The organism is Bacillus sp. 3a (genome assembly GCF_017161885.1).
In the GTDB taxonomy this organism is placed as follows: domain Bacteria; phylum Bacillota; class Bacilli; order Bacillales; family Bacillaceae; genus Bacillus; species Bacillus safensis.
Map to the genome: position 1 here is coordinate 3,568,239 of NZ_CP067376.1, position 113,998 is coordinate 3,682,236.

The 113,998-nt window shown below is 41.7% G+C and carries 122 protein-coding genes, 11 tRNA genes, 3 rRNA genes, 3 pseudogenes and 1 riboswitch (1 of these 140 running past the window's edge); of the genes and pseudogenes, 36 read left to right on the forward strand and 103 right to left on the reverse strand.

The genetic code is table 11. The features are described 5' to 3' along the window. The 3 genes and pseudogenes from JJ692_RS18015 to JJ692_RS18025 all read left to right on the forward strand — a co-directional run. Window positions 1-399, forward strand: the 3' portion of a protein-coding gene (locus JJ692_RS18015) for a 2-isopropylmalate synthase (protein ID WP_206534043.1). It extends 1,263 nt beyond the left edge of the window; the window shows 399 of its 1,662 coding nt (coding positions 1,264-1,662); the start codon falls outside the window, past its left edge; its stop codon occupies window positions 397-399. Further along, window positions 400-1,452 (forward strand): annotated as a pseudogene (locus tag JJ692_RS19350) (helix-turn-helix domain-containing protein). It begins immediately after the preceding gene. An 18-nt stretch (window positions 1,453-1,470) separates the two neighbouring features. After that, on the forward strand, window positions 1,471-1,956 hold the full coding sequence (locus JJ692_RS18025; RefSeq protein WP_024424488.1) for a YbaK/EbsC family protein: 486 nt from the start codon (window positions 1,471-1,473) through the stop codon (window positions 1,954-1,956). Window positions 1,957-2,035: 79 nt separating this feature from the next. Here JJ692_RS18025 and guaA read toward each other — a convergent pair whose 3' ends face one another. From guaA to JJ692_RS18050, 5 genes are all read right to left on the reverse strand, one after another. Further along, window positions 2,036-3,577, reverse strand: coding sequence for a glutamine-hydrolyzing GMP synthase (guaA, locus tag JJ692_RS18030; RefSeq protein WP_024424487.1), 1,542 nt, complete (start codon window positions 3,575-3,577; stop codon window positions 2,036-2,038). Window positions 3,578-3,764: 187 nt separating this feature from the next. After that, a complete protein-coding gene (locus JJ692_RS18035; RefSeq protein ID WP_206534044.1) occupies window positions 3,765-5,969 on the reverse strand; it encodes a transglutaminase TgpA family protein in 2,205 nt (734 codons plus the stop codon). A 9-nt stretch (window positions 5,970-5,978) separates the two neighbouring features. Further along, window positions 5,979-7,064 (reverse strand): DUF58 domain-containing protein, encoded by a 1,086-nt coding sequence (locus JJ692_RS18040; protein ID WP_241257987.1) that lies wholly within the window; start codon window positions 7,062-7,064, stop codon window positions 5,979-5,981. A gap of 101 nt (window positions 7,065-7,165) precedes the next feature. Beyond that, a complete protein-coding gene (locus tag JJ692_RS18045) occupies window positions 7,166-8,128 on the reverse strand; it encodes an AAA family ATPase (RefSeq protein WP_149125935.1) in 963 nt (320 codons plus the stop codon). A gap of 102 nt (window positions 8,129-8,230) precedes the next feature. Further along, complete coding sequence (locus tag JJ692_RS18050) at window positions 8,231-9,130, reverse strand: cation diffusion facilitator family transporter (RefSeq protein ID WP_206534046.1); 900 nt, start codon at window positions 9,128-9,130, stop codon at window positions 8,231-8,233. Window positions 9,131-9,612: 482 nt separating this feature from the next. Between JJ692_RS18050 and gabP the strand changes: the two are divergent. The 3 genes and pseudogenes from gabP to JJ692_RS18065 form a co-directional block, all read left to right on the forward strand. After that, window positions 9,613-11,009, forward strand: a pseudogene (gene gabP, locus JJ692_RS18055) (GABA permease); the annotation flags it as partial. Between the two features lie 89 nt (window positions 11,010-11,098). Continuing rightward, the gene (locus tag JJ692_RS18060) at window positions 11,099-12,631 is read left to right on the forward strand and encodes a multicopper oxidase family protein (RefSeq protein WP_073204075.1); all 1,533 of its coding nucleotides are present in this window, start codon (window positions 11,099-11,101) and stop codon (window positions 12,629-12,631) included. Window positions 12,632-12,903: 272 nt separating this feature from the next. Further along, window positions 12,904-13,272, forward strand: coding sequence for a carboxymuconolactone decarboxylase family protein (locus tag JJ692_RS18065; protein WP_206534047.1), 369 nt, complete (start codon window positions 12,904-12,906; stop codon window positions 13,270-13,272). A gap of 214 nt (window positions 13,273-13,486) precedes the next feature. Here JJ692_RS18065 and JJ692_RS18070 read toward each other — a convergent pair whose 3' ends face one another. After that, window positions 13,487-14,536 carry a hypothetical protein gene (locus tag JJ692_RS18070; RefSeq protein WP_122631710.1) on the reverse strand — a complete coding sequence of 350 codons (1,050 nt, stop codon included), beginning with the start codon at window positions 14,534-14,536 and terminating at the stop codon, window positions 13,487-13,489. A gap of 73 nt (window positions 14,537-14,609) precedes the next feature. Next, window positions 14,610-14,978, reverse strand: coding sequence for an RlpA-like double-psi beta-barrel domain-containing protein (locus tag JJ692_RS18075; RefSeq protein WP_024424478.1), 369 nt, complete (start codon window positions 14,976-14,978; stop codon window positions 14,610-14,612). Window positions 14,979-15,187: 209 nt separating this feature from the next. Here JJ692_RS18075 and JJ692_RS18080 point away from each other — a divergent pair, with 209 nt between their 5' ends. Together JJ692_RS18080 and JJ692_RS18085 are read left to right on the forward strand one after the other, a co-directional pair. Next, window positions 15,188-15,862, forward strand: coding sequence for a hypothetical protein (locus JJ692_RS18080; RefSeq protein WP_103132252.1), 675 nt, complete (start codon window positions 15,188-15,190; stop codon window positions 15,860-15,862). Between the two features lie 124 nt (window positions 15,863-15,986). Then, window positions 15,987-16,454: a hypothetical protein gene (locus JJ692_RS18085; protein ID WP_206534048.1), complete on the forward strand. Its 468-nt coding sequence runs from the start codon at window positions 15,987-15,989 to the stop codon at window positions 16,452-16,454. A 47-nt stretch (window positions 16,455-16,501) separates the two neighbouring features. Here the strand turns inward: JJ692_RS18085 and JJ692_RS18090 are convergent, their stop codons facing one another. From JJ692_RS18090 to JJ692_RS19205, 8 genes are all read right to left on the reverse strand, one after another. Continuing rightward, a complete protein-coding gene (locus JJ692_RS18090) occupies window positions 16,502-16,939 on the reverse strand; it encodes a hypothetical protein (protein WP_206534049.1) in 438 nt (145 codons plus the stop codon). A gap of 619 nt (window positions 16,940-17,558) precedes the next feature. Continuing rightward, on the reverse strand, window positions 17,559-18,476 hold the full coding sequence (locus JJ692_RS19065; protein WP_241257989.1) for a hypothetical protein: 918 nt from the start codon (window positions 18,474-18,476) through the stop codon (window positions 17,559-17,561). A gap of 203 nt (window positions 18,477-18,679) precedes the next feature. Next, entirely contained in the window at window positions 18,680-18,910 is a 231-nt protein-coding gene (locus JJ692_RS19070; RefSeq protein ID WP_241257991.1) for a hypothetical protein, read from the reverse strand. A gap of 589 nt (window positions 18,911-19,499) precedes the next feature. After that, window positions 19,500-19,814: a hypothetical protein gene (locus tag JJ692_RS18100; RefSeq protein ID WP_206534050.1), complete on the reverse strand. Its 315-nt coding sequence runs from the start codon at window positions 19,812-19,814 to the stop codon at window positions 19,500-19,502. Between the two features lie 162 nt (window positions 19,815-19,976). Next, window positions 19,977-20,252 carry a hypothetical protein gene (locus JJ692_RS19075; RefSeq protein ID WP_241257993.1) on the reverse strand — a complete coding sequence of 92 codons (276 nt, stop codon included), beginning with the start codon at window positions 20,250-20,252 and terminating at the stop codon, window positions 19,977-19,979. An 11-nt stretch (window positions 20,253-20,263) separates the two neighbouring features. Further along, window positions 20,264-20,485, reverse strand: coding sequence for a hypothetical protein (locus JJ692_RS19080; RefSeq protein ID WP_241257995.1), 222 nt, complete (start codon window positions 20,483-20,485; stop codon window positions 20,264-20,266). Continuing rightward, entirely contained in the window at window positions 20,448-20,684 is a 237-nt protein-coding gene (locus JJ692_RS19200; protein WP_277602650.1) for an SIR2 family protein, read from the reverse strand. The genes JJ692_RS19080 and JJ692_RS19200 overlap by 38 nt, the downstream gene beginning before the upstream one ends. A gap of 31 nt (window positions 20,685-20,715) precedes the next feature. Continuing rightward, entirely contained in the window at window positions 20,716-21,282 is a 567-nt protein-coding gene (locus tag JJ692_RS19205) for an SIR2 family protein (RefSeq protein WP_277602651.1), read from the reverse strand. A gap of 138 nt (window positions 21,283-21,420) precedes the next feature. Here JJ692_RS19205 and JJ692_RS19090 point away from each other — a divergent pair. Continuing rightward, window positions 21,421-21,600, forward strand: a pseudogene (locus JJ692_RS19090) (site-specific integrase); the annotation flags it as partial. Between the two features lie 83 nt (window positions 21,601-21,683). Here the strand turns inward: JJ692_RS19090 and groL are convergent. Together groL and groES are read right to left on the reverse strand one after the other, a co-directional pair. Continuing rightward, complete coding sequence (groL, locus tag JJ692_RS18110) at window positions 21,684-23,318, reverse strand: chaperonin GroEL (protein ID WP_024424467.1); 1,635 nt, start codon at window positions 23,316-23,318, stop codon at window positions 21,684-21,686. A gap of 54 nt (window positions 23,319-23,372) precedes the next feature. Beyond that, complete coding sequence (gene groES, locus JJ692_RS18115; RefSeq protein WP_024426730.1) at window positions 23,373-23,657, reverse strand: co-chaperone GroES; 285 nt, start codon at window positions 23,655-23,657, stop codon at window positions 23,373-23,375. 229 nt (window positions 23,658-23,886) lie between these two features. On the opposite strand from groES, the gene JJ692_RS18120 reads away from it, so the two are divergent. Genes JJ692_RS18120 through JJ692_RS18130 form a run of 3 tightly spaced genes read left to right on the forward strand, consistent with a single transcriptional unit; the run spans window position 23,887 to window position 25,495 of the window. Continuing rightward, window positions 23,887-24,621 (forward strand): CPBP family intramembrane glutamic endopeptidase, encoded by a 735-nt coding sequence (locus JJ692_RS18120; protein ID WP_206534051.1) that lies wholly within the window; start codon window positions 23,887-23,889, stop codon window positions 24,619-24,621. After that, window positions 24,618-24,812, forward strand: a complete 195-nt coding sequence (locus JJ692_RS18125) for a YdiK family protein (protein WP_003213897.1) — start codon at window positions 24,618-24,620, stop codon at window positions 24,810-24,812. Before JJ692_RS18120 ends, JJ692_RS18125 begins: the two co-directional genes overlap by 4 nt. A 56-nt stretch (window positions 24,813-24,868) precedes the next feature. Beyond that, on the forward strand, window positions 24,869-25,495 hold the full coding sequence (locus JJ692_RS18130) for an NUDIX hydrolase (RefSeq protein ID WP_206534052.1): 627 nt from the start codon (window positions 24,869-24,871) through the stop codon (window positions 25,493-25,495). Between the two features lie 38 nt (window positions 25,496-25,533). On the opposite strand, the gene tatC is transcribed toward JJ692_RS18130, so the two are convergent. Genes tatC through moaC form a run of 4 tightly spaced genes read right to left on the reverse strand, consistent with a single transcriptional unit; the run spans window position 25,534 to window position 27,666 of the window. Next, on the reverse strand, window positions 25,534-26,292 hold the full coding sequence (gene tatC, locus JJ692_RS18135; RefSeq protein ID WP_073204051.1) for a twin-arginine translocase subunit TatC: 759 nt from the start codon (window positions 26,290-26,292) through the stop codon (window positions 25,534-25,536). A gap of 6 nt (window positions 26,293-26,298) precedes the next feature. Further along, window positions 26,299-26,478: a twin-arginine translocase TatA/TatE family subunit gene (locus JJ692_RS18140; protein ID WP_012009077.1), complete on the reverse strand. Its 180-nt coding sequence runs from the start codon at window positions 26,476-26,478 to the stop codon at window positions 26,299-26,301. Window positions 26,479-26,505: 27 nt separating this feature from the next. Beyond that, complete coding sequence (locus JJ692_RS18145; protein WP_003214118.1) at window positions 26,506-27,159, reverse strand: redox-sensing transcriptional repressor Rex; 654 nt, start codon at window positions 27,157-27,159, stop codon at window positions 26,506-26,508. Between the two features lie 15 nt (window positions 27,160-27,174). Beyond that, window positions 27,175-27,666: a cyclic pyranopterin monophosphate synthase MoaC gene (moaC, locus tag JJ692_RS18150; protein WP_025092758.1), complete on the reverse strand. Its 492-nt coding sequence runs from the start codon at window positions 27,664-27,666 to the stop codon at window positions 27,175-27,177. Between the two features lie 138 nt (window positions 27,667-27,804). On the opposite strand from moaC, the gene JJ692_RS18155 reads away from it, so the two are divergent. Next, on the forward strand, window positions 27,805-29,727 hold the full coding sequence (locus tag JJ692_RS18155; RefSeq protein ID WP_206534053.1) for an ABC-F family ATP-binding cassette domain-containing protein: 1,923 nt from the start codon (window positions 27,805-27,807) through the stop codon (window positions 29,725-29,727). Window positions 29,728-29,996: 269 nt separating this feature from the next. Here JJ692_RS18155 and tsaD read toward each other — a convergent pair whose 3' ends face one another. From tsaD to JJ692_RS18215, 12 genes are all read right to left on the reverse strand, one after another. Next, window positions 29,997-31,025, reverse strand: a complete 1,029-nt coding sequence (gene tsaD / locus JJ692_RS18160; RefSeq protein ID WP_206534054.1) for a tRNA (adenosine(37)-N6)-threonylcarbamoyltransferase complex transferase subunit TsaD — start codon at window positions 31,023-31,025, stop codon at window positions 29,997-29,999. Further along, window positions 31,018-31,446 (reverse strand): ribosomal protein S18-alanine N-acetyltransferase, encoded by a 429-nt coding sequence (gene rimI, locus JJ692_RS18165; RefSeq protein WP_024424460.1) that lies wholly within the window; start codon window positions 31,444-31,446, stop codon window positions 31,018-31,020. The genes tsaD and rimI overlap by 8 nt, the downstream gene beginning before the upstream one ends. Before the next feature lie 25 nt (window positions 31,447-31,471). Further along, window positions 31,472-32,161, reverse strand: coding sequence for a tRNA (adenosine(37)-N6)-threonylcarbamoyltransferase complex dimerization subunit type 1 TsaB (gene tsaB, locus JJ692_RS18170; protein ID WP_206534055.1), 690 nt, complete (start codon window positions 32,159-32,161; stop codon window positions 31,472-31,474). After that, window positions 32,142-32,618: a tRNA (adenosine(37)-N6)-threonylcarbamoyltransferase complex ATPase subunit type 1 TsaE gene (tsaE, locus tag JJ692_RS18175; protein WP_034622161.1), complete on the reverse strand. Its 477-nt coding sequence runs from the start codon at window positions 32,616-32,618 to the stop codon at window positions 32,142-32,144. Before tsaE ends, tsaB begins: the two co-directional genes overlap by 20 nt. Before the next feature lie 13 nt (window positions 32,619-32,631). Next, complete coding sequence (thiL, locus tag JJ692_RS18180) at window positions 32,632-33,609, reverse strand: thiamine-phosphate kinase (protein ID WP_206534056.1); 978 nt, start codon at window positions 33,607-33,609, stop codon at window positions 32,632-32,634. A 274-nt stretch (window positions 33,610-33,883) separates the two neighbouring features. Next, window positions 33,884-33,960 (reverse strand) — tRNA-Asp (locus JJ692_RS18185). Between the two features lie 4 nt (window positions 33,961-33,964). Next, window positions 33,965-34,041 (reverse strand) — tRNA-Met (locus tag JJ692_RS18190). A gap of 18 nt (window positions 34,042-34,059) precedes the next feature. Then, window positions 34,060-34,175, reverse strand: a 5S ribosomal RNA gene (gene rrf / locus JJ692_RS18195). A 61-nt stretch (window positions 34,176-34,236) separates the two neighbouring features. Next, window positions 34,237-37,166: ribosomal RNA gene (locus JJ692_RS18200) — 23S ribosomal RNA — on the reverse strand. Window positions 37,167-37,348: 182 nt separating this feature from the next. Then, window positions 37,349-38,897 (reverse strand): 16S ribosomal RNA (locus JJ692_RS18205). The 16S, 23S and 5S rRNA genes sit together here with 4 tRNA genes alongside, the layout of an rRNA operon. A 132-nt stretch (window positions 38,898-39,029) precedes the next feature. Then, window positions 39,030-39,103: transfer RNA gene (locus JJ692_RS18210), tRNA-Gly, on the reverse strand. A gap of 11 nt (window positions 39,104-39,114) precedes the next feature. Beyond that, window positions 39,115-39,191, reverse strand: a tRNA-Arg gene (locus JJ692_RS18215). A 369-nt stretch (window positions 39,192-39,560) separates the two neighbouring features. On the opposite strand from JJ692_RS18215, the gene gltP reads away from it, so the two are divergent. Continuing rightward, window positions 39,561-40,811, forward strand: a complete 1,251-nt coding sequence (gene gltP / locus JJ692_RS18220) for a glutamate-aspartate/proton symporter GltP (protein ID WP_133744981.1) — start codon at window positions 39,561-39,563, stop codon at window positions 40,809-40,811. A 35-nt stretch (window positions 40,812-40,846) separates the two neighbouring features. On the opposite strand, the gene JJ692_RS18225 is transcribed toward gltP, so the two are convergent. Together JJ692_RS18225 and JJ692_RS18230 are read right to left on the reverse strand one after the other, a co-directional pair. Further along, the gene (locus JJ692_RS18225) at window positions 40,847-41,866 is read right to left on the reverse strand and encodes a S66 family peptidase (protein WP_133744944.1); all 1,020 of its coding nucleotides are present in this window, start codon (window positions 41,864-41,866) and stop codon (window positions 40,847-40,849) included. Between the two features lie 76 nt (window positions 41,867-41,942). After that, complete coding sequence (locus JJ692_RS18230; protein ID WP_122631427.1) at window positions 41,943-42,818, reverse strand: DMT family transporter; 876 nt, start codon at window positions 42,816-42,818, stop codon at window positions 41,943-41,945. A gap of 296 nt (window positions 42,819-43,114) precedes the next feature. Here JJ692_RS18230 and JJ692_RS18235 point away from each other — a divergent pair, with 296 nt between their 5' ends. Both JJ692_RS18235 and JJ692_RS18240 read left to right on the forward strand, forming a co-directional pair. After that, window positions 43,115-43,840 (forward strand): AzlC family ABC transporter permease, encoded by a 726-nt coding sequence (locus JJ692_RS18235; protein WP_024427788.1) that lies wholly within the window; start codon window positions 43,115-43,117, stop codon window positions 43,838-43,840. Then, complete coding sequence (locus JJ692_RS18240) at window positions 43,837-44,163, forward strand: AzlD domain-containing protein (protein WP_025093547.1); 327 nt, start codon at window positions 43,837-43,839, stop codon at window positions 44,161-44,163. Before JJ692_RS18235 ends, JJ692_RS18240 begins: the two co-directional genes overlap by 4 nt. A 36-nt stretch (window positions 44,164-44,199) precedes the next feature. Here JJ692_RS18240 and JJ692_RS18245 read toward each other — a convergent pair whose 3' ends face one another. Both JJ692_RS18245 and JJ692_RS18250 read right to left on the reverse strand, forming a co-directional pair. Beyond that, entirely contained in the window at window positions 44,200-44,862 is a 663-nt protein-coding gene (locus tag JJ692_RS18245; RefSeq protein ID WP_024425432.1) for an O-methyltransferase, read from the reverse strand. Window positions 44,863-45,010: 148 nt separating this feature from the next. Then, window positions 45,011-45,196 carry a CsbD family protein gene (locus JJ692_RS18250; protein ID WP_024427790.1) on the reverse strand — a complete coding sequence of 62 codons (186 nt, stop codon included), beginning with the start codon at window positions 45,194-45,196 and terminating at the stop codon, window positions 45,011-45,013. Window positions 45,197-45,322: 126 nt separating this feature from the next. On the opposite strand from JJ692_RS18250, the gene JJ692_RS18255 reads away from it, so the two are divergent. Continuing rightward, window positions 45,323-45,874 (forward strand): GNAT family N-acetyltransferase, encoded by a 552-nt coding sequence (locus JJ692_RS18255; protein ID WP_206534057.1) that lies wholly within the window; start codon window positions 45,323-45,325, stop codon window positions 45,872-45,874. Between the two features lie 4 nt (window positions 45,875-45,878). On the opposite strand, the gene JJ692_RS18260 is transcribed toward JJ692_RS18255, so the two are convergent. Beyond that, a complete protein-coding gene (locus JJ692_RS18260) occupies window positions 45,879-46,466 on the reverse strand; it encodes a LysE family transporter (protein WP_024425429.1) in 588 nt (195 codons plus the stop codon). 110 nt (window positions 46,467-46,576) lie between these two features. Between JJ692_RS18260 and JJ692_RS18265 the strand changes: the two genes are divergently transcribed. Further along, window positions 46,577-47,140, forward strand: a complete 564-nt coding sequence (locus JJ692_RS18265) for a helix-turn-helix domain-containing protein (protein ID WP_044335142.1) — start codon at window positions 46,577-46,579, stop codon at window positions 47,138-47,140. 33 nt (window positions 47,141-47,173) lie between these two features. Here JJ692_RS18265 and JJ692_RS18270 read toward each other — a convergent pair whose 3' ends face one another. The 6 genes from JJ692_RS18270 to JJ692_RS18295 form a co-directional block, all read right to left on the reverse strand. Then, entirely contained in the window at window positions 47,174-47,467 is a 294-nt protein-coding gene (locus JJ692_RS18270) for a hypothetical protein (RefSeq protein WP_044335140.1), read from the reverse strand. A 350-nt stretch (window positions 47,468-47,817) separates the two neighbouring features. After that, complete coding sequence (locus JJ692_RS18275) at window positions 47,818-48,870, reverse strand: LLM class flavin-dependent oxidoreductase (protein WP_024425426.1); 1,053 nt, start codon at window positions 48,868-48,870, stop codon at window positions 47,818-47,820. Window positions 48,871-48,887: 17 nt separating this feature from the next. Further along, window positions 48,888-49,511, reverse strand: coding sequence for a nitroreductase family protein (locus tag JJ692_RS18280; RefSeq protein ID WP_024425425.1), 624 nt, complete (start codon window positions 49,509-49,511; stop codon window positions 48,888-48,890). Continuing rightward, the gene (locus JJ692_RS18285; protein WP_073204028.1) at window positions 49,495-49,968 is read right to left on the reverse strand and encodes a MarR family winged helix-turn-helix transcriptional regulator; all 474 of its coding nucleotides are present in this window, start codon (window positions 49,966-49,968) and stop codon (window positions 49,495-49,497) included. The genes JJ692_RS18280 and JJ692_RS18285 overlap by 17 nt, the downstream gene beginning before the upstream one ends. Window positions 49,969-50,076: 108 nt before the next feature. Continuing rightward, entirely contained in the window at window positions 50,077-50,619 is a 543-nt protein-coding gene (locus JJ692_RS18290) for a dihydrofolate reductase family protein (protein ID WP_206534058.1), read from the reverse strand. 85 nt (window positions 50,620-50,704) lie between these two features. After that, complete coding sequence (locus tag JJ692_RS18295) at window positions 50,705-51,256, reverse strand: TetR/AcrR family transcriptional regulator (RefSeq protein ID WP_044335136.1); 552 nt, start codon at window positions 51,254-51,256, stop codon at window positions 50,705-50,707. 149 nt (window positions 51,257-51,405) lie between these two features. Between JJ692_RS18295 and JJ692_RS18300 the strand changes: the two genes are divergently transcribed. The 3 genes from JJ692_RS18300 to JJ692_RS18310 all read left to right on the forward strand — a co-directional run bounded on the left by JJ692_RS18300 (window position 51,406) and on the right by JJ692_RS18310 (window position 53,029). Continuing rightward, window positions 51,406-52,029: a GNAT family N-acetyltransferase gene (locus tag JJ692_RS18300; protein WP_206534059.1), complete on the forward strand. Its 624-nt coding sequence runs from the start codon at window positions 51,406-51,408 to the stop codon at window positions 52,027-52,029. Window positions 52,030-52,097: 68 nt separating this feature from the next. Continuing rightward, complete coding sequence (locus JJ692_RS18305; protein ID WP_024425420.1) at window positions 52,098-52,493, forward strand: VOC family protein; 396 nt, start codon at window positions 52,098-52,100, stop codon at window positions 52,491-52,493. Then, on the forward strand, window positions 52,490-53,029 hold the full coding sequence (locus JJ692_RS18310) for a GNAT family N-acetyltransferase (RefSeq protein ID WP_122631430.1): 540 nt from the start codon (window positions 52,490-52,492) through the stop codon (window positions 53,027-53,029). Before JJ692_RS18305 ends, JJ692_RS18310 begins: the two co-directional genes overlap by 4 nt. Here the strand turns inward: JJ692_RS18310 and JJ692_RS18315 are convergent. After that, window positions 53,026-53,295: a YesK-like family protein gene (locus JJ692_RS18315; protein ID WP_122631431.1), complete on the reverse strand. Its 270-nt coding sequence runs from the start codon at window positions 53,293-53,295 to the stop codon at window positions 53,026-53,028. The two genes, JJ692_RS18310 and JJ692_RS18315, sit on opposite strands and share 4 nt — an antisense overlap. 41 nt (window positions 53,296-53,336) lie before the next feature. Here JJ692_RS18315 and JJ692_RS18320 point away from each other — a divergent pair, with 41 nt between their 5' ends. Then, window positions 53,337-53,810 (forward strand): GNAT family N-acetyltransferase, encoded by a 474-nt coding sequence (locus JJ692_RS18320; protein ID WP_122631432.1) that lies wholly within the window; start codon window positions 53,337-53,339, stop codon window positions 53,808-53,810. Here the strand turns inward: JJ692_RS18320 and JJ692_RS18325 are convergent. The 3 genes from JJ692_RS18325 to JJ692_RS18335 all read right to left on the reverse strand — a co-directional run bounded on the left by JJ692_RS18325 (window position 53,802) and on the right by JJ692_RS18335 (window position 56,571). Next, window positions 53,802-54,581, reverse strand: coding sequence for a GNAT family N-acetyltransferase (locus JJ692_RS18325; protein ID WP_241257996.1), 780 nt, complete (start codon window positions 54,579-54,581; stop codon window positions 53,802-53,804). The two genes, JJ692_RS18320 and JJ692_RS18325, sit on opposite strands and share 9 nt — an antisense overlap. A gap of 150 nt (window positions 54,582-54,731) precedes the next feature. After that, window positions 54,732-55,934 (reverse strand): MFS transporter, encoded by a 1,203-nt coding sequence (locus tag JJ692_RS18330; RefSeq protein WP_044335126.1) that lies wholly within the window; start codon window positions 55,932-55,934, stop codon window positions 54,732-54,734. A 31-nt stretch (window positions 55,935-55,965) separates the two neighbouring features. Then, window positions 55,966-56,571: a TetR/AcrR family transcriptional regulator gene (locus JJ692_RS18335; RefSeq protein WP_206534060.1), complete on the reverse strand. Its 606-nt coding sequence runs from the start codon at window positions 56,569-56,571 to the stop codon at window positions 55,966-55,968. A gap of 422 nt (window positions 56,572-56,993) precedes the next feature. Here JJ692_RS18335 and JJ692_RS18340 point away from each other — a divergent pair, with 422 nt between their 5' ends. Together JJ692_RS18340 and JJ692_RS18345 are read left to right on the forward strand one after the other, a co-directional pair. Continuing rightward, window positions 56,994-57,446, forward strand: coding sequence for a MarR family winged helix-turn-helix transcriptional regulator (locus JJ692_RS18340; protein WP_025093559.1), 453 nt, complete (start codon window positions 56,994-56,996; stop codon window positions 57,444-57,446). 56 nt (window positions 57,447-57,502) lie between these two features. Beyond that, entirely contained in the window at window positions 57,503-58,396 is an 894-nt protein-coding gene (locus JJ692_RS18345; RefSeq protein WP_206534061.1) for an alpha/beta fold hydrolase, read from the forward strand. A gap of 35 nt (window positions 58,397-58,431) precedes the next feature. Here the strand turns inward: JJ692_RS18345 and JJ692_RS18350 are convergent, their stop codons facing one another. The 6 genes from JJ692_RS18350 to JJ692_RS18375 all read right to left on the reverse strand — a co-directional run bounded on the left by JJ692_RS18350 (window position 58,432) and on the right by JJ692_RS18375 (window position 64,787). Next, window positions 58,432-59,580, reverse strand: coding sequence for a type II asparaginase (locus JJ692_RS18350; RefSeq protein ID WP_044335118.1), 1,149 nt, complete (start codon window positions 59,578-59,580; stop codon window positions 58,432-58,434). Window positions 59,581-60,222: 642 nt separating this feature from the next. Next, window positions 60,223-60,369: a hypothetical protein gene (locus JJ692_RS18355; RefSeq protein ID WP_180992606.1), complete on the reverse strand. Its 147-nt coding sequence runs from the start codon at window positions 60,367-60,369 to the stop codon at window positions 60,223-60,225. Window positions 60,370-60,454: 85 nt separating this feature from the next. Then, window positions 60,455-61,216: an SDR family NAD(P)-dependent oxidoreductase gene (locus JJ692_RS18360; protein WP_122631436.1), complete on the reverse strand. Its 762-nt coding sequence runs from the start codon at window positions 61,214-61,216 to the stop codon at window positions 60,455-60,457. Window positions 61,217-61,605: 389 nt separating this feature from the next. Continuing rightward, the gene (locus JJ692_RS18365; protein WP_024425408.1) at window positions 61,606-62,499 is read right to left on the reverse strand and encodes an alpha/beta hydrolase; all 894 of its coding nucleotides are present in this window, start codon (window positions 62,497-62,499) and stop codon (window positions 61,606-61,608) included. A gap of 193 nt (window positions 62,500-62,692) precedes the next feature. Next, entirely contained in the window at window positions 62,693-64,132 is a 1,440-nt protein-coding gene (locus JJ692_RS18370) for a DHA2 family efflux MFS transporter permease subunit (protein WP_034622733.1), read from the reverse strand. A gap of 79 nt (window positions 64,133-64,211) precedes the next feature. After that, window positions 64,212-64,787, reverse strand: a complete 576-nt coding sequence (locus JJ692_RS18375) for a TetR/AcrR family transcriptional regulator (protein ID WP_206698596.1) — start codon at window positions 64,785-64,787, stop codon at window positions 64,212-64,214. A gap of 194 nt (window positions 64,788-64,981) precedes the next feature. Between JJ692_RS18375 and JJ692_RS18380 the strand changes: the two genes are divergently transcribed. Both JJ692_RS18380 and bglS read left to right on the forward strand, forming a co-directional pair. Next, complete coding sequence (locus JJ692_RS18380) at window positions 64,982-65,701, forward strand: alpha/beta fold hydrolase (RefSeq protein WP_241257998.1); 720 nt, start codon at window positions 64,982-64,984, stop codon at window positions 65,699-65,701. Window positions 65,702-65,952: 251 nt separating this feature from the next. After that, window positions 65,953-66,684: a beta-glucanase gene (gene bglS / locus JJ692_RS18385; RefSeq protein WP_122631439.1), complete on the forward strand. Its 732-nt coding sequence runs from the start codon at window positions 65,953-65,955 to the stop codon at window positions 66,682-66,684. A 43-nt stretch (window positions 66,685-66,727) separates the two neighbouring features. On the opposite strand, the gene JJ692_RS18390 is transcribed toward bglS, so the two are convergent. Then, complete coding sequence (locus JJ692_RS18390) at window positions 66,728-67,129, reverse strand: MerR family transcriptional regulator (RefSeq protein WP_044335105.1); 402 nt, start codon at window positions 67,127-67,129, stop codon at window positions 66,728-66,730. A gap of 195 nt (window positions 67,130-67,324) precedes the next feature. Here JJ692_RS18390 and JJ692_RS18395 point away from each other — a divergent pair, with 195 nt between their 5' ends. Continuing rightward, complete coding sequence (locus JJ692_RS18395; protein WP_073979606.1) at window positions 67,325-68,374, forward strand: NAD(P)-dependent alcohol dehydrogenase; 1,050 nt, start codon at window positions 67,325-67,327, stop codon at window positions 68,372-68,374. A gap of 121 nt (window positions 68,375-68,495) precedes the next feature. Here the strand turns inward: JJ692_RS18395 and JJ692_RS18400 are convergent, their stop codons facing one another. The 17 genes from JJ692_RS18400 to JJ692_RS18480 form a co-directional block, all read right to left on the reverse strand. Then, the gene (locus JJ692_RS18400) at window positions 68,496-68,879 is read right to left on the reverse strand and encodes a hypothetical protein (protein ID WP_206534062.1); all 384 of its coding nucleotides are present in this window, start codon (window positions 68,877-68,879) and stop codon (window positions 68,496-68,498) included. 285 nt (window positions 68,880-69,164) lie between these two features. After that, window positions 69,165-69,368 carry a cold shock protein CspC gene (gene cspC / locus JJ692_RS18405; protein ID WP_008346765.1) on the reverse strand — a complete coding sequence of 68 codons (204 nt, stop codon included), beginning with the start codon at window positions 69,366-69,368 and terminating at the stop codon, window positions 69,165-69,167. Between the two features lie 199 nt (window positions 69,369-69,567). Beyond that, window positions 69,568-70,077, reverse strand: a complete 510-nt coding sequence (locus JJ692_RS18410; protein WP_206534063.1) for a GrpB family protein — start codon at window positions 70,075-70,077, stop codon at window positions 69,568-69,570. Between the two features lie 208 nt (window positions 70,078-70,285). After that, window positions 70,286-71,080 (reverse strand): alpha/beta fold hydrolase, encoded by a 795-nt coding sequence (locus JJ692_RS18415; protein ID WP_206534064.1) that lies wholly within the window; start codon window positions 71,078-71,080, stop codon window positions 70,286-70,288. A 159-nt stretch (window positions 71,081-71,239) separates the two neighbouring features. Further along, window positions 71,240-71,323: transfer RNA gene (locus JJ692_RS18420), tRNA-Leu, on the reverse strand. Between the two features lie 48 nt (window positions 71,324-71,371). Further along, window positions 71,372-71,454, reverse strand: a tRNA-Leu gene (locus JJ692_RS18425). Window positions 71,455-71,461: 7 nt separating this feature from the next. Further along, window positions 71,462-71,537: transfer RNA gene (locus JJ692_RS18430), tRNA-Lys, on the reverse strand. A gap of 31 nt (window positions 71,538-71,568) precedes the next feature. Beyond that, window positions 71,569-71,643 (reverse strand) — tRNA-Gln (locus JJ692_RS18435). A 20-nt stretch (window positions 71,644-71,663) separates the two neighbouring features. After that, window positions 71,664-71,735 (reverse strand) — tRNA-Glu (locus tag JJ692_RS18440). Between the two features lie 9 nt (window positions 71,736-71,744). Continuing rightward, window positions 71,745-71,835: transfer RNA gene (locus JJ692_RS18445), tRNA-Ser, on the reverse strand. Between the two features lie 4 nt (window positions 71,836-71,839). Continuing rightward, window positions 71,840-71,914 (reverse strand) — tRNA-Asn (locus tag JJ692_RS18450). A gap of 223 nt (window positions 71,915-72,137) precedes the next feature. Continuing rightward, on the reverse strand, window positions 72,138-73,985 hold the full coding sequence (locus JJ692_RS18455) for a sigma-54-dependent Fis family transcriptional regulator (RefSeq protein ID WP_206534065.1): 1,848 nt from the start codon (window positions 73,983-73,985) through the stop codon (window positions 72,138-72,140). Between the two features lie 103 nt (window positions 73,986-74,088). After that, complete coding sequence (lpdA, locus tag JJ692_RS18460) at window positions 74,089-75,468, reverse strand: dihydrolipoyl dehydrogenase (RefSeq protein ID WP_206534066.1); 1,380 nt, start codon at window positions 75,466-75,468, stop codon at window positions 74,089-74,091. Between the two features lie 16 nt (window positions 75,469-75,484). After that, entirely contained in the window at window positions 75,485-76,618 is a 1,134-nt protein-coding gene (locus tag JJ692_RS18465; RefSeq protein WP_206534067.1) for a dihydrolipoamide acetyltransferase family protein, read from the reverse strand. 17 nt (window positions 76,619-76,635) lie between these two features. Next, window positions 76,636-77,673: an alpha-ketoacid dehydrogenase subunit beta gene (locus JJ692_RS18470; protein ID WP_008346887.1), complete on the reverse strand. Its 1,038-nt coding sequence runs from the start codon at window positions 77,671-77,673 to the stop codon at window positions 76,636-76,638. Between the two features lie 19 nt (window positions 77,674-77,692). Then, on the reverse strand, window positions 77,693-78,670 hold the full coding sequence (locus JJ692_RS18475; RefSeq protein WP_206534068.1) for a thiamine pyrophosphate-dependent dehydrogenase E1 component subunit alpha: 978 nt from the start codon (window positions 78,668-78,670) through the stop codon (window positions 77,693-77,695). 199 nt (window positions 78,671-78,869) lie between these two features. Next, the gene (locus tag JJ692_RS18480) at window positions 78,870-79,343 is read right to left on the reverse strand and encodes a SprT family protein (protein WP_133744970.1); all 474 of its coding nucleotides are present in this window, start codon (window positions 79,341-79,343) and stop codon (window positions 78,870-78,872) included. 99 nt (window positions 79,344-79,442) lie between these two features. On the opposite strand from JJ692_RS18480, the gene cmpA reads away from it, so the two are divergent. Then, complete coding sequence (cmpA, locus tag JJ692_RS18485) at window positions 79,443-79,577, forward strand: cortex morphogenetic protein CmpA (protein WP_008346893.1); 135 nt, start codon at window positions 79,443-79,445, stop codon at window positions 79,575-79,577. A 19-nt stretch (window positions 79,578-79,596) separates the two neighbouring features. Here cmpA and JJ692_RS18490 read toward each other — a convergent pair whose 3' ends face one another. From JJ692_RS18490 to acpS, 14 genes are all read right to left on the reverse strand, one after another. Then, on the reverse strand, window positions 79,597-81,756 hold the full coding sequence (locus JJ692_RS18490; protein ID WP_133744971.1) for a Tex family protein: 2,160 nt from the start codon (window positions 81,754-81,756) through the stop codon (window positions 79,597-79,599). A 76-nt stretch (window positions 81,757-81,832) separates the two neighbouring features. Then, window positions 81,833-82,432 carry a PP2C family serine/threonine-protein phosphatase gene (locus tag JJ692_RS18495; protein WP_024425395.1) on the reverse strand — a complete coding sequence of 200 codons (600 nt, stop codon included), beginning with the start codon at window positions 82,430-82,432 and terminating at the stop codon, window positions 81,833-81,835. Further along, window positions 82,432-83,220 (reverse strand): RNA polymerase sigma factor SigB, encoded by a 789-nt coding sequence (gene sigB / locus JJ692_RS18500; protein ID WP_206534069.1) that lies wholly within the window; start codon window positions 83,218-83,220, stop codon window positions 82,432-82,434. Before sigB ends, JJ692_RS18495 begins: the two co-directional genes overlap by 1 nt. Further along, window positions 83,186-83,674, reverse strand: coding sequence for an anti-sigma B factor RsbW (gene rsbW / locus JJ692_RS18505; RefSeq protein WP_024425393.1), 489 nt, complete (start codon window positions 83,672-83,674; stop codon window positions 83,186-83,188). Before rsbW ends, sigB begins: the two co-directional genes overlap by 35 nt. Continuing rightward, the gene (locus JJ692_RS18510; protein WP_024425392.1) at window positions 83,671-84,000 is read right to left on the reverse strand and encodes an anti-sigma factor antagonist; all 330 of its coding nucleotides are present in this window, start codon (window positions 83,998-84,000) and stop codon (window positions 83,671-83,673) included. Before JJ692_RS18510 ends, rsbW begins: the two co-directional genes overlap by 4 nt. 59 nt (window positions 84,001-84,059) lie before the next feature. Next, window positions 84,060-85,067 carry a PP2C family protein-serine/threonine phosphatase gene (locus JJ692_RS18515; RefSeq protein WP_024425391.1) on the reverse strand — a complete coding sequence of 336 codons (1,008 nt, stop codon included), beginning with the start codon at window positions 85,065-85,067 and terminating at the stop codon, window positions 84,060-84,062. A 10-nt stretch (window positions 85,068-85,077) separates the two neighbouring features. Beyond that, window positions 85,078-85,479 carry an anti-sigma regulatory factor gene (locus tag JJ692_RS18520; RefSeq protein WP_024425390.1) on the reverse strand — a complete coding sequence of 134 codons (402 nt, stop codon included), beginning with the start codon at window positions 85,477-85,479 and terminating at the stop codon, window positions 85,078-85,080. A 2-nt stretch (window positions 85,480-85,481) separates the two neighbouring features. Further along, window positions 85,482-85,850 carry an RsbT antagonist protein RsbS gene (rsbS, locus tag JJ692_RS18525; RefSeq protein WP_003214235.1) on the reverse strand — a complete coding sequence of 123 codons (369 nt, stop codon included), beginning with the start codon at window positions 85,848-85,850 and terminating at the stop codon, window positions 85,482-85,484. 4 nt (window positions 85,851-85,854) lie between these two features. Beyond that, window positions 85,855-86,685, reverse strand: coding sequence for an RsbT co-antagonist protein RsbRA (locus JJ692_RS18530; protein ID WP_044334717.1), 831 nt, complete (start codon window positions 86,683-86,685; stop codon window positions 85,855-85,857). A gap of 116 nt (window positions 86,686-86,801) precedes the next feature. Then, window positions 86,802-87,152: a type II toxin-antitoxin system endoribonuclease NdoA gene (ndoA, locus tag JJ692_RS18535; RefSeq protein ID WP_024425388.1), complete on the reverse strand. Its 351-nt coding sequence runs from the start codon at window positions 87,150-87,152 to the stop codon at window positions 86,802-86,804. Window positions 87,153-87,156: 4 nt separating this feature from the next. Then, complete coding sequence (locus tag JJ692_RS18540) at window positions 87,157-87,438, reverse strand: hypothetical protein (RefSeq protein WP_003214273.1); 282 nt, start codon at window positions 87,436-87,438, stop codon at window positions 87,157-87,159. A gap of 294 nt (window positions 87,439-87,732) precedes the next feature. Continuing rightward, a complete protein-coding gene (gene alr, locus JJ692_RS18545; protein WP_206534070.1) occupies window positions 87,733-88,914 on the reverse strand; it encodes an alanine racemase in 1,182 nt (393 codons plus the stop codon). Between the two features lie 141 nt (window positions 88,915-89,055). Continuing rightward, window positions 89,056-90,072, reverse strand: coding sequence for an outer membrane lipoprotein-sorting protein (locus JJ692_RS18550; RefSeq protein WP_087975235.1), 1,017 nt, complete (start codon window positions 90,070-90,072; stop codon window positions 89,056-89,058). Between the two features lie 160 nt (window positions 90,073-90,232). Further along, complete coding sequence (acpS, locus tag JJ692_RS18555) at window positions 90,233-90,598, reverse strand: holo-ACP synthase (RefSeq protein ID WP_024425385.1); 366 nt, start codon at window positions 90,596-90,598, stop codon at window positions 90,233-90,235. A gap of 94 nt (window positions 90,599-90,692) precedes the next feature. On the opposite strand from acpS, the gene JJ692_RS18560 reads away from it, so the two are divergent. Next, complete coding sequence (locus JJ692_RS18560; protein ID WP_206534071.1) at window positions 90,693-91,298, forward strand: rhomboid family intramembrane serine protease; 606 nt, start codon at window positions 90,693-90,695, stop codon at window positions 91,296-91,298. A 53-nt stretch (window positions 91,299-91,351) separates the two neighbouring features. On the opposite strand, the gene JJ692_RS18565 is transcribed toward JJ692_RS18560, so the two are convergent. The 7 genes from JJ692_RS18565 to JJ692_RS18595 form a co-directional block, all read right to left on the reverse strand. Then, window positions 91,352-92,848: a PH domain-containing protein gene (locus JJ692_RS18565; protein ID WP_206534072.1), complete on the reverse strand. Its 1,497-nt coding sequence runs from the start codon at window positions 92,846-92,848 to the stop codon at window positions 91,352-91,354. Next, window positions 92,838-93,317, reverse strand: a complete 480-nt coding sequence (locus JJ692_RS18570) for a PH domain-containing protein (protein ID WP_206534073.1) — start codon at window positions 93,315-93,317, stop codon at window positions 92,838-92,840. Before JJ692_RS18570 ends, JJ692_RS18565 begins: the two co-directional genes overlap by 11 nt. 116 nt (window positions 93,318-93,433) lie before the next feature. Continuing rightward, a complete protein-coding gene (gene cshA, locus JJ692_RS18575) occupies window positions 93,434-94,933 on the reverse strand; it encodes a degradosome RNA helicase CshA (RefSeq protein ID WP_024425382.1) in 1,500 nt (499 codons plus the stop codon). A gap of 165 nt (window positions 94,934-95,098) precedes the next feature. Further along, window positions 95,099-95,437, reverse strand: a complete 339-nt coding sequence (locus JJ692_RS18580) for an avidin-fold protein (RefSeq protein ID WP_046313963.1) — start codon at window positions 95,435-95,437, stop codon at window positions 95,099-95,101. A gap of 127 nt (window positions 95,438-95,564) precedes the next feature. Beyond that, window positions 95,565-96,257, reverse strand: coding sequence for an alpha/beta hydrolase (locus JJ692_RS18585; protein WP_024427369.1), 693 nt, complete (start codon window positions 96,255-96,257; stop codon window positions 95,565-95,567). A gap of 18 nt (window positions 96,258-96,275) precedes the next feature. After that, entirely contained in the window at window positions 96,276-97,640 is a 1,365-nt protein-coding gene (locus JJ692_RS18590) for a UDP-N-acetylmuramoyl-tripeptide--D-alanyl-D-alanine ligase (protein WP_044334729.1), read from the reverse strand. Between the two features lie 80 nt (window positions 97,641-97,720). Continuing rightward, window positions 97,721-98,803: a D-alanine--D-alanine ligase gene (locus tag JJ692_RS18595; protein WP_151040825.1), complete on the reverse strand. Its 1,083-nt coding sequence runs from the start codon at window positions 98,801-98,803 to the stop codon at window positions 97,721-97,723. A 184-nt stretch (window positions 98,804-98,987) separates the two neighbouring features. Between JJ692_RS18595 and JJ692_RS18600 the strand changes: the two genes are divergently transcribed. Beyond that, on the forward strand, window positions 98,988-99,308 hold the full coding sequence (locus JJ692_RS18600) for a thioredoxin family protein (RefSeq protein WP_012008983.1): 321 nt from the start codon (window positions 98,988-98,990) through the stop codon (window positions 99,306-99,308). A 315-nt stretch (window positions 99,309-99,623) separates the two neighbouring features. After that, a complete protein-coding gene (gene fbpB / locus JJ692_RS18605; RefSeq protein WP_065215285.1) occupies window positions 99,624-99,773 on the forward strand; it encodes a Fur-regulated basic protein FbpB in 150 nt (49 codons plus the stop codon). Window positions 99,774-99,869: 96 nt separating this feature from the next. Here the strand turns inward: fbpB and JJ692_RS18610 are convergent, their stop codons facing one another. The 8 genes from JJ692_RS18610 to JJ692_RS18645 form a co-directional block, all read right to left on the reverse strand. Next, window positions 99,870-100,205: a hypothetical protein gene (locus JJ692_RS18610; protein WP_017366657.1), complete on the reverse strand. Its 336-nt coding sequence runs from the start codon at window positions 100,203-100,205 to the stop codon at window positions 99,870-99,872. Between the two features lie 117 nt (window positions 100,206-100,322). Beyond that, window positions 100,323-101,090, reverse strand: coding sequence for an ABC transporter permease (locus tag JJ692_RS18615; RefSeq protein WP_133744974.1), 768 nt, complete (start codon window positions 101,088-101,090; stop codon window positions 100,323-100,325). Next, complete coding sequence (locus JJ692_RS18620; RefSeq protein ID WP_206534074.1) at window positions 101,083-101,994, reverse strand: ABC transporter ATP-binding protein; 912 nt, start codon at window positions 101,992-101,994, stop codon at window positions 101,083-101,085. The genes JJ692_RS18615 and JJ692_RS18620 overlap by 8 nt, the downstream gene beginning before the upstream one ends. Window positions 101,995-102,119: 125 nt before the next feature. Further along, complete coding sequence (locus JJ692_RS18625; protein WP_206534075.1) at window positions 102,120-103,361, reverse strand: dicarboxylate/amino acid:cation symporter; 1,242 nt, start codon at window positions 103,359-103,361, stop codon at window positions 102,120-102,122. Between the two features lie 77 nt (window positions 103,362-103,438). After that, window positions 103,439-103,572: riboswitch (cyclic di-AMP (ydaO/yuaA leader) on the reverse strand. Between the two features lie 63 nt (window positions 103,573-103,635). Next, on the reverse strand, window positions 103,636-104,658 hold the full coding sequence (locus tag JJ692_RS18630; protein ID WP_206534076.1) for an AI-2E family transporter: 1,023 nt from the start codon (window positions 104,656-104,658) through the stop codon (window positions 103,636-103,638). 197 nt (window positions 104,659-104,855) lie between these two features. Next, the gene (gene dctP / locus JJ692_RS18635; protein ID WP_073203933.1) at window positions 104,856-106,124 is read right to left on the reverse strand and encodes a C4-dicarboxylate transporter DctP; all 1,269 of its coding nucleotides are present in this window, start codon (window positions 106,122-106,124) and stop codon (window positions 104,856-104,858) included. A gap of 123 nt (window positions 106,125-106,247) precedes the next feature. Beyond that, entirely contained in the window at window positions 106,248-106,931 is a 684-nt protein-coding gene (locus JJ692_RS18640; RefSeq protein WP_103132674.1) for a response regulator, read from the reverse strand. Beyond that, window positions 106,928-108,547, reverse strand: coding sequence for an ATP-binding protein (locus JJ692_RS18645; RefSeq protein WP_029706899.1), 1,620 nt, complete (start codon window positions 108,545-108,547; stop codon window positions 106,928-106,930). Before JJ692_RS18645 ends, JJ692_RS18640 begins: the two co-directional genes overlap by 4 nt. Window positions 108,548-108,614: 67 nt before the next feature. Between JJ692_RS18645 and JJ692_RS18650 the strand changes: the two genes are divergently transcribed. Beyond that, the gene (locus JJ692_RS18650; protein ID WP_206534077.1) at window positions 108,615-109,712 is read left to right on the forward strand and encodes a DctP family TRAP transporter solute-binding subunit; all 1,098 of its coding nucleotides are present in this window, start codon (window positions 108,615-108,617) and stop codon (window positions 109,710-109,712) included. Window positions 109,713-109,737: 25 nt separating this feature from the next. Here the strand turns inward: JJ692_RS18650 and JJ692_RS18655 are convergent, their stop codons facing one another. Beyond that, window positions 109,738-110,568, reverse strand: a complete 831-nt coding sequence (locus tag JJ692_RS18655) for an EcsC family protein (RefSeq protein ID WP_073203922.1) — start codon at window positions 110,566-110,568, stop codon at window positions 109,738-109,740. 156 nt (window positions 110,569-110,724) lie between these two features. On the opposite strand from JJ692_RS18655, the gene JJ692_RS18660 reads away from it, so the two are divergent. From JJ692_RS18660 to JJ692_RS18675, 4 genes are all read left to right on the forward strand, one after another. Continuing rightward, the gene (locus JJ692_RS18660; protein ID WP_024427360.1) at window positions 110,725-110,985 is read left to right on the forward strand and encodes a GlsB/YeaQ/YmgE family stress response membrane protein; all 261 of its coding nucleotides are present in this window, start codon (window positions 110,725-110,727) and stop codon (window positions 110,983-110,985) included. Between the two features lie 221 nt (window positions 110,986-111,206). Beyond that, a complete protein-coding gene (locus JJ692_RS18665; protein ID WP_206534078.1) occupies window positions 111,207-112,484 on the forward strand; it encodes an Nramp family divalent metal transporter in 1,278 nt (425 codons plus the stop codon). A 71-nt stretch (window positions 112,485-112,555) separates the two neighbouring features. After that, on the forward strand, window positions 112,556-113,125 hold the full coding sequence (locus JJ692_RS18670) for a GNAT family N-acetyltransferase (protein WP_024427358.1): 570 nt from the start codon (window positions 112,556-112,558) through the stop codon (window positions 113,123-113,125). 98 nt (window positions 113,126-113,223) lie between these two features. Next, on the forward strand, window positions 113,224-113,487 hold the full coding sequence (locus JJ692_RS18675) for a hypothetical protein (RefSeq protein ID WP_008346966.1): 264 nt from the start codon (window positions 113,224-113,226) through the stop codon (window positions 113,485-113,487). A gap of 40 nt (window positions 113,488-113,527) precedes the next feature. Here the strand turns inward: JJ692_RS18675 and JJ692_RS18680 are convergent, their stop codons facing one another. Next, window positions 113,528-113,752, reverse strand: a complete 225-nt coding sequence (locus JJ692_RS18680; protein ID WP_024425367.1) for a hypothetical protein — start codon at window positions 113,750-113,752, stop codon at window positions 113,528-113,530. Between the last annotated feature and the right edge of the window lie 246 nt (window positions 113,753-113,998).

A 113,998-nucleotide genomic window follows, 5' to 3' on the forward strand; every position in this document is an offset into this window, starting at 1 on the left:
GAATTGTCTGTCGAAGAAATATATCATGTTTTTAAAGAACAGTATGTTGATTATCACCCTCATTTCCAGCTGCTTGATTATCAATTTCATAAAGGAGAGAAGCAGGAAGTTACCTTAACTTTGCTGAGAGATGATCAACAAATTGAAATACAAGGAACTGGCACTGGAAGTTTAGATGCAATTAGTAATGCGTTAAAAGCATATTTTCATCTCGAATATGTTTTGGAAGTCTATGAACAGAATTCTTTGGGCAAGGATTCCCAAGCAAAAGCCTGTGCACAAATTGGAATTTCATATCAAGGAAAAATGCATTGGGGTGCTGGAATTGATAAAGATATTATAGAAGCAACAGTGAAGGCCCTGGTGGTTGCAGTAAATAAACTAGAGGTTTGGATGTAGATGGAAAAAGATAAACTTGAAAAACATGAAGTGATGCAATATTTAAGAGAATATAACGAGCAAGAAATCTTTTATCAACAATACCAACAGAAAAGCATGACAATCAATCATTGCAATTATTTTTGAAGGATTATGATAAACACAATTTAATGCATAAGCAAATATATATAGAAGAATTTTTGCAAAAAGGGCAGAACGAATTTGAAGAGGAAGATACCATGTGGTTAGGTCAGGAGAAAGATATCGAAGTGAGAAAGTATAGCCGTTTTATGCCTCAATTGTCGGCTATCCATGATTTCTTTGAAATGATCTATGTTCTGGAAAATGAGATGTATGTAGAAGTGGAAGATAAAAAAATGACTTTAAAATCAGGAGATATTGCCTTTATTCCACCTGACACCATACACAAGCCAATTGTAATGGAGAATACAATCGCCATGCAAATCATGATCCGTAAGAGTACTTTTCAAAAGTGTTTTTAAAATGTTAAAAGGAAATAATGTCATTTCAGAGTTCTTTTTGAATGCATTGTATATAAAAGAAAATAAAAATATTCTTATTTTCCATAGTCACTTGGATAAACATTTGTTAGACTGCTCTCTTCAACTATTTACAGAAAATTATAATCGGTTCCCTAGTTACCAGTTGATTGTGAATAATTTGTTTGAGATATTATTATGTCTCTTATTAAGATTCAAACCAAGTCATATGAACGTAAATCAGGTCAAACAATATCGTGATATACGTATTATTGAAATGCTCCAATATATTCAGCAATGTTGTGAGCATATCACCATCCAGGAGATGGCAGAGGAATTTAACCTTTCACAGTCTTACCTGTCAAAATATATAGCTCGTAAGCTTGGCAAATCATTTAGTGAGATTCGACAAGAAATAAGATTGGAAAAAGCCTGCGAAATGCTCACTGGCAGCCATTCACAAGTAGATCATATTGCGGCAGCCGTTGGTTATCAAAATGTAGAGCATTTCATTCGTTTATTTAAGAGAAAGTATCACCTAACACCACATCAATATCGATTAAATAATAGATAATAAAGAGGAGAAATGATAATGTCCATCAAACAAGTAAAAGATTATTTTAAACAATATGATATGGATACTCGAATTCAAGAGTTTTCAGTATCTAGTGCAACTGTAGACTTGGCTGCTTCTGCATTGGGCTGCGAACCTGAAAGAATCGCAAAAACACTATCCTTTCTAATAAATGGACAAGCTATTTTAATTGTGACCTCTGGCGATGCAAAAGTTGATAACAAAAAATTCAAGGAATATTTTAAAACAAAAGCTAAAATGCTTTCTCCTCATGAGGTCGTTGAATTGGTCGGTCATGAAATTGGCGGAGTATGTCCTTTTGCTATAAAGAATGGCGTTTCTGTTTATTTAGATATTTCACTCAAACGTTTTGAAACAGTCTATCCAGCCTGCGGAAGCAGTAACAGTGCTATTGAACTCACAATAAAACAATTAGAAAAACACTCCGGTTATTCACAATGGATTGATGTGTGTAAGGGATGGAATGATTCATTAACACATTAAAATGGAAGGGAAAAGTGCAGTTAAAAATAAAAAAGAGCTAGAAACCCTTGATACACAAAGGTTTTTAGCTCTTTTACATTTATTCCCACTCTATCGTAGCAGGCGGCTTACTCGTAATATCATACACCACGCGGTTAATATGCTTCACTTCATTGACGATACGAGTTGAGATCTTTTCTAGTACGTCCCAAGGGATTCTTGCCCAGTCACTCGTCATACCATCAATAGATGTAACAGCACGGATGCCGATTGTGTAGTCGTATGTTCTTGCGTCACCCATAACACCTACGCTGCGGATGTCTGGGAGAACCGTGAAGTATTGCCAGATGTCGCGCTCAAGGCCGAAGTTGGCAATTTCTTCGCGTAGAATCGCATCCGATTCACGGACGATTTCTAGTTTTTCTTCAGAAATTTCACCTAGTACACGGATACCTAGTCCTGGACCTGGGAATGGCTGTCTCCAGACAATGTCATCAGGAATGCCAAGCTCTGAACCTAGGGCACGGACTTCATCCTTGAATAGCGTATTGAGTGGCTCAATCAATTCGAACTGCATGTCTTCTGGAAGACCGCCTACGTTGTGGTGAGATTTGATTGTTTGTGCCGTTGCTGTTCCGCTCTCAATGATGTCTGTGTAAAGTGTTCCTTGTGCTAAGTAGTCGATTCCTTTTAGCTTGTCCGCTTCGTCATCGAATACATAGATGAATTCGTTACCGATGATTTTACGTTTTTGCTCAGGATCAGACACACCTTTTAGCTTGTTTAAGAAACGATCTTTCGCATCTACTTTAATCACGTTCATGTTGAAACCTTCGCTAAATGTTTTCATAACCCCTTCTGCTTCGCCTTTGCGAAGAAGACCGTGGTCAACGAAAATACATGTCAGCTGATCGCCGATGGCTTTGTGGATCAATACCGCCACAACAGATGAATCCACACCACCGCTTAGTGCGCACAATACTTGCTTGTCGCCTACTGTTTCACGGATTTTCTGCATTTCGATTTCAATGAAGTTCTCCATTGACCATTTGCCATCACAATCACACACGCCGAAGACAAAGTTTTTCAATAGGTCATTTCCGTACTCAGAGTGACGAACCTCTGGATGGAATTGAACGCCATAGAAATTCTTCTCAGCTAAGCTCATGGCTGAGTTTGGACAATGTGCACTTGTTGCATCGACTGTAAAGCCTTCTGGTACTTCAACAACGAGGTCACCATGGCTCATCCAAACGACTTGATCAGTTGGAAGGTCTTTGAATAAAGCAGGTGTTCCGTTAATATGGATATCTGCTTTTCCATATTCACGCTGGCTGGCCGCTTCTACTTTCCCGCCTAAATAGTGAGTCATGAGCTGCATGCCGTAGCAAATGCCTAGAACCGGAATGTCCAGATCAAAGATCTTTTCATCACAGCGGAAAGATCCTTCATCATAAACACTGTTTGGTCCACCAGAAAGGATGATTCCTTTAGGTGCCATTTCTTTAATTTCTTCAGCAGTTAAAGTGTGCGGATGAAGCTCACTGTACACACCAAATTCACGAATACGGCGTGTGATCAGCTGATTGTACTGACTGCCGAAATCGAGAACCAAAATCATTTCATTTACTAAATTTGTCATGGTGTCACCTCTATGTCCAATATAGTTTTTTTATAAACGCACAGAAAAAATGAGAGGAGAAAACCTGCTCTCAGAGTGAATCACGCTTTTGAAGCGCCCAGACTCACATCCGAACGCTTCAATTTCATGTATTTTAGAAGGTTTTAATATTCACCTATTCTAACAACAGGAAGGTACGCGGTCAAGACTATCTCCTGTTTATTAAATTTTCCCATAACTTTGCCGATTGCTGCCAAAGCGCCGAGGCATCCTCTCGTCGGTAGAGCGCACGTTCATAAAACTGCGTCAGCTCTGACATATGATGATCTCCATCCTTCTCATCGATCAAAGAAGCGAATTCTCTTAGTGTCATACCTGGCTTTTTCTCGATTCCTCTGCGCCCTAGCTGCTTTAATAGAGCTGCATACGCATAGAAGAATGCTTCATCCTCTGGCAGACGTTTCACCTTTCTTACAATAAAGAATGGCAGCCATCTTGTTCTAAATCGATAAAGCATCCAGCTGATGAAACCAAGCAGGACAATAGCTCCTGCGGCATAACCTATAACCCAACCAACATGCACCATATTTGGCTTTGCCTGCGCTGTTTGTTCCTTTGGTTGTGCCGGCTGCTCTGTCTCCTGCTGCTGCGGCTGGTCTTGCTGCTTTTCTTCACTTGCATCAGAACTAGACTGATCTTTTTCTTCCTTTTGATCATCCGTTTGATCGCTTGAAACAGCTTCATTCGTAAATGTCTCTGGGTTTGTAAATCCTTTTGTCGGTTCAAAGGTGACCCAGCCTCTGTTTGGAAAATAAACCTCTACCCATGAATGCGCATTGTTATTGGTCACTTCATACACATTGTTTCCATCCATCTGTGTTTCATATAACTGGCCAGACGTATACCCTTTCACCCATCTCGCCGGAATTCCGATCGAACGAAGCATTACAATCATAGAGGTTGAAAAATTATCACAGTAGCCAATCATCGTATCAAATAAAAATTGATCCACATAATCTTCATTACGACCAGGCACAGCGACATTCTGCGTTTCATATGAAAACTTCGCAGATCCTAAATAATCCTCGATGGCTTTCGCTTTATCATACATATTATCCTTCGTTTCCGTTAAGCTGTTTGCCAAAGTTTTCACACGCTCTGGAAGTGACGATGGAAGCTGCAAGTATTCACGGCCAACCTGCTGATTCACCTGCTTCTTTGTCGGTACTTTGATTCTCTGCAAATCCTCCAGGATAAATGTAGGAGATAAAAAGCTGACTTGATAGTTCCCTAAATTTTTGGGTGGGTTTTGCATAGACGGGACAATTTTCTCCGTTTTGCCCATGATTTGCAACGGAATGTTTTCCATTGGCGTCAGCATGATCGTTCCAATAGGATAAACAGCATGATTAAATCGATAATCCGATTCTATATCAATTCTTGTTTCATGCTCCTCTGTTTTCACTCGCTCAGTAAACCACCGATTCGGCACAGTGTCGTCCTTTAGCCGAGTAGGCTTCGTATCATTTGAAGCATCCTCCCAGCCCTTTCCTGTGTAAATGCTTTTTGTTTCTACACGAAAGTAAGATGGCTCCTTTCCGCTCCATTTAAAAACAGGAGTGCGGTCCTCACTAAACGGTCCGCCTAGCGCCGAATCATCTGCACTATATCCCACTTTATTCTGCCCGGCTGTCCCATCTTGATTCGTGACCGCCTTAAAAAACGGAACAGGATCGGGCCATTTCGGATCAGACTTTGGCAAAGAAGCACCGAGTGTCGCTGATAGAAGGACAAGCGCCAGCATGGGCAAAAACCACTTTAGACGCGCTTTCTGTGACACCCGAACACCCTCAGCTGAACGCAGTCGATCGAAATACAGCAATCCAAGCAAACAAAAGCCAAATACCATAATACGAACAATCGCAAAGGTCGCATCATATGGCGTAAACGTATCAAGAATCGTGACATAGACAATCGTCATCAGTAAAAAGAAAAAGATACGCTGCTGATAGACCACCCAATAATGAAGCAAGTAGACAAGCAGCCACAGCAAAATATAAAACAACAATGTGCGGAAAGACGGATACATGTCACTCCACATGCCCATGCTCATTAAGGTGATATTATCCTTGATATCAGCAAACAAAGCAGCCGGATAGCCTGGCGCTGATTGATAAAAGATCAAATATAAGGCGAGCAAAATCAGTCCAGCACAAATAGGAAACGTCACATACCACTTCAGACGAAAGAACGTAAACAAACACGTAAGCCCGATAAAAATGATGAAATAAGACGTATGGCTCGTCTCTGTAAAATCTTGAAGCGGACGAAGCCACTCCCATAGCAGCAGAAAAGCTACAGCATAATAGATGAACAATTCAAAACGGCTTTGCCGCAGATGTGAATGCAGCATAAATGTTTGTCACCTCACAGTTCTTTCGTGCAGCCGGTCTTCAAATAAAAGGGTGATGCGTATTCCAGAGGCCTTGAGCCGGTCTGCAAGCTGTTTTTCTTTTGTCGTGAAATGGTCAACGGCTTTCTTCACTAAAAGCACGGTGATGTTCTTTCTGTTTCGATTTCCAAAGAGACTTGCCTCAAGCTCCTCCTGCAGCTGACCCGTGACGACATATTTTCCTGAGTGCTGGTACTCACTCGCTGCTAACGGTTTATATTCTAGTGCGCGGGAAGGCTGATGCTGCACCCTTGTTAAATAATAAAGCATGTCCTGTAAATGAAGTTCTCCTTGATCGACTCGAAAGGCATGTTGATCTCCTAGAGGGACAAGACCTGACGGCACTCCTTTTTTCACAGCCGTTTGAAGAACAGATGCCGCAATAGAGACGACTGTTTCAAAAACAGCTTGATCAGTAAAATCAGCAAACACAACAAGGTCCTTTGCTTGATTCTGTTCAAATTCCTTCGTCATCAGCTGGCCTCTTCTGGCCGTCGTCTTCCAGTCCACCCAAGCAAAACGGTCTCCTTGCTGATATTCCCGTACACCTGTTGTCACATGGGCCGGTTCATTGAACCACGAGTGAACCGCTTTGCCTCCATTTTCACTCACTGACTCAGCAGGCTCTACAGGGATATCCAGCACTTTTGGGTAGACAAGCAGCTTTTTCTCTAACGGAATGATGATTTCTTTTTCAACAAACCCAAACATATCACCCGTTTTGATTCTAACCGCTGTCAAATGATGCTCTCCTCGCATGACATCATTCAATTGATAGGAAAATCGCCAAGTTTTCCGAAACCAAGGAAAAAGCATTTGCTTCATTTCAATCTGTTCCTGTAAGTGAAAGGTATTTGGCGGAGCATCCTCTATCATGACGTAAACGTACGGAAATGGATGTGTCCGCTTGATTTCAAGGTCAACGGACAGCACATCCCCCGCCTTTAAGCTTGTTTGCTGTATTGTCCTCTTGGCTGTCGCGCGAAGCGGCACAAGTGCAAACAGCAAAGCATACAAAGCATATGGTAAAAATGCATAAAAAAGGAACCAACTCACAAACCCTCCCTGAAACATGGCATAACAAAAGGCTGCCGCAGTGAGAATGATGAGCATCATCACCCTTAACCATAATGAAATTGCTACACGATGACGTGACTTCATTGAGTCATCGACTTTTGAACTGGCACGCCAATTTGCTCAAGCATTTGCCGCAGCAGTGTCTCCGCCTTCTTCCCTTCATATGTCGCTTCTGATGTCAAAATCATACGATGCGGTAATGTATAAGTCGCCAAATACTGTACATCATCAGGAATCACATAATCGCGCTGATTCAAAAGTGCATACGCCTGTGCCGCTTTCATCAAGGCGATCGATCCCCTTGGACTCACACCTAGATAAACAGCTGGGTGTTTACGCGTCGCTTGAGCAATTTCAACAATATATTCTTTAATGGATGCATCCACATGAATAGTCTGAACAGCCTGCTGCAACGCATGGATATGTTCCTTTGTCATGACAGCTTGGAGCGTATCAATCGGGGATTGTTTCTCCTGCAAGTTGAGCACCTCCAGCTCCTCGAGCATGGTCGGATATCCCATCTGCAGTTTGAATAAAAACCGGTCCATTTGCGCTTCTGGCAGCGGATAAGTCCCTTCATATTCCACTGGGTTTTGTGTCGCCATGACGAAAAAAGGATCCGCAAGCGGCATCGTTTCTCCGTCCACTGTGACACTGCCTTCCTCCATCGCTTCAAGCAATGCTGATTGTGTTTTAGGAGAAGTCCGGTTGATCTCATCAGCTAAAATAATCTGCCCCATGATCGGTCCTTGCCTAAATTCAAATTCATTCGTCTTTTTATTGTAAATCGACACGCCTGTTACATCTGAAGGCAAAAGGTCAGGAGTGAATTGGATTCTCTTAAACTCACAGCCAATGGATTTTGCCAAAGCACGAACCATCATCGTCTTCCCTACACCAGGCACATCCTCGAGCAGCACATGCCCCTTCGCCAAAATCGCTACAAGGCTTAATATCGCAATGTCTTTTTTCCCAACCATGACTTTATTGATGTTATCTACGATTTTTTGTAAATCTGAATGCATCGGTTCATCAAATGCCATCCTGATCCTCCTATCACGTTTCTGTCAAATTTCATATAGTCTAACTTTACCATACAACGCGCATTTGCATATAACATCAGCACGTATAAAAAAGAAGCCTTCTCACGATGGGAAAGACTTCTTCTCTTCTTTTGACTTACTTGCTGGCTCCATATGAACATGAGAGTGTAAAATATCATGCTCCTGCTTCATTCTTCGTTCAATTTCATCTGCAATATCATGGCTTTCTGCTATGTTCAAGTTAGGCTCGACCTCAACCACTACATCCACATGGACTGTACTTCCAAGATAACGCGCTTTTATATCCTTTAAATCGCCTACTCCTGGTGTTGCTTCAATGGTCTCTTTATATTTAGACATATCTTTGATATGAAAACCGTCTGTTAACGAATGAGAGGCATCTCTGAAAATCTCCCACGCAGTTTTACAAATAATTAAGCCAATGACAAAGGCTGCTAGCGTATCAATCCATGCCAGCTGAAATTGAGAGGCCATAATTCCTACAAATGTTCCAATACTTACATACGCATCTGATTTATTATCAGCAGCTGCCGCATGGAGAGCCTGGCTATTAATTCGTTTGGACAGATTGCGGTTATAAATATACACACCGTACATCACAACAGCACTTCCTGCTGCTGTCCAAGCCGCGATCAAATCCGGCGTTTGATGCTCAGATGAGAAGAACGACTGGCCTGCACTCAGCAAAACCTGAAGTCCAACAAGCATCATGATAAAGGAAGCCACAAGAGACGCAATATTTTCCGCTCTAAAATGACCATACGGATGATCTTCATCAGGCGGCTTTTGAGAAATACGCAGCCCAATCAACACAGCAAGGGATGCAATAATATCCGTCGTGTTATTCAATCCATCTGCTGAAAGAGCCTCTGAATGAAACACATACCCAATAATGAGTTTGACCGCAGATAAGATCACATAGGCAATGATGCTGACCCAAGCACCTGTTTCACCTTGTCTTAATTCGTTATAGCGCTCCATGTTGAACCGCGCCTCCTCACACATCACTTTTCTATTATTTATCTTACAAAGCAAAGCCCGTGTGGGTCTACAGCAACATGATTCGCTTATGTCAGCAAAATAGGATAAATAGAAATGTGTTGACCTAAGTAAACTTATTTTTACAAGGTCAAATGACCTCAAGACCTACTCCCATCAACCTTTTTCCAATTCTCTTCGAAATAGACATATCGTCAAATCATTCTTCTCTGGTAAATTATCAGAATAATTTTATTTTGAGACACAACTTCCCTCCTTCCTTTTTTATGCTATTTTAAAAATAAACAGAGGGAAAAGAGGGAACATAATCTCTCAAATCCTTTCTACTTTTTAACATCATGTTAAGAGGTTTGAAATGTCAGTTTGATAACCTGTCCAATGCTGAATGACAATTCAGTATGATAAAATTTAAAATATTCTAAAAACAAATTCTCTATTCATGAGAAATGTTTGGAGGTAAAGAAATGTCCAACATGACAAACGGTCTTCAAAAAAACCTTAAAACAAGACATATTTCGATGATCTCCATTGCTGGGGTCATTGGGGCAGGGCTATTTGTTGGTAGTGGCGCTGTCATTCATTCTGCAGGGCCTGGATCCATTCTTTCCTATTCTTTTGCCGGACTTCTGGTGATCTTTATTATGAGAATGCTTGGAGAAATGGCATGTGCCTATCCGACAAGCGGTTCTTTCTCACAATATGCGAGCGATGCCATCGGTCCATGGGCCGGGTTTACAATCGGCTGGCTTTACTGGTTCTTCTGGGTGATCGTCATCGCCATCGAAGCCATTGCCGGTGCTGCCATTATTCAATATTGGTATGGAGATGCACCTGTTTGGCTCACAAGTCTTATCCTCACAATCCTCTTAACATTAACAAATATCTTTTCTGTTAAATCTTTTGGCGAATTTGAATATTGGTTTTCATTAATTAAAGTCGTCAGCATCATTCTCTTTCTACTCATTGGTTTTGCATTTATCTTTGGTTTTGGCGGTCATCATACTTCAGGTCTTGCCAATCTAACAGGGAACGGCGGTTTTCTTCCAAATGGATTCAGCTCTGTGTTACTCGGAATCGTCGTCGTCATCTTTTCCTTCATGGGAACGGAGATTGTGGCCATAGCGGCCGGTGAATCAGCAGACCCAGTCAAATCTGTGACGACAGCCACCCGCTCTGTTGTATGGCGTATTATCGTATTCTATGTCGGATCAATTGCTGTCGTTGTCACCTTGCTTCCGTGGAATTCCGCAAGTATTTTAACAAGCCCGTTCGTTGCGGTATTAGAATACATTGGTGTTCCATCAGCCGCTCAAGTCATGAACGTCATTGTCTTAACAGCTGTTCTATCTTGTTTAAACTCCGGTTTGTACACAACGTCCAGAATGCTTTATTCATTAGCAGAAAGAGGCGAAGCGCCGAAACGCTTTATGAAAATCAGCAAACGTGGTGTTCCTGTAGCGGCTACAGTCGCAGGTACCTTCTTTTCCTACATTGCCGTCATGATGAACTACTTTTATCCTGAAACCATCTTTTTGTTCTTAGTCAATGCATCTGGCGCTATTGCCCTTCTTGTTTACTTGGTCATTGCCGTTTCACAATTAAGAATGCGACGCAAAATCGAAAAAGAAAATCCAGAACAGCTCAAAATCAAAATGTGGCTGTTCCCATACCTCACGTACTTTACCATTTTGGTCATTTGCGCCATCTTGGCATCGATGCTGTTTATCGAATCCATGCGGCCACAGCTCATTTTGACGAGTATCATTACCTTTGGCGTACTGGCTGCTTATTTCATCTTTAAACCGAATAAAAAAGTGCCTGCAAATGCGGCGCTTGAAAATAAACACCCGTAATTCTCCCGCTGAAAAGCGGGTTTTTTTATTTTATTCACCTATTTGGATGTCCGCACTTATACTGTATCAAATTGAATTTAAGTGAGGATTAGTCAACATGAACCTAGAAAAATTTGTTGACGAGCTTCCAATTCCAGAAGTCGCGAAGCCCGTCAAAAAGAACCCAAGACAAACGTATTATGAAATTGCTATGGAGGAGGTATTCTTAAAAGTTCATAGAGACCTGCCCCCAACCAAGCTATGGACCTATAATGGCAGCTTGCCTGGTCCAACCATTAAAGCCAATCGAAATGAAAAGGTCAAAGTGAAATGGATGAACAAATTGCCATTGAAACATTTTCTGCCTGTTGATCACACTATTCACCATGGGCAACACGATGAACCAGAGGTCAAAACAGTCGTTCATCTGCATGGCGGCGTCACACCAGCAAGCAGTGACGGCTACCCAGAGGCCTGGTTTTCACGGGATTATGAAGCAACCGGCCCTTTTTTTGAAAGAGAGACTTACGTCTACCCAAATCATCAGCAAGCCTGCACATTATGGTATCACGATCATGCGATGGCATTGACACGACTAAATGTGTACGCCGGTTTAGCTGGGTTTTATTTGATCTCAGATGCATTTGAAAAGTCTTTAGAGCTTCCGAAAGATGACTATGACATTCCTTTAATGATTATGGACCGGACGTTTCAGGAGGATGGCTCACTGTTTTATCCTAGCAGACCAAACGATACGCCAGAGGACAGTGACATACCAGACCCATCCATCGTGCCCTTTTTTTGTGGAGAAACGATCTTAGTCAATGGAAAAGTATGGCCATATTTAGAAGTAGAGCCGCGAAAATACCGTTTTCGCATTTTAAATGCGTCCAATACTAGAACTTACGAGCTGCATCTAGATAACGACGCTACAATCTTGCAAATTGGTTCCGATGGGGGCTTTTTGCCAAGACCCGTTCGCCATCAATCCTTTAGCATCGCGCCTGCTGAACGTTTCGATGTCATCATCGACTTTTCAGCTTACGAAAACAAAACGATCACTCTCAAAAATACAGCCGGCTGCGGACAGGATGTGAACCCCGAAACAGATGCGAACATTATGCAATTCAAAGTCACACGTCCGTTAAAAGGGAGAGTACCTAAAACATTACGTCCGATTTTCAAACCGCTGCCGCCGCTTCGGCCAAGTCGAGCTGATAGAGAGCGTACACTCACACTTACCGGCACACAGGATAAATACGGCCGCCCTATCCTATTGCTCGATAACCAATTTTGGAATGACCCTGTCACAGAAAATCCTCGTCTTGGCAGTCTAGAGGTTTGGTCTATTGTCAATCCAACCAGAGGAACACACCCTATTCATTTGCATCTTGTTCAATTTAGGGTTTTAGACAGAAGACCATTTGATACAGAAGTCTATCAATCGACAGGAGAAATCGTGTATACCGGACCAAACGAAGCGCCTCCTTTACATGAACAAGGCTACAAGGACACCATTCAGGCGCATGCAGGTGAAGTCATTCGGATCGTTGCTCGATTTGTTCCATACAGCGGCCGGTATGTGTGGCATTGTCATATTTTAGAGCATGAAGATTATGACATGATGAGGCCGATGGATATCATTCAGTAAAAATGAAACCACTCTTCCACTAAATGCGTAGAACTTATGAAACTGCTGATTACAAAGGGGCTAACGGACATCCAGTCATTAGCCCTTTTATGATCCATTTCAACATGGAAAAATAAATCGCATGAATCATTCCTTTGAAGAGCGTTCCATACTTAAAAAGTTGACGCAGCAACCGATAATACTACTATATACCCATTACATCTATCAAAAGGCACATAAGCCATAATGAACGAACAAATGGAAAATTGCGATAAAAAACGGAGGAGTTCAATTTGAATGAAGAAAAAGAGACTTGCCAGGAACAAGAAACAGCGGCAGGTAACAGAGAGAAGCTTTCAATTTATGAAAACGAGAGCATTCGGTCAAACATTGAACAACTAACCATTGAACTCAGTGAACAAAAAGAATTCAATCACTTCATATTAGATGAAAAACAAAAGGCCATCAGCACATTATCTTCCCTCATCACAAAAGGCAATTGTGATGAAGACTTAAAGACTCATTTTGAACAAGCATTACATATCGGACTTTCTGTTATAGAGATTATGGAGATTATTAAACACTGTACAAAGGTTGCTGGCTTCCCTCACTCCATTAATGCCCTGTTTATCTTTCAAAACTTATTAGATGAAAACAAATAAAACAGAGAAAACGAGATGTCATCAGTCCTCTCGTTTTTTTATGTTCACTCATATTACTCTTTTTCTTTTCCTCTGTCACATAAGCAAAATACGAAAATAGCACTCGTATCCCTGCATAAAAACTGATTTTCCTTCTATAAATCCACCATTTCTCCAGCATATCAAGTGACAAAATAAAAAAACGTCCAGTTATATAAATAACTGAACGTTTCCTTTATCGATTGACAGTGAAATTATTAACGATTCCGCCATCCTTCTCCCAAGCGGCTTCCACTGTTTTCTTCTTCATATTGTATTCAAAAATCGTTCTTACTTTCGCCTTTCGTCCGGTGTCATCCTTTAATTCTTCTGCGTCTTTTGCAACACCTAAGAAATAAACAGACGACCCGTCCGTAGAAAATTGCGGCTGTGCAGCACTTAAAATATGAACATCCTGGCTGTTTTTAACGAGTGTCGTCGTTTTTCCTGTTTCTACATCAAGCAACTTAATCGAGGATATTTCTTTTTCTTTACGAACCTTTACTTCTGTATAAATCAATTTCTTATGATCTGGAGAAAATGAAATATCATTGATCGTTTGTGAGATACGTGCAATGCGTTTCCCCTTCTCACCTGTTTGAAGGGTGATCTTCATGGTTGTTGGTTCAGGATCTCTGCCCTTTTCATTTGCTTCATCGGTTTTTTGATAATCTTCTTTTAAAGAATAATGCTGGATTGCCAAATCATTTGAAGTCGGATCATATGCAAAAGAACTCACCGTATCATCCTTGCTTTTTTCCGGATACAGCTCTTTCATTTTGTGTGTTTTCAAATCAAAAGATGCGACATAAAATTGCTCTCCAGAATCCTTGTTATACCTTAGAAATAACTTCTTTCCGTCACCAGACAGCCTCATACTGTCGATAGAATCATCACTCGTAAACAGTGTTTTTTCTTCGTCAGATTTCACATTTAATTCCCGAATACTCACCTTTTGCGTGTCTTCATCCGTATACGTGTAATATAAAACCTGTTTCGTAGAATCATAAGCAATCGAAGGATATGCTGTCAGTTTCTCCGTATGAAGCGCCCGATCATGCAAGTAATAAGTATTGTTTAACTTTTGATCTGTAAATGAAACGAGCAATTCGTCTTTTGCATCTTGATTTGTTTTGACCTTTCCTGTATGTTTCGCCTCTTGCCCAGGCTTCATCATGAAGAAAATAACTGCCGCAATCACTGCGACGCCAATGACTGTGATGATCCACCATGTTGATTTTTTCATTGCCTTTCAGACCCTCTCTACAAGAAAAGAAGCCAGAAAATGAACTTTTCCCGCTTCTTTGCATGCCTATGTATTAATAAGTGTAATGCCCTTTTACGACACCTTTACTTGTTTTATACCCAAGTGCTTTGAATGCTTTTGGACTTACGTCTAATACAGCATTTGGCATTCTGCCTACATCATATTTATATACTGTAATCACTTTATGTGGTTTCGCTTTTGTTGTCACTCTTAGTTTTGTACCTTTTTTCGGTACGTCAAAGCCCATTTTAGTTGCTGCATCCCAATGACCGAGTTTTTTTCCATCTGCGCCTTTTTTGCCGACACCATTATACCAAGTAATATTGCCGCTTACTTTTTTTGCACTTGCTCCATGTGAGAAACTGAATGCTAAAAATAAACTAGCCACTGTTACGATTGTCGTGATAAGCTTTTTATTCATTAAGAAATCCTCCGTTTTTGGTTTCTGCACTCATTATACATGAAGATGAACCCAGTTATTTTACAGACACATTACAATTCAAATACAAGTTGACCACTTTATGACCGATAAAGTTCATAAATACTACCATAAACAGTCAGAACATTGTAAGCAGCCCCCCTCTTTCATTTTATATAATAAAAGTGAATCAAATTTAAGGGGGAATTTTCATGAAAAAGTGTTTCACCGTTTTGATTGTAAGTTTGGCCTTCGTTTTGATGTTTTCAAGTCTTCCTGCCTCAGCGGCTAGTCCTCGTCACGGCGCTATTGTGACGCAAACAGATGAAGCCAAATGGTCAGGTATCTCTGCTGATATTGTCCTGCCGAAAACAGCCACCATTAAAAACGGCTATGCGGACTGGTATCTCGGTCTCGGCTCTGCTGTTGTAGAGAGCGGTATTTCAAAAACGTCTTCTGGCTATAAAGTTTTTCTGGGCAGCGGCTCACAAGGCGGCAGTAAATACTGGAACAGCGAATACGATACAAGTATTAAAGATGGCGCACGTATCAACTTAAAGCTCATCAACAATGGTGATGGCACGGTGTCACTATATGTCAATGGGAAATTGCGCTATAAGCAGCCTGTTTACAACCCTAGCCGTCTGAAAAACCTTGATGTTGTCAAAATGGTACATGGCGTACAGGATAATGGAACAAACAGCTATTCACAAGCAAGCTTTTCGAATGTACAGCTTCGTGCAAATACATCAGGAAGTGTCTATAAAAATTGGGACGGGTCAATCAAATCGTCACTTTTACGTAAAAATTTAGAATCCGGTGCCGCAGCTCCTAAATTCACCGTCATTTCTTCTATCCCATTAAGTACAAGCCTTTCAGCACAATAAGAAAAAAGCACCCTCCATTGGGTGCTTTTTATTGTTCACAGCTTATCAACACTTCTCTTTTAATCAAAACAAAGATTCGTGGTAACATAAACATACAACATTCGACGAAAAAAGGAGAACGAACGTGAAAAAAAGTCTACTTGTTTTCATGAGTCTAGTTGCAAGTCTCTCCATTCTAGCAGCTTGCTCAAATACGACAAAAGAACAAAAACCAGAATCTAAGGCACTTCCAACGATTAATGAACGCATTCAAAAGGAAACGAAAGAAGTGATGGAGCAGTCTAAACTCATCAAAGACACTGACATCACCGTTGATCAAAAGAAAAAAATCATTTCTTTAAACGTAACGGCTTCCTCTGATACCAATAGTGATTACGCTGAAGTCATCGGTTTAAACTTTGCAAAAACGCTGGCCATTGGAGCATCAACTGAAAAAGAAAACAATCTGCATAAACCGGAAAATGACAGCCTCGGTGCCCTCTATTCCTTTTATGACCTAAACATCACCGTGAAACAAGAAAACGGTAAGGTACTGGCAAAAGGAAAGAAAACAACAAATGAAACAAAAATTACTTGGGAAAGAGCCCAATAACTGCTTGATGGATTTTCTTATAAATAAAAAGCTTGTAGAGACTCACTCTACAAGCTTTTTTTAATGTTCATGTCGGTTAAATCATCTCTCATAACATTGACCAGTGCGTGAATATCTGAGTGAGCCCTTGATGCTAATCGTACCAGCAAATCCTCTAAATACTCATACAAATGATGATCTCTCATTATATATTCCTCATATAACGGAATGACAAAGAAATAGAGCAAATCAGTGAATTCAAGTGCAGCGTCATCTTCATCCTCATCGTCTAACGCCTCACCAACACTTTGAATCAACCAATTCAAATCTTCTTTCTTTTCAATCGGAACATACATCAGCTGATGAATATAATCCGTATCCTTCGCTTGTAAAATCCGCTCCGCTGTTTCTTTTGATAGCGCACCAATCTCTGTAGAAGAAATATTCACAACCGTTAATTCGTCCTCTGATCTTACTTGATTCATTTGCAGCAAGTTTTGGTCCATCTCGACTCACTCCCCATTCTCAGATACCTTTATTATAAGGAATTGATCTGATCTTTTATGGAAATAGTGGATTTTTTTATGTAATTTTAAAGAAAATGTGACATTATGATCTATGGTGTCTCAAAACAAAAAAAGCACTCTAAATCTTAAGAGCGCTTTTTCATTCTGCCGCAAATCTTTCTTTCATCGCCTCAGCCATTTCCACTTCCCCCTCTGCTTCGAGCTGTTCAATGATACAGGCATAATCCCTTTCATGGCGATTTTGGCTTAATTTAAAAGCAGCCTGAACTTCATCAATGATGTGATCTTAAATCCTACAATGCCTTTCATTTGCTTCTCTAACAGTTCCTCAGACAACCTATCCCGCTGGCTGTCCTCTGTGACCTTCGTATGTCTCCAGCATTGTGGTTAATTCCTTTTGCTCTTCGTCTCCCATGTGAAAGGCATGCCCCCCCTGTTTGAAAAAGCCCAAATTTTCAGATTTTCATATACCTTCACCTTTAGAATCAAAAACGTCTGATACCTCATCTTCTTGCGGATTAAATCCTCTTTCACAGAAAATGTGGCCCTCTGATATGAGGGTTACTCCACTCACATAATAGTCTCATTCCTAAATAATTTAGATATCTTCTCTTATTTCATTTTCTTCCTCATCAATAAATCCTCTTTTTCCTTTGTAGAAGGTATACTTCGTATAAATTGAATCATATTTATCTGGTGGTGTATTCTCTACAAGTATTATTTGATGATTTTCACTAAGTTCTATTAAAATCTTATAAAACTCATCGTAAACTTCAGGATCATTAATTTTATTTTTTGGAGAAGCAAACTCTTCACCAATTTCCTCTTTCTTCTCTAATGTTCCCACATATTTACTTATTGAGTCCAATAAAAGAATTCCAGGATGACCTTTAGCATAACCCTTGGTTTTACTTGTTAGGATTGCTCCCAAAAAAGAGAGCTGCATACATTCTAATAGTCCACCGCTTTCATGTGCATATACACTTGCTCCATTGTAATACGGTATCATTTGCTCTTGATGAATATTTGTTTCATTTGTAGTATCATATTTTAACCTTTTCATAAAACTCTTATACTTCTTATCTAGAAATTTAAAAATCTCTTCTTTCTCTGCACTACTAACATGTAAAGCTTCAATGTCTTTAATTAGTCGAGATTCTTGGGCCTTCAAATCTTCAATTAGCTTCTCTTTTTCATCAATTTTATGATGTATTCTCAGCGCTTCTTTTAAACTTTCTTGTTTCTTAGTCAACTTATTAATAACTGCGTTAATACTATCAATATGAGAAAGATATGGTACCTCAGTTTTTTTTGAGTACTCTCCTAACGCTTCATTATAAATTGATTGTTTTTCCGAAAGTAATGAAATTTCTTTGTTATAATCTTCAATTTGTTTACTTTCCTTTTCAATTAGCCCCTGAACTAAACTTATTTTATTTACAATTTGTTTCTTTATCTTTTGAAGAGTCTTCTCAGCATTTTCACTTTGGTGTACTCTATTATGTAAGTATCCCAAAACTTTTTGAACTACAAAGAGGACATTCTACACTTTGGTCAGGAATTGTCAGATTATAATTAAGTTCCAGAGTTTCTTGAACTTCCTTTAGTTCAACTTCATATTCTTTAATCAACAGTTTCTTAGAATTTACTGAAAGTTGACAATGCCTTTATTACGTTGATACTCAAAAATCTCGTTGGAAGTTTCGTTAAAATCATTTTTCAATTTGACATACATTTTATTCTCGTCATTGTTATTACTTTTAGTAACGCTTTTTCCAATACACTGACTTTAATTTCTTTTTGTTCCTCAATCTCTAAATGAAGTTTATCAGATTTTAATTGAAGGCTAAATCTGTCTAGTGCATCTAAATCTTTCAAATATGAATTTAATCCATACAATTCTCTTCTTGTTTCATCAATTTCATTTTTGTACTTTAACCAATTGTTCATTTAATGTATCCTTATCAACATCTACTAAGTTAAACATCATTTTAAAAGCATGAGGATTTTTATTTGCTTTGAAGGTGCTCTTTTTCTCTAAAAATCACCTGTTCCAAGTTCATGCTGATGAATATATACATACCTAAAAATATCTCTAAAAGATACAGTTTCTATTTCTTTTTGATTACTATGTTTTTGATGACGTATTAATTTATATTCATTTATATTTAATTTGTTCATTAAAATCTTCATCGCATCTTGAATATCGAGGGTCTTAGGTGTATATTCATCTAAATTTTCATAGGGACAAAAATAAATGCTAATTTTAGTTTGTTTCTTTTTTTTAACATTCTGTTTAAAGTTAAAATCTCTTTATCAATGCTTAACTCTAAAAAACTTGATCACACTTGGCATCTAATTCAAGCTGAACATTTAAATCAATTTTTTTCAGATTTTCCAAAACAATAATCAATCAAACTAAGTATAAGAGATTTCCCAGATGTTTTTTCACCACTTATAATGGTTAAATCCTTATTAAAGTGTATTACCCTTCTATAAGAGATACCCTGAACTATTAATTTATGTAGAATTATACGACTCAATACCTTCCCTCCTTAATTCTCTTAGCATTTTCTGCTGAATAGCTTATTTTTGTATACATTTCAACATATTTATTAAAAAGTGAATTTAAATATTCCGATTTATTATCATGATAAAATTTTTCTCCAGAAGATATTAATTTCACTTTTAATTCACCTATTTTTATTATACATCTTCCTTTTACCTCAATAAATTGTAAATGTGACATGATTAACAGTATTTCATTTATTTTTGTTTGAAAACGAAAATATTGATTAGGAGAAAGAGTAAATTTATCAATATTGTCTATATCATCATGAAAGATCTTAGCCAAATCAAAATTTACTAAACTATAATAAAATAAAATTTCTTCTACTTTTCTTTTTGTTTTTTATTTTGAATAGAAAGCGCATTCATTAAACATAATACCTTCATAATGTCTAATTTTTGATTATTGAATAAAAGTTGTATTGAGATAGGTACCGAAGATTTATATTTAGTTTCTAGCTCCATCGAAACGTTCCCTCCCCCACCATATCTCTTCTTTTTCATTATCTGCTAGAATATGAACAAAACCTCTATTTTCAGATTTATTCGATTTATTAACTTTTAAAAATTCATTGTATCTTCCAAAATCAATTTCCTCTAGACTTTTATGAACTTCTTTTAAAAATTCTTCACTGTCACCATGTTCTGAATATGAATCAACATATCGATCCATATATTCAACAAATACTTGTCCTAGTATCAAATCTATGACATCGATAGACATTCCTAGTTTATTCAAAGCTCTAATATATTCATCTGCCGTAACATAAAAACAGAACTTAATTCTATTAAAGCAGGATTTATTTTTTCTAATTTTAACTTTTTATAAAATAAGTTGCCTTCTAAGTTTTTCTTAAAAGATTTTAATCCAGCACCTGCTACAACTACGGAATTATTTTGTTTACCTTCATTATTAGATTCAAGGCTCTTTTTTTTTTGCAGGTTTAGAAATTTCATGAAGGATTTTTCTTATTTCAGCTGGATGAGTTGAGTTTTCTGCATCATAAGGAATGGTAATTAATCCGTAGTTTTTTCTTAATTCTCTAATCTTATCTTCAGTTGGATTACTTAATAAAATGTAGTGGGTACTTTTAAAATATTCTTTATGTTCTTTAATTAAAGTCTTAATAAATTGATCGTCAAAGGAAAACCCCATAAACAAAAGCTTTTATTCGCAGTTACAGCTTTCAATAAATTGTCGTATTTTTATCATTATATAATTCTTGATAACTTTGTCGACTAATTACAATGTGTCCAGAGTTAGAAATGGTTCCGTGTAGGTGACAAACCCTTTTTTGACTAAATAATTTTTGAGTACTAAAATTTATATCCTTAAGAAGGATGGGTTGTAAATCAAATTTCAAGTATTCTTGTAAGAGGTTTTCATAATTAGTAGTCAAGTATAAAGAGAAATTCATTTTACTAAGGTCATAATAGTTATGCTCGGAATTGTCATCTAATTTTTTTTGTTTTTCTAAAATTAATTCTACTATTCTTTCTTGAATATCTTCCTCTTCTATAGGAGCATATTTCTTTATTTCATCGATAGCCCCCCAATAGTCATGTTTTTTCAAGTCTATTTCAACTGCTTGTTTTATAAAAGCTAATTGCTCTACAGCATATTTTTCAGTTAAATCTCTAATTAGCCCCCCCCAAGTTGGCACTTTAAAAGGTAAAGATAGTCCAGCACCAATAAAGGGTACTAGTATTCCATCATGGTAATCTTTTTTTAGATCTTCTAAGTGAATGTTCATATTGCCTCCTCTTTCTCTACTCTTAATTAAAAGTCCAGAATATGGTTTTTTATATTCATTTTAACTTATCATTACAGTTATATCCATATAAATCCTCTCCTTACCCTTTTTAACTCCATATCTTCGAATTCTACTTTTCTAACACCATCACAATCCCATACTTCACTTCTTGCTGAGGCTGGTGTGGATCTTCAAAGGATAATGGATAGACTTGGACATACAGAAGATCAAACAACAACTAAAATATACCTTCACATAACAAAAGCCCGAAAAAAAGAAGCTTCTCAAAAGTTCGGAGAACTAATGAAAAGCCTCTAATTTATCTATGTGGCATCAAAATGGCACCAAAATGAGTGTGACTTACGGATAAACCCTTATTAATCAAGGGTTTAAATCCGTTTTTACATCATGCCGCCCATTCCACCCATGCCGCCCATATCTGGCATTCCGCCGCCTGAGCCGCCTTCTTCTGGTTTGTCAGCAACGACTGCTTCAGTTGTTAGAAGCATTGCTGCTACAGAAGCTGCGTTTTGAAGTGCAGAGCGAGTTACTTTTGTTGGGTCAACGATTCCTTTTTCGATCATGTTTACCCATTCGTTTGTTGCTGCGTTGAAGCCTACGCCAATTTCTTCGTTTTTCAAGCGCTCAACGATAACGGATCCTTCAAGACCAGCGTTGTGAGCGATTTGACGAATTGGCTCTTCAAGAGAACGTAGAACGATGTTTACACCTGTTTGAACGTCACCATCTGCTTCGATTGAAGCGACTTTGTTGTATACATTCACAAGTGCTGTACCACCACCGGATACGATACCTTCTTCAACTGCTGCACGAGTTGAGTTCAGTGCATCCTCGATGCGTAGTTTACGCTCTTTTAGTTCTGTTTCAGTTGCAGCACCAACTTTGATGACAGCGACGCCGCCAGCTAGTTTTGCAAGACGTTCTTGTAATTTTTCTTTATCGAATTCAGAAGTTGTTTCTTCTACTTGAGCACGGATTTGGTTCACACGTGCTGCGATTTGAGCAGAATCTCCTGAGCCCTCTACGATTGTTGTGTTTTCTTTTGTCACAACGACTTTAGACGCACGGCCAAGCTGACCGATTTCAGTTGATTTCAGGTCAAGTCCTAGGTCTTCTGTGATCAATTCTCCGCCAGTTAGAACAGAGATGTCTTCAAGCATTGCTTTACGACGATCACCGAATCCAGGAGCTTTTACTGCTACTGCGTTGAATGTACCACGAAGTTTGTTCACAACAAGAGTTGCAAGTGCTTCGCCTTCTACATCTTCAGCAATAAGCAATAATGGTTTTCCTTGTTGTACAACTTGCTCAAGTACAGGAAGGATTTCTTGAATGTTTGTGATCTTTTTATCAGTGATTAAGATGTAAGGATTTTCAAGAACCGCTTCCATCTTATCAGAATCGGTCACCATGTATGGTGAAGCATATCCGCGGTCAAATTGCATACCTTCAACCACTTCTAGCTCAGTTGTGAATCCTTTAGATTCTTCAATTGTGATAACTCCGTCGTTACCTACGCGTTCCATTGCTTCTGCGATTAGGCTGCCGACTTCTTCGTCTGCTGCAGAAATAGCCGCAACTTGAGCAATTGATTCTTTGCCTTCGATTGGTTTAGAAATCTCGTGCAAGCCTTCAAGTGCTACTTTCACTGCTTCTTCGATCCCTTTACGAACGCCAACAGGGTTTGCACCAGCTGTTACGTTTTTCAGACCTTCACGAATCATCGCTTGAGCTAGAACTGTTGCAGTCGTAGTACCGTCACCAGCTACGTCGTTTGTTTTGCTTGCAACTTCAGCCACAAGTTTTGCACCCATGTTTTCAAATGCATCTTCTAATTCGATTTCTTTTGCGATCGTTACACCATCATTTGTGATAAGTGGAGAACCGAATTTTTTCTCAAGAACCACGTTACGTCCTTTAGGTCCTAAAGTTACTTTTACAGCATCTGCAAGTGCATCTACACCACGTAACATTGCGCGACGTGCTTCTTCACTGAACTTAATATCTTTTGCCATAATAACGAAACCTCCTCAGTCTTTTTAAAAATTTATCTCAATGTTTTTATGTGATTAACCAATAACAGCTAAAATGTCGCTCTCACGAAGGATTAAATATTCTTTTCCTTCATATTTCACTTCAGTGCCTGCATATTTTGAGAAGATAATGCGGTCGCCTGTGCTTACTTCTAACGCAACGCGCTCACCACTTTCAAGTACACGCCCTGAACCTGCTGCAACAATTTTACCTTCTTGCGGTTTTTCTTTTGCAGAATCCGGTAAAACAATACCGCTAGCGGTTTTTTCCTCAGATTCAACGAGTTCAATGATTACGCGATCGCCTAATGGCTTTAACATAAGAAACAACCTCCTCAATTTTTATATGTAGTCTTTTTTAGCACTCATCACCAGCGAGTGCTAACACATTTATTATAATAAAGAATGTCTTCTGCAATTTCAAGTGAAAACCTTTAAAAATTTTTACGCTTTCACGATCTTTTTTGGTCTCAGATTCTTTCCTTTTCATCGAAAAAGGAGACTTGTGTTACAATAAATCTAGTTCTTTTAGTAAAGGGGTTTTCGTTACTTGAAAAAACAATATTGGTACATCATCTTAACGTATATATTGGTGCAGGTTTCTGCGTTTCCTTATGTGCTCATTATGAAGTGGTTAGGCTACATTCAATCACCGATGACTCAAACAGAGCTTTCAAAATTATCAGGAACGTGGACAATCATCAGTTTTTGTATCGGATTGATCATTATTCTGCTCATCCTTCGAACCGTCCCAAAAGCTTCACTGCGAAATGAAGCGCCAGTTTCAATCGGTTCTGCTATCGCATGGATCATTGGCGGTTTCTTTCTTTCTCTCTTTGCACAATCGATTGCGGGGGCGATTGAACAATATGCATTCGGCATTGGACGTGAGTCAGAAAATACGCAAACCATTTTATCCATTATGGATGCCGTTCCTTGGCTTGTGATCGTCATCGCCCTGATTGGTCCAATCTTAGAGGAAATCATTTTCCGTAAAATCATTTTTGGAGTCATTTATGAAAAAACGAATTTCTTCATTGGAGCACTTGCCAGTTCAGTGGTTTTCGCTGCTGTACACTATGATTTTCCCCATATCTTGCTCTATACCGCAATGGGCTTTACCTTTGCCTTTTTATATGCGAAAACAAAACGAATCATTGTTCCAATCGGCGCTCATATGCTGATGAATTCACTTGTTGTTCTTGTGCAGATTGAGCCAGTGAAAAAAATGATTGAAGAACAATCTCAAACCATGCAAATGATTATTGGAGGCTTTTTCTCATGAGAAACCCAGTCGTATGGGGCATCATTTATTTTGCCGTAGGTGTCGCTTTCACCTATATGGCCATTCAAAACCCAGGTGACATGTGGTCATTTTACAGCATTTTGCTGATGGTGTTTGCGGCCTATAATATCAATATCGCGCTTAAAATGTTTGCCTTCTCTGTCAAACTCAAAAAACAGCAGCAAAAATAAATCAAAAACCATTTTCCGCGGTTGGAAAATGGTTTTTTTATGGAGGACGTGTCTTCATGGAACATGAAAAACTTCGCATCTTCAATGATCAGCATGAAACGATTGGAGCTGCCGCTCGTTCAGATGTCCACGCCCAAGGTCTTTGGCATGAAACATTTCATTTCTGGCTTCTTAAAAAAGAGCATAGCACCGTGTATCTCTATTTTCAGCTAAGAAGTCCCGCAAAAAAGGATTTTCCTTCTCTGTTTGATATCACCGCAGCGGGCCATCTTCTCGCAGATGAACAGCCTTCTGATGGCTTGAGAGAGGTAGAGGAAGAGCTTGGTCTTTCTATCCCTTTTGAGAACCTCACCTTTGCAGGTGTCATACAGGATGAAATCCATATGCCTTCGTTCATCGACCGTGAGTTCTGCCATCTGTACCTTTATATGAATCAAGAAGAGCACATGGAAGTTTATCTACAGAAAGAAGAAGTCGCTGGTCTGTACAGGGCCAAGCTGCTTGATGCACAGCAGCTCTTGACAGGAACATGTGAAAGAATTCGAATCGAGGGCTTTCAAGTTGATGCAAACGAAGATCGACGTGAGGAAAGCATCGAAGTGGGTGTTCATGATTTTGTCCAGCATGAGCACGCCTATTATGAGCACCTCTTTCATGCGATCAATCAATTTCTTACGCAATAGAAAAAGCATCGTGATCCTCATTGGATCATGATGCTTTTTTATGAGACATAATGACTTTCTTTCTCCTCTGTTTGCTGCATTTTGCGGTAGGTCACTCTTGAAATGATAATGCTCACTTCGTATAAAACGAGCATTGGCAAGGTGACCATGAGGTGAGAAACAAGCTCTGGCGGTGTAATGAGTGCGGCAATGACAAGAAGGACAAAATAGGCATACTTCCGTATTTTTGATAAAAACATCGGTGTGATGATGCCAAGTCTTGTGAGAAACATCAACACGACGGGCATCTGAAACAAAAAGCCAAATGGAAGTGTTAACTGCATCAGAAATGTAAAATACTCATGAATCCCAATGACTTGCTCTACATTTAAATCATTCGACATTCGCATCATAAAGTCGACGACAAACGGAAACAAAATAAAATAAGAGAAAGCCACACCGCTCAAAAATAAAAGCAGTGCAATCGGAATGTAAGCAAGTGTCACCTTTCTTTCTTTCTCATATAAGCCTGGACTCACAAACGCCCACAGCTGATATAAAATAACGGGACACGTCAAAACCAAAGCAATGACAAATGCGAACTGCATAAACACGTACAGTGGATCTGTAAGCTTAAATGCGTTCAGCGTGAGTGTTGCCGCTTCATCGGTATTTTGTAAATACACAATGACCGGCTTAGCGAGAAAAAAACCAGCCACCATAAAGGCGACAAAAAACATCGCAATGATCACTAAACGTTTTCGCAGTTCCACAATATGCTCCATAAGCGGCATATCTTTGACATTCATGAAGCTCATCCTATTCTACTGATCTTCTTTTTTCTTATTTTCTTCCTGATCATCAGCTAAACCTTTTGTGGCATTTTTGAATTCACGTAATGTATCTCCTGCTGCTCTTCCTAGTTGAGGAAGCTTTTTCGGCCCAAAAATAATGAGCGCAACAATCGCAATCAAAACCAAACTTCCAGGACCAATCGGACCCATTTGCTCCACCCCCTTTACCCCTTTTCGTCAGTCCTCCTGTGTAACAGAGTAATGCTTTAAGAAATACACAAGAGACTGAAGTTCAACCGCCAAATCTATATGATGAATTCGAATGTGTTCCGGCACATTCAATCGGGCCGGCGTAAAATTAAGGATCCCTTTAATGCCAAGGGCAATCAATCGATCTGTAATGGGCTGAGCTGCTACGGCAGGTACTGTCAAAATCGCAACAGGGATATCTCCTACCTCTTGAACATGCTCTTCAAGCTTATCCAAATCATAGACAGGCACGCCGCCTATCTCACTTCCTATTTTACTCTCATTGACGTCAAAAGCCATTGAAATTTTTGTATTATTATTTTTGATGAAATTATAGTGTAAAAAGGCAGTCCCTAGATTCCCGACACCGATGAGCATGACATTGGTCATTTCATCTTGGTCAAGGGTCTTTCTGAAGAAGGTCAAGAGATAATCGACATTATAGCCATACCCTTTCTTCCCAAGTGCACCAAAGTACGAAAAATCTCGGCGAATGGTAGCAGAATCCACTTTGACTGCATCACTAAGCTCTGCTGATGACACCCTTTGTTTTCCTGATGCATGCAGATTTTTTAAAAAACGGTAATATAGCGGCAAACGTTTGGCTGTCGCTTGTGGAATTTTTGACTGATCTATATTCATATAAGGTCCTCCAACTTAAATATCAGATGCTCTGTGAAAATCACCGTTTTTCCCGCCTGTCTTTTCAATTAGATAGGTAGGACCGATGATCATGCCTTTATCAATCGCTTTGCACATGTCGTAAACGGTCAGTGCACATACTGAAGCAGAAGTGAGCGCTTCCATCTCCACACCCGTACTTCCTTTTGTTTTTACCTGTACTTGAATGTTCAGGATGTGCGCATTTCCGTCTTCCTCCCAATCAAAGGAGATATCCACGCCTTTTAGTGCAAGCGGATGACACATTGGAATGATGGTAGATGTTTGCTTTGCTGCCATGATGCCAGCAACCTGTGCAACAGACAGCACATCCCCTTTTCCAATTTCACGTTGCTCTATTTTATGAAACACTTCTTTTATCATACGAACGCTTGAAACAGCAACGGCGGTTCTCACTGTAGACGATTTGTCACTAATGTCGACCATCTTTGCTCTTCCCTGTTCGTTAAAGTGGCTAAATTGACTCATCTTTCAACGCTCCCTCACTCAAATGATACACTATTTTTTCCTATCTGTCTTTCATTTGAATATGGCGATTGTATGTAACATTTGCCGGTTTACTGCTGATAAGCTACACTTAACATATTATAGCAGAGGTGAAGTTACATGATGATTCTACAAGTGAATCAGCTGTCCAAATCGTTTGGCGCTGATACCGTTTTAACGAATATAAAATTGGAAGTCAAAGCAAGGGATCGCATTGCCATTGTAGGTCGTAACGGCGCAGGCAAATCCACGCTTTTGAAAATCATCGCCGGTCAAATGTCTTACGAGCAAGGTGAGATCATCAAACCAAAAGACCTATCGATCGGCTATTTAGCACAGCATACCGATGTAACGTCTACACGTACGCTAAAAGACGAATTATTATCGGTTTTTGATCATTTAAAAGAAATGGAACAAGAGATGAGAACCATTGAGGAGAAAATGGCTTCCTCCACAGGTTCTGAGCTGGAAGCCCTTATGAAAACCTATGACAGGCTTCAGCAGGAATTTAAAGATCAAGGCGGCTATCAATATGAAGCAGATGTCCGCTCCATTCTTCATGGACTCGGCTTTAGCCATTTTGAAGATGAGACAACCGTCCAATCTTTAAGCGGCGGTCAGAAAACCCGTTTAGCGCTTGGAAAGCTCTTGTTAATGAAACCAGAACTCTTAATTCTGGATGAGCCGACCAACCATTTAGATATTGATACCTTATCATGGCTGGAGCAGTATTTGCAAAATTATACAGGTGCCATTCTCATCGTGTCCCATGACCGCTATTTCTTAGACAAAGTCGTAAACCACGTCTATGAAGTCTCAAGAACTTCGATGAAAAAGTTTGCAGGGAACTATAGTAAATATCTAGAGCTGAAAGCAGAGCAGCTCGAGCGGGATATGAAACTATACGAAAAGCAGCAAGAAGAGATCTCAAAGCTTCAGGATTTCGTGGATCGCAACCTAGCAAGAGCTTCAACCACAAAGCGCGCACAAAGCAGACGCAAGCAGCTCGAACGAATGGATCGTTTAGATAAGCCTTTAGGTGACGAAAAATCCGCAAACTTTCATTTTGATATTACGAGACAAAGCGGCAATGATGTGCTGAAGGTGCATGATCTCGATATTCGTTATGATGAAAAAACACCGCTCCTATCCTCTCTTTCTTTTCAGATTAAGCGCGAGGATAGTGTGGCACTCATTGGTCCTAACGGGATCGGAAAATCAACCCTTTTAAAAACGTTAACGAACACATTAACACCCGTAAAAGGCGACATTACTTTTGGATCTCATGTCACGATCGGCTACTATGACCAAGAGCAAGCCAAACTGACATCCTCGAAAAAAGTGCTCAATGAGCTTTGGGATGACTATCCTCATATGAATGAAAAAGAAATTCGGACATGTTTAGGAAACTTCCTTTTTTCCGGTGATGACGTTTTAAAGCCTGTCCATGCATTAAGCGGTGGAGAAAAAGCACGCCTTGCACTGGCAAAGCTGATGCTCCAAAAAGCCAATTTTCTTATTCTCGATGAGCCGACAAACCATCTGGACTTAGATAGTAAGGAAATTTTAGAGAATGCACTAATCGATTATCCAGGAACCATCTTATTTGTCTCGCATGATCGTTATTTTATCAATCGTCTCGCCACGAAAGTATTTGAGCTTTCGCCTACAGAAACAAGAGAATATCTCGGTGATTATGATTACTACCTTGAAAAGAAAAATGAACAACTAGAGCTGGAAGTACTTCAAGAAAATGAGCCGCTTAAAAAACAAGCTGCACAGCCAGTAGAAAAGGCAAAGCTTTCTTATGCGGAAGAAAAGGAACTGAAAAAGAAAGAAAGACAAAAGCAGCGCAGAATCGAAGAAATTGAAGAACGCATTGCTGTCATCGAAGACAAGCTCGGTGAAAATGAACAGCTGCTATGTGATCCTGATATTTTTCAAGATCACGAGAAGGTCCAAGCCATTCAAACAGAAAATGATACGCTCAATCAAGAGCTGGAATCACTTTTTGCAGAGTGGGAAGAGCTGTCAGAAGCTTAAAGAGTGCCCTATAAGGTACTCTTTTTTCTTTCAAAGAAAATTTATTATCCACAATGATACCCACAATAACTTCTTGATTATTCTTAAATACATTAGACTTATCCACTTTATCCACAGGGTTTTAATCACATATCCACAAAAAAGATCGTATTTATACACACCCTCTTCATTTTAAAACGAAATTTTCTAACAATTGTGGATATATAACGTTTACATGTGAATAAATCGCTTTCATAGAAAATAAAAACCCCTGTAATCCACAGGAGTTTTCATTCATATGAGACTAGCGGCAGCCCTGGCTGCCCATTCATCGCCATATCGCCTCTGATTCCTTTTTCAAACGCAATGGTTCCAGCGGCAGCGATCATGGCTGCATTGTCTGTGCAAAGAGATAATGGCGGAATAATGACTTTCACTTCTGGCAGCTTCGTGAATGCTGAGGTTAAAGCTTCTCTTAGTCCTTTATTGGCAGCGACTCCTCCAGCTAGAACGACCTGCTTCACGCCATAGGCTTCAGCTGCTTTCAATGTTTTCCCAACAAGCACCTCAATGACGCTTGCTTGAAAACTTGCGGCCAAATTCTCTGGGGCAATCGTTTCTCCCTTTTGTGACGCATTGTGTAAGGTGTTGATCACAGCTGATTTTAAACCACTGAAGCTAAAGTGATAAGACCCTTCTTCAAGCCATGCACGAGGAAGCTTAATTGTCGGCTCTCCTTCATGCGCTAACCGATCAATATGAGGTCCGCCTGGGTAAGGGAGACCCATCGTCCGGGCCACTTTATCGTACGCTTCTCCAGCTGCATCATCTAATGTTTCTCCGATGACCTCAAAAGATCCGTGCTCCTTCATTAAAACAAGCTCAGTATGTCCGCCGGAGACAACAAGAGCTAAACATGGGAACTCCAATTCATCAACAAGCTGGTTTGCATAAATATGCCCTGCAATATGATGAACACCAACAAGAGGAATTTGATGGGCAAAGCTCAGTGCCTTGGCTGCATTGACACCAATCAGCAGGGCACCGACGAGGCCAGGTCCTTCTGTGACAGCAATGGCATCTAAATCCTTAAAGCTCATACCCGCCTGTGCCATCACTTCTTCTAATACGATGGTGACTTGCTCCACGTGATGCCTTGAAGCAATTTCGGGTACAACTCCGCCAAATCGTTTATGACTGTCTATTTGCGAGGCCACCACATTCGCCACGATTTCCTTTCCATTTTTCACAATGGACGCAGCTGTTTCATCACAGCTTGTTTCTATTCCTAATATGAATCGATCTGTTTGTTCACTCATTTATATTCACCCACATGACTAATGCATCTTCTCCATTATCCGTATAATAATTCTTTCGAATAGAAGCTGGTCTGAAACCGAGCTTTTCATAGAGGGATTGTGCTGGTGTATTCGAAACCCGCACCTCTAAAGAAAGATGATCTGTCTTTTTTTCTTTGCAAAATTCCATGACATATCGAAGCAATGCTTCCCCGTAGCCTTTTCCTCTATGCTCAGGGAGAATCGCAATGTTCGTAATTTGTGCATCGTCCATGACAATCCAGACCCCGCAATATCCAACAGGCTGCTTATCTTCTTCAATGAGGAAATAATGGCTGTATTGGTTATGGAGAATCTCATACACAAACGATTCCTTTTTCCAAGGCGCTGTAAACGAATGCACTTCAATCGTATACACCTCTGGAATATCCGCTACTGTCATTTGTCGTATCTCTGCTATGTGAAGATTATTTTTGTCCTTCAAGCCATTTCACTTCCGCTTCTGCCAAACGAATATAGTTAGGAACAAGCTGATGGACATCTTCAGCAGGACGATCTGCGCCTAAAAATGCAAGCACTGAAGGTCTTGGGTTATGAAATGTTCCCTCTGCCAGTACAGCCGTTTCTACTAAAATGGAGCGAATGCTCTCTTCATGAAGATGCACATCTTGTCCAAGAAATAGAACAGGCTTTCCTGTCTGCTTCAGTTCATGAAGCCAATCCGTGAGCAGGATATTTTGATCTGGTTCGACCTCTTTGATCAACCCTTTTTCAAACGTATATAGTCCGGTATAAACTTGTCCTCTTCTCGCATCAAATAAAGGTGAGATATACCCATCAAAATATTGGCCATTTGCCGCAAGTGTTTCTAAACTCGAAACAGCTGATATCGGGATAGACAGCGTCCAAGAAAGTGTTTTTGCTATGGTGACCCCGATTCTGACGCCAGTGTAAGAACCAGGTCCTTTTGCCACAACGATTTTGCTTAGTTCGCTTGGTGATACACCACATTCTTTCATCAATGCTTCAACAGTGGGCATCGCTCGGACGGAATGGTTCTTTTTTAAGTATGTGATGCTCTCGCCTATTACAGTGAAATCTCTTACAAGAGCAATTCCTAGTGTATGGTTTGATGTATCAATGGCCAGTATGGTCAAATTTTTTCATCTCCTTACAAAGGGTCTCATAACGCTCCCCTTTTGCATCAAACGTGAGATGCCGTTCTTCTTCACGTTCTGTTCTCAGCATTTCAATTTTTAAATAGGAAGAAGGCAATTGAGGTTCAATAAGATGTGCCCATTCAACCAAGCATACACCTTCACCCTCAAAATATTCTTCGAGGCCGATCTCTTCTTCTGCATCTTCCATGCGGTACACGTCCATATGATATAGTGGCAGTCTGCCATCGGTATATTCTTTAATAATTGTAAAGGTGGGGCTGTTGACGATACGGGTAATTCCTAAGCCTTCCGCAAAACCTTTTGAAAAAGTGGTTTTGCCTGCACCTAAATCTCCTTCTAATGTCAATACATCGCCTGGCATCACAAGTTTGGCCAATGCAGCGGCAATTCGTTTCGTCTCATCCGCACCTTTTGTCGTCCATGTTAATTTCACCGTTGATGTCACCTCATTTCTTAAAATGATTATATCCTTTTTTCATTAACATTGTTTGTTGATCATTGTCTTTTAACATAACACTGGCTGCTTGATCATCTTTGACTTGTCCAATACGTGTGACCTGAATGCCTTCTTTTTGACATTGCGATTCAAAGCTTTCCCAATCACATTCTGGTATCGTACCAGTTAAAACAAAATCTTCTCCCCCAAACAACACCCATTCAAACCAGTCTTTGCGCAGCACCTGTAAATCTGGATGAATTGGAAGCTTATCAGCTTCTATCTCGATTATCACACAGCTCGCTTCGGCTATCTCATTCAACTCACTCGCTAATCCATCACTCACATCATTCAAGGACACACGCGGGAAACTTGAACAAATGTGCCCAGCAGCAATATGAGGCTGAGGCATTTTATGACGCTTAAGAAAAAAATCAGCATCGACCGCCTTAGAAGGGGCTGCTTCGTTCATTAAGATTGATAACCCAGCAGCTGATGAACCAAGTTCACCTGTGACAAAGACAATGTCTCCAGTCTGAGCACTGTGACGATAACAAGCTTTTCCCTTTGAAACCTCACCAATGACCGTCACGGTAATGACAAAGTCACTGCGGGTGGCCACTGTATCTCCACCAATCAAATCCATATGATAGGAGTCAGCCAACGCTTTCATTCCCTCGTAAAGCTCCGTAACAATTGTCTCATCACCATGAGGCGGGATCGCAATTGAAACAAGATAATATTTTGGGGTCCCTCCCATTGCAGCGATGTCACTGACATTGACTGCCAGTGCTTTAAAGCCAACTTCAAATGGTGTTGAAAAGTCAAAACGAAAATGAACATGCTCCACCATTGTATCAACACAAACGACCTCTTCACAATGTGAATGAGGTTGATAAACACTTGCATCATCACCGATGCCCATGATCAAAGAGCGCTGATATGTATCTTTTGGTGTGATTCGGCGAATAAGATCAAATTCATCCATAAAAAGACAGCCCCTTCTTGCAATCAATTGGTTAAGTAGACATGAGGTCAAACACAGTTAGTATTAGTGTAGCGAATATAAGTCTCAGTTCCAACTAAAAATGATATAAAGAAAGCCTGGTGTGAAAAAACCAGGCTGAGTTGAAATAATCTATCTTTTCTTTCTTATAGTGTAGCCAAACACATATCATTTCATTGCATCTTGGATACGTCTAGAAAGAAAAAGACATAAAAAAAAAACGAAACTATACGTTTTCGTTTACAAGTCATAAAAATGGCGGTCCGGACGGGACTCGAACCCGCGACCTCCTGCGTGACAGGCAGGCATTCTAACCAACTGAACTACCGGACCATTTTGGTTGCGGGGGCAGGATTTGAACCTGCGACCTTCGGGTTATGAGCCCGACGAGCTACCGAACTGCTCCACCCCGCGATGATATAAAGATAACAAGCTTGGCGGCGTCCTACTCTCACAGGGGGAAACCCCCAACTACCATCGGCGCTGAAGAGCTTAACTTCCGTGTTCGGTATGGGAACGGGTGTGACCTCTTCGCTATTGCCACCAAACCTGATGGAGAGAATGTTCTCTCAAAACTAGATAACAATGTTCATGCTTCACAATAGAATATAGGTTAAGTCCTCGATCTATTAGTATCTGTCAGCTCCACGTGTCACCACGCTTCCACCTCAGACCTATCAACCTGATCATCTTTCAGGGATCTTACTTCCTTGCGGAATGGGAAATCTCATCTTGAGGGGGCTTCATGCTTAGATGCTTTCAGCACTTATCCCGTCCGCACATAGCTACCCAGCGATGCCCTTGGCAGAACAACTGGTACACCAGCGGTGCGTCCATCCCGGTCCTCTCGTACTAAGGACAGCTCCTCTCAAATTTCCTGCGCCCGCGACGGATAGGGACCGAACTGTCTCACGACGTTCTGAACCCAGCTCGCGTACCGCTTTAATGGGCGAACAGCCCAACCCTTGGGACCGACTACAGCCCCAGGATGCGATGAGCCGACATCGAGGTGCCAAACCTCCCCGTCGATGTGGACTCTTGGGGGAGATAAGCCTGTTATCCCCGGGGTAGCTTTTATCCGTTGAGCGATGGCCCTTCCATGCGGAACCACCGGATCACTAAGCCCGACTTTCGTCCCTGCTCGACTTGTAGGTCTCGCAGTCAAGCTCCCTTGTGCCTTTACACTCTGCGAATGATTTCCAACCATTCTGAGGGAACCTTTGGGCGCCTCCGTTACATTTTAGGAGGCGACCGCCCCAGTCAAACTGCCCACCTGACACTGTCTCCCTGCCCGATAAGGGCAGCGGGTTAGAAGGTCAATACAGCCAGGGTAGTATCCCACCGATGCCTCCACCGAAGCTAGCGCTCCGGTTTCCAAGGCTCCTACCTATCCTGTACAAGCTGTACCAACATTCAATATCAGGCTGCAGTAAAGCTCCACGGGGTCTTTCCGTCCTGTCGCGGGTAACCTGCATCTTCACAGGTACTATAATTTCACCGAGTCTCTCGTTGAGACAGTGCCCAGATCGTTGCGCCTTTCGTGCGGGTCGGAACTTACCCGACAAGGAATTTCGCTACCTTAGGACCGTTATAGTTACGGCCGCCGTTTACTGGGGCTTCAATTCGCACCTTCGCTTACGCTAAGCGCTCCTCTTAACCTTCCAGCACCGGGCAGGCGTCAGCCCCTATACTTCGCCTTACGGCTTCGCAGAGACCTGTGTTTTTGCTAAACAGTCGCCTGGGCCTATTCACTGCGGCTTCTCGGGGCTTTAACACCCTAAGAAGCACCCCTTCTCCCGAAGTTACGGGGTCATTTTGCCGAGTTCCTTAACGAGAGTTCTCTCGATCACCTTAGGATTCTCTCCTCGCCTACCTGTGTCGGTTTGCGGTACGGGCACCTCTCACCTCGCTAGAGGCTTTTCTTGGCAGTGTGGAATCAGGAACTTCGCTACTAAATTTCGCTCGCCATCACAGCTCAGCCTTCGCGGGAAACGGATTTGCCTATTTCCCAGCCTAACTGCTTGGACGCGGATATCCAATACCGCGCTTACCCTATCCTCCTGCGTCCCCCCATTGCTCAAATGGTGAGGAGGTGGTACAGGAATATCAACCTGTTGTCCATCGCCTACGCCTTTCGGCCTCGGCTTAGGTCCCGACTAACCCTGAGCGGACGAGCCTTCCTCAGGAAACCTTAGGCATTCGGTGGACGGGATTCTCACCCGTCTTTCGCTACTCATACCGGCATTCTCACTTCTAAGCGCTCCACCAGTCCTTCCAGTCTGGCTTCACAGCCCTTAGAACGCTCTCCTACCACTGTTCGTAAGAACAGTCCGCAGCTTCGGTGATACGTTTAGCCCCGGTACATTTTCGGCGCAGAGTCACTCGACCAGTGAGCTATTACGCACTCTTTAAATGGTGGCTGCTTCTAAGCCAACATCCTGGTTGTCTAAGCAACTCCACATCCTTTTCCACTTAACGTATACTTTGGGACCTTAGCTGGCGGTCTGGGCTGTTTCCCTTTCGACTACGGATCTTATCACTCGCAGTCTGACTCCCAAGGATAAGTCATCGGCATTCGGAGTTTGACTGAATTCGGTAACCCGGTAGGGGCCCCTAGTCCAATCAGTGCTCTACCTCCGAGACTCTTACCTTGAGGCTAGCCCTAAAGCTATTTCGGAGAGAACCAGCTATCTCCAGGTTCGATTGGCATTTCACCCCTACCCACACCTCATCCCCGCACTTTTCAACGTGCGTGGGTTCGGGCCTCCATTCAGTGTTACCTGAACTTCACCCTGGACATGGGTAGATCACCTGGTTTCGGGTCTACGACCACGTACTCATGCGCCCTATTCAGACTCGCTTTCGCTGCGGCTCCGCATCTTCTGCTTAACCTTGCACGGGATCGTAACTCGCCGGTTCATTCTACAAAAGGCACGCCATCACCCGTTAACGGGCTCTGACTACTTGTAGGCACACGGTTTCAGGATCTATTTCACTCCCCTTCCGGGGTGCTTTTCACCTTTCCCTCACGGTACTGGTTCACTATCGGTCACTAGGGAGTATTTAGCCTTGGGAGATGGTCCTCCCGGATTCCGACGGAATTTCACGTGTTCCGCCGTACTCAGGATCCACTCTGGAGAGAACGACATTTCAGTTACAGGGCTGTTACCTTCTTTGGCGGGCCTTTCCAGACCTCTTCGCTTATATCATTCCTTTGTAACTCCGTATAGAGTGTCCTACAACCCCAAGAGGCAAGCCTCTTGGTTTGGGCTGTTCCCGTTTCGCTCGCCGCTACTCAGGGAATCGCATTTGCTTTCTCTTCCTCCGGGTACTTAGATGTTTCAGTTCCCCGGGTATGCCTTCTCATACTCTATGTATTCAAGTATGGATACTACTCCATTACGAGCAGTGGGTTTCCCCATTCGGAAATCTCCGGATCAAAGCTTGCTTACAGCTCCCCGAAGCATATCGGTGTTCGTCCCGTCCTTCATCGGCTCCTAGTGCCAAGGCATCCACCGTGCGCCCTTTCTAACTTAACCATTTCTTACTTTAGAAAGAATCACTATGTGTGATGAACTTTGCATTGCATTCAATGTGAATGTATTACTTATTGTTATCTAGTTTTCAAAGAACAATCCTGTCTCGCTAGAGACATGTTTTGAAGGAATGATCCTTCAAAACTAAACAAGACGAAAACGTACGCTGCTCCATATATCCTTAGAAAGGAGGTGATCCAGCCGCACCTTCCGATACGGCTACCTTGTTACGACTTCACCCCAATCATCTGCCCCACCTTCGGCGGCTGGCTCCATAAAGGTTACCTCACCGACTTCGGGTGTTGCAAACTCTCGTGGTGTGACGGGCGGTGTGTACAAGGCCCGGGAACGTATTCACCGCGGCATGCTGATCCGCGATTACTAGCGATTCCAGCTTCACGCAGTCGAGTTGCAGACTGCGATCCGAACTGAGAACAGATTTATGGGATTGGCTAAACCTTGCGGTCTTGCAGCCCTTTGTTCTGTCCATTGTAGCACGTGTGTAGCCCAGGTCATAAGGGGCATGATGATTTGACGTCATCCCCACCTTCCTCCGGTTTGTCACCGGCAGTCACCTTAGAGTGCCCAACTGAATGCTGGCAACTAAGATCAAGGGTTGCGCTCGTTGCGGGACTTAACCCAACATCTCACGACACGAGCTGACGACAACCATGCACCACCTGTCACTCTGTCCCCGAAGGGAAAGCCCTATCTCTAGGGTTGTCAGAGGATGTCAAGACCTGGTAAGGTTCTTCGCGTTGCTTCGAATTAAACCACATGCTCCACCGCTTGTGCGGGCCCCCGTCAATTCCTTTGAGTTTCAGTCTTGCGACCGTACTCCCCAGGCGGAGTGCTTAATGCGTTAGCTGCAGCACTAAGGGGCGGAAACCCCCTAACACTTAGCACTCATCGTTTACGGCGTGGACTACCAGGGTATCTAATCCTGTTCGCTCCCCACGCTTTCGCTCCTCAGCGTCAGTTACAGACCAGAGAGTCGCCTTCGCCACTGGTGTTCCTCCACATCTCTACGCATTTCACCGCTACACGTGGAATTCCACTCTCCTCTTCTGCACTCAAGTTTCCCAGTTTCCAATGACCCTCCCCGGTTGAGCCGGGGGCTTTCACATCAGACTTAAGAAACCGCCTGCGAGCCCTTTACGCCCAATAATTCCGGACAACGCTTGCCACCTACGTATTACCGCGGCTGCTGGCACGTAGTTAGCCGTGGCTTTCTGGTTAGGTACCGTCAAGGTGCGAGCAGTTACTCTCGCACTTGTTCTTCCCTAACAACAGAGCTTTACGATCCGAAAACCTTCATCACTCACGCGGCGTTGCTCCGTCAGACTTTCGTCCATTGCGGAAGATTCCCTACTGCTGCCTCCCGTAGGAGTCTGGGCCGTGTCTCAGTCCCAGTGTGGCCGATCACCCTCTCAGGTCGGCTACGCATCGTCGCCTTGGTGAGCCATTACCCCACCAACTAGCTAATGCGCCGCGGGTCCATCTGTAAGTGACAGCCGAAACCGTCTTTCATCCTTGAACCATGCGGTTCAAGGAACTATCCGGTATTAGCTCCGGTTTCCCGGAGTTATCCCAGTCTTACAGGCAGGTTACCCACGTGTTACTCACCCGTCCGCCGCTAACATCCGGGAGCAAGCTCCCTTCTGTCCGCTCGACTTGCATGTATTAGGCACGCCGCCAGCGTTCGTCCTGAGCCAGGATCAAACTCTCCGAAAAAGTACAAAACCGAAGTTTTGCTTTTCGCCAGTTTGACTGACTACCTATGAAGTATCATAGGATTTTTTTATAAAAACTCGAATTAACAGGTACGTTTTGTCTTGTTTAGTTTTCAAAGATCATGTTCAAAAATGGAGCGGGTGATGAGAATCGAACTCACGACATCAGCTTGGAAGGCTGAGGTTTTACCACTAAACTACACCCGCGTGGTTTGTATTGGCGCGCCCGAGAGGAGTCGAACCCCTAACCTTTTGATCCGTAGTCAAACGCTCTATCCAATTGAGCTACGGGCGCTTAATCAGGCGACTTAATTATCTTAACATATCGTTTTTATTAAGTCAACATCTTTTTAAAATTTGTTTGCCGCATGCGTGTGAACGTCTGTGTTTCAAATACGTCATCAGCGACGAATAAAAATATACCATGAATCACATAAAAGGGTCAATACATTTTTCTAAAAAAGTTTCATGTTTTTTAAAATTGATTTTTTCTTAGATCAATAGACATGTAATAGCCCTATTTTCTTCTCTTTCTTCATAATTCCAATGATTCTTAAATAAAATCTTTCTAAATACAAAGGAGGACAAAACATGGCCACATAGAATTTTTATTTATTGGAAAATTCTTAATATTTTTCCAAGCATTTAAAGGAGGTAGGAGATGATGAAAAAGTTTATCGCTTTTCAAATCATGATCGCTTTGGTGATAGGAGCTCTTATCGGCCATTTCTTCCCTGACTTCGGAATGGGCCTCAGGCCAATTGGAGATGGATTCATCAGGCTGATTAAAATGATCGTTGTTCCAATCGTGTTCTCTACTATTGTTATTGGTGCAGCCGGCAGCGGCGGCATGAAGAAAATGGGCAGCCTTGGATTAAAGACGATCATTTGGTTTGAGGTCATCACAACCATTGTTCTTGGGATCGGACTATTATTGGCAAATGGGCTAAAGCCTGGCGTTGGCCTCGATTTCTCTAAATTAGCTAAGAAAGATATTGGGGAATTAGATGGTTATACGGAGAAGGTCGTTGACTTTAAACAAATGGTATTAGATATCATTCCAACCAATATCGTCGATGTTATGGCTCAGAATGATTTACTTGCTGTCATTTTCTTCGCCATCTTATTTGGTGTAGCGGCAAGCGGCATCGGTAAAGCTTCTGCTCCTGTTCTCACCTTTTTTGAATCAGTGGCACAAATTATGTTTAAGCTCACACAGATGGTGATGGTGACAGCACCTATTGGGGTTCTTGCATTAATGGCTGCTTCTGTCGGCCAATATGGCATTGTTTTATTAATCCCAATGATGAAGCTTGTCGGAACAGTATTTTTAGGATTATTCATTATTCTCTTTGCTTTATTCCCTCTGGTCGCACTGATCTTCCGTTTTAACTACTTCGAAGTATTAAAAATGATTTGGGATTTGTTCCTTGTTGCCTTCTCTACTACGAGTACTGAAACTGTCCTTCCTCAATTGATGGAACGAATGGAGAAATACGGGTGTCCAAAAAGAATCGTTTCTTTCGTCATTCCATCTGGTCTTTCTCTCAATTGTGACGGATCAAGTTTATATTTATCGGTTGCCTGCGTATTTCTTGCACAAGCGTTTGGTGTCGACATGAGTCTGTCACAGCAGCTTTTAATGATGCTTGTTCTTGTGTTAACGAGTAAAGGTATTGCAGCTGTGCCATCCGGTTCACTCGTTGTTCTTTTGGCAACCGCTCATGCAGTAGGTCTTCCCGCAGAAGGCGTTGCCATCATAGCCGGTGTTGACCGAATTATGGATATGGCACGAACAGGCGTGAATGTTCCAGGGCATGCCGTTGCATGTATTGTGGTATCTAAATGGGAAAAAGTATTCCGTGAGTCGGCGTGGGAAGTTCCAAAAGCAGGTGAAGAAACAAAAGGGATGTAATGTTATATGAAGGAAAGGGTTCGCCCTTTCCTTTTTTATGCTAAAAATGTTTGCTTTAGTACGGCTTTTCCTTGAGGATGCAGCTGTACTTCTGCATATGCCCCATTAATCAGCGTCATTTGCGGCGGGACATGCCCACAATCTATGTCGTAAAAAATGGGGATTTGTAATTCCTTTTGTAATTCTTCATATACATCCTGATACTGATACCCTTCAACAGGCACATTTACTGCACTACGCCCAAACATCATACCTGAACAGTGATCAAACCAACCTGCTAGTTTTAATTGAACAAGCGATCTCTTCACGCTTGCAGCATTTAATTCGCAGTTTTCGAAATACCAAAGAATTGGTTCATCTTTTATGAATGTTTTCTGAAAAGCTTTGACGTCCCCATAAGGTGTCCCTGCTAAATGACGTATGACATCAATGCAGCCACCCAGCAGTCTGCCCTTTACCATCTTTTCTTGTGGATCAACCGTATGCCATGCAGTAGGTTCTGTTAAATGAAAGACATGTTTAATCGGATCGTCACGCTGCCATTCCCTTTGATACATAGATGAAGAAAACTGGCTTATGTCCATTTCTTCTTTTGTTGAAAGTACTTCTTCCCACATAACAGTCATTTGATCAAGCTCTTCTCCCTGAAGATCGACTAAGTTCGGTCCATGCGCTGTGGCAATGCCTGTTTTTAATGTGAGCGCCAGCAGGAGTGCACTCGTATCAGAGTAACCAAGAATCCACTTTTTCTTCATCGATGAGAAATCCAGGTGCTCTAATACCTCCATAAGCAGCTGTCCTCCCCATGGCGGGATGATGTGATCAATCTCCTCACATGTCATCATGTACTGAAGTTCGTTTGCTCGTTCTATCGCAGGCGCAGATTTTGCCTTTTCCTGCTGCCAGACCGTCTCTCCACATATGACATCATAGCCTCTATGTTTCATTCGTTCACATGAAAGCTGAAACATGTCATGCATAGATGGCTGTACACCTGAGGAAGGTGCTGTGACGCCAATTGTTTGTCCTTTTTGCAAATGCGGATATTGTATCATTCTGCTTCCCCCCAACCTCTACTCTCTTCCCTGTCCATTTTAAAGAAAATGCCCCTTTTATAAGGGACATCTCTTCTTATTCCTTTTGACGCAGTACAGTATAGACTCCTGCAAAGATACATAGAATCCCAATGAATGAGCGTATCCCCATCTCTTCACCTAAAAGCAGCCAGCCGAGAGCTGCCCCTACGATCGGTTGAAAGAAAAAGAACAGACCGCCGCTCGAGGCATCCATCAATTGAAGCCCTCTATTCCACAAAAAGAATGCTAGAGCTGTTGAGATGATGCCTAGATAGAGAATGCCGCCCCAAATCTCTGGCCTTGCCATCTGCTCCACATCTAGATGAGGTAGGCGAAATAAAACAGCTGGTGTTAAGACAATGAATGCAATGATGATCGCATATGTGGTCGTCACGACTTGAGGGTATTTTCCTGGAACTCGTTTCAGCAAAACAGACATCAGTGCCCAAGTTAAAGCAGCGAAAACTAAAGAAAGACCGCCAACAAATTCATCTGTTTGCACTGCGACTGGTCCAATCATGAGCCATACACCTGCTGTCGCAAGCAGGATGGATGCGCACTTTCGAACAGTCATGGCTTCTTTTAATAGAAAGAACGCAAACAGCACCATAAAAGCAGGGGTCGCAGATGTAATCACAGCCCCCATTTGTGCCGACGTATACATGGTGCCAATTTCTTGGGTCACAATTGATAGGAAATTTCCGATCAATCCGATCATGACAACAAGCGGGATATCTTTTTTATCTAATCGAAAGGAATAGCCCAAGCGCCAAATGGTGCACACCAGCACGATTCCTGCTACAGCATATCTCATCCATACTAGCTCAAGCGGCGGAACCACCGCTACTGTTACTTTGACAACAACGTACATGCCGCCCCAAATACTTGCAGCGATTGCTAGGTAAAGGGCGCCTATATATTTTTCCTTCATCTTTTCCCCTCCGTTACTGGATATATTGATCGCCATATCCACAAACGGAGATCACTCTCCGTTATGGACGGAGGGCGTTTGGTACATCATGTTCAAATAAAGGCTTCCATTGCATTGTCGTCACCTCATTTGTTTTTATTTTCAGATTACTTTATAACAAATTCTAGTTGAGTTCAATCCTTTTTTGTCACCATCTTTCTTCATATAATAGAAGATAAACGGTATTGACATGCTGAATTCGTTTTCATATAGTAAGTAAAACTATAGGTGGCCACGGAGAAAAGGAGTAGAGGACGTTGGATATTGAAGCGAGGAAACACATTCCCAGCACGGAACATGAACCGTTTCTCGAGGGAATAAAAGATTGTGTGCCAACTCTGCTCGGTTATATGAGTATTGGGTTTGCCTTCGGAATTGTTGGAATTAGCGCACAGTTAAGTATATGGGACATTGCGCTTTTATCGATTTTTATTTACGCAGGTGCTTCACAGTTTATTATCTGTGCACTGCTTGTGACAGGGAGTCCCCTTTCCGCTATTATTTTCACCACATTTATTGTCAATCTGCGACATTTATTGCTCAGCCTGACGCTTGCTCCTCATTTCACACGCTACTCTGTGAAACAAAATATAGGATTCGGTCTATTGCTGACTGATGAATCCTTCGGTGTAGCGATAAATAAATTAGCGCAGCAAGGAAAGCTGAATAACAGGTGGATGCACGGACTGAACTTAACGGCGTATTTATGCTGGATTGCGGCCTGCATACTTGGCGGCATTTTTGGACACTGGATTTCAAATCCTGAAGCGCTTGGTCTAGATTTTGCTTTATCAGCGATGTTTGCTGCACTGCTAGTCCTTTCGTTACAGACAGTACCCAAAAATAAGTTAACTCATCGCCTGTCACTTGTGTTGTATATGGTCATTGCTATGTTTGTTCTGCTTCATTTTGTTCCATCACATGTGGCTGTTCTCATAGCAACTGTACTTGTCGCAACTATTGGGGTGGTGACAGATAAATGATTAGCAGCTTTATGTTATGGCTCATTGTTGGTTGTATGATCGTCACCGTCATTCCGAGAGTCGTACCCTTTATATTTGTACGGAGTATTCAGCTGCCTGAAGTGGTGCTGAAATGGTTATCGTTTATTCCTATTTGTATCTTTACAGCTTTGATTGCAGAGCATCTCTTCATCCATACATCAACAGGCACAGGCGTCACCATTCACTGGATGTATCTTGCTGTCTTGACTCCTACTGTACTCATTGCTGTTTGGACAAAAAGCCTGTCACTTACTGTTCTTGCCGGCGTCATGCTGATGGGCACTGCTAGATGGTTTTTCTAAAAGAAAAAGCTTAACCACATGTGGTTAAGCTTTGTTTCATTTGACGATTCCGTATACAAATCCATCATAACCTTTTTCCCCAACAGTTTGAATCGCTGTTGCCTCTATTCTCGGTTCTTGTTTGAGTAAATCGAAAAATTCACGAGTTCCTTGTACTCGTTCATCCTCATCTGAGTCATGAAGGACTGCACCATTTCTGACGACATTGTCTGCAATAATGACTGTTCCCTTTTTCGAGAAATGTAACGCCCACTTCAGATATTTCGGATTGTTCGGTTTATCTGCATCAATGAAAATGAAATCGAATGGAAGCGCAGCCTTCTCTTTTAACTGAGATAACGTATCTAATGCCTTTCCTTCCAAAATGCTCACCCGTTCTGATAAGCCCGCTCTGCTGATGTTTTGCTGTGCGATCTGTACATGATGGCTGACAGCCTCTAATGTGATGAGTTCCCCATCTTCTTCAAGAGCACGCGCCAGCCAAATAGTACTGTATCCACCGAGTGTCCCGATTTCTAAAATGCGCTTTGCATTCTTCGTTTTTGCTAATAAATAAAGCATTTTCCCTTGAGCTGGTGACACATCAATTTCTGGCAGGCCTGCTTGCTTATTATGAGTAAGGGTTTGCTCCAATACGTCATCTTTAGGAATCAACTTGTCTGTGATATACTCGTCAACTTTTCCCCACACGTGCTCCATTTCATCCATCTCCCTTGATTATGTCTTCTTTCTCAAGTCTACATGATGATCGTGAGAGCGTATAATCAATTCTTTTCACACATCTATTCATTTTTTTGATGAAAGACATGTGATGAGGAATACATGAAGCAACGCACTGGTTTCGGTTCTACTCGTTCAGCTTATTTTTGACATCTCCTTTTTTATCTTGAAGCTTTCCTTTTGCTTGATCCTTTTTCCCTTCTGCTTTCAAGTTTTGATGATCGGTTGCTTCACCAAGCTTTTCTTTGACTTGACCTTTGACTTGATTTGTTTTTCCTTTCGCTTTATCCATATGTCCTTTTTCTTTACTCATTTGTTCCACCTCCACGTTTGATACTATTCATTTAGCCTTTTTGAAAGATACAAAACATCTGAGTGTGCGATGTACACGTTTCAGGTATGATAGACATATTAGAAAGAAGGGTTGGTGTTCTATTTCATGATCATCTCTGAAAAAATATTTACAGTTCGTGGGTTGACCTATCATATTCGGTCCGCTTCAGCGGCCGATGCCAAACAGTTATCAGCTCTCAGACTGAAAATCGATGGTGAAACAGAATATTTAGACCGTGAACCAGGCGAAGCCTTTCTTGATGAAAAAGCATTTGAGGCTTTGATTCAAGAGGATAGCAAGCAAAGCCGGCATTTATTTTTGGTCGCTGCTATTGAAGGAAAAATTGTTGGTTTTTCAAGATGCGAGGGCCATTCACTCAAGCGCTCTGCTCACAAAGTGACATTTGGCGTCGCCATCCAGAAAGATGCTTGGGGCTATCACATCGGGAAAGAGCTTTTAGCCGCTTCAATCGACTGGGCAGATCAGCAGGGTATTCAGAAGATGTCACTTCAAGTGCTGGAAACGAACAAAAAAGCCATTCGCTTATATGAGAACCACGGCTTTTTGATTGAAGGCGTATTAAAAAACGATAAACGGCTGAGTGACGGATTATATTATGATACTGTTGTGATGGGCAGACAGCTGCCAAACTCCTGACTACTTACATCACATAGCCCCATATCATCGAAATCGCACTGTATATCAGAAGCAGCCCCATCACATACTGGAACGGTTTTTCGTAAGCAGTCAAAAAACGCTTATACAAAGAGCCAAATAAGCTCCAGCTGAATGTACCGAGAAAGCCAATGAGTGCGAGAATCAGCGTCCATATGACATACTGCATATTAGATTGTCCATATGGCAAAACAAATGTTGAAATCACAGTCAATCCATACAAGATCGCTTTTGGGTTGATAAATTGTAGCATCATACCAGGGATAAAATGATTGTAGCGATCAAGTGTTTCGTCATCCCCGCCTTTACTTTTCATGATTTTGACCGCTAAATAAATCATGTATGCAGCTCCGATGAACGCCATGACCCAGCCTATTTTCGGCATCACTTGATAAAGAATGAGATTAAAGAAGCAGCTCAAACACAAAATGACGAGAAATCCGATACCTACACCTAAACAAAATCGAAATGTTTGCTTGACCCCATATTTATTCGTAAAGACCATGGCCATGATGTTGTTGGGCCCTGGAGTAAAGCTGCTAACAAAAGCATAGATCAACATGGATACAATCAAAATGCCGCCTCCCTTATACGTTATTTAGACTTTAATTACTTTATTGCGTACATTACGTTTTATTGTAACGTTCGGTCTTTATAAAGTAAATAGAGAAAGGAGCTTTTTTCATGGAAGACGTACAATCGATTATTTCTAAAAATGTGAGGCTTCTGAGAGATCAAAAAAAATTAAGCCTCGAAAAGATGGCAGAATTAACTGGTGTCAGCAAGACGATGATTGGACAAATTGAAAGAGGAGAATCGACCCCTACCATCACGACTTTGTGGAAAATCGCCAACGGATTAAAGGTATCTTTTAGCGAGCTCATTCACGCACCACTTCCTGAAATCAAGGTAGTACGCAAGGAAGATGCACAGGTTTTAACTGAAGATGATGGAAAATATCGTGTATACACGACTTTCCCTTTCGATGACCGGGGGAAATTTGAAATGTACCGAGTGGAAATTGATCGAGGCGGGTCGCTTCGTGCGAGTGAACACATTGGGGGAACAGAGGAATTGATCACTGTTTTTGAGGGAGTCCTTGATTTATCCATTGGTGATGAACAATACACCTTAAAAGCCGGAGACTCTATTCGTTTTAAAGCGGACCGGACGCACACGTATAAACAAACCGGAGAACAAATGGTACGGATGCAAATGATTCTTTATTATCCTCATGAAAAAAGCTGACAGGCTTGTCCACCTGTCAGCTTTGCGTTTTATTTAATTAAATCCCGGATCGCGTACCACTGTTCCAGTAAATGTGACTCTATATTTTCCTAATCCTAATTCTTCAATAGAGGTTTGTTTTAAAATCCCTACCCAGCCATCCTCTGCATATACAATACTTTCTGGGATGTTTGATGTCGTATATGTGCTTGTTACTGAAACAGTTCGACTGGCCTGAGCCGTTACTTCACTGTTTGTTTGCTCCTTTGCTTCCACTGGGGCAGTTGTGACTCCAGCACCCGTTAAGACAATTGCTCCAACCAAAACAGAAGACATGACCTTTTTCATAAAAAAATCCCTCCCTTTTTTGTTGAACATATAAACTATACCATAATTTAGAACTTTTGTAAGTTTATTTTTTCATTTTTTTGAAAATTATGATATCATTGTCTTATGCTGGATAGAGTGCGTTACATACTTCTATGCTTTTATCCTCATCTCAATCTAGTGAAACAATTGTGAACGGAGGTGTTTTCATGAAAAAATGGCTCATCTGTTTTCAACTTGTTTTCCTCTTCTCCTTGGCAATCACACCATTTGCTTCTGCTGCCAAATGCCCTACAGTAAAACCATGTGTCATTGATATTTAAGCATAAGAAAAGGCCGATCAAGCCTATTCTCTTGATCGGCCTTTTTATTTATTTTTGCTCAGCTTCCCAGCGGGCAACTTCTTCTCTTACTTTAGGAGCCACTTCTTTTCCAAATAGCTCAATGGCTTTCAGCACTTGATCATGCGGCATTGAACCAACCGGTACATGAAGCATAAAACGTGTGATGCCTACATTTTTTCTAAGGTGAATGACTTTCTCTGCCACTGTATCTGGATCCCCTACATACAGCGCCCCTTCTAAAGTTCTCGCTGCATCAAACGTAGAACGAGTATAAGGTCCCCAGCCGCGCTCTCTCGCTAATGTGTTCATCACATGCTGTGTAGATGGGAAGAATTGATCTGCTGCCAGGTCTGTTTCTGCCGCAACAAATCCATGAGAATGTGATGCTACAGTTAATTTCTCAGGGTCATGTCCAGCGTGCACTGCCGCTTGCTTGTACAGCTGAACGAGCGGTGCGAACTGTCTAGGACTTCCGCCAATGATGGCAAGTACAAGCGGTAACCCTAGTAATCCAGCACGTACGACAGATTCACGGTTTCCTCCACTGCCGATCCAGATTGGAAGCGGATCTTGAACAGGTCTTGGGTACACCCCAACATCCTGAATGGACGGGCGATGCTTTCCGCTCCATGTTACACGCTCTGACTGCTGTAATTTCAACAGCAAATCAAGTTTTTCTTCAAATAATTCTTCATAGTCATCAAGGTCATAGCCAAAGAGCGGGAATGATTCAATAAATGAACCACGGCCTGCCATAATTTCTGCACGTCCGTTTGATAGTCCATCCAGCGTTGCAAAATCCTGAAATACACGAACAGGATCTGCTGATGAAAGAACTGTCACTGCACTTGTCAGACGAATATTTTTTGTTTGTGTGGCTGCAGCCGCTAAGACGACAGCTGGATTCGAAGCGGCGAAATCCTCACGGTGATGCTCACCTACGCCAAATACATCGAGACCGACTTGATCTGCTAAAATAATTTCTTCTACTACTTCTCGAATACGCTGTGCGTGACTGACTGTTTTTCCTGTTTGAAAATCGGGTGTTGTTTCAACAAATGTACTAATTCCTAGTTCCATGATGGGAACCCCCTGTCTTATAAATATGTCACAAATTCAGAAACTGGCTTTCTATAGCCTCTCGCTTGTCTGCTCTCTACTTTTTCTTTTCCAAGTGTAATCATTAACACAGGAACCAAATCTGATTGAATGTTTAATACCTTTTTCATTGCTTCGGGATCAAAACCGATCATCGGGCAAGTATCCCAGCCTTTATTTTTAGCGGCAAGCATAAACAGCATGGCAGATAAGGAAGCATTGCGGATCGCCTCTTCCTTCTGGAAATCGGCTCCTCTCTGCACATAAAAGCTCATGGTCTCTCTGACCATTTCTTCATATTGCTGCGCATTGATAATGCCTAGCATTTTTAGGCCTTCATATATGTTCCCTGCGTGCTCATAAGCTTTTGGATCTCCGAGTACGATGATCGCTGCTGAAGCAGAGTGCACTTTATATTGTCCAAATGCCGCTTCTCTTACTTGTTCTTTCAGCTCTTCTGTTTGGACGACAACATATTGTGTATGCTGTAAGTTAAAAGCAGATGGTGCCAGCTTGACCTCTTCAAATATGCTGTTAAGCTCTTCTCTCGAAATCGAGATATTTGGCAAAAAATTTGATGCGGATCGTCTTTCACGTACCAACGTATCAAAGCTGAGTGTCATCTTGTTTCCCCTTTTCGCGAAGTAGTTTTGCACCTAAACCGATTTTTTTCAGTAATTCAATGAGCTGCTCTTTTTCTTCTTTTTCAATAAAGGCTAGATTTTGCGAAATGACCTCTGTGTGTTTAGGGAAAATATCGTCAAACAATTGCTTCCCTTTTTCCGTCAGCCATACATGAAATACCCGCTTATCTGAAGGCGCACATTGCCTTTTCACCAGTTCTTGTTTTTCTAGTTTATTCACGACATATGTTATGCTTCCACTTGGGATTGACAGGATATCGCTAATTTTTTGAACAGGCTGAGGCCCTTTACTGTAGAGCAATTCAAGGATCTGAAAGTTTTCAAATCCGATATCATAACGTTCAATGTCTTTTTGGATATTTGTAAAAAGGGCTTGATAGGCTTTCATCCACACGCGGAATAGCCTTAAATCTAATTCATGATCATGCTGCACCATGGCAACTACTCCTTTTTCAAGAAATCCTAAAACTAGGATAAATTTATCCTAACACTAGGATATTTTCTTGTCAACGAGTTTATTTCATAAAAAAAAGACCACCTTGGTTCAGTGATCCTCTTCTTTTAAGATAAAATGCATTTCAGCAATTTGTTTATATTGATGTACTTCCTGTAATGAGAACCTAGATTCCAGATCCGCCGGCGAAAAGAGAGGAATTCCCCTTCCAATGATGACAGGTACGATTTGAAGAAAAAGCTCATCAACCATTCTTTCTTTTATGAAAGATTGAAGCAGTCCCCCGCCGCCGACAATCCAAATATTCCGGCCTGTTTCATTCTTTAATTTTTTCACAAATGATAAGACATCTTCGCGAATGATATGGGTTCCTTCCAGACTGTCTTGTAACGTACGTGACATGATATAACATGTCTTTCCTTCATAAGGAAACCCATCTGGTGACAGCTGAAGCACTTGTTCATATGTATTGCGCCCCATGATCAGTGTATCGACTGACGCATAAAAGGTGTCGTAGCTCGTTTCATCTTCGCCCTCTGTCCCTATTAGCCAATCGAGCCTGTGATCCTCTCTCGCTAAATATCCATCGATACTCATCGCCCCATAAAAAAGCAGTTTCCTTTTCTCACTCAATCCCACCACTCCCTTACTTCAAATAAGAACATATATTCTATTTTATCAAAAAGGAAAGACAAAGGCTACATAACTTTCTCCCTTTTTACGATTCCTGTTCCACCTTGACGAGAAGCTCGTATAATTTATGCGCGAGCTTGCCGGCATCAATGGTCATTTCTTCGTGAATCCATTCCTCGAGTACACCCACGACACCAGACACGACAAAAGAGGCCTCTATTTGCTCATTCTCTGTAATCGGCCGCTGATCAAGCTGCCACTCTTTCATGATTTTTTCTTTGAAAAACGCTTTGAATTGATTGGTCGTTGGGCCATTTGGTTTTACAAATAACGTCAACATATATTGATTCTCTTTCAAGTACTCGGTCGTTTTGTTTAAAAAGGAAAGCATATCAAGAGGGTCCTGACTCGGAAAGGTTTCATCATATAATCCCCCGAGCTGATCGAATAGTTCTTTCTCAAGCTGTTCATATAAATCAAACACATCTTGATAGTGTAAATAGAAAGTTCCCCTGCCTAAATCCGCTTTCCTCGATAGCTCTGATACCGTAATCTGCTGCACTTCCTTTTCCTTTAACAGCTCAAGGAAGCTTTCCCGAATGGCTTTTTTTGTTTTGATTGTTCGTCTGTCCTTCATGACATCCCCTCCATTGCTGAACAATCAGGCGCCAAATGTCTATTTATGAACAGGATCTCATCCATTGCCGATGTTCGATTGGTTTACTTCTTATTATAATCAACACATGTTCAATAATCTATATGTGTTCAGTAAAGGAGGACCATGCTATGTTTCATTTCAGACTTGCTAGAGAGGATGAACTGCCTCAAGTGGCAGAGTTGTTAGATGATTCGTTTCAGGACTATTCATTTTTTGACCTATTATGTGAAAAGGTATCAAACCGGTCTGCTTTCGCTCGTCAGCTGCATTTGGTCAATACAAAGGTGTATTTTCAGCATCAAATCTGTTTGGTCGGGGTTGAGAACGAGAACATTGTGTCTGCTGCCCTTTTAAAGCATCCGCGTCTTCCTGAACCAGGCGTCATGGATTATGTGTTATCAGGTGGGTTAAAGCTGCTCTTCATTGGCGGTATATCGGCGGTTCAGCATGTGTTCCGTGTGTTAAAGGAGGCGAAAAAAGCATGTTCTTCCTTAAAGCAGCCTTACTGGTATTTAGAAGCACTTGTCGTGGCAAAAGACCAGCAAGGAAAAAAACTCGGAAGCCGCATGTTAAAGCAATGCCTTTTTCCCTTTATCGCCCGGCAAGGCGGCGGACTGTTTACACTGATGACACACAACGAGGCCAATCGTCATTTCTACCGAAAAAATGGCTGGATGGAGTTTGATGAAAGGGTACTGCGTGGAAAGGAAATGTCCTTGGAAAGCTGGAGCTATAAAACCGTGATTAAATAAGGTATCCTCTTCAGGTGATGATATAATAGAGTCAGTTCAATCAATGATCATACTTGGAGGAGAGACTGATGATACGACGACTTGATCATATCGTGTTGACTGTACAACATATGGAGGACACCATTCGCTTTTATACAAACGTATTAGGGATGAAGGAAGAAACTTTTGGTGAAGGCCGTAAAGCGCTTCGTTTTGGTTTACAGAAGATCAACCTTCATGAAGCTGGTCATGAATTTGAGCCAAAAGCGGCTCATCCTCTTCCTGGATCTCATGATTTGTGCTTTATCACCGATTTAGACATGGACAGTTTGCTGCTGCACCTCCGGAAGCAAGTGGTCCCCATTGAAGAGGGGCCGGTCAGACGCACAGGTACTTTAGGTCCAATTGAATCTGTTTATATCCGTGATCCTGATCTGAATTTAATTGAAATCTCTCGATATATAGAGGAGGGTGATCCGTCATGACTCGTATATTTTTGAGACCGATTGAAGAACAAGATTATCCTGGTATTCAAAGAGGATGCCAGCATGCAGAAACACTTCATATGACTGGCACACGCAAAACGTTCACACTAGAAGAAATTCGCTCCGCCTATACCCGCTTTTTGCAGGATGACAGCAGACGAGATTTCGCCATTTGTCTACTAGACACGAAAGAGATGATTGGAGATGCGGCGATTGTGGACATTGATCCAATCAATCATACGGCAAGCTTCCGCATTGCGCTTCACGGGCCAGAGCATTTTCAAAAAGGCTATGGCACTGAAGCTGTTCGGATGGTTCAAGCATTTGCCTTTGACACATTAGAACTCAACCGTCTAGAGCTTGAAGTCTTTTCCCACAATCCAAGAGCCTTTCGAAGCTATGAGAAAGCCGGATTTCAATATGAAGGAAAAAGACGCCAAGCGCTCTATTTCAACGGTACATACTCAGATGTCATCATCATGGGCATCCTTCGTGAAGAATATAAAAACATGATGGATACAGATGCTCCAGCTTAAGAAAAGTCGTCTTTTTTAAAAAATTGAATCCCAGTGACGATGATTAAACAAATGATGGAAGAGAGAACGATAGAGATACTCGCTAGACTAAGCACCATGCCTTCCCATCTGCCAATAAAAAAACTGACAATCAATAAAACCAAACCAAATAAAATCAAGCATATTGGAACAATGAACCCCGCATGGCGCTGCCGGCTTCTTTTCCCTGCCCACCATGAGAGACACAAGACAACGATTGTAAAAAAGGCGGTTTGCAGCCAGAACATGTGATATCAACTCCTAACCTATAACAATGGAGGTACTTCAAATGAACATTAGACCCATTGAGCAAAAAGACAACCCGTATATCGCAGCGATTATCCGCCAGTCACTAGAATCAGCGAATCTAGCGATTGAAGGAACAGCCTACACTGATCCCCAACTTGACCAGCTTTACGAATACTATCAATCATTGACTCATGCAGCCTATTGGATTGCTGAAGAGCAGGGTGAGATTGTGGGCGGTGTAGGGATTGCTCCATTTACAAAGGGAGTATGTGAATTACAAAAGCTCTATTTAAGTCCAAAAGCACAAGGAAAAGGTGCGGGCAAAAAACTGATGGATACGGCGCTGGAATATGCCTCTACATACTACGAAGCGTGTTATTTAGAAACCCGCCGGGAATTAACAGCGGCTATTGGCCTTTATCAGCGATATGGCTTTTCTCTTCTTTCAGAATCGCTTGAAGGCTCTGAGCATTCTGCAATGGATGCTTGGTATCTCAAAACCTTCTCATCTTGAACCATAAAACAATCGATAGGTTTTGAGCCTCTGAAAGCCTAACTTCTCTGCCAGTTTGATTGAAGCTAGGTGATGGACATCGCAATCCCAATGCGGTGTCCTCTTTTTTTCAAGACAGGTGCTGATCATATGCTGAGCTGCCAGCAGCGCCAAACCTTTTCCGCGATAAGACTCATCTGTCCAAATATCTATCTCCGCACGATCCATACTTGAAAAAATAGAGACGCATTCACTTACCACGTTCTCTCTATCTAAAATGGCAATCCCGATTCCCTTTGATAGAAAACGAGCTGTTTCTCCCCAATAGGCTTCGTAATAGCTAGGAGGGAAAGCACTGCTTGCAGTCATCACCTGCTCATTTGTCCGCTCTACTCTATAGCCTGGATGAGGCTGAGTGGCATGAGAATGTTCCTGTGGATAAACGTACGCATGTCTTTCCATCTCATTCAGATGTGACCCAAGACATTTTTTCATCATCGCATCTGTTAATGGATTTGCTGAAAATATGGTAAATCGGCCGTTTTGTCTTTTCTGCCTTTCGTACACATCCACAATGAAGGCTGAGCAGCGTAACAGCTCCACTTCACTTCTTCCTGCAACATAATAAATGCCGCATGAAGCTTCGAGAAAATAAACTAGCGGATGCACTTCATCATCTACATAAAGATGTCCTTGTATCATGCCATCCATGACCGCATCTACAAACACTGGATATGCCGGATCGATCTGCCGAATTCCTTTTTTCATTAATGGTGCCTTTTGCTGCCTCAAAGATGCACGATTTCTCCTCCTTTCCTTCCATTATAAAGAAAAAGTTGCTGACATAGAGAATTCTTTGCCAAAAAAGGGATTTTGCATCAAAGGCGCAATTTTTTAAAAAAAGAGACCTCATTTAAAAGGTCTCTTACATTCTGGATGATATTATTCTACTGATGCTTCTTCTGTCACTTTCCCCTTCCATATCAGGGTTAAGCCTAATCCAAGAAATAAGACAACACCTGCGAATAAAAATGGGAAGTGAATATTTTGATCGAATAAAATGCCGCCTAGTGCCGGCCCGAAAATCGTACCTAGGCTTGTGTAGGTAGAGTTCATCCCTGCTACAAATCCTTGCTGGTTGCCAGCAATTTTAGATAAGAAGGTCGTTAATGCTGGACGCAATAAATCAAACGCAAGGAAAATGACACATGTGACAATCAGAACAACCAAAAAGCCTGAAACAACGGTTGAAACGAAAGCAAGGACAGCCCCGATAATCAGACATAGCTGAATGACTCTTTTTTCTCCTAGGGCATTTACCAGTTTACCAAACACAAGTACTTGGATGATGACTGCCACAATCGAGCTGACGGTAATGATGACGGCAATATCTTTTGGACCAAATCCAAACTTATGATTTGTGAACAAGCTAAAGACTGTTTCATATGCAGATAGTCCAAATGCGAGGACAAACACAATGATAAAGGCGATGAGGTAGCTTGGATGAATTGATTTTTTCAAATCTTTAAAGAAAGTCGATTCTTTCACTTCATTCATTTGCTTCTCTCGCTCTTCTTTTGTTAAAGGCTCCTTCAGCATAAACATAGACGAAATGACGGCAATAAACGCAATCCCTGCCGCAAAGAAGAATGGCAGGCGTACGCCGTATTCTGCAATAAACCCGCCAATTCCCGGACCAATGATAAAACCGGTACTAATGGCCGCAGAGACATATCCCATCGCCTTTGATCTTTCTTGAACGGTCGTAATATCTGCGACATACGCAGTGACAGCCGGCATAATAAATGCCGCACTAATACCGCCTAGAAGCCTTGCAAAATACAGAACATACACGTGTGTACCAAGACCAAAAACGAGTTCTGATAACGCGAATAGAAACAGCCCAGACACAATCATAATCTTTCTTCCGTAGCGGTCTACCCATCTCCCTGCAATAGGTGATGCGATGAGCTGAGCAACGGCAAACGCCGCCACAAGGTATCCCATCGTACTCCCTGTTAGATGCATGACATTCATGAATAGCGGCATGACAGGAATAATGAGACCAATGCCTAAAAACGCAATAAATATATTACTTAATAAAATCACGAGTACTGCTTTTTGCTCACGAATTGGTTTTTGCATGATGTTTGTTTCCCCTTTACTGACTCACTTGTTACTCATGATGGTTGATTCCGTGAATAAACAATGAGATCGCCTCTTTTTGTAACTCTTTCTTCTGCTCAATGGTGTCATTTTTATATAACACGTCTAATCCATAAAAAACGGAAAGTAATATTTTCACTTTTGACTCCACATGCTGGATCGACCAGCTGCCATCTTCATTTCCCTCAAGTAAGATATCTCTCATCACATCATCAAAATCGACATCAATCTTGTTCAGCCGCTCCATGACTTCGTCTGATGTAAAAGCACTGGCACAAAATTCCTCACTCGCTCTCATTAATGGGTAGTTAATGCCCATTTGACTGAGCATCTCTGCAAATGCAGCGAGCTTATCGATAGCCCGGTGCTGTGTTTTCTTCTCCTCATGCCATGTTTCCATCATCAAACGATGATCCTCTTCCATAATATGAAGAAACAAAAACTCTTTTCCTTTGAAATGATGATAGAGATTGCCTTTACTCACCTCAGCAGCCTCTAAAATATCGCGCACGGATGTTTCTGAATATCCTTTTTTCGCAAATAAATCACGAGAAGCGGTGACGATTTTTTGCTTCGTCTTCTCACTCTTTCCAGCCCCGCTTTGTGTACTTGTCATGTGTCACAATCCCTTTCTACCCTGCATTTCTTCATACGGACAAAATAAAACCGACCAGTTGGTTTATTTTTTTATTATAAATGGATTTTCCTCATAATACAATGAAAAAGGCATTGGACTTCATAAGGAGTGATTCATGTGAAAACTAACAGAACAGTCATTTGCGCTATCACCAAAAAGGACTTATACGTATTTTTCTTCTGCGACCTTTTCATGGCTACTTTGGCGTACTACGTGTTCAAATTCAAGCCAACGACATTTTATGAATGTGCGGGAATCATGGGAAGTATTCTTTGTCCCTTTTTGATGAAAAAGTGGATATACCGGTGATCTCCCTTTCAAGTATATCCGTCATTCATTTAACTTTTCTTTATATTTAACTTCACTTAAATATAAAGATTGCCTATAATAAAAGAGAGGTGATGTCATTGGATGAGGAAATCATTCATTACGGTAAAAAGATCATTGAATACTCGAATGCACTAGGCTCAATTTATGTAGAAGAGTATCAGCGATTTTTAAAACATGAGTATGCAGATTTATCAGCCAAACAAGAGCTGACACTTGAGCTGCTGCGCACGAAAACGAGAACAATCAATGAATTAGCTGATTACTTTTCGATTTCTGCCAGCGCAGCTAGCCAGCTTGTATCAAAGCTTGAGAAGCTCGGCTATGTCAAACGAGAAATTAATCCACATAACCGAAGAGAAATCATTGTTGATTTTGCTCAAAAGGGCCATGACTATCACAAGAATACGGAAGACATTCAACTGCACCTTATACAAAAATATTATGCAAAGCTTCCAAAAGAAGATTTAAAAACATTACTATCTCTATACGAAAAAATCTATCAGATTGCAAAAGAAGCGCCTTAATACGGTGTTTCTCTCATCATCATTTAAGTTATCTAAACTATTAAGGGGATGAAAATATGCAAAGCATTCATTTACAAGATGGCCGGTACATCGGTTTGACTCAATACGGTGATCTTGAAGGGTTTCCAGTATTCTTTTTTCATGGGACACCTGGATCAAGAATGATGTTTTTAGATGATGATCCAATCTCTCAAGAGCTCGGCATTCGTCTCATCTGTTTGGATCGACCTGGATTTGGTTTATCTACCCCTCTACCTGACCGTACAATTTTAGACTGGGCAAAAGACGTGCTGGAAGTGGCAGATGATCTTGGCATTCAACATTTTTCAGTGATGGGTGTATCTGGAGGCGGCGCATTCGCTGCTGGTTGTGCCTATCAATTGCCGGATCGCGTCCTTTCAACTGCACTGATCTCAAGTACAACCCCTTTTCGGGACGGAAAACCGCCTAAAAGTATGCTGAAAGAAAACAAATTGGCTTTTTTCCTTAGTAAGAAGTTTCCTTGGCTATTGAAAGCAAGCTATCGTTCCCAGAAGAAAATGATTGAGAACAAACCAGAGAAATTTAAGAAGCTGGCCAAAAACGGAAACAAGCATTTACATCCATGGGATCGGCAATTCCTTCAAACCGATGAGCAGTTAGAGATGATGATGACACATTTATACGAAGCGACTCGTCAATCGGTGGATGAATGTATTCGTGAACCCATTTTACTCTCGAAACCATGGGCATTCGCTATGAAAGATATTCAAATCCCTGTTGATGTCTGGCACGGAAAAGAAGATTCAATGGCTCCATTTGTAGAAATAGAAAAAATAGCTCAGGCGCTTCCAAACGTCAAAACCCATTATATAGATCAAGCAGGGCACTTTCTTATTGATGTAGACGATATTTGGCGACATATTTTACTCTCTTTAAAGGAGCGTGCTGAACATCAGGAACATGCATAAAAAAAGACCCAATATACCTCGGGTCTTTTTCTTCATTAATATTGTTCATAATACCTCTGCACTTTATCTGGATCTTTTGTCTTCGTTAGTGCCAGCATGAGCAGAATACGTGCTTTTTGCGGGTTTAATGAATCAGACGACACAAAGTGATGTTCATCATCCGTTTTTTCGTGGGTGACAATCCCATTACCTGTACGGCTTGATCGCACGAGAACCACATCTTTTTTTACTGCATCTGCTGCTCCTTTGATGGCTTCTGTTGACATCGTTCCATTTCCTGCTGCGGCTACAACAATCCCTTTCGCACCTGCTTTTACTGCTGCATCATACATATATTTTTGATCATTTTGATAGCCGTATAAAATATCGACTTGTGGCAATTCTTTTATCTTCGATACATCAAAGTCGCTTTCAGTTGTATGTTTTCTTGTCGGTTCGTTATAAAAGGACACCACTTCACCAGTAACTACTCCGATGTATCCTTGCTCAAGTGACTTGAAGGCATCGGTTGTGGTCGTGTTTGCTTTCGTAATAAATCGAGCCGAAGCAATTCGATCATTTAATGTGACCATGACCCCCTTGCCCTTTGCTTCTTTGGTGGATGCAATTTTCACCGCATGATACAAGTTAAGCGGGCCATCTGCACTGATAGCCGATGCCGGTCTCATTGAGCCAACGACCACAACAGGCTTATCACTTTTGACAACCAGATGTAAAAAGTAAGCTGTTTCTTCAAGTGTATCTGTTCCATGCGTGATGACAATGCCATCTACTTGATCATCTTTTAATAGTTCATTCACTCGCTTGGCTAATTTTAAAAGAAGAGCATCATCAACATTTTCACTTCCAACATTCGCTACCTGCTCACCCGTGACATTTGCAATATCCTTCAGCTGTGGAACTGAAGCGATGACTTTATCGATGCCAAGTGCACCAGATTTATAGCCCGTCGTATCTGTATCACTGTCTGAACTGCCAGCAATCGTCCCCCCTGTGGCTAATACCTTAATATTTGATAAGGACTTATTCCCTGTTTCAACTGCTTTGTTTTTCTCTTTTGTTTCATTGGATACGTTTTCTTTTTCGCTTTGAGTATTCTCTTGAGTGCCTGTGTTCGCACAGGCTGCTGTCACCAGTAATAAAACAGAAAGAAGGACAGCACCTAACCATTTTGTCATGTTCATTGGATCATCTCTTTTCCTCATTTGATGGATTTCATGGCTAAATCTCTTTCTATAGGCTTTACTTTATACCATACCTTCATTCATCGACATGAGGCCAAAGATATAGAACCAAATAAAGGTAAAAAGGGCGTTATATTAATGATTTATTCAATTCTTATTACCTAATTTTGCTGTAATTAAGTTGAGTATTGAAGGTGGCGTATTTTAAAAATAACCGACGCTTGATAATGAATTTATGATAAAATATAGTAAATTTTACAAAAAAGGAGTATACATTTTGCATTCGCTTCAACCCTTTTACAAAATCCTAATCACACTATTCATCAGCTCTATTTTACTCGGCTTGTTTGTCTGCTTATTTCCACCTATTCAAGCTGAGCCTGCGTTTCTGATATTTTATATTCCTATCTTTTTTGTTTTTTATTTCGTCTTTGCGGTTCCTTTGCAGTTATTGTTTTCTTTGCAGCCAAAGGCTTTCCATCCTCTTTATTTAGCTGCGTATTTACTGATAGCAATGGTTGTTATGCTCTTTTTTATTGATGGAATTGGGAGTAAGGCGTCTTTACCCATCATCATCATGAGCAGTCTTATCTACTGGACTTGTGATTCTTTGTTTTATCAAAGAATGCATGAAAAAAACACCTAACGCGAAGGTGTTTTTTTCATTAGTTTCTTTAAAGCATTTTTCTCATCTAATCGGTATCCATTTTGAGCGATCTTCCTAGGACGTACAAAATCCTGTTCTGTATAGTAATGAAGGGCAATTTTGTGATGCTTCATCGCCTTCACTTGTTACATTCCTCCTATGCTTGACCACACAGTCAATCACACCATAAAAAAATCACTGAGGATATCTCCCTCAGTGATGGAATCTTTATTTCATAACTGTACCAGCATGTGAAAAGATCGGATCTTTTAATTCAAATTCGAATGTCTTTCCGTCCACAATACCGACTGTTTTTTCACTGTCATAAAGCTCAAGCATACAAGCTGCCATTTCTTTTGATGTATGATATTTCTTGAAATTGTCTTCATATTCAAATTCGTCTACATCCAATGAACGCTTTGCAAATTCTGATTCTGTCGCAGATGGCGCTAATACTTTTGCCTGTAATTTGGCTCCTTTTCCTTTCAACTCTAGGGCCAGCCCTTCTGTAAAGGCGCTCACGTAAAACTTCGTTGCTGAATAGGTGACCGCATTGCCAACGACTGTATAGCCTGCTCGTGAAGAAATGTTAATGAGCTGAGCCCCCTCTACTTGCTCATAATCACGAACAAATAAGGTGGATAGAATCGTTAATGCTTCGATATTCAGATGAAGCATATTCCCAATTTTACTTAAATCTTGTTCTCCTATAGAGCCAAAGTGGCCAAACCCTGCATTATTAATGAACGTATCCAGCTCATAATCTGACAATGACTCATAAAATGAATACACTTGCTCTATGTTTGTTAAATCGACTGACTGTATGACTACTTTGATATCGGGATATTGATCATGAATCTTCTTCTTCAATTCTTGGAGTTTATCGAGCCGGCGTGCAGCTAATATAAGATTTTTCCCTCTTGCTGCAAAGGCGAGAGCCGCCTCATATCCAATACCTGAGCTTGCTCCTGTAATGACTGTATAGCCCATTTTATATCCCCCTATTCGCGTCTTCTAACTGGTTAAATTATAACGACAGCGTTTCGCTCAAGTCAATTTTGAAGAGAGTCAAATGATGGCATTATGTCTAACTTACATACAACTCCGCAGTCACTTCCTTTTGAATCATTTTGGAGGATGTCATGTTGAAATTTTTTGTTCATTTTTGAAAAACCAATTGGTAGGAATGTTCAATTAACTCCTCTACAAATGTCTGCATCAAGGTAAATGGAATTCCAATGAGTCTTATTCATATAGTAGCCAGGGATAATTCCTTGAGGAAAGATATCTGACCCTTTTTACATTCACTTTTCTTTTTCAGAAACAGTAATAAAAGCACAGGCCCATTGTCTCCTGTGCTTTTGAATCACTCTGCTTTTTTATTCAAACGCCTTCTTTAGTTGATCCCCCATCAGATGCCAAGCTTCTTCAGCTATGGCTAAATCTCCGGCGTGCGTGAAGCCGTGAGGGACACCTTTAAATTGTTTGTACGTGACGTCTACCCCAGCTTCTTTTAACTTGGCAGCATATTGCTCCGCTTCTTCAGCCAGCGAATCCCTCTCTGCTGTGATGACGAGAGCTGGAGGCATTTGTGCTAAGGATGAACGATCTGCAAAAACCGGAGAAACGAGCGGATTGTGCGGATCTTGGCCTTGCAGATAGAAGGAATTAAAGAGTCTCGCCAATTCAACTGGGATCGCTTCTTCAAACGCTGGTTTTTGTGCTGGATCAGTGGCAAGATCAAGCGGCGGATAATCAAGCACTTGATAGGCAATTGGGAGTGTATTTCCTTTTTGAATATTCAATAGACAAGCAGCCGTTGCCAAATTTCCTCCTGCGCTATGTCCACCAATGGCTAATGCATTCCGATCGATTTGAAGCTCATCAGGATGTTCATACAGCCACTTCAGTACATCGTAGCATTCATGAAGAGCGGCTGGGAAAGGGTGCTCGGGTGCAAGCTGATACTCGACATTGACAACGATACATTGCGCCCGGTCTGCAATGACTGGACACCATGGATTATCCATTTCAGCACTGCCCATGATAAATCCGCCGCCATGTAAATTCACAAAAACAGGAAGCAGCTGTTTGGATGCGTTCACTGGCTTAAATACCCACACCTTTGTTTCGCCAGCACTTGTTGGAATATCATATTCCATTTTGTTCACTTCAGGAGGATGTACTGGCTTTAGTTCCGATTGACTCGCTAATGAATCTTCAGATGGCTGGCGTAATGAAGCAGCGATTTTGATTTGTTCTTCTAAGTTCATGATCTCAGACTCCTATCTTATTCATTTCTTAGTTACTCATTCGTTTCCTTTTCCTCTTTTCCTCCTACTGAATCAGCAGCAATTTTCATTTGTTCACTTTTTACCTATCTCCCCGTTTTCTCTCTCTTTGAAACAAGCATTGAGCAAATAAAAAAGCACTGCGACGCTATGTCCACAGTGCTTTTCATTTCTCTTATGATACTTGCTGTTCTACCTTCACTCGTTTAATGAAGAAGGCAATAATCAAACCGATGATCGTCATGATCACTGCAAAGATAAATGCATGCTGGACGCCATTTGTAAAGGCGAGCAGCTGATTCATCGGATTTGCGGGATCAGACACATTTTCCATAAAGCTGCGGGCTCCTGATGAAAGGATCGAGATACCGATCGCAGTACCAATGGCTCCTGCCACCTGCTGCAATGTATTCATAATCGCTGTACCATGCGGATATAGCTCTGGCGGCAGCTGATTCAATCCATTTGTTTGAGCAGGCATCATGATCATCGCAATTCCGATCATTAATGTAATATGAAGGGTTACAATGAATCCAATCGACGTATTCACACTTAGATTCGTAAAGCCAAACATCGTCGCTGCGACAATGACAAGACCTGGAATGACAAGCCATTTTGGACCAAATTTATCAAATAGACCACCCATGATTGGGGATAGCAGTCCGTTGATAATTCCACCTGGCAATAGCATTAAACCTGCTGTAAATGTAGAAAGCGCCAAGGACGTTTGTAGATACAATGGCAAAATCATCATAGCAGACAGCATCACCATCATACACACTAAAATCAGAAGTAACCCAATGACAAACATCGGATATTTAAACGGGCTTAAGTTCAGCATTGGTTCTTTCATGTTCAACTGTCTTAAGGAGAACACGAGAATCCCTATGACACCAACGACAATTGCCACGATGACATGCATACTGCTCCAGCCGCCGCCTTCTCCGGCACTGCTAAAGCCATACACAATTCCGCCGAAACCAATGGTTGAAAGCACAATTGATAAGATATCGATTTTCGGTCTTGTTGGTTCTGTAATATTTTGCATAAAGATATAACCAAATACGAGTGCAGCAATTAATAAAGGAAGTGAAATCCAGAAAATCCAATGCCACGTCAGCGATTTCAGAATAAGACCAGAGACGGTTGGACCGACAGCTGGTGCAAACATGATCACAAGACCAATAATCCCCATCGATCTGCCTCGTTTATGAGGCGGGATGATGACCAAAATCGTATTAAACATCAACGGCAGAAGCAATGCTGTGCCGACTGCCTGCACGACACGTGCTACCATTAAAATACTAAAGACCGGCGCAACCGCCGCAATAAATGTTCCGATGATTGAAAAGACGAGCGATGTAATGAAAAGCTGTCTTGTCGTAAACCATTGAAGAATGAGTCCTGAAATCGGTACGAGAATACCAAGTGTTAATAAATATCCTGTTGTCAGCCACTGAGCAGTCGTCGCTTCAATTCCAAAGTCTAACGTTAAACTTCTCAGCGCCATGTTTAATGCCGTTTCACTGAACAAGCCAATAAATCCAGCCGTGATAAAAGAAATAATAATGGGCAGCGTTCGAATTTCAGAAGCTGCTGCTTTCTGTTTGTTCATATTAAGTTGGCTCCTTTTCTTTTTCAATTTAGATGAACCTTAGGAAGTCAGGGTGGTCAGAAATGAGCCACTTTCATGTCTATTGAAAGACGGATAAAATCTGTTTTTCTGCAGCAAATTGAGCAATTTTTTCGATTGAATAGCCAGATTCATGTATATAAAACATGAGCTCAGGCGTCATTGGAGAGGACATACATAACGTTGTCAGTTCTATATCCTGTATGTTCGCTTCTCCCTTTTCTCTCGCTTCTTCAAGCAAATCACGAATGATTTGTCTAAGTGATTGACTGTAATGACTCTCATACACTTTACTTGTCTGCTCTAAATTCCCAGAGATTGTGAGCATTCGAATCCAGTCTAAATGGTGACCGACGATCAGATGAATTTCTTCGAGAACGTAGCGCAAACGTTCACGGACCGGCTGATCACTTATTTTGCTCAAGTAAAGATGCAAAGCTGGGATCAGCTGTTCAAATCTCTCCCCAAGGATAGAAAGGCACAAATCACTTTTATTGGCGTAGCGGCGGTATAAAGTGCCCTGCCCAACACCAGCTGTTTTCGCAATTTTATGCATGCTGACATTTTCTACACCAAATTCTTGAAACAAGGAGAATGCGATCTCTTCAATTTCCTCCCCAATATCCTTTTCCACCATGCTCACCTTCTTTACCTTCATCCACATTGCACGTATCTCTATGTGTTAAATCAAATTTCTTTGCTTCTCTTTAGGACAATTGTAACGGTATTATCTTACGGACAACTGTCCGCTTTGTCAATCATTCTTTTTTAATCGATATCATTTGACTGTATTTCTAAGTGTAACTATAATAGTTACATCAAACAATAGAGGTGATCTCATTGAATACATTCCTATTCGTTCATGGTGCATTTCAAGGTGGCTGGTGCTGGGACCAAATAACACCTGCTCTTCAACAAAAAGGTCATAAAGTAGTTGCTATTGATTTACCTGGCAGCGGCGAAGATGTTACGCCTCCACAGGACGTATCACTAAAAAGCTATGTAAAAAAAGTTGTTTCAACAATTGAAAAAATAGACCAGCCTGTCATTTTAGTAGGACACAGTATGAGCGGAATGGTCATATCACAAGCAGCAGAGGAAATACCAGAGAAGATCAAAAAACTTGTATACGTCTGCGCCTTTGTCCCAGAGAATGGACAAGCCGTCAGTGATATTGCATCAGGTGGTCCTAAAGCAACGTTGAACGAAAAGGATCAGACCCTTACATTAATAGAAGAATTCATTGCAGAGGATATGCTCAACGAAAGTTCGGAGGAAGATCTGCGATTGTTCAAAAGGAATATACGCCCACAGCCTGTTCAGCCTTTTGAAGATAAGGTCTCTCTAACAAATATACGCTTTGGACATGTGCCTAGCGTATATATTGAAACAACAAAAGACCGCTCCATTCCGATTGACTTGCAAAGACAGATGTATGCCACTAGATCTTTTGAGCGTATTTATACCCTTGATGCTGATCATTTTCCGTTCTATTCTAGGAAAAAAGAACTTGTAGGCTGTTTATTAGATATTGCAGCTACAGAAAAATAGTAAACAGCATACAAAAAGGTTTTTTCGGTAGCTGATCAAAAAAGAAAACACATATATAAAGGATTAAAAACCCAACCATCACTACTGGTGTTTTTGATCCTTTTCTATTGATACCTCATTTCCCAAGAATAAGGGAAGATTCTAGCAACCTCTCCTGCTTAATATCAGAAATTAGACCGATTTTCCATTTTAACAGAATCATGTATGATCTATTAAGAAAGCGCTTCCAAAAAGGAGAGGAGAATGCTTATATGTCTTATCATGTAAAACGAATGTTGATGCTGGTCGTCACTGGATTAGTCTTGAGTTTATCCACATTTACTGCGGGTGCCTCGGCACAAACGGGTGGATCGTTTTATGAACCTTTTAACAACTATAATACGGGGTTATGGCAAAAAGCCGATGGATACTCGAATGGAAACATGTTTAACTGTACGTGGCGTGCAAATAACGTGTCGATGACCTCATCAGGTGAAATGCGTTTATCACTCACAAGTCCCGCCTATAACAAGTTTGACTGCGGAGAAAACCGCTCCGTTCAAACGTACGGCTATGGGCTATATGAAGTCAACATGAAGCCAGCCAAAAATGTAGGGATCGTCTCTTCTTTCTTCACTTATACGGGACCGACTGATGGTACGCCTTGGGATGAGATTGACATTGAATTTCTAGGAAAAGATACGACAAAGGTACAGTTTAACTACTATACCAATGGTGTAGGAAATCATGAAAAGATCGTCAACCTTGGTTTCGATGCAGCGAACTCTTATCACACGTATGCATTTGACTGGCAGCCAAACTCTATCAAATGGTATGTCGATGGACAATTAAAACATACCGCCACCACTCAAATTCCTCAAACACCAGGGAAAATTATGATGAACCTGTGGAATGGTGCAGGTGTCGATGAATGGCTTGGCTCCTACAACGGTGTTACCCCGCTCCACGCCCATTATAACTGGGTGCGTTACACAAAAAGATAACTCTATCAAAAAAACCTGTGACTTGTCACAGGTTTTTCTTCGTTTAATTAGAATGAGTTTTCAGCTGATGGGCGAGTTTTTTCTCATGATTGTGGATAATATCTTCATAACTTTCTATTTTGAAATCCAATCGTTTAATGGTCTCTTCGATTTCCTTTTGTTTTTGGACGAGTCTTTCTCGTTCATTGACCAAAATGTTTTTTCGCGAAGATAACGTATGATCATCATCCTCAAAAAATAAGGCTGTATATTCTCTAAGCGCATCAATTGAGAGCCCTGCATTTCTCATACACTTGATAAATTCAATCCATTGAAGATCCTCCTCTGTATAATCACGAATCCCATGATCGTCACGTTTGATTTCCCTAATCAAACCAATATTTTCGTAATATCTAAGTGTCGCAGTGGATAAATCGAGCTGTTTGGCTGCTTGTGCTATTTTCATTGTGCCCTCCCTCTTTCTCTTACCTTCCGATCTCCCTTTCCTCATCATCTCCATTTTGAAATAGAAAGCAAGATGCTTTTGGCTCAATTCTTTTATTAAAAGCCTGAAGAGGGTTTTCTATTGACTTAGAGTTCACTTTAAGACGTAAAGTATAGAGGAAAGAATCGTATCTTATTTTTGAAAGGATGATCAAGAATGTGTCAGACGCACCAATCAAACGTTTTAAGTGTATCACACGCCAAAGCAAACTTTGAACGGACGACCATTGAACGAAGAGCGCTTCGTCCACATGATATTTTAATTGATATTCAATTTAGCGGGATCTGTCATTCAGATATCCACAGCGCTTTTGATGAATGGGGCGGCGGCATTTTCCCGATGGTTCCAGGTCATGAGATTACTGGGGTCGTTGCAGCTGTAGGGGATGATGTGACGAAGTTTCAGATCGGAGACCGTGTAGGCGTTGGCTGTTTTGTGGATTCATGCGGTACCTGTGAATATTGTCAAAATGGAGACGAGCAGTATTGCACAAAAGGGGTCGTCCAAACGTATAACAGCCGTGACTATGACGGGGAGCCGACTTATGGCGGCTACAGTCAAAAAATTGTCGTGACTGAACGATTTGTCGTCAGCATTCCTGATCAACTGCCCCTTGATGCCGCAAGCCCTCTTCTCTGTGCTGGCATTACAACTTATTCACCATTAAAGCACTGGAAGGCAGGCCCTGGCAAAAAAGTTGCTATCGTCGGAATGGGCGGGCTCGGCCATGTTGCCATTCAATTCGCACGCGCTCTTGGCGCTGAAGTAACGGTTTTAAGCCGCTCTTTGAATAAAAAAGAAGAAGCACTATCATTTGGCGCAAAAGACTATTTTGCTACAAGTGATCCTGAAACGTTTCAGACACTAGCCGGTCAGTACGACCTTATTCTCAATACAGTCTCTGCCAACATTAATGTGGATGCCTATTTGTCCTTACTCCGTGTAGATGGAACCTTGGTGAACGTCGGTGCACCGCCTAAGCCGGATCAATTCCACGTCTTTTCATTAATTTCCGGCCGCCGCAGCATTGCTGGTTCACTCGTTGGCGGCATCCAAGAAACACAAGAAATGCTCGATTTCGCAGCTGCTCACAACATCGCACCACAAATTGAAGTCATCAATGCGAATCAAGTTGATGAAGCGTATGAACGTGTGCTGAAAAGTGATGTGCGTTACCGGTTTGTGATTGATATTTCGACGTTGTGATTGATATTCTTTGAAATGGCAGTATTTTATTACTTTATGACTGACCGAAGAGAATTCTATGATTTTTGATCAAACGTAAAAAAGCCACTTCTCTATTGAGTCGTGGCTTTTTTATGGAGCGCTATATGCTAACTTCTTTTTCTTTATGATGACCTCGCATAAATGTAACAACCATACTGGACAAGCTAACCAAAAAACCTAAAATTGAAATCAAAATAGTCATTCCCCCGTTTGGAATAAAAAAGCCTATAGGGATTAAGACAAGGAATGAGAATACAATAAAACATTGATAGATTCCAGATATCACCCTAACCACAATATGATCAAAAAACGACATCACCAAAGGAGGAATAAATAAGAAAACTACCATCCCTACTGACAGCATAAATGGTAATGGGTCCTCTAACGAAATCGTGTTCCTACCCGGTAAATCCTTTGCGGCGATAAACAATACTGCAATCGCCATGAGGAGCGTTGAAAAAATGAATAAGAATCGTTTTAGCATTTCGATGTCTCCTTATTGGATCTTACATTTTATAATAAAATATACCAAAATAAACTAAATATTCAAAGGCTATTTTTTACGTTCAGGATTCTGTTAAGAAGAAAATAAAATAATTTATGGAAATTCCGCATATTGTCAATCCAGTATGTTATACTTAACTAACCTTTGAAGCATGAAATTTTTTACGAATACCTTGTACCATCTCCCTACTTGTACGCTGAGTAGGGTTTTTTCATACAAAAAAACAGGCTCTCCGTAGAGAACCTGTTTTTAAAAGAATGAAGATTAAGCAATTTTTTGGACGTTAGCAGCTTGAGCACCACGAGAACCTTGCTCTACGTCAAATGATACTTTTTGACCTTCGTCTAAAGATTTGAATCCGTCGCCTTGGATAGCTGAGAAATGTACGAATACATCGTCGCCTTCTTCACGTTCGATAAATCCAAAACCTTTTTCTGCGTTAAACCATTTTACTGTACCTTGTTCCATGATTGTTGCCTCCTCGTGCGTTTACCACACAATGTATTATACTATCCTTGCCCAAAGTACCATCAAGACGAAAAGTCAATCTTCATACTATCCTTTACGCCGAACAAAAATAATTACTTTTCATTATAGCATGAATCGGAAATAATTGCAATTTGTTGATTATCAAGCAGAAACATTTCTTTGTGCAGAGAATCTCTGTCTAAGTTCTTCTCTCTAAAATCGACTTAACAAAGTCTGTTTTTCCCTCTGCATATTTGTGTTTGTCATTTTTACATACACTTGATAGGTTAAGTTTAATCTGTTGGTACTCGCTTTTTGCTAGTTCGTTACTTCTCAGGTAATCTCTAAAATTTATTTGTTCAAGTAGATACCTATTGCCCGTTTGATACATATGGATTTGGTGTGTTCGTGGTTCTCCTTTGCTGAAATAGTGTCTTTCAGGCAACACATTGGTTCCTCTATATGAATAACCAAGTCCTTGCAAAGCTGTTGCGCACTGTTCTCCGTCAACAAAATGATTGATTTCAATTGCAATATCAATAATTGGCTTTGCACTCAAACCACTTACTGCTGTACTTCCAATATGGTGAACATTCACTATGTACTGACCGATAACTTCTTCTATTCGTTTCTTCTCCATTTCAAATTCTTTGACCCATTCAGCAGACCAAGGAACTAAAAAAACTTCCCCTCTTGGTAATCCAAGCATTTACTCAACTCCACTTTATAATTTTGTTGTTTATTGGAATTATACGTCACATTGGTAGAGAATACCTTACTAATAGTTGTGTAGGATTTAGCAATATAACCTTTTAAACTTTATTAGTATGATTGGACTGCATTATATAAAAATATTATTCTCAAACAAAAAGTCCACTCACTTAAGATGAGTGGACATTCATTTAGATAAAAACTTGCTAAACATTTTCCGACTCAAGTCTATTTAACCAATTATCGACTAATGAGTTAAATACATCGGGTTGTTCAATTTGTAGGTTGTGACCAGCCATATCAAGCACCGCAAAAGTGGCTCTTGGATAATCTTTGATCAGCCGCCATGCATCGTGGTATCCGACTACATTGTCCTGGCGCCCTGTGATAATGAGCGTTGGATACTTAAGATCAGTTGAAATATCGAAAGTAAAACCATATCCATTTTGATGAATGTTGTTGATGAAATCATGATTTGTTTGTTTAGAAGGAAGTAAAATTTCATCTCGAAACCTCTCCCACTCCGTTTTTCCTTGCACAACTATCATAGAGCAAAATTCATCTGCCTCCTCTGAAGACAATTGTGATATGAAGCTGCTGTCACTTTTTAAAACAGTCGCCTCTGGTACGACTCTTTCATCGAATTCTGGTATAGTCATTGGCGCCACGAGCAGTAATCCACGAACAGTTTCCTGACGTGAACGAACGATACCTCTGGCTATGTACCCTCCATATGAATAACCACAAACAATAAACTGTTCATCAGGGATAATCTCGTCCAAAAGACGCAATATCGCTTCTAGCATATCATCAGAGTTTTGGATAGACGAATGTGGCTTTGAACGTCCCATACCTGGTAAATCTATGTAAATTCTCTTCCAACCGCTTCGTTTTTCGAATACCGGTTCCAATGCATGTAACATTACTTGATGGTCAAGTGTCCAACCATGCAATATCACGATAGGATGCCCTTCTCCAATGACTTTATGGTAAATTGACATGTATTTATTTCCCCTTTCCTACTCTTCAATATTTTATCACAATTTTAGAAAAATTCTTTTTTCACTGAACTTGTTATCATCCTAAACTGTCATATATAACTGTTCAAACTAATAGAAAGCACAAAAAAACCAAAGGTCTACAACCCTTGGTATAATTGATGCGGCCGAGAGGACTTGAACCTCCACGGGTTATTCACCCACTAGGCCCTCAACCTAGCGCGTCTGCCATTCCGCCACGACCGCGTGTATGATGTGCTCATATATTCATAAGTGCACTGTTTGAAAAAACAATGCGGGTGAAGGGACTTGAACCCCCACGTCATAAAGACACTAGATCCTAAGTCTAGCGCGTCTGCCAATTCCGCCACACCCGCGTGACAATGGTGAGCCATGAAGGACTCGAACCTTCGACCCTCTGATTAAAAGTCAGATGCTCTACCAACTGAGCTAATGGCTCATCTGCTATGCAGAAAAACATATATAAAAAATGGCTGGGCTAGCTGGATTCGAACCAACGCATGACGGAGTCAAAGTCCGTTGCCTTACCGCTTGGCTATAGCCCAACGAATCAAAAAACAAAACATGACCCGTACGGGATTCGAACCCGTGTTACCGCCGTGAAAGGGCGGTGTCTTAACCGCTTGACCAACGGGCCATACAATAATGGCGGAGAAGGAGGGATTTGAACCCTCGCGCCGCTTACGCGACCTACACCCTTAGCAGGGGCGCCTCTTCAGCCACTTGAGTACTTCTCCATTATGGCTCCGCAGGTAGGACTCGAACCTACGACCGATCGGTTAACAGCCGATAGCTCTACCACTGAGCTACTGCGGAATAATAAGACATGTTTCATTATATCTATGCCAGAAAAATGTGTCAAGAATTTTTAAGTGTTTCATTCCTGTCTCATTAGCGACGGCTTTTATAATTTAACATATACTAATATAACAGTCAAGCCTTTCTTCCTTCCTTTTTGTTTTCTGTTTAGACATGACAGAAAGACCCCGACCTCTAACTGAAAGACCAAGGTCTCCTTGCTGCTGCGCTCCCTATAGGTTCATGACAGCTTATACTTTCGCATCCACTTATAAAAGGTGCTTCTTGGCACCCCTGCTGACCTCGCTGCTTCTGACACATGACCTTTTGTTTTGTGCAGTGCTTCTATCACTGTTTGCTTTTGAATGCGTTCCCTAAACGTGAGCTCTTTTGGAATCTCGGTACATTCTACTGGAGGCAGCTTCTGCTTTTTCTGATCCATCGTCTCTAATACCGCCGTATATTGCGATTCACCAATCCATCCTCCTTTAGGAAACAGAACCCTTATATGTTCAAACAGATTAAAAAGCTCTCGTATGTTTCCAGGCCAATGGTACGCTTCCAGCTTACGAAAAAAAGATTCAGGAAATGTCGCATTCCATTGGTGTTTCTTTTGGTAATAACGATATAAAGCAACAATGTCTTCTTTTCTTTCCCTAAGCGGCGGGATGTTGATTGGATAGACATGAAGACGGTAATACAAATCTTCTCGTATTTTACCTTCCCTCAGCAGTTCGTTCATATTCCGGTGTGTCGCTGTAATGATTCTAATATCCAAAGGGATTTCGTGTGTCCCGCCGAGCGGTACGACTTTCCTTTCTTCAATGACCCTAAGAAGCGCCACTTGCATCGCATTAGGGATTTCGCCAATTTCGTCTAAAAAGAGCGTTCCTTTTTGCGCCTGTTCAAATTTCCCTTTTGCTCCATGACGTTTTGCCCCTGTAAAAGCACCTTCAGCATAACCAAATAGTTCGCTTTCTAACAGACTTTCAGGTATGGCTCCACAATTCACGGCAATAAACGGTCCTTTATGTCTTTCACTAGCTAAGTGAATCGCTCGAGCGGCCAGTTCTTTCCCTGTACCAGTTTCTCCCCAAATATAGACATTTGCATCTGTTTGTGCCGCTCGTTTCAATTCGCTGAGCGTCTGCTGAAATGCCGTACTTGTTCCAGATTCCCCGGGAAATTGAGCAAAAGAAACGGTGATATTGCTCTTCGCTGCTTCTTCAAGAGAAAAAGACATCCCAAGCAGCTTTCCGTCTTGTTCTGACTGAATGATCTGCTTGCCTCGTGTAACAAATGTATCAGCCATGAGCAGTTCAACATCCATTCCGTACCAGTCTGAAAACCGGTCTCTAATCGGCTTGCTTGCCAAAACAATCTGCTTTTTCTCATTACAAACAACATACGGCTCGTCCGCTTCTACCTGCTGGAGACAATGACTGATCAGCTCCATCTCTTTCCTTTTTTGCTGGACCTGAATTTCTCTCTCTATGGCATATGCAACTGTTGAAGCCATTCCAAGCATAAAAGGATGCATTTGATCCGCCATACAGGAGATATCAATGACTCCTATGATCGTGCTGTCTGCATCACGAATAGGGGCCGCTGAACAGCTCCAATGGTGGGAAGCGACTGAAAAATGCTCAGTTCCGTTGATCGCTACAGCTTCCCCAATGACCAGTGCCGTTCCAATAGCGTTCGTTCCCACATCGGCTTCGGTCCAGCGCGCGCCCTCCATAAAATTTATTTTTTTCGCTTCTACCAGCGTCCTTTGGCTTCCTGTCAGACTTAGCACATAACCATCTGCATCGATAAGTAATGCCATCATGTCCGATTCTTTTAATTGCTGACTGATTTTATTTAAGTAAGGAAGAGCGGCATTTAGGAATAGTGAGTACTTCTTTTTTTGAACACTGAATAATTCCTTTTCTAACAACGACTGTCCTTTATCTAAATACGGGTTCACATTTGCCTGTTTACATCTATGCCATGACTCCATCACTCTCTTATCCAGACGAGACCTATCAAGCAAACCTTCATGAACAAAACGTTTCCAAGTATTTAAATAACAAGGCGTCGGATTCATTCCATCCTCTCCTCTGGGGGCTTTTTATCCATTATAGATAATTATAAAAGCGCTTTCAATTATTGGCTGACCCAGGAAGTCATTTGGATAGAAAGTTTCTCTATCAGCAGTGCACCGCTCGCCCATTTGTTTGCAGCAAGGCTTCGTGTATCGCCTCAGAGAGTGTCGGATGTGCCGCAATAAACTGCTCTAATGTATCAGCTGTCAACTCTGTATGCATCATCACCGCCGCTTGTCCAATCAGTTCTGTTGCATTCGGCCCGATAATGGATACACCTAAAATTTCTTGATATTGCGGTTCGACAATGACCTTTACTTGGCCAGCTGGCTGATTTAAAATTAGTGCTTTTCCATTTGCAGAGAATGCAAATGTCCCTATCCGAATCTCCCCATATTGTTTTCTAGCACTCTCTTCATTTAAACCGACACTAGCGATTTCTGGAGACGTATAGATGCACCTTGGAATCACTTGTTCATTGACCTTTGCATCTTCACCTGATGCATGTGATGCCGCAATCGTTCCTTCATGAAAAGCAGCATGAGCAAGCTGAACGCCGCCTGTCACATCACCGCACGCATAGATATGCGGGAGATTGGTTTGCATATGCTCATTCACGCAGATGCCGTTCCTGTCAAATTCAATGCCGATCTGCTCAAGATTCAGCTCTCCCAGCCTCGGCTTTCTGCCAATGGCGACTAAACAATGAGCGGACTTGATTTCACAGCGCTCCCCATGATTCTTCTCAACCACCACTTTTTTTGAAGTTGTATCAAGCTGTTTGACTGCTGCTGATGTCAAAATCTCCACACCTGCTTTTTGAAGCTGATCGTGAAGACATTTAGCCGTATCGTGATCTTCTTCAGGTAAAATGTGTGCTGCCTGTTCCACCATGACAACCTTTGATCCCATTCGGCTAAAGATGCTTGCAAACTCACAGCCAATCACCCCTCCACCAATGATACAAAGCGAATCTGGTATTGAAGGGAGCGTCATCGCATCCTTACTATCAATGATCCACTCTCTGTCAAATGGGGCGAAAGGTAAAGCAGCAGGTTCTGATCCTGAAGCAATAATGATTTGTTTTGCCTGAATGATTTCAGATTTCCCTTCACTTTCTATCAATAGCTCATGTGCTGAAAGAAATGATGCCTTCCCATTTAACACGCTGATTTTGTTTTTATTCATCAAATAACGAACACCATCAGTCAGCTGCTTGACGACTGACCGCTTCCGCTTTTGAACGGCATCCCAATGAATGACAAGCTCCTTCCCTGGAAGCTCAATTCCAAAGTGTCCAGCTGATTTCACATGCTCGTACATATCAGCGCTTTGCAAAAGTGCTTTCGTTGGAATACAGCCTTCATTCAGGCAGGTACCTCCTAACAGGCCTTGGTCGATTAGTACAACCTCTCTGTCAAAACGGGCGGCTGTTATTGCCGCCACATATCCTGCTGGCCCGCCTCCTATAATGACAAGCGTCATTCATTTCACCTTCTTCCTATAAAAGAATGGATACTGGATTTTCTAAATACGCTTTAACAGTTGATAAAAATTGTGATGCCGGCGCCCCGTCCAGCACGCGATGGTCAAATGTCAGACTGAGTGGCAGGATCGTCCCTTTACATAATTCATTCCCATGATATACAGGCATGTGATCCGCTTTGCCAACGCCAAGAATACCTGCTTCCGGCGGATTCAAAATCGGTGTAAAATGTTCCACACCATAGGCGCCTAGGTTAGTGATGGTAAAGGTAGAGCCTTCAATTTCATCGTGGAGAAGTCTGCCTTCACGTGCTTTTTTGCCATACGATTTGATGCTCTTCGCCAGCTCAATAAGTGAAAGTTTTTCCGCGTGCCGAATAACAGGCACTGCCAGACCGTGATCTAAAGCAGCAGCGATTCCAAGATGAACATACTCAAAAGTTCCGACTCTATCATTCTGATATTGACTGTTCATTGCAGGATGCTCTAGCAGGGAAAGAACCACTGCTTTGGCTACAAAATCGGTCAGGGTTAATTTCATATCGTGTCGTGCTGCGGCTGTTTCGTTCAACTCAGACTGTAATGCTGTCAGCTTTGTCACATCCGCTTTCATCGTTATTGTTAATTGTGCACTTGTTTGCAGGCTCTCCATCATTCGCGAGGCAATGGTTTTCCGCATCATGCTGACTGGCTGATGCTTTGTTGGTTCATTTTGTTGTTTTTCTTTTTCATCAGGAAGTGCCCGAAGCACATCCGCTTTCGTGATTCTCCCATCTGGTCCTGTTCCCACTAAAGTATGAATGTCCAGATTAGCGCTTTGAGCAATCTTACGTGCCACAGGGGAGATTTTCTTTCTCTCTTTCTTTTGTTTTGGCGGCAGGCCTTTTTCTTTCTTTTCCTCGACCTGTTCATTTCCTTCACCGATATAGCAGATGACCGTGCCAGGCGGTACACCTTCTCCCTCAGGCACTTTTATATCCAATATGGTTCCTTCTGCAGGTGATTCGATCTCCATTTCAATTTTTTCAGAGTTGATGCTTGCAATGCTTTCCCCTTTATTTACGGTTTCTCCGACCTCTTTATTCCAGACAGATACCGTTCCTTCTTTCATTGACATGCCCAATTTCGGCATCACAACCTCGACAGCCATCTCCCTCTCTCCTTTCTTTAGTTCAAGATCTTGTCATGACTCTTTCCAACCATCTCTAATACGGTGTTCACAACCTTATCAGGTGTCGGCAAATAGATATCTTCAAGCGGTGGTGAAAACGGAACCGGTGTATGAGGAGCCGTCACTTTTTTGATTGGAGCGTCAAGTAAATCGAATCCTTTATCCGCCACCAGAGAAGAAATATCTGCGGCAATTCCGCACCTTGGATTTGCTTCATCTACAATGACAAGCCGATTTGTTTTTTCTACTGAAGTTAGAATGGCCTCTTCATCGAGCGGTGACAAGCTTCTTGGATCAATCACCTCTGCTTCAATTCCTTGGGCAGCTAATTGCTCGGCCGCTTCGAGTGCTGTATGAACTTGTTTACCTACTGCAAAAATGGTCACATCTGAGCCTTCTCTTTTCACATCTGCTTTGCCAAGCGGCAGCGTGTAGTATCGCTCTGGAACATCTCCTGTGATATTGTAAAGCGTTTTGTCTTCAAAAAAGATGACAGGGTCCTGATCCTCGATGGCTGCCAGCAGCAATCCTTTGGCATCGTATGGTGAAGAAGGCACCACTACTTTCAATCCAGGGATGCTTGTAAATAGCGCATACAAGCTTTGCGAATGCTGAGCAGCTGCTCTAAAACCCGCCCCATGTGTCGTTCTGATCGTGATCGGTACCTCTGCTTTTCCGCCAAACATATATCGGAATTTTGCTCCTTGATTCAGCACTTGATCCAGACAGGTGCCGATAAAATCATTAAACATGAGTTCTGCAATTGGTCTTAGGCCTGTGGAAGCTGCTGCCATGGCCGCACCTACATAGCCAGCTTCACTAATCGGTGTGTCAAGAACTCGCTCACGTCCAAACTCCTGAACGATTCCTTTCGTTACACCAAGCACACCGCCCCATGCTTCATCATCCTGTAAGTGATCGACATGAGCACCTCCAGCAACATCTTCCCCCATTAAAATGACATCCTCGTCTCTTCTCATGGCAAGTTTAATCGCTTCATTTAATGCACTAGACATGCTGATTTCTCTTGTCATTTTCCTCTCCCCCTTTGATTTATTGATACGAAACATATACGTCGGTCAATAATTCGGTCTGATCTGGATATTCACTTTCTTCACTGAATGTAACGGCTTCATCTATCGCTTCTGCTACAGCCGCTTCAATATTTGATAGCTCCCCATTCGTCAGCAGCTGCTGCTTGAACAATTCATTTTTAAAAAGAGCGATCGCATCTCTCTCTTCTTGGTGTTCTGCTTTTTCTTGATTGGTTTTGTAACGCTGGGCGTCTCCTTCGAAATGGCCATAATTTCGATATGTCATGCATTCAATTAATGTCGGACCTTCTCCATTTTTTGCTCGTTCAATTGCTTGCTCTGCAGCTTGATAAACGGCCATCACATCTTTTCCATCTACTTGAATCCCAGGAATGTCATAACCGGCCGCTCGATCTACGATTGATTTGCAGCTTGAAGCATAAGAAAATGGTGTCGCTTCCCCGTACCCATTGTTTTCTGCGATGAAAATGACAGGCAGTTTCCAGATGGCCGCGAGATTGATTCCTTCGTGGAAAGTCCCTTGATTGTTTGCACCATCCCCAAAAAAGCAAACGCTTACATTTTCTGTCTTTTTATATTTAGCTGTGAGGGCTGCCCCGCACGCAAGAGGAAAGCCCCCTCCAACAATTCCGTTGGCACCAAGCATTCCTTTATCAAAATCTGCAATGTGCATGGATCCGCCTTTGCCTTTACAGAGACCTGTTGCTTTCCCATAGATTTCTGCCATCATTCCTTTTAGATCACAGCCCTTCGCTATACAGTGGCCGTGGCCCCGGTGTGTACTTGTAATACTGTCTTTTTCATTCAGATGAGCACAGACTCCTACGGCAACAGCTTCTTCGCCAGCATAAAGATGGACAAACCCCGGCAAAATTCCTTTTGTAAAAAGCGTGTGCACCCGGTCTTCAAATTGGCGGATTTCCTGCATTTTTTGATACATCCATACGGCTTTTTCTTTAGTCAATGCCATTTCCATTTGGTAAAACCTCCTATCTTTTTTGCTTGCACTTCTATACAAGCAAAAATCGTGCCAACATGACGACGCATGAACACTTAGGATTTGACCGAATCACACCGATGAAAAAAGAGACAAAAAGAGACGCATGTCTCATTTTGTCTCCATATGTCCACACATCTATTGGAACAAAAAAAGCATCCCCATAGAGGAATGCTTTTCACAATGAATTGGTTGTGCGCAGCCACTTTAATTTCCCTTTGCAGACGCCGCATACATAACGAGAGGTATCAAACCGTCTTTTCCTTATAAAGGACCGGCCGCATCCTGTGCAAATATATTCATGGCGTTTCTCCGCACGGCGCTTATTTTGTACGGTCTTTAGCGGTGTACAAAAACGCGGGGCTCCTACTTGTTTTAATAAGGATTTAAAATCACGGTCGCGATGCTGATAGCCCTTTCCCTCAAGGTGCAGATGATAATGACACAGCTCATGCTTGATGATCCCGATTAATTCTTCTCGTCCATGCTCCTCTAGGTATCGGCGGTTCAGTTCGATGTTGTGTGTACCAAGTAAATATCGCCCGCCTGTCGTTTTTAGACGGTCATTAAAAACAGCCTGATGGCGGAATGCCTTGCCAAAGAACTGCTGGGAAATGTGCTCTGTTAACTGCTGTAACTCTCTCTCGTTCAATCAAGATCGTTCCTTTCTATAAAAACCTCGAACGGGACAATTTCCCCTATGCATACATTGAAGGTACATCCACTGTTTCGATCAAAGGAGGAATGGGCGATGCCCAACTGGCTGAAAAATCAGATGCAGAAGGCATTTTATGAGAAAAATCATTATCAAATCAAATTGCTGAATCAATGCTGGTACTTCTATAGAAAAAAACATTCAGTCACATCAAGGCACACCCCATCCTAAGGTGCGCCTCGTTTTTTTGTTACTCTGGTTTCAGCATGGAGAGGGCAACGCGGCCTTTTGCCTGGTCAACGGAGTCCACCCATACGGTCACAATGTCACCAACTGATACAACATCAAGCGGATGCTTCACAAAACGATTGCTTAGTTTGGAAATATGCACAAGCCCATCCTGCTTTACACCAATATCAACGAATGCACCGAAGTCTACAACGTTTCTCACCGTTCCTTGCAGCTCCATTCCTTGCTTCAAGTCCTCCAATTTCAGCACATCTGTTTTGAGCAGCGGCTTTGGTACTTCATCCCGCGGATCACGCTCAGGTCTTGTCAACTGATCAATGATATCTTGAAGTGTAATTGTCCCAATGTCCAGCTGTTCTGCCGCTTCGTCCAGTTTCACTTCAGCAATTTTCTCTTTTAACTGCTCTGTGCCAAGATCGTCTGGTGTCATGTTGATCATGCGTAAAAACTGTTTTGTTTCTTTATAGCTCTCAGGGTGAATACCTGTACGATCAAGCGGATCTTGGCCATCAGTAATGCGAAGGAAACCGATACACTGCTCATATGTCTTAGCACCGAGCCTTGGGATATCCTTCAATTCTTTTCTGCTTGTGAATCTCCCAATCTCTTCGCGGCGCTTGATGATATTCCCTGCGACGGCTTTTGAAAGGCCTGATACATATTGCAGCAGCGCCTGTGAGGCGGTATTGACGTTTACACCAACTTGGTTGACGACTGTTTCTACCACAAAGGTTAATGAGCTGTTTAATTGCTTCTGGCTGACATCATGCTGGTACTGGCCCACACCGACAGACTTCGGATCAATTTTCACAAGTTCTGCTAAAGGATCTTGTAATCTTCTAGCGATTGAGATGGCGCTTCGCTCTTCGACTTGCAGATCTGGAAACTCTTCTCGTGCCAGCGCTGATGCGGAGTAAACACTTGCTCCAGCTTCATTCACAATCAAATAAGACACCGGCTGATCCAGCTCTTGAATCAAGTCTGCAATGAATTGTTCTGTCTCTCTTGAGGCTGTTCCGTTTCCAATCGCAATCACTTCAATGTTTGATGATTGAATAATCTCTTTGACTTTTTGTTTCGCTTCCGCTTTTTTCTGCACGGGCGGATGCGGGTAAATGACGCCAATATGATGGACTTTGCCTGTATCATCCACGACAGCTAATTTACAGCCTGTCCGAAATGCGGGGTCGACTCCAAGTACACGCTTCCCTTTCATCGGCGGCTGAAGCAGCAGTTTTCTTAAGTTTTCAGCAAAAATATGAATCGCTTGTTCCTCTGCTTTTTCAGTCAGCTCTTTTCGTATTTCTCGTTCGATGGAAGGCTGAATGAGGCGTTTATACGCATCATCGATTGCCGCTTCAATAAACGGTCTCGCCGTCGTCTGTTTGCCTTTTAGAACTTGTTTGTCGAGATAGAAACGAATATTTTCAGCAGGGGGTTCGATGGCTGCCTTTAAAATGCCCTCTTTCTCCCCGCGGTTGACCGCTAGTACACGGTGCGGAACAATCTTTTTGATTGGCTCTTGATAATCGTAATACATTTCATAGACGTTTTTCTCATCGCTTTCGACGTCTTTTCCTGATGTGACCAGACTGCCCTTTTGGTACGTTTCACTGCGAATCCATTTTCGCATATCAGGATCATCTGCCAGCTGTTCAGCAATGATGTGCTGCGCACCCTCAAGTGCCTCTTCTACATTTGCCACTTCTTTTTCTTCGTTAATAAAAGTAGCTGCTTTCTTCTCGATCTGATCGCTTGGCAGCGTGAGTAAATATTCCGCCAGCGGCTCCAGCCCTTTTGCTTTGGCTACATTCGCCTTTGTTTTGCGCTTTTGTTTGAATGGCCGGTATAAATCTTCGACCTCTTGCAGTTTATGAGCTTGTTCAATTTTCTGTTTTAATTCATCAGTCAGTTTGTCTTGTTCAGCAATTAAGCGAATGACTTCTTCTTTTCGGTTCGTGACATTTTGGATATATGTATAGCGCTCTGAAATGGTTTGAATTTGCACCTCATCCAGTGAGCCTGTCTGCTCTTTCCGATAACGGGCAATAAACGGGACGGTGTTGCCATCCTCTAAAAGCTTGATCACACTTTCAATTTGTTTTGTTGAAAGCTTTAATTCTGTCGCAATTTGTTTCAATAAAAAGTCAGATGTCTTCATACTTTGCATCCTCTCACTGTGTCTTCTCTTTTAGTGTATCAAAAAAACCGGCAAAACAGAAAAAAGGTCAGCTATTTTACGTAAGCTGACCAAGTACATAGGTGAGATCGTCCTTTTTGTCTTGTGTGTATGTTTCAAGCTGTTTGGCGATGTCTTCAACTGAATGTCCATGCTTTAAACACATGCGCATGTTTGGCACATTCAGTCCGTCTGAATACATAATGAATATCGATCCTTTTTCGTAGGAATAGGTGTATGTTTTATATTTTCTAGGTTTCCCTGATAAGTATCCTGATGTCGGAAATGGATAAATATAATCGCCAGAAGGTGCATTCAAGATAAACCGAATATTACCAACCGAACAATAGGTAAATTGCTGCTGGGAAAAATTCACCTTTAATATGGCCACAGTGGCCCCGCGTTTATTTTTCATAGCCTGATTGCATCTGTCGATGAGGGCCGCCACATCCTCATGTCCATATTCTTCGACAATTTCGCTGACTAAAGAAGATGATTCATTGGCGTACTGGCCGCTGCCTAATCCGTCTGCTACAGCACAAATTAGTTCTTCATCATCTGCTTTAATAAAAAAACTGTCCCCGCAGCATGACTTCCCTTCTTTATTCGATTGATAGATAATGGCGTTTACATGCTCATGCTGTTCAATCTGCTTCATTACCCTAGCTCCATAGACGCATCTTCTGATAATGCATCTCGCAGTTTTTTCACTGCCTTCCGCTGCAGTCTCGATACATGCATTTGGGATATACCAAGTAAATCGCCTGTCTCTTTCTGACTCTTATTTTGCAAGTAAGTCAGATTGATAATCTCTTTTTCTCTATTCGACAGCACATGAAGCACACTCTCAAGCATCAATTTTTGGTTCACACGTTCGTAGCCCTCTTCCTGTGAGCCGACAACGTCTAAAATCGTCACAGTACTTCCTTCAGAATCAGCCTCTACGCCTTGGTCAACAGACAGTGCTTGATAGCTTTTGCCCATCTCCATGGTTTCAAGTACTTCTTCTTCTGTTACATCTAAGTATTCTGCAATTTCTTGGACTTTAGGTGATTTCTGTGTCTCTGTTGTCAAATGATCAACTGCCATTTTGATTCTCGGTCCAAGCTCTTTAATCCGCCTTGGTACATGGACACTCCATGTCTTATCTCGTAAAAAGCGTTTGATTTCCCCGATGATGGTTGGAATGGCAAAGGCTTCAAATGATTTACCGACGAGCGGGTCGTATCGTTTAATAGCGCCAAGTAAACCTATCATTCCAACTTGTCTAAGGTCCTCATGAAAGCTTTTTCCTTTAGAATATTTTTTCGCCAGCATATCAACCAAGTTTGTATAGCATTCGACCAGCGTGAGCTGCGCCTGCTCGTCTTGATTGGTTTGATAGCTTTGGATGAGGCGGTCTACTTCATCTTTAGTTAGTTTCATAGTTTTGGATGGTTGTGTCATGGTCAACTCGCTCCCTGTTTAAAAACTTTGTCATCGCTACGGTAACTCCGGAGTTTGCTTGCACCTCGACTTCATCCATCAATGTTTGCATTAAGTATAAACCAAGACCTCCTTCTGCCAATTGATCCACCGTATGAGCAGATGTGTACGGTCCGAGGTCTTCCTGTTTTTGCTTAAAGTCAAAGCTACCGCCTTTGTCAGCGACAATGATTTCTAGACGATCCTCGTAGACAAGAAAGCGAACAGCCACCTCTCCATCTTCGCCGTCTTCACCTTTGTAGGCATGCTGAACTGCATTTGTACAGGCCTCACTGACGGCAATTTTTAAGTCCTCAATCTCTTCATAGGCATAGCCCATCCGGCTCGCTACGCCTGACAGAGTCAAACGAATGATGCCTACATATTCTGGTTTCGCCGGTATTTTCATCTCGATTAGATCTACTGATTCGTTCATTGTACCCCACCCTCTGACTTTGCAGAAATGTCAATGATGTCCTTTAATCCAGTGATTTCAAACAACCTTACAAGCCGTTCTGACAAGTTCTCAAGCTTTAATGTGCCACCTGCTTTTTGAGCCGCTTTAAACAGCCCAACGAATACACCTAAACCTGTACTATCCATATACGTAACATCCTTCAGACAGATTTCAAGATGCTCTCCCGCCTCAGCTTTAGGCATGAGCGTTTCTCTTAGCTCAGGAGCGGAGTACACATCAATTTCTCCGCTGACACTGATTTTCGTTTTTTGATCTATTTGATGCTCTTTTACAGACATATTCATTATGCATTCACCTCGAAATTCTTGTTTCCTAAAGTTTTATATACCCGCATGTTCACTTTCTAAACCTTTCTTTTGAGAACAAGTAAAGTAAAGTCATCGTGCAGCTGAAAATCCTGCAGTTTGAGTAAGCTGGCGTAGATGGCATCCACCATTTCTTGAGCTGAGTAGGATAGGTGCTCAGATATGAGTGTTTTGATGTCCTCCCGCTCTAAGAAACCATCCTCTGACTTGGATTCTGTGACCCCATCAGAGAATAAGATCACCATGTCTCCTGCGTCCAAATGCTTCTCGTACTGTCTGTAGTCAAAGTCTGGTGCGATCCCAAGGACAAGCCCTTTTGCATCTAAATCGTAAAATGTGTTCTCTTTTTTGCAATAGAAAAAGCCCGGCTCATGACCAGCCGATGCGTATTTAAACTCATGCGTTTCTTTATTATAGCTGCCATAGAACATTGTGATAAACATACTTGGGTCTACGTTTTGCTCGACTACACGATTCAGGGTTTTCAGCACCTTTGTTGGGCCGCTCCCTGACTCCGGCAAGGAATCCATCGCATATTTAATCATCGACATACAGAGCGCAGCCGGGATTCCCTTTCCAATGACATCTGCGATCGCGATATTGATTGTATCGTGATCCGTTACAAAGTGGTAATAATCTCCACTCATCTGTTTTGCCGGTACACTAATCGCACCAATATCAAAGGTATCTCCTTCTGGAATTTTCGTTTCCAGAAGGGTTTGCTGAACATTTGCAGCAATTTCGATTTCAGATTTTATTTCTTGCTGGATGCCTCTGAGTGTTAAATGTTCTTGGTAGGCAAGTCCGTACCCAATCATGACTTCAATTAAGAAGTCTAGTGAATGAAAAACATCTTCCGGCAAATCAGGGTAAAGCTCCTGAATCACTTTTCGGTGAACACTCACTATTTCTTCAGGAGGTATTTGATGCTCAATGGTTTTACGGCTAAATTTTTGAGCTTGATAAAGCGATGTTTCAGTTAAATCACTGATATAACGACTGAGCAGCTGATGGTACCGCTGCTCCATTACCTCCTTAAAATCCATGGTTTCCCTCCTAGCGAAGCCACTTAACAGCTTGTATCTCCGTTCCTTGTTCTGGTGCAGAATCTAATTTAAATTCATCCATCAGTCGTCTGACGCCCGGAAGACCTGCTCCGAGCCCGCCTGATGTTGAAAATCCGTCTTCCATTACTTTACGTATATCCATGATACCTGGCCCCTCATCCGCTGCGATGACTTTGAGTCCACGCTTTCCGCGCTCCATCACTTCATCTATACAAATCTGACCTTTACCAGCGTATAAATAAATGTTTCGAGCTAATTCTGAAATGGCCGTCGTAATTCTTGCTTGGTCAACTGTTCCAAATCCAAGTTCTTTTGCAACATTCCGCCCCAATTGTCTTGCTGCGACTATGTCCCATTCCGTCAATATTCTTACACAGGATTGGTCTTTCATATCTATTCCCCCAATTCCCGCTTCAGTGTCTCAAGCCCTTGTTCAAGATCTAGTGCTGTCTGAATTTCTTCAAGCGATATTCCAAGTTCAATCAGCGTCACAGCGACTGCCGGCTGTATTCCTGTTAATACAACTTTTGCCCCCATGAGCTTGGACATCGTGATCACATCACCTAATACCTTTGCAATAAAGGAATCAATCATGTCAACGGATGTGAGGTCAATGACAACACCGTTTGCTCCTGTTTCATGAATTTTATTCAGCAAGTCTTCTTGAAAGTGGAGAGCTGTTTGATCATCAAGCTCCCACTGTATCGAAATCAGAAGACAGTTATATAGTTTTAAGATTGGAATCTTCGGGTGATTTCTCACTGGGTTATCCCTCCAATGAAACAATTTTTCGATTTGTCATTTCCAAAGCAGTTTGAATTCCTTTTTGAAGGGTATTCTTTGTTGTAACTTGAGATAAATCAATTCCAAGGTTCACAATGGTTTGGGCTATTTCTGGACGAATACCGACAAGCAAGCACTTCGCACCTACTAATCTCACAGCCTCTGATGCTTGAATGATATGATGCGCCACCATTGTGTCAACGACAGGTACACCCGTAATATCAATTAAGACGACTTGTGAGCGATGTTTAACGACACCGTTGAGCAGATTCTCCATAATTTTTTTGGCACGTTCTGTGTCAATTGTTCCAACAAGCGGCATGACGGTAATGTGCTCAAATACTGGGATCAGCGGGGCAGAAAGTTCCTGCAGCGCGATTTTTTGAAGGTTGACTGTTTTCTCCCATGAGATGGAATACTGGTTTAAGATCTCGTTATGAATAGGTGTGATGAATCGATCAATTTGCCAGATGAGGTCATGACTTTCTTCTGTTGTATCTTTGTCATCGTTCATTTTTTGATATAAATGTGAACGGATTTCTGTTAGACCATTTGCCAGTAACTTAAGTGATATACCCATTTGAACAATTTTTAAAGCAAAAGTTTGCACTTTTTCTTCAAAATCTTCAGCATACCCTTCTGAAAGAGATGTAATGATTAATTGAACATATTCCGAACAGATGGTTTCATACATATTGTCGTTCAGCATCATGTCCGTTTCTTTTTCTCCGAGTTGTCTAAAAATGTCCGTCCACTCTTTTTGTAATTCCTCTCGATGCTCTCTTGCAAAAGCTAACACGATATGATTCGACATGTTTTACCCCCTACGTACATAAACAGCACTTCTTTTAGTCTTTCTTCATTATAACGTTAATAAAAATTGAACACAAAAAAAAGTTGCTCCCAAGAGAGCAACCAAATCTCACCATATTAAAAATCAATAAGAGCCAAACTAACTTGTAAGGCTTCATCAACCTTCTCCATCATCTCATCATCAAGATGTGTGATTTTATCTGTCAATCTTTGTTTATCGATTGTACGAATCTGCTCCAAGAGAATGACAGAATCTCGCTCAAAGCCGTAGCGCTTTGCATCAATTTCGACGTGAGTCGGTAATTTCGCTTTTTGTATTTGGGCTGTTATGGCTGCAACGATAGCAGTCGGGCTGAAGCGATTTCCAATGTCATTTTGAATCACCAATACTGGGCGAACCCCGCCCTGCTCGGAGCCAACAACAGGAGATAAATCAGCAAAGTAAACATCACCGCGTTTAACAATCAAATGTTTAACCCCCGCTGACTAATCGCTCAACTGTATTCTCAGCCTCAAATTCTGCGTATTGTGCCTCTGAAGAGATATTCAGATTAATTTTCGCCATCTCCATGTAGCCGCGTCTCATCGATTCACGATTTTGTCGAATATTACGTTCACGAATATACGTTTTTGTCGCTCGGTAGATCAATTCATTTCTTGTTACCTTATCCTGCTCTGCTACTCGTTCGATTTCAGACATCAAAGCCTCCGGTAGTCGAATCTTCATTTCGTTTGTTGCGCTGGATTCAGACAAAAAACATACACCTCCACAAAACTTACGGATACCGTTTCGATCCATTCCAAGACTAATCATACCATTATTCAATGCGCAAGCAAAGCTGTTTTTTCATGATTTCTTATTAGAACATGAAGCGGCTGTTCACCCGTAAATCAAAGATGATAATGGAGTTCCTCTTTCACATTATACGCTTTTTTTCGAAAATCATACGGTATTTCCAAAATCTCTAAAAAAGGGAGAATGTTTACCCCTTCTTTGTAGAATAAAAAGGAACGATGTCAGTTTGACGATCGTTCCTGTGAAAACTGCTTAGAAAAAGCTTGACCCGCCTTGAAGCAGCGGATTCCGCACATGCACCTTTTTGCCGTCCTCTATATATACTCTTGGGACGCGGTGGCCAATGGAGCATGTGACTTCATAGTTAATGGTTTCAAGCCTTTTTGCAATTTCATCGACTGATACCATTTCTTCACCTTGTCCACCAATCAAAACGACTGGCTCCCCTGCTGGAAAGTTCTCTTTCAGTTCAACCATGAATTGATCCATACATACCCTTCCGGCAATCTTCCGGCGCTTTCCGCCAACAAGTACTTCCGTGCCTGCCAGCTTCCGGATCCACCCGTCTGCATAGCCGACTGGTACCGTACCGATCCATGTATCTTGATTGGCTGTATACGTCGCCCCATAGCTGACACTCTCACCCTTTTGAATGAGCTTCACATGGGCGAGCTTTGTATGAAGAGACATGGCTTCTTCCAGCTTGAAAGGAAGTTCATCTTTGATTTCCTCTGATGGTGACAGCCCGTACATACTGATGCCGAAGCGAACCATATTAAATAACACTTCTTTAAACCTTAAACCCGCTGCACTATTGGCACAATGAACGAGCAGCTTTTCCGTATGAAGAGGCTGAAGCAGGGTTTGAAAGGTGTCGACCTGCCGATCAAAATAGTTCTCATCCTTTTCATCCGCGGTCGCAAAGTGAGTAAATACACCTTCCAGCTGTAAATAAGCATGCTCGCTGACAAGCTTCTTTACTTCGCTGACTTGCTCTAAAGTTTTCACACCTAAACGGTTCATTCCGCTGTCTATTTTCAAATGAAAACGAATGGGTTGTCCCATCTGCCCTTTCACCATATGGGCGACTTCCCTCAGCCACTCTATGGAGTAAGCGGTCATGATCACATTGTATCGAACAGCGGTTTTGACATACTCCGGCGGTACTGCGCCGAGTACAAGAATCGGTGCTTTAATGCCTTGATTTCTTAAAGAAATGGCCTCATCTAAAAAGGCGACAGCTAACAAGTCTGCTCCTGCTTTGAGGGCAGCTCTTGCCACTTCTATATCTCCATGTCCATATGCATTGGCTTTCACAACGGCCATCAATTGAACATTTTGACCGATATGATCTTTCATATGTGAAACATTGTGCTTGATTGCGGTTAAATTAATTTCTGCCCATGTGTCTCTATAAAAGGCATTTGTGTCCATCAGTCACACTTCCCTATTGAATGATTCAATCCCTTCATATGATACTAAAAATCAAGAATAATGTGAAACAAATCAAAGAAAATCAGCCCTTGCACAGGGCTGATGCTTCATTTATCATGGCTTTCTGCCTGAGAATCTCATTTATTTAGCTGACTGGCCTTCTACACTCTTTGCGACCATCAACAGCTCTTCTTTCGATAGATCACTTGAGGAAATTAAGTAGTCAACTCCGTCAGATGTCCATGAGAGGGATTGATCTGTCAGAACCCCTACTGTCATACCAAGATCGACCGGCTCGCCGTTCATCGTGACAGGCGTAGATGCTTCAGCTACTCGCGCTTTTTCCTGAATGAGTGTGAAGGATTTCTTGCCGCCGTACGTAATCACATAACGCTTCCCAGCATCTGTCGTCATTTCTTTCTCTTCCATCTTCTTCACGCCTTCTGGCATATCAACTGGTGTTTTCACCGCAAAGCTGTCAGATGGGTCTGCACTTGTGGCAACATCCATTTGAGAGAGTGTCATGTTTTTCTTCTCATCAAATGCATCTTTGTCAAAGGATTTATTGAATTCAAAGTGAGAGAATTCCACTTTCACCATTGGCTTTTTGTCGCTATCCAGCACTTTCACACTGGCAGGCGCCATTGTTTTCTTATGAAAGGTAATCTCTTGGGTAGGCAGCATTTGGTTGTGCTGATAATTGGTCTTCGTTTCGAACACATACTTTGACTCTTTCGCTTTGAACTGAGCTGCGCTGTCATTTTTAATATCCTTCACAAGTGATTCGAATAAATAGACCTGACTGCTATTATTCGGCCAATCACTATGGAAACGGAAGCTCTTGTTCAATGAAGGTGTCAGCACAAACACACCATTGCCATTTCTTAAAATGACTTGACTCTGATCCTTTTTCGGATTTTCTAAATAGACACGGTAAAGCTCCGGCTTTTTGTACCAAATTTCTACCTGGTACTCCTGCGGGTCATTTCCTGTCTCAATGGTCATTTTTGCTTTGGCTTTGTATGATGTCATTTCCTCTGCCTTTTTGTTTAAATCTCCAACGATATCTTGCTGAGATTTTTGACCGCATGCGGAGAGAATCAGTACAAAAAGGATTCCCGTTACAAGCAAAACAAAGCTTTTTCTCACCCTTTTCAACCCCTTCGTTAATTGTGTTAAAAGGAAGAAACCGCTTGTTTGACTTTAACAGTACGCCTCAAGAGTTAACTGCGTACCGCGAACCATCAAAGCCTGTTAGCAACTCGCCCTTCCTTATCGCACTACCCAATATATGAAGGGGGGACAAACAATATGCAGACTAGCTTGACAACCTTTCAATTAAAACTTGTGCAGCAGCATATTCCTTTGTATGGGTAATGGACACATGAACCTGATCTCCCTCCGCTTTCTCGCTTTTGATGAAGGGTTTTCCATTATCGTCTTTTAGAATGTCTATGTCATGAAAGCTTAAATGCTGACCGATTCCTGTTCCGTATGCTTTAGCGAAAGCTTCCTTTGCCGCAAAGCGGCCTGCCAAAAATTCCAGCTGTCTTTTTTCACTCAGTGTACGAAAGACGTCCTGTTCACTTAAAGTCAAAATGCGTTCCGGTAAACGAGGCTGTCTGCTGAGCACTCGCGAAAGACGGTCGATCTCTACAATATCAATGCCTATTCCTTTAATCATGAGGTACCTCCTATGATACTCGTACTAATTTAAGTGTTCGCTTCATAAACGTGTTACTATAAACTTACCATTATCTAGTCAAAAGGGGTTTGTTATGTTTATTCGAACGGAGAGCTTTCAACAATTTATTAGATCGTATCCAATCGTAACAGCGATCCTTGCTTTACAAATTGGCCTGTGGCTTATATTTGCGGTTCCTATCCCTATTATACAGCTTGGACAGGATCATCTCGTCGGTTTCAATTATGGTGTAGCGGCTGGGGAATGGTGGCGTCTCGTTACACCTATTTTTCTTCACGGAAGTCTCACGCATATTTTATTTAATTCCATGTCCCTTTTCTTATTCGCCCCAGCGCTTGAACTTTTGCTTGGGAAGGTTCGATTTCTGATCATTTATCTTGGTGCAGGGTTCATTGGCAATCTCGGAACCTATTGGGTGGAGCCTTTGGAGTATGTACACGTTGGCGCTTCTGGTGCGATTTTCGGTTTGTTTGGGGTTTATTTATACCTTGTCCTATTTAAACCGCACATGATGGACCGCGGCAATTCACAAGTGATTTTAACGATTCTTGCTGTTTCTGTTATCATGACGTTCGTCAATTCGAACATCAATATCATGGCTCACTTATTTGGATTGATTGGCGGTATGCTTCTAGCACCGATTACGCTGCTTTTCCATTCGAAAAAAAGACGCTATTAATCTCATAAAAAATGTCGATCCTCCTTAAGCTGGAGCTGATCGACATTTTTCGTTTAAGACGATTGATTTTTTTCATATGAATACCAATCAAATACACGTGCCGCATCTTCTTCCTCAAGGTGATGCACACCAAAGGAATCAAGCAGCGCAGAGGATTTCACAAAGGTGTGAATACTTGCGACCCGGCCTTTCTTTTGGAAAAAAGATTGCGTCATCGTATAGTTTTGCATTCGTTTTCTAAGGACAATGCCAGTGGTCTTGCCAATGCCTCTTGATGTCATTTGAATCAATGAATCTTTGATTGTATATCCTGATTGTTTATAAGCTAAATAGCCGAAGAATAGAGCAAGCGGTAACGGAATGAGTCCCAAATACCCCCATGGCGGAAAGCGTACCGACAGGATGACACCTGCAAGTAACGGCACAAAGCCATATGAGATCAGGTAGCGTTTGAGTGAACGCTTTGGCACTTTTTTCAGCTCTGTTTCTGGTGCTACATGATAATGATCGGTGAATTGTGTCAGCAATTCATTTATTTTTTTCTTCCGAATGAGCGGAAATAAGACGGAAGAGGTTTCTTTCTCTGTAATCGAACCTCCTGCACTAACAAGCATCACTGTCGCAAAACCAAAAGGCTCACGGATCATATTCTCTTTGATTTTCACTGCTTGAATTCTCGCAAGTGGAATGGTCATTTGATGTCTCTCGATGAGCCCTCTTGTAATGATGATGTCATTCCCTTTTCGTTTTGCAGCAAAATTCGCATACTGAAGTGCTGTTACCCCAACACTCAAGATCCAAGCGATCAATACGGCAAGAAATATCAAAATCGCATAGATTTCAATGCTCGCATGGCTTAAAAAAGAGAACTGCTTGAAGAACCCGTCCAAAGGGAGAATTTCATCTATTTGCGTGTAGATGGCGAGACACCCTGAGATAATGACACCGATACCGCTTGAAGTGGTCGCAGCCAAAAGCAATTCTGGCACACCCATACGATAGGAGACATTGATTTCTTCCTGCATAGGTTTTTGCGCAGTCAAATGGCCAATCAGATCACCTGCTTCATCCGTCATTTCTTCTTCCTGCAAGCTTTTCTTCCGGTTGAAAATCGACTGCTTTAATTGTTCCGCTTCTGCTTTTGTAATCGCGGTCAGGCTCACTTCTGGACCATCCGTTCCGCCTGCCGTTTCGATTTGAACCCGCACTAAACCGAAAATCCGCTGAAAAATGCCTTCACTTGTATTAACCGTTTGAATTCGTTCTAACGAGATATATTTTTTCTTTTTCGTAATCACACCCGATTCCACACGAAATTCATCGTCCTCCATCCGGTAAGTGAATCGTCTCCATTCTAAAATGGTAAAAACGGCTTTCCACAAAAGAAGCACACCAAGAATGATAAATGCATAAAAGCGAATGCTCGAATTCGAGTTCACAAAAATCAACACGAAAAAAGGGATAATGAAGTTTTTGATCATGGATACAGCATCTGATATAAAATCAATGAACATCGAAATGGGATGTACACGTTTTGGTTCAGACATCATCTTCCGTCACCCTTGCTAAACGAGATATGTAATCACGAAGCTCATCTGCCTCTTCTAATTCTAGCGCCGGTATATCATGAACTGTGGCAGCAGTCGAAATTTGAACAGAGGCCAAACGGTAGTGCCTTAAAAGCGGCCCTTGCGATGTATCAACATGCTGAACACGAACCATTGGCACAATGACACGTGTGACGCGAATGAGTCCATGCTGTATTTCAATTTCATTTTCGAATACTTCGTAGCGCCAGATGTGGTGGCGGATTTTTGGTATGAGCCAAATGCCAAAAATGACCTGTAAGACCCATAAACCAGAAAGAATCGCTCCAATCCAATATGGCCATTGAAAATAGTAGCTGGCAACAAATACCCCAATGATGATGAGTAAGAAAATCAATGAGATAATTCCATTTTGAAGACGCCATACCTTTAAACCATTTAAACTAATTTGACGTTGCGGCTGTTTTCTCACATTCTTCCCCCATTCTCTTACTTTTCTATCAATATATTACGTAACAAAGCCTAAAAAGTTTCAATTTCAGCCTGTTAAAAAAAAAGCGAACCCTGCAAAGGATTCGCTCTTGTATGTTAGTTGTTATAAGATTTCTTTTGACGACGATCGCTAGAAGAACGATTGCGGTCATTTGAAGAACGCTTTTTATCACCATAAGATGAACGGCTGTTCTTGCCTTTTCCACGGTAGCCTCCGCCACCGCCGCCGTCTCTGCGTTTAGAAGAGCTGCGGTTGTTACGATGACGTTTAGAAATCATCGGTGCTTCATCTGTTAAACGAACAGGCGTTGCATCCGGCTCTTTTGTCATCATTTTGATCGCAGCTGCAACCACTGTTACAGAATCATGATCTTCCAACAATTCAGCAGCAGCTGTCATGTAGAAGTTCAAGTTGTTTTCACTGATGATTGTGCGTAGACGGTCAACTGTTACTTGCTGTTGTCCTTCAATCGCCTCATCAAGTGTAGGTTCTTTCATGCGATCCATTTTACGTTTAGTCGTTTGCTCAATCGCACGAAGCATATCTTTTTCACGTGGTGTGATGAATGTCATCGCCATACCTGTACGTCCAGCACGTCCTGTACGTCCAATACGGTGCACGTAGCTTTCTGGATCTTGCGGTACGTCAAAGTTATACACGTGTGTTACGCCTGAGATATCAAGTCCACGTGCTGCAACGTCTGTTGCGACAAGCACATCGATTGAACCCTCTTTGAATTTACGAAGCGCAACCATACGTTTTGCTTGAGTCAGGTCACCATGAATTCCTTCAGCTGTATACCCTCTAAGGTTAAGTGCTTCAGTCAATTCGTCAACACGGCGTTTCGTACGGCCGAAGACAATTGAAAGCTCAGGTGATTGAATGTCAAGAAGACGAGTCAATGTATCAAACTTTTTACGTTCGTGAATATCCAAATAGAACTGTTGGATGTTAGATACAGTCATTTCTTTCGCTTTTACTTTTACGTGTTCTGGGTTTGTCATGAAACGCTCTGCAATGCGCTTAATTGGTGCAGGCATTGTCGCAGAGAATAAAAGTGTTTGGTGTTCACTTGGTACATTTGAAAGGATCGCTTCAATGTCTTCGATGAAACCCATGTTTAGCATTTCGTCTGCTTCATCTAGCACAACTGTTTCAACGTTTTGAAGACGCATTGTACGACGGTTAATGTGATCGAGTAAACGTCCTGGAGTCCCTACGATGATATGAGGATTTTTCTTGAGCGAACGGATTTGACGGCCGATATCTTGTCCACCGTAAATAGGAAGTACGCGTGCACGCTTGTCTTGGCCGATTTTATATAGCTCTTCAGATACTTGAATCGCTAATTCTCTTGTTGGCGCAATGATAATCGCTTGGATATTTGGAGACGCTGGGTCGATTTTTTCAACCAGAGGAATACCAAATGCTGCAGTTTTTCCTGTTCCTGTTTGTGCTTGTCCGATGACATCTTTATTTTGAAGACCGAGAGGAATCGTTTCTGCTTGAATCGGTGTTGCTTCTTCAAATCCCATGCGGTTAATAGCCTTCATGAGACTTTCGCTTAATTGAAAATCTTGAAACGTTATAGTCAATTTATTCAAACTCCTTCTAATTGCTGTTTCAGTAATCTCGTGAATGATCATTAAAAACTGCCCTTTTCTGAAAGGACAGGTCCATTATATACAAAGCCCGAATTACCCTACCTTATATCTTACCATTACACTATTTGTTTTTCAACAAGACAGAAATGGATATATCTACTGTTCTACAATGACAGATTCACCTTCACTTTGATCTCCGTCCATCCATTTCCACTTTTCAAACAGTTGAATTTTTCCGTTATCCAGCTGCTTTGGAGTGGAATTGCAAGTCCCGCTTCTCATACTGCCGTCCTTGCTTACATGGTGGTATCTAAAATGAAGTGTTCCATCCTCATTCACAGTTCCTACAAGTACGCCAGATATGATACTGCCGCCTTGATATGTGCCCGTTAATATATTCCCGTCCTGACGATATTGAAATATGGTTCCTGCTGATACTTCTCCGTTACTCGAATTAGACTGCGGGATAAAGGTTTTTCCGTCATATTGAAACAACCGAATCAACCACCTTTTCTTTCCTATTGTACCATATGCCTGTCACTCATTCGACAAAAATGATGCAAATTTTAACAAGTGGGATTCAATTTATATTAGTTTAGCCACAATTTAGCTTTTCTATATATTAAATTGCTTTTTTTAGAAAATGTTCTACTTTCTCAAACAATTGCTGGGCACATGGCTCATGACAAACATGATGTTTACAATCGGGCAAATAAAACATTTCTTTCTGGCGAGACGGGACTTTATGATAAATAAATTCTGCACTTGAAGCAGGTACAATTCCGTCGCTTTCACCTTGAACAATTAACACAGGTAGATGAAGCTTCTCAAGCGAATTCTTCGTTTGCTTTACCAGCTTCATAAATTCTATCGCGGCTGACAGCGGCGTGCTTGTGAGCTTATGGCGATATCGATCATATAAAGGGTTTGTATCAATGATCCCTGACAGGGACTCCTTCACCATCTGCCTTGTGTCTTGCATCATTTGTTTTGGGTTCACATATTTAGCCGCAGCACTTAATAGGACGAGACGGGCAACTGGGTACTTCGCTGCTAAGTAAGAAGCAATCATTCCGCCCATAGAAAAGCCGATCAAATACACGGTGTCACAAGTTCGATAAAGGGATAGAAGTTCGAGTTCAGCTGTCGCTATCCATTCTTGATAAAGAATGCCTTTTAACTGAAGCTCATCCCCATGCCCCGGAAGCGTGACAGACTGCACTTCCCAATCTGCCGTCTGTTTTAAATATTGCGCCAGCGGTTCTACTTCATAAGGGGCACCCGTAAAACCGTGGATACATAAACAGCCAATCATTCTGTCACCTTCTCACTTTTATAGTGCAGTAATGACTTCTTCCAATTTCATACCGCGTGAGGCTTTGACAAGCACAACATCGTCAGGCCCTGCCACTTCAGCTAGTTTTTTCTTCAGGTCCTCTTTGTCCATAAAGGAGAATACGTGCTCAGCCCCGAATGATTTTTTCGCTCCTTCAGCAATGAATGCACCTAGACGGCCATACGTCATGACATGATCAATAAATTCCGGCTTGATGTAACGGCCAAGTTCATAATGATACGTTTCTTCTTCGCTGCCCATTTCGAGCATATCTCCAAGTACAAGAATACGATTGGCGAAGCCGTCCATATCACCCACTAGATCAATGGCTGCTTTCATAGAAGTAGGACTTGCATTATACGCATCATTAATGACAGTGATTCCTTTATCTGTTTTAAACAGCTCAAGACGCATCCCCGTCAACTTCGTTTGCATCAGTCCCTGGGCTATTTGTCTTTCATTCAGCCCAAAATGCTGGCCTATAGCAATAGCAGCAAGTGCATTCTTCACATTATGTTTCCCTAATACAGGAATGAGAAAACCTTGGGCATACCCTTCGACCTGAAATTCTGTTCCTTCTGCAAGCTGGTTGATGTGCGTTACCTTAATATCACAGTCCTCTGCTTCTCCAAAGGTTTTTACACGCTGAGAAAGTGAACTTGCTCTTTCGCGAAGCAAAGGCTCATCACCTAAGTAATAAAAGATGCCGTCTTCTTTTAACCCTTTGACGATCTCACATTTGGCATCAGCAATGGCTTCTCTTGATCCTAAATCTTGCATATGTGATTCCCCGATATTTGTGATGACTGCCGCATCCGGCTCAGCGAGATTTGATAAAAATTCGATTTCGCCTTTTGCACTCATGCCCATCTCCAAAACTGCAATATCGGTTCCTTCTGGCATTGCAAGAATGGTGAGCGGAAGACCGATATGATTATTAAAGTTACCGTCTGTTTTATGAACTCGATACGCTGTTTGCAAGACGGAATGAATCATGTCTTTCGTTGTGGTTTTCCCATTACTTCCTGTAATACCGACAACACGAGGGTTTTCTTCTTTTAAGTATGATTTCGCCAGCTGTTGAAGCGCAGCTAGTGTATCCTCTACAAGAATTACTGGAACGCCTTCTGGCGGATTGGCTTCTTTTTGATTCCAAAGAACAGCTGAGGCTCCTAGCTCCACTGCTTTTGAAGCAAATGTGTGACCGTTAAAATGTTCTCCGATAAGCGGGATAAACAGGGCGCCGTTTGATACTTTTCGTGTATCTGTTGTCACTCCGTGAATCTGTTCTTCGCCAAAAGCTTGATTAGATAGGGTTCCACCAGCCATTTGGGCGATTTGTTTCACTGTACGTTTGATCATGATTTTTCGCCTCTCTTTCTCATTTCACGTTTGAAGGAAAAGAGACACTACCTAAGGATAGTGTCTGCTTGCTGCTCACATTAAAAAGTTGTTTTAATGGTTTGTTTTTCTCGATGGCGTTCAATTGCAAGTGACACCAGCTTTTCAATTAACTCTGGATACTCTACACCAGTGTGCTTCCAAAGTAATGGGAACATACTAAATGGTGTGAATCCAGGCATTGTATTCACTTCATTGATCAACACTTCACCTTTTTCTGTAAGGAAGAAGTCTGCACGTACGAGACCAGATCCATCGAGGGCTTTAAATGCCTTAATTGCCATGTCATGAATGGTCTTATATTCATCCTCTGACACACTCGCCGGAATGATCAAATCTGTATCGCCATCTTCATATTTTGCTTTGTAATCATAAAAATCTGTTTTAGGTGCAATCTCACCAACGACAGAGCATTTCGGCTCATCATTGCCTAATACACCAATCTCGATTTCTCTTCCAACGACGCCTTCTTCTACGACCACACGACGATCATATTGGAAAGCGAGGTCAAATGCAGTCTGCAGTTCTTCTTTGCTGCGGCATTTGCTAATTCCAACACTTGATCCCATGTTGGCAGGTTTCACAAAGCATGGGTAGCCCAGTACTTTTTCAACCTGTTCTAAGCTGTCTCGTGTCGCTTTCTCGTAGTCTTTTTTATTGAAAGAAAGGTGCTTTGCTTGTGCAAGTCCTGCTTGTGCAAAAACATCTTTCATCATGACTTTATCCATACCCGCGGCAGACGCGAGAACGCCGTTGCCGACATACGGGATATTTAACAGTTCAAGTAATCCTTGCATTGTGCCATCTTCTCCATTTGGTCCGTGCAGCAACGGGAAGACAACATCAATTTTCTCATCAGCCGATGCAGGCTGTGGAAACATGCTTTCATTTAAAGAAGTTGGTAAAAACGTCTTTGCGGTCTGTTCAAATTGAAGCATTTTGACGTTTGATACTGGTTCAGTGAGTTTTTCTCCTCTTAACCATTCACCCTCTTCTGTAATATAAATTGGATGTATATCGAACTTCTCAGTGTTAAGTGCTTTTGTAACTGCAAGGGCTGTTTGCAGTGATACATTATGTTCGGCTGACTTTCCGCCGTAAATCAATCCTAAACTTATTTTCAATGGATACTCCCCCCACTAAAATTCATCTTTACTATCTTATCACTTTCAGGCAAAAATGCTCTAATTAATTTTTGTTGTTACGTAATTGAAATGATTTGTAAAGGTTGTAAGCGCCTCCCGAGCATTTGTATGTCATTCGCCTTTATTTTATATTAAAATGACATTGAAAAGGAGTTGTGACAAATTGAAAAAAATCACAAGTACTGAACAATTCAATGAAATTATTCAATCAGACAAAGAAGTCATCGTTAAATTTTTTGCAACATGGTGTCCTGACTGCACAAGAATGGACATGTTCATTCCAGACATCCTAGAAGCCTATGCTCACCATGAATGGTTTGAAATAAATAAAGATGATTTCCCAGAATTAGCTGAAACGTATCAGGTAATGGGCATTCCAAGCCTGTTAATTTTCAAAAATGGTGAAAAAACAGGTCATTTACACAGTGCAAACGCAAAATCGCCTGAAGAAGTGACAGAGTTTCTTCAAGAGCACGTTTCATAATTGATGAAACGAAGGACATCAGCAAACTCTTGCTGATGTCTTTTTTCTTTTTAAATCTCTTCATAAGACGAGCTGCACAGCCAAAACGTTTCAAATTGATGTTTCACTTACGACAAGTCATGACAAAATTATTTCCTGGGAAAGAATGCAGCGTCGAACCAGCTTGGAATATGTCGGTTACGTGAATTTTCTGAATTGAATCTTTACTTCTGACATTTGTCTTTGTATAATGGAGTTGCTAATTGAAAATGATTATCAATTTCATCTATGTGAAATCCTATAGACGTCCATTCTAATAAGGGAGCGATAAGTCACATGTCTAAGAAGAAAATTAAAACCTATCAGCAATTGATTGAAGAGAACAAAAAGGCCATCATGCGCGATCCTCAAATGATGGAAAGTATTTACGAAACCATCGACAAAAAACACCAGAAGCAGCTTGCAGCTGCTGGGCGTGAATCATAACTATTAGAGAGCAGTCATCACTGACTGCTCTTTTGTCTGCTTCAACTAAATAAAAAAGCCGATAAAATCTGTTATTCGATTTTATCGGCTTTTGTTTTAATGTGATTTCGCTACACGGTCCTGCTTCATTCCTAAATAAATGAGCATATATGTGAGATAACCCATTGTCATCGTTAAACCACCGAAGAAAAATTGAGAAAAGACTGGTTCCTCAAATGTTGTGACGGCAGCAAGAACGATCCAGCTCGCATATAAATAGACCATGAACCATTTCATGTTTCTTTTAAGTGTATACAGAAAGAAAAGACCCGCTAACGAAAAGATCCCCAGCGCTAGTCTGAAATAAACAAGGTGATCAAACTGGAAGGCAAAAGACACAAACGAAAACGACAGCAGCAACAAAATTGGTAAAGCCGTAATGAAATTTTTCACGATAGTGCCACCTCCATGACTCCTTCTTATTATAAGACAAAATCAGCCGGTTATCGTGAAATACAGACTCGTTTTCACAAAGATGTCACGAATTTTTCTTGTTATTTGACACAATTTTTACACATTTACATCACGTTTCCAAAAAAGAATCCAAGCCGATCCAATAAAGAAAACAAAATGCGCCCCTACTATAAATAGAGAAAACAGAATGCTCATCCCATCAAAAGGCGGCGGTCCTTGAAAGCTGTACTGAGTAAAGTCCGTATTCGCGAAAAGGAGGATTTTCCCCCACTGATTTTCTAAGAGAGACATGATGGGTACAAGAGATTTCGCCGCATATAAAACAAAAAACGAGGTCACAAGGGCAACAAGACTGTTTCTAAACAAACTGGAACACATAAAAGCAAAGCTTGCCATCATGATCACTTCCACCCACTGAGATCCAATGACGGCAAACGTATGCTGAAATAATTGCCCCGTTCTTTCATCAAAATCAGTACCGAAGAAAATAAGACCAAATAGAAAAGCCAAAACATAATAAAAAACAAACAAATAAATGACTGTCAGCACAAGTGTGATGTATTTTGACAGAAAAATGTGCAGTCTTGTTTTTGGCCGGATCAATAGAAACTTGATCGTCCTTTTCTGAAACTCTGTTGAGATCAAGGTCGCGCCAATAACAACAGCAAGTACCTGCAAAATAAACACGACGTTCGTTGAATAAGCAAAATAGTTCGCGACTGTGTCTTGTCCACCAAAGCTTGATATGACTCGTTTCAAGGTTAGAGCCATGGCCAGTTGAAATACAACGATCAATAAAAGAGCAATGAATGTGATCTTTTTCTTCATGATTTTCTTATGCTCATTCTTGATGAGGTTAAGCATCTGTCGTCCCGCCTTCCGTCCATTTCATAAATGCCTCTTCAATTGACTGCTTTTGAGGCATCAGTTCAAGTACATCAAACCCCGCCAGCACAAGCTGTTTGTTCAGCTCTGGCACACGTTCTTTGTTCAGTTGAAGCAGTACACGCGCTCCATTTCGTTCATATGTATAGTCGTGTGCGTCAAGCCATGAGACCGCCTTTTCTACTGGCTGAATATTCATCAGCACCTGCTCTTTCCCCTCCATATCCCGGAGATGAGTACTAGCTTTGATCTGTCCCTTTTGAATGATAATCATGCGGTCACATAGCTCCTCTACCTCATGCAATAAATGCGTCGCAAATAACACCGAGGTTCCTTCTTCCTTTACAAGCATTTGTAAGTGCTCCCGGAATTCCTTCATTCCTGCGGGGTCCAGTCCATTTGTCGGTTCGTCTAAAATGAGCAGGTTTGGCCGATGCAAAATAGCTTGTGCAATCCCAAGCCTTTGTTTCATCCCTAGTGAATACGTCTTGACCTTTTGATGAATGGCATCCTCAAGACGAACTCTTTCCACCACTTCCTGAATGCGTTCCTCCGTCACGCCATCGTGCATCGCTGCATACATTTCAAGGTTTTCAAAGCCTGTTAAATACGAATAAAATTCTGGGTTTTCTATGACCGCACCAACAGATGACATCGCTTTAAGAAAATCCTCATCTTGTGAATATCCATTGATCATGATGTTGCCATTGTTTTTTTTCATCAAGCCAACGATCAATCGAATCAAAGTTGTTTTTCCAGACCCATTGGGTCCAAGTAATCCAACAATTTCTCCTTGCCCAATGTCTATAGAAATATCCTGCAAGATCATTTTCCGGCCAATTAGTTTATCGACTTTCTCTACTTTTAAAACAGCAGACTGCAAAGTGGTTCCTCCTTCTGATGTAAACCTATGGCGGCATGTATGGCCGCTCATTCTGTTAAAAGTATATCACGCAGGACAAGGGACTCCATGAAAAAAAGGCTGATCAAGTCAGCCCTTCTTTCACATTACATGGATAGATTCGGTGCAGCTGTATCTTTCTCATGTTTTTTCTCGGTTTCTGTCACGATCACCGCACATGCTGCGTCACCTGTAATATTGACAACGGTTCTTGCCATATCTAGTAGGCGGTCGATTCCAAGAATAAGCGCAATGCCTTCGACAGGAAGTCCAACTGAATTCAAGACCATCGCAAGCATGATCAAGCCAACGCCTGGTACACCGGCTGTCCCGATACTGGCTAATACTGCCGTTAATACAACTGTGAGCATTTGCATCAGCGTTAGCTCCACACCAAACACTTGAGCAATAAAAATGGTTGCAACCCCCTGCATAATCGCTGTCCCATCCATATTGATCGTAGCGCCTAACGGCTGTACGAAACTAGAGATCGGCTCAGGTACTTTTAATTTCTTTTGAGCGGTTTCCATTGATACAGGGAGAACTGCACTACTGCTGGACGTACTAAAGGCTACGACCATCGCAGGTGAAAAGTCTTTAAAGAATGTAAATGGATTCCTTTTTGCAAATATAGCCAACGTTGAGCCGTAAGTGAGAAAGAAATGCACCAATAGCGCTACTAACACCACTGTAAAATAAAGTCCCATGGCTTTAATGGCATCAAGACCTTGACTCCCAATTGCCGTCACAATTAAGCCGAATGTTCCGTATGGAGCAAATTTCATGACCACACCTACAAGGTACATCATGAGTTCATTGCCTTGTTCTAATATTTTGAGTAATCCTTCTGTCTTTTTACCTAGCACTGCAATTCCTAGTCCTAAGAAAACACAGAATACAATGATTTGCAGCATATTTCCCTCGACTAAAGATTGAACTGGATTTGATGGAATGATGTTTAATAAAGTGTCGGTCGTAGATGGTGCTTCTTGAGGTTTGTATTCTGCCCCTTTCGTATCGAATGAACCAAAGGAACCTGGTTTGATCAATAATGCCAAAGACATCGCAATGATAATAGCGAATGTTGTGGTCAGTAGAAAATATAAGATGCTTTTTGCGCCAATTCGGCCAAGCTTTTTTGGATCGCCGAGGCCTGCCACACCAAGTGTAATGGAAAAGAAGACGATCGGTACAACTAGCATTTTGATTAGATTTAAAAAGATTTGACCTAGAGGTGTGAATAGATAAGGGTCTAACGTTTTGAATACATTTGGAGCGAAAATGTTAAGCAAAAGTCCCGTGATTGCACCTACAATAAGGGCAATAATAATTTTTGTCGCCAGCTTCAATAAAATCTCCCCTTCCTCGTCAAAAAGACCCACGAGAGAGTTTTCTCGTGGGCCTGCGTGTCCATACGTGTACCACTGTCTACTCTCTTCACGCTGATGAGGTTAGCTGACGGGTTAGGACGAAGAGATGTCCTTTTTTCTCAGATAAGAAAAATTCACCCCAAAAACATGGGTCCCCCATTCCTTTAGAAGGATTAAGCGTGTGGATATATGATATTTTCATACCATTTATACCTTATTTTTAGAAAATTGTAAACAGGTTCATATGAACTTTTTAATTACTTTCTTCCCTATTTGTCACTTCAAGAATATCTAAAATAAACACAAAGATTGGGATACCGATAATAAGTCCCCAAATGCCAATATAGTGTTCAGAGAAGATCAGCACAATAAACGTGAAGAAAATAGGGAGTTCTGTTTTAGCTGACATGAGCTTCGGATTCAAGAAGTATGCTTCAATAGCATGGATAATCACAATCACCAGCACAATATACAGGACATACATTCCGCCTCCGAGTGTATACGCAATGATGCTGAGTGGAATAAGAGAGATAACCACACCCGCTACTGGGATTAAGCCTAGCAAAAAGACCATGACCGCTAATCCAAATAACTGCGGGAAGCCCATAATGCCTAGCGCAATGGTCGTTAGCACACAATTAACGGTTGCAATAATAAACTGTGCTTCGAGTACTTTTCCAAACGTTCGGGAAAATTTGCGTCCAAAGAAGGCAATTTCATGATAGAATACGGAGATTTTACTCGTTTTGAACTTGTTCATGAATTGAATGAGGCGTTCTTTTTCGAACAGGAAGAACATGCTTAATATTAAGGACATAATGACCTGGATACTGAACGTGCTGAAATCGGTTATGTATGTATAGAGGAAATTAAACCCTTTCTCAAAGAAAGCTGATATTTTGAAATCTCCGAATACGTTCGTGATGACGTCAAAGAAGGGTAAATCTTGTGGGTGATCTGCAATTTTCTTTCCTAAATGGAATAGCTGCTCTACCTGTTTGACGATGATTGGTACAAAAACGAATCCACCAAATGTTAATCCACCAGCCAGAAGAATATACAAAATGGTAATGACCGATTTCTGTCCTATTTTCAGGAAGCGATTTAAAAAGCCTCTAATGACCTCTTCCAACCGATTCATCAAAAAGGTGAAAATGAAGGTCAAAAGAATTAAATTCATCATTCCTCTTAATAGATATAATGCTGTGGCTAATACTACAAATACTGAAAACCGCTTAACACCGGGTTTTTCGAACAATTTTAAAAATGCCGTCATTACGTTACACACCTGCCAGGACTAAAGTCTATTTTTCATCGTATCTGATATACATTATATCGGATCTTTCTGTAAATTATATAATAAAAGGTCAAAGAGGTCTTACGATTTGTATTAATTTTATTGGTTTTTCTTTTTCACATAAAAAAACCGAACCCATGTAGAACATAAGGTTTCGGTTTTTGGTTGTTTTTATACTAAACAGCCTGCTTCATATTCCGCATTTCCTGAAGTGCTGTTTTGCTCTTCGCTTCGTCAAATTCACCTTCACTCTTCGCGACAACAATTGTTGCGATTCCATTTCCAATGAGGTTTGTAATCGCTCTTCCTTCACTCATGAAGCGGTCAACCCCAAGCAGCAGTGCTAGACCCTCTAACGGAATGACCTGAAGTGCTGCAAGTGTAGATGCAAGCACGATAAATCCGCTTCCTGTCACCCCAGCTGCTCCCTTTGATGTAAGCATCAGCACAAGGATAATGGTGATCTGCTGACCGATCGATAGGTCTACACCAAACACTTGCGCCAAGAAGACGACGGCCATTGATAAATAGATGGAAGTTCCATCTAGGTTAAAGGAATAACCTGTTGGAATGACAAGACCGACAACAGACTTAGAACACCCGTAGCGTTCCATTTTATCCATCATTCTTGGCAGCACGGATTCTGAAGAACTTGTGCCAAGTACAATCAAAATTTCATCCTTGATAAATCGCAGATAGCTAAACAAGCTGAAGCCATACATTTTACAAATAATGTTCAGTACAATGAAGATGAACAAGAACATTGTCATATAAACGGAGAGCATCAGACTCGCCAGCGGTTTAATCGATGCCAAACCAAAGTGTCCGATCGTATAAGCCATCGCCCCAAATGCACCAAGAGGCGCAGCACGCATGATATAACCAATGATTTTAAAGAAAACAAGTGACAGCTTATCAAGCCATTCGATGATGCCTTTCCCCTTCTCGCCAAGAGCAGCGAGCGCAACACCGAATAAAATAGAGAAGAATAAGACCTGTAAAATATCACCCTTTGCGAAAGCATCAACCATGTTAGATGGCACGATGTGTGTAACAAATTCCATCCAGTCGATACCCTGTCCCCCATTTTGGGTATACTGTGAAACGTCCCCTTTTTCAAGCTTGCTATAGTCAAGACCTGCACCTGGCTTCATGATATTCACCACAAAAAGACCGATGACTAGAGCAAGTGTCGTGACAACTTCAAAATAAATAAATGCTTTTCCCCCTACTTTCCCAACCTTTTTCATATCACCCATCTTGGCAATACCAAGAACAATGGTTAAGAAAATAATTGGTGCAATGACCATTTTAACGGCATTGATAAAGGTGTCACCAAGCGGCTTCATTTCTTTTCCGACGTTTGGCCAAACCATCCCGACAATGATCCCGATAATGACAGCTGCAATTACCTGAAATGTCAGGTTCTTCAAAATCCTTTTCATAAAAAATCAACTCCCTCACCCTTTGATGTAAACGCTCAACTATTATCTGTAGTTAAATGATAGCGATTTCATCAAAGGCTGTGAAGCTTATGGACATATCGTACATTTTGGTCTTTTTGGTCTTTAGTCAGAATGTACGATATATTTATTCACAGGCCGTCCTACCCCGCCATATTGCATATCTAATTTCAGCTCGCCTTCTTTAACGAGAAAGTCTAAATACCGGCGTGCCGTGACGCGGGCAATGCCAAGTGCATTGGCGACTTCTTCTGCAGACTGCGCGCCTTCCTGCAAGCCCATATACGCTTTAATTTCGTTCATCGTATGCACATTCAGCCCTTTAGGAAGCCAAGTATCTTCCTGCTTAACAGCAGGCTTTCGTATGATATCATCGAGCATCTCCTGAGAGAATTCTGCTGCTGTTCGAATTTTTGATTTAAACGCCTTATAGCTTTCAAGTGATTCTTTCATTCGTTCAAATTTGAATGGTTTAATAATATAATCCCGCGCGCCATTTTGAAGCATGACTCCGATGGTCTCTTTGTCCTTCGCTGCTGAAATGACAATTACGTCCACTTTCATTTTCTGTTTTCTGATGTCTTGCAGCGTTTTGACGCCATCCTTTTTTGGCATATAGACATCAAGTACCACGAGGTCTGGACGAATCTCTTTGATTAGCTGGATGCCCTGCTCCCCATTTCCAGCGACAGCTGCGACTTGAAAGCCAGGGACACTCATAATGAACTCTTTATTCACTTCTTGCACCATTGGGTCATCTTCAATTAACAGCACCTTAATCTGAGTCATCTGTCTCTCTCCTCTATGGTCATTGGGAATTCGATTGAGAAGGTGGTACCAATACCGATGCTTGATGTGACCTCTACATTTCCCATCCCTTTGTCGATAATCGTTTTTACAATGTACAGGCCATAGCCTGTTCCGCCCTCTTTGCCATGTGTGAAGCCTTTATCGAAAATAGAAGGAATCATTTCTTCTTCGATCCCGGATCCATTGTCTTCAATTAAAATTGCGAGAACATCCTCCGTTTGATCGATACTAATGGAAATGACTTTTGTGTCTCTTTCTACAGTATCATACGAAGCAAAGGCGTTCTCAATGAGATTTCCGAGCAGCTTTGTCATATCATGCTGATCAAGCCGTTCAGGGAAATCACGCAGACAGCTATGTTCATCTACTTCGACCATGATGCCAAGCTCCTTGCCCCTTCTGATTTTGCTCATTAATAACCCTGCGACAGCATCATGCTCTATGACGCGATGAAGAAAGTCCGTCACATGTTCCTGCTCCTCTGTCGTTTGAAAGGCTAGGTCGAGCGCCTGATCGGCTTTACCGAGCTGAATCAGCCCGGCAATCGTATGAAGCTTATTCATATGTTCATGGTTTTGCACCCGCAAACCGTCCACAAAGTTCTTAACCCCTGTGAGCTCCTCCGCCAATTTCGCTGCTTCTGTCCGGTCCTGAAAAATGGCGACCGCTCCGATGATCTTCTTTTTCATGACTATCGGAATCCGGCTGCTCATGATCCGCTTTCCGCTCATATGGATTTCTTCATTGTAGACAGGTTCTGCGCGATCAATAATCTCAGGAAGTCTCGTATCAGACAGCACACCCCAAATATTCCGGCCCACGACATCACCTGTTACGCCAAAAATCTGCTTCGCCTTCTCATTAAAAATGGTGATCATGTGCTGATTATCAATGGCGATGACCCCTTCATTAATAGAGTGAAAGGTTGCAGTGCGTTCCTCTAGCATTCTGACAATCTCATGCGGCTCCAGCTTAAACATTTGCTGTTTAATATGACGGGCGAGCAAAAATGAACCCACAAGCCCAAAGCTGAGCGTCAGCAGGAGGATCATGAGGATATCCTGCTTCATTTCTCCTAATATATCTGCCATACTTGGCAGAGTTCTTCCTACAAGCACAACCCCTGTTTGATTAAATTGATCATCCTTGACTGGATAAAAAGCTCTGATGGCTGTTCCAAGCTCTCCCTCTGCTTCTGAGAAATAAATATGCTCTGCAAAAGCCGGCTCTTCATCAGTTCCTTCTGAGCGCTGGCCAATCCTTGTTTTCACTGGATGCGTTAATCTCACATGATCCATATCCATCACGACAATATAGTCAGCATCTTGAATAATCCGAATCTCTTCGATTGCATGCTGTAATTGATCACGATCCTTTGTCTGATCAGCTAACGCCTGCTTCACCTCATTCATCTCAGCCACGGTTCTCGCCGTGTTCATGAGTCTTTTTCGAAGCTCCCGTTCCTCTGTCTGCTGAATTCCCCCAACAAGGACAATTCCTCCGATTAAAAGGGCGAAAATGACAACGAAATATGTGAGGATGGTAAGCTTCCATCTAATAGATAATTGTTGTAATTTCAATCGATTTCTCATCATTTTTTCACCTGTATCTTTACGGATTCTTCCTCTGTCAAGTATGCTTGACATAAGGGGGATCTGACGCATGAAGAATTTACTCGCTTATACACTATTGCTCATGATCGGTTTTGTAACCGCTTTATACTTTGGTTTTTATCATATGATGCCAAAATCAGCGACAACCTTTGATGATGAACAGACAGGACTGAAGGACCAGCTTGTGTTCAAATTCAGCCATGTCGTGGCAGACAATACACCTAAAGGACTTGCCGCAAAGAAATTTGCTGAGCTCGTGCACGAAAAATCCGATGGAAAGATCAGCATTCAAATTTTCTCCAATGGAAGCCTTTATTCTGATATTGAAGAAATAAATGCACTCAAAGAGAATCAAGTTCAATTTATTGCTCCGTCTACCTCGAAGCTCGGCATGCTGTCCCCTGAGTGGCTGGCACTTGATCTTCCCTTTGCTTTTTCAAATTACAATGCGGTTCAAGAAGGCCTGCAAGGTGCAATTGGACAAAGGTTGTTTGGGACGCTGCAAAAAGATGGGTTAAAGGGAATGGCTTATTGGACAAATGGCTTTAAGCAAATTACCTCTAATAAAGGGCCAATCAAACAGCCGGCTGATTTAAAAAACCAGTCTCTCCGCATTATGCAAAGCGACATGATTGAAAAACAATTCAAACTCCTTGGCGCAAAGCCCTATCAGGAATCATTTAATTCAACGTTTCAGCTATTAGAAACCAAAAAAGTAGACGGTGAAGAAAATACCATTTCAAATATTTATTCAAAAAAATTCTATCATATACAAGACTATATGACGATCAGCAATCACGGGTATTTAGGCTATGTGGTCTTAACAGATCAATCTTTCTTTGACCGCCAGACACCCGAAACGAAGCGAATTTTACTTGAAGCCATGGAAGAAACAACGGCTTGGAATGAAAAGCATGCAGAACAGATGAACAAAGAACAGCTGGAGGACATTAAACGTGAATCGCCGATTGCCATTCATGAATTGACGCCAGCTGAAAAGCAAAAATGGATGAAAGCCCTTGATCCTTTGTATGATGAAGCCGAAAAAACGATCGGCTCCACCCTCATCAAACAGATCCGCGAACTGCGTGCACGTTATGAACACTCACCTCTTCATGCTTTTCAGGAAGAGGATGAGAGCAAATAAAAAATCCCTTTGATATGGGATTTTTTTATGCGCCGGACTCACTCTGTTCTTGCTGCGTGAGCTCTTCTAATCTTGTTAAAATTCTTCGCTTTCGGTATTGCATCATGCCTGTTTCGGCAATTCCTTTTAATTGTGAGCGGTTTGAAACGGCACCAAACAAAATTCCGGCGATGGGAACAAGCTGAAATAGTTTCTTCCAGCCGAACGAATCCCGGTAATTATAGACGACCTCACGCCACCCTTGGATTTGGGAAATCATGTTTTCATGTTTCCCTTCGGATGCATGATAGCTTTTGAGTTCTTTTAGAATCGATTTCTTTCCAACGACATCCGCAGAGTTCAGCTGCAAGCATTTAATGATGAAGACCCGCTCCTCTTTGTTTTTAGGATCATAGCCATAGGTGACGGCAATATCCTGTAATGTTTTCAGAGAGAGACCCAGGACCGCAGGAATATCAGCGGCTAGCGTAAACATTCCGCCGACACCAGTTGTCGCCCCTTGCACCGTCGCGAGATTCGTTCTGTTTTTCCCCATATGTTCACTAATGGCATCCATCATTTCGATTGGGGCCTTTCCAATATCCTCTATGCGCTGAATGGATTCGCCCTCACACTTCTTTTGAAATTGATGGATGATGCCTTTTTCCGACGTCAAATAGGCTCCGCCAGATTGAATGTAATGACCCATTTCATCAAGTAGCACACCGATTTTTTTCTGAATAAAAGCAGGCGTCAGCTTGTCCAGCATTTGAAATGGAAGACGGCTGAGCTTCTCCCAGAACCATACCTTTTGCTGGTCTTTCTCCCACTTTTCAATCTCTTTTAATTGTGCTTTTAGCCACTCTCTTTCCTCCATGCCATATGCCTCCTTAGATGCCGCTGAAGTATTTGTCTGTTATTATACACAATCCTTGTCCATCATACGTATAGAACATTGAAGCGGTTCCGAAAGGTTTTAATCTTTTTCAAAACGGTTATTGCTTAATAAACAAACAAAAGAGGAGTGATCAACATGTTAGGATTTCTAATTTCATTAGTTGTGGCGATTGTCATTGGTCTCATTGGGAGTGCACTCGCTGGAGGCAGTGTACCAGGAGGATGGATCGGCTCAATGATTGCCGGGTTTGTAGGCGCTTGGATTGGTCATGGATTACTTGGAACGTGGGGTCCTAGTCTGGCAGGCTTTGCGATCATTCCAGCGATCTTAGGAGCAGCCATCTTTGTCATTATTTTAAGCCTGATCTTCCGCAGCGTGGGATCAAGGGTATCTTAAAAAAACAAATAACAGAGGAAGCAGTAGGGACACCGTCTAAGGGGCGGTGTTTTTTATGTTGCGCGTTGACAAGGTATCTATTTTTTTCACTTACATATGATAACAAACCTATTAGTTCAGATAGTTGACTTTTCATGAAGATGGGCATATGATGATTAAAAATTGCATGAAGGAAACTTTTTGTGCCCAAGCAAAACTTTGTAGAATCTAGGTGATGACATATGACAAACAAATACATCGAGGCACAGGCACACATGTCAGCGGCAGCTGAGCGTGCACTTGAAGGTAAGGTCAAAGGATTTAGAAGGCTTCTTCCTTTTCTAGGCCCTGCTTTTATCGCTGCCATTGCATATATTGATCCAGGGAATTTTGCCACCAACATTGCGGCTGGCTCTAAATATGGATATCTTCTCTTATGGGTCATTCTTATATCAAATCTCATGGCGCTGCTCATCCAATCCTTATCCGCAAAGCTTGGAATAGCGACAGGGAAAAACTTACCTGAAATCGCACGTGAAGAGTTTCCGAAACCCGTCTCCATCGGTTTATGGATTCAGGGCGAACTCGTTATTATTGCCACAGATTTAGCTGAATTTATTGGAGCGGCACTTGGTTTATACTTGCTCTTTCAGATTCCTTTGCTTGAAGCATCTATTATTGCAGCCATCGGATCATTTGCGATTTTAGAATTGCAAAGAAGAGGATATCGAGCATTAGAAGCCGGCATTACCGGCATGCTGTTCGTTGTCGTGATCGCTTTCGCTGTGCAAACCTTTGTCGCCAAGCCTGATATGGCAAGTGTCGCAGGCGGGCTTTTCATTCCAAAATTTGAAGGCACAGATAGTGTACTGCTTGCAGCTGGAATTTTAGGTGCCACTGTAATGCCGCATGCGATCTATTTACATTCAGCATTAACCCAAAGAAGAGTCGTCGGCAGAACGGAAAAGGAGAAAAAACAGATTTTCCGCTTTGAGTTTTTAGATATCCTCATTGCGATGCTAGTCGCTGGAGCCATCAATGCCAGTATGTTGATTGTGGCAGCCGCTCTATTTTATAAAAATGGTCTCTTTGTTGAAGATCTGGATGTTGCGTTCCAGCATTTTAGCACACTCGCAGGCCCTGTATCAGCTATCTTATTTGGTGTAGGCCTGCTTGTAGCCGGACTATCAAGCTCTTCTGTCGGTACATTGTCAGGCGATATCATTATGCAGGGTTTTATTCAATACCGGATTCCACTGTATGTCCGCCGGCTGATTACCATGATTCCCCCTATTGTGATCATTGCATCTGGGGTGAATCCGACATCCGCACTTGTGATGAGTCAGGTGGTCTTATCCTTTGGTATTGCCTTTGCTTTAATTCCGCTCATTTTATTTACAAGTAAAAAACGAATTATGGGCGAATTAACGAATGCCCGCTGGGTAACAGGAATATCTTGGGTGATAGCAGCTCTTGTTGTCGCACTCAATCTCTTTTTAATTGTGGATACGTTTATGTAAAAGACAGTAGTGATGCTGTCTTTTTCTTTTCATATGGTTATGGTAAAATTCCCCTGAGAGGATGTGGGCACATGTTTTTTTATCAAGATCAAGAGATATCCATGCGGCTGCTTGAGCCAAGAGACGCACGAAGTCTATATTTGCTCATTCAGCGGTCAAGAGAGCATTTACGTGAATGGATGCTTTGGGTGGATTCAACGAAAACAGAAGAAGACAGCATGGCGTTCATTCAAGGCGCAATGCAGCAAGCCATGCAGAACAACGGTTTTCAAGCGGGCATCTGGTCACATGGAGAACTTGTCGGGATCATCGGCACCCACCAAATTCATTGGATCGACAGGACTGTTTCAATTGGCTATTGGCTCGGAGAAGGCTATCAAGGAAAAGGCATCATGACAAAAGCGTGCAAAGCAGTCATTCATTATTTATTTGAAGATTGTGGACTGCACCGCATTGAAATCAGGGCTGCTGTCGATAACCTGAAGAGCAGACGCATCGCAGAGCGATTATCCTTTTCGCTTGAAGGCATTTTGAGACAATGTGAATGGCTGGGCGACCGATTTACGGATCATTGTGTATACGCCCTATTGCAGCCTGAATATATGAAAGAAAAAACGCATTCTATGAATCAGCCCACGTAATTGTGTCGATTGCATGAATTATTTTACAAAGTGAAGCTTTGTAGTATCGATTGCGATCAGCATCTGATAAAATAGAAGGAAAAATCGAGGTATGAAGTATGTCTCTTATTATTTTATTTTACTTATGGATTGTCCCATTATTATTTGGCATTTTCTTCTCATTCTTAACAAAGAAAGCCACATACAAACGCCGCTTTGTCCCATCATATAGCATGGCAGGACTCAGCATCGTTTTTCTTATTCTGGCACTTGTCTTTTCAGCCAGTCATTTTCTATTCATTTGCGGTATGTTCCTATTTGCCACCACCCTTGTCGGCACAGGCATCCCTTTATTTTTAGCCTTTACAAAAACACCATCATAAACAAAAACCACCTTTTCTCAATGGAAAGGTGGTTTCTTTTTTATTGATTTGGCATTCTGTAAGTCACAGTGGCATCTTGATTGGCTTCAATTACTTTCACAATGTCTTGAAGAATCTCTGCTGCACGATCGTTTGAGTCATACTTACCGAGCGTCTTGACCCAAGTATCGCTTCCTGCGATCATCCCTTCAATCTTTTTGCCGGCTACTGTGATTTCGTGGACATGAACGAAACTTTGCTGGTTTTGTGTGAAAATCCATAGCATGGTTTTAGCTCCTTTTTATTGGTTTATTTTAACATATAATTTCTGACTGGAATGGAATGGCTTGTGCAGGTAAAAATCAAGGTGACTGTTTCATTCAGGTTTGTTGTATTTTTTAGCATCTTTTTAATTTACCGTCTATCATAATCGTAATTCCTTCTACGAGTTCACCAGTATTTTCATTTTCAAACTTCTCAGACAAGACAGGATGCTTATTTTATAGTCACTCATTGTTTTCTCCTCAATTGC

What these genes read in the sequence shown, in the direction of transcription:
- JJ692_RS18025 (WP_024424488.1), top strand. Translation starts at nt 1,471, where the DNA reads ATGTCCATCAAACAAGTAAAAGATTATTTTAAACAATATGATATGGAT.
- guaA (WP_024424487.1), bottom strand. Translation starts at nt 3,577, where the DNA reads ATGACAAATTTAGTAAATGAAATGATTTTGGTTCTCGATTTCGGCAGT.
- JJ692_RS18035 (WP_206534044.1), bottom strand. Translation starts at nt 5,969, where the DNA reads ATGCTGCATTCACATCTGCGGCAAAGCCGTTTTGAATTGTTCATCTAT.
- JJ692_RS18045 (WP_149125935.1), bottom strand. Translation starts at nt 8,128, where the DNA reads ATGGCATTTGATGAACCGATGCATTCAGATTTACAAAAAATCGTAGAT.
- JJ692_RS18050 (WP_206534046.1), bottom strand. Translation starts at nt 9,130, where the DNA reads ATGGAGCGCTATAACGAATTAAGACAAGGTGAAACAGGTGCTTGGGTC.
- JJ692_RS18060 (WP_073204075.1), top strand. Translation starts at nt 11,099, where the DNA reads ATGAACCTAGAAAAATTTGTTGACGAGCTTCCAATTCCAGAAGTCGCG.
- JJ692_RS18070 (WP_122631710.1), bottom strand. Translation starts at nt 14,536, where the DNA reads ATGAAAAAATCAACATGGTGGATCATCACAGTCATTGGCGTCGCAGTG.
- JJ692_RS18075 (WP_024424478.1), bottom strand. Translation starts at nt 14,978, where the DNA reads ATGAATAAAAAGCTTATCACGACAATCGTAACAGTGGCTAGTTTATTT.
- JJ692_RS18080 (WP_103132252.1), top strand. Translation starts at nt 15,188, where the DNA reads ATGAAAAAGTGTTTCACCGTTTTGATTGTAAGTTTGGCCTTCGTTTTG.
- JJ692_RS18090 (WP_206534049.1), bottom strand. Translation starts at nt 16,939, where the DNA reads ATGGACCAAAACTTGCTGCAAATGAATCAAGTAAGATCAGAGGACGAA.
- JJ692_RS19070 (WP_241257991.1), bottom strand. Translation starts at nt 18,910, where the DNA reads ATGAACAATTGGTTAAAGTACAAAAATGAAATTGATGAAACAAGAAGA.
- JJ692_RS19075 (WP_241257993.1), bottom strand. Translation starts at nt 20,252, where the DNA reads ATGTCTATCGATGTCATAGATTTGATACTAGGACAAGTATTTGTTGAA.
- JJ692_RS19080 (WP_241257995.1), bottom strand. Translation starts at nt 20,485, where the DNA reads ATGAAATTTCTAAACCTGCAAAAAAAAAAGAGCCTTGAATCTAATAAT.
- JJ692_RS19200 (WP_277602650.1), bottom strand. Translation starts at nt 20,684, where the DNA reads ATGGGGTTTTCCTTTGACGATCAATTTATTAAGACTTTAATTAAAGAA.
- JJ692_RS19205 (WP_277602651.1), bottom strand. Translation starts at nt 21,282, where the DNA reads ATGAACATTCACTTAGAAGATCTAAAAAAAGATTACCATGATGGAATA.
- groL (WP_024424467.1), bottom strand. Translation starts at nt 23,318, where the DNA reads ATGGCAAAAGATATTAAGTTCAGTGAAGAAGCACGTCGCGCAATGTTA.
- groES (WP_024426730.1), bottom strand. Translation starts at nt 23,657, where the DNA reads ATGTTAAAGCCATTAGGCGATCGCGTAATCATTGAACTCGTTGAATCT.
- JJ692_RS18125 (WP_003213897.1), top strand. Translation starts at nt 24,618, where the DNA reads ATGAGAAACCCAGTCGTATGGGGCATCATTTATTTTGCCGTAGGTGTC.
- JJ692_RS18130 (WP_206534052.1), top strand. Translation starts at nt 24,869, where the DNA reads ATGGAACATGAAAAACTTCGCATCTTCAATGATCAGCATGAAACGATT.
- tatC (WP_073204051.1), bottom strand. Translation starts at nt 26,292, where the DNA reads ATGAGCTTCATGAATGTCAAAGATATGCCGCTTATGGAGCATATTGTG.
- JJ692_RS18140 (WP_012009077.1), bottom strand. Translation starts at nt 26,478, where the DNA reads ATGGGTCCGATTGGTCCTGGAAGTTTGGTTTTGATTGCGATTGTTGCG.
- JJ692_RS18145 (WP_003214118.1), bottom strand. Translation starts at nt 27,159, where the DNA reads ATGAATATAGATCAGTCAAAAATTCCACAAGCGACAGCCAAACGTTTG.
- moaC (WP_025092758.1), bottom strand. Translation starts at nt 27,666, where the DNA reads ATGAGTCAATTTAGCCACTTTAACGAACAGGGAAGAGCAAAGATGGTC.
- JJ692_RS18155 (WP_206534053.1), top strand. Translation starts at nt 27,805, where the DNA reads ATGATGATTCTACAAGTGAATCAGCTGTCCAAATCGTTTGGCGCTGAT.
- tsaD (WP_206534054.1), bottom strand. Translation starts at nt 31,025, where the DNA reads ATGAGTGAACAAACAGATCGATTCATATTAGGAATAGAAACAAGCTGT.
- rimI (WP_024424460.1), bottom strand. Translation starts at nt 31,446, where the DNA reads ATGACAGTAGCGGATATTCCAGAGGTGTATACGATTGAAGTGCATTCG.
- thiL (WP_206534056.1), bottom strand. Translation starts at nt 33,609, where the DNA reads ATGGATGAATTTGATCTTATTCGCCGAATCACACCAAAAGATACATAT.
- gltP (WP_133744981.1), top strand. Translation starts at nt 39,561, where the DNA reads ATGAAAAAGTTTATCGCTTTTCAAATCATGATCGCTTTGGTGATAGGA.
- JJ692_RS18225 (WP_133744944.1), bottom strand. Translation starts at nt 41,866, where the DNA reads ATGATACAATATCCGCATTTGCAAAAAGGACAAACAATTGGCGTCACA.
- JJ692_RS18230 (WP_122631427.1), bottom strand. Translation starts at nt 42,818, where the DNA reads ATGAAGGAAAAATATATAGGCGCCCTTTACCTAGCAATCGCTGCAAGT.
- JJ692_RS18240 (WP_025093547.1), top strand. Translation starts at nt 43,837, where the DNA reads ATGATTAGCAGCTTTATGTTATGGCTCATTGTTGGTTGTATGATCGTC.
- JJ692_RS18245 (WP_024425432.1), bottom strand. Translation starts at nt 44,862, where the DNA reads ATGGAGCACGTGTGGGGAAAAGTTGACGAGTATATCACAGACAAGTTG.
- JJ692_RS18250 (WP_024427790.1), bottom strand. Translation starts at nt 45,196, where the DNA reads ATGAGTAAAGAAAAAGGACATATGGATAAAGCGAAAGGAAAAACAAAT.
- JJ692_RS18255 (WP_206534057.1), top strand. Translation starts at nt 45,323, where the DNA reads ATGATCATCTCTGAAAAAATATTTACAGTTCGTGGGTTGACCTATCAT.
- JJ692_RS18265 (WP_044335142.1), top strand. Translation starts at nt 46,577, where the DNA reads ATGGAAGACGTACAATCGATTATTTCTAAAAATGTGAGGCTTCTGAGA.
- JJ692_RS18270 (WP_044335140.1), bottom strand. Translation starts at nt 47,467, where the DNA reads ATGAAAAAGGTCATGTCTTCTGTTTTGGTTGGAGCAATTGTCTTAACG.
- JJ692_RS18275 (WP_024425426.1), bottom strand. Translation starts at nt 48,870, where the DNA reads ATGGAACTAGGAATTAGTACATTTGTTGAAACAACACCCGATTTTCAA.
- JJ692_RS18280 (WP_024425425.1), bottom strand. Translation starts at nt 49,511, where the DNA reads ATGACACTCAGCTTTGATACGTTGGTACGTGAAAGACGATCCGCATCA.
- JJ692_RS18285 (WP_073204028.1), bottom strand. Translation starts at nt 49,968, where the DNA reads ATGGTGCAGCATGATCATGAATTAGATTTAAGGCTATTCCGCGTGTGG.
- JJ692_RS18295 (WP_044335136.1), bottom strand. Translation starts at nt 51,256, where the DNA reads ATGAAGGACAGACGAACAATCAAAACAAAAAAAGCCATTCGGGAAAGC.
- JJ692_RS18300 (WP_206534059.1), top strand. Translation starts at nt 51,406, where the DNA reads ATGTTTCATTTCAGACTTGCTAGAGAGGATGAACTGCCTCAAGTGGCA.
- JJ692_RS18305 (WP_024425420.1), top strand. Translation starts at nt 52,098, where the DNA reads ATGATACGACGACTTGATCATATCGTGTTGACTGTACAACATATGGAG.
- JJ692_RS18310 (WP_122631430.1), top strand. Translation starts at nt 52,490, where the DNA reads ATGACTCGTATATTTTTGAGACCGATTGAAGAACAAGATTATCCTGGT.
- JJ692_RS18315 (WP_122631431.1), bottom strand. Translation starts at nt 53,295, where the DNA reads ATGTTCTGGCTGCAAACCGCCTTTTTTACAATCGTTGTCTTGTGTCTC.
- JJ692_RS18320 (WP_122631432.1), top strand. Translation starts at nt 53,337, where the DNA reads ATGAACATTAGACCCATTGAGCAAAAAGACAACCCGTATATCGCAGCG.
- JJ692_RS18330 (WP_044335126.1), bottom strand. Translation starts at nt 55,934, where the DNA reads ATGCAAAAACCAATTCGTGAGCAAAAAGCAGTACTCGTGATTTTATTA.
- JJ692_RS18335 (WP_206534060.1), bottom strand. Translation starts at nt 56,571, where the DNA reads ATGACAAGTACACAAAGCGGGGCTGGAAAGAGTGAGAAGACGAAGCAA.
- JJ692_RS18340 (WP_025093559.1), top strand. Translation starts at nt 56,994, where the DNA reads ATGTCATTGGATGAGGAAATCATTCATTACGGTAAAAAGATCATTGAA.
- JJ692_RS18345 (WP_206534061.1), top strand. Translation starts at nt 57,503, where the DNA reads ATGCAAAGCATTCATTTACAAGATGGCCGGTACATCGGTTTGACTCAA.
- JJ692_RS18350 (WP_044335118.1), bottom strand. Translation starts at nt 59,580, where the DNA reads ATGAACATGACAAAATGGTTAGGTGCTGTCCTTCTTTCTGTTTTATTA.
- JJ692_RS18360 (WP_122631436.1), bottom strand. Translation starts at nt 61,216, where the DNA reads ATGGGCTATACAGTCATTACAGGAGCAAGCTCAGGTATTGGATATGAG.
- JJ692_RS18365 (WP_024425408.1), bottom strand. Translation starts at nt 62,499, where the DNA reads ATGAACTTAGAAGAACAAATCAAAATCGCTGCTTCATTACGCCAGCCA.
- JJ692_RS18370 (WP_034622733.1), bottom strand. Translation starts at nt 64,132, where the DNA reads ATGAACAAACAGAAAGCAGCAGCTTCTGAAATTCGAACGCTGCCCATT.
- JJ692_RS18375 (WP_206698596.1), bottom strand. Translation starts at nt 64,787, where the DNA reads ATGGTGGAAAAGGATATTGGGGAGGAAATTGAAGAGATCGCATTCTCC.
- bglS (WP_122631439.1), top strand. Translation starts at nt 65,953, where the DNA reads ATGTCTTATCATGTAAAACGAATGTTGATGCTGGTCGTCACTGGATTA.
- JJ692_RS18390 (WP_044335105.1), bottom strand. Translation starts at nt 67,129, where the DNA reads ATGAAAATAGCACAAGCAGCCAAACAGCTCGATTTATCCACTGCGACA.
- JJ692_RS18395 (WP_073979606.1), top strand. Translation starts at nt 67,325, where the DNA reads ATGTGTCAGACGCACCAATCAAACGTTTTAAGTGTATCACACGCCAAA.
- JJ692_RS18400 (WP_206534062.1), bottom strand. Translation starts at nt 68,879, where the DNA reads ATGCTAAAACGATTCTTATTCATTTTTTCAACGCTCCTCATGGCGATT.
- cspC (WP_008346765.1), bottom strand. Translation starts at nt 69,368, where the DNA reads ATGGAACAAGGTACAGTAAAATGGTTTAACGCAGAAAAAGGTTTTGGA.
- JJ692_RS18410 (WP_206534063.1), bottom strand. Translation starts at nt 70,077, where the DNA reads ATGCTTGGATTACCAAGAGGGGAAGTTTTTTTAGTTCCTTGGTCTGCT.
- JJ692_RS18415 (WP_206534064.1), bottom strand. Translation starts at nt 71,080, where the DNA reads ATGTCAATTTACCATAAAGTCATTGGAGAAGGGCATCCTATCGTGATA.
- JJ692_RS18455 (WP_206534065.1), bottom strand. Translation starts at nt 73,985, where the DNA reads ATGAATCCGACGCCTTGTTATTTAAATACTTGGAAACGTTTTGTTCAT.
- lpdA (WP_206534066.1), bottom strand. Translation starts at nt 75,468, where the DNA reads ATGACGCTTGTCATTATAGGAGGCGGGCCAGCAGGATATGTGGCGGCA.
- JJ692_RS18465 (WP_206534067.1), bottom strand. Translation starts at nt 76,618, where the DNA reads ATGGCTGTCGAGGTTGTGATGCCGAAATTGGGCATGTCAATGAAAGAA.
- JJ692_RS18470 (WP_008346887.1), bottom strand. Translation starts at nt 77,673, where the DNA reads ATGACAAGAGAAATCAGCATGTCTAGTGCATTAAATGAAGCGATTAAA.
- JJ692_RS18475 (WP_206534068.1), bottom strand. Translation starts at nt 78,670, where the DNA reads ATGGAAATGGCATTGACTAAAGAAAAAGCCGTATGGATGTATCAAAAA.
- cmpA (WP_008346893.1), top strand. Translation starts at nt 79,443, where the DNA reads ATGCCCAACTGGCTGAAAAATCAGATGCAGAAGGCATTTTATGAGAAA.
- JJ692_RS18490 (WP_133744971.1), bottom strand. Translation starts at nt 81,756, where the DNA reads ATGAAGACATCTGACTTTTTATTGAAACAAATTGCGACAGAATTAAAG.
- JJ692_RS18495 (WP_024425395.1), bottom strand. Translation starts at nt 82,432, where the DNA reads ATGAAGCAGATTGAACAGCATGAGCATGTAAACGCCATTATCTATCAA.
- sigB (WP_206534069.1), bottom strand. Translation starts at nt 83,220, where the DNA reads ATGACACAACCATCCAAAACTATGAAACTAACTAAAGATGAAGTAGAC.
- rsbW (WP_024425393.1), bottom strand. Translation starts at nt 83,674, where the DNA reads ATGAACGAATCAGTAGATCTAATCGAGATGAAAATACCGGCGAAACCA.
- JJ692_RS18510 (WP_024425392.1), bottom strand. Translation starts at nt 84,000, where the DNA reads ATGAATATGTCTGTAAAAGAGCATCAAATAGATCAAAAAACGAAAATC.
- JJ692_RS18515 (WP_024425391.1), bottom strand. Translation starts at nt 85,067, where the DNA reads ATGGATTTTAAGGAGGTAATGGAGCAGCGGTACCATCAGCTGCTCAGT.
- JJ692_RS18520 (WP_024425390.1), bottom strand. Translation starts at nt 85,479, where the DNA reads ATGAAAGACCAATCCTGTGTAAGAATATTGACGGAATGGGACATAGTC.
- JJ692_RS18530 (WP_044334717.1), bottom strand. Translation starts at nt 86,685, where the DNA reads ATGTCGAATCATATCGTGTTAGCTTTTGCAAGAGAGCATCGAGAGGAA.
- alr (WP_206534070.1), bottom strand. Translation starts at nt 88,914, where the DNA reads ATGGACACAAATGCCTTTTATAGAGACACATGGGCAGAAATTAATTTA.
- acpS (WP_024425385.1), bottom strand. Translation starts at nt 90,598, where the DNA reads ATGATTAAAGGAATAGGCATTGATATTGTAGAGATCGACCGTCTTTCG.
- JJ692_RS18560 (WP_206534071.1), top strand. Translation starts at nt 90,693, where the DNA reads ATGTTTATTCGAACGGAGAGCTTTCAACAATTTATTAGATCGTATCCA.
- JJ692_RS18565 (WP_206534072.1), bottom strand. Translation starts at nt 92,848, where the DNA reads ATGATGTCTGAACCAAAACGTGTACATCCCATTTCGATGTTCATTGAT.
- JJ692_RS18585 (WP_024427369.1), bottom strand. Translation starts at nt 96,257, where the DNA reads ATGATTGGCTGTTTATGTATCCACGGTTTTACGGGTGCCCCTTATGAA.
- JJ692_RS18590 (WP_044334729.1), bottom strand. Translation starts at nt 97,640, where the DNA reads ATGATCAAACGTACAGTGAAACAAATCGCCCAAATGGCTGGTGGAACC.
- fbpB (WP_065215285.1), top strand. Translation starts at nt 99,624, where the DNA reads ATGTCTAAGAAGAAAATTAAAACCTATCAGCAATTGATTGAAGAGAAC.
- JJ692_RS18615 (WP_133744974.1), bottom strand. Translation starts at nt 101,090, where the DNA reads ATGCTTAACCTCATCAAGAATGAGCATAAGAAAATCATGAAGAAAAAG.
- JJ692_RS18630 (WP_206534076.1), bottom strand. Translation starts at nt 104,658, where the DNA reads ATGACGGCATTTTTAAAATTGTTCGAAAAACCCGGTGTTAAGCGGTTT.
- dctP (WP_073203933.1), bottom strand. Translation starts at nt 106,124, where the DNA reads ATGAAAAGGATTTTGAAGAACCTGACATTTCAGGTAATTGCAGCTGTC.
- JJ692_RS18640 (WP_103132674.1), bottom strand. Translation starts at nt 106,931, where the DNA reads ATGACTCAGATTAAGGTGCTGTTAATTGAAGATGACCCAATGGTGCAA.
- JJ692_RS18645 (WP_029706899.1), bottom strand. Translation starts at nt 108,547, where the DNA reads ATGATGAGAAATCGATTGAAATTACAACAATTATCTATTAGATGGAAG.
- JJ692_RS18650 (WP_206534077.1), top strand. Translation starts at nt 108,615, where the DNA reads ATGAAGAATTTACTCGCTTATACACTATTGCTCATGATCGGTTTTGTA.
- JJ692_RS18655 (WP_073203922.1), bottom strand. Translation starts at nt 110,568, where the DNA reads ATGGAGGAAAGAGAGTGGCTAAAAGCACAATTAAAAGAGATTGAAAAG.
- JJ692_RS18660 (WP_024427360.1), top strand. Translation starts at nt 110,725, where the DNA reads ATGTTAGGATTTCTAATTTCATTAGTTGTGGCGATTGTCATTGGTCTC.
- JJ692_RS18665 (WP_206534078.1), top strand. Translation starts at nt 111,207, where the DNA reads ATGACAAACAAATACATCGAGGCACAGGCACACATGTCAGCGGCAGCT.
- JJ692_RS18670 (WP_024427358.1), top strand. Translation starts at nt 112,556, where the DNA reads ATGTTTTTTTATCAAGATCAAGAGATATCCATGCGGCTGCTTGAGCCA.
- JJ692_RS18675 (WP_008346966.1), top strand. Translation starts at nt 113,224, where the DNA reads ATGTCTCTTATTATTTTATTTTACTTATGGATTGTCCCATTATTATTT.
- JJ692_RS18680 (WP_024425367.1), bottom strand. Translation starts at nt 113,752, where the DNA reads ATGCTATGGATTTTCACACAAAACCAGCAAAGTTTCGTTCATGTCCAC.